Source organism: Joostella atrarenae (genome assembly GCF_021764745.1).
In the GTDB taxonomy this organism is placed as follows: domain Bacteria; phylum Bacteroidota; class Bacteroidia; order Flavobacteriales; family Flavobacteriaceae; genus Galbibacter; species Galbibacter atrarenae.
Map to the genome: position 1 here is coordinate 115,344 of NZ_JAETXX010000007.1, position 111,931 is coordinate 227,274.

The 111,931-nt window shown below is 33.3% G+C and carries 83 protein-coding genes, 4 tRNA genes and 1 pseudogene (1 of these 88 running past the window's edge); 25 read left to right on the forward strand and 63 right to left on the reverse strand.

Annotation, left to right across the window (positions count from 1 at the left end):
* The 7 genes from JM658_RS11500 to JM658_RS11530 all read right to left on the reverse strand — a co-directional run.
* Positions 1-1,974 carry the 5' portion of a peptidylprolyl isomerase gene (locus tag JM658_RS11500; protein WP_236959414.1) on the reverse strand. It extends 132 nt beyond the left edge of the window, so only the first 1,974 of its 2,106 coding nucleotides appear in the window; the start codon lies at positions 1,972-1,974; the stop codon falls past the left edge of the window.
* A gap of 219 nt (positions 1,975-2,193) precedes the next feature.
* Positions 2,194-3,468 carry a hemolysin family protein gene (locus JM658_RS11505; protein ID WP_236959415.1) on the reverse strand — a complete coding sequence of 425 codons (1,275 nt, stop codon included), beginning with the start codon at positions 3,466-3,468 and terminating at the stop codon, positions 2,194-2,196.
* Positions 3,469-3,663 carry a hypothetical protein gene (locus JM658_RS11510; RefSeq protein WP_236959416.1) on the reverse strand — a complete coding sequence of 65 codons (195 nt, stop codon included), beginning with the start codon at positions 3,661-3,663 and terminating at the stop codon, positions 3,469-3,471.
* Positions 3,664-3,732: 69 nt separating this feature from the next.
* Entirely contained in the window at positions 3,733-4,302 is a 570-nt protein-coding gene (gene lptC / locus JM658_RS11515; RefSeq protein WP_236959417.1) for an LPS export ABC transporter periplasmic protein LptC, read from the reverse strand.
* Between the two features lies 1 nt (position 4,303).
* Positions 4,304-5,671, reverse strand: a complete 1,368-nt coding sequence (locus tag JM658_RS11520; protein ID WP_236959418.1) for a tetratricopeptide repeat protein — start codon at positions 5,669-5,671, stop codon at positions 4,304-4,306.
* A 36-nt stretch (positions 5,672-5,707) separates the two neighbouring features.
* Positions 5,708-6,976: a hypothetical protein gene (locus JM658_RS11525; RefSeq protein ID WP_236959419.1), complete on the reverse strand. Its 1,269-nt coding sequence runs from the start codon at positions 6,974-6,976 to the stop codon at positions 5,708-5,710.
* Positions 6,977-7,705 carry a type III pantothenate kinase gene (locus tag JM658_RS11530; RefSeq protein ID WP_236959420.1) on the reverse strand — a complete coding sequence of 243 codons (729 nt, stop codon included), beginning with the start codon at positions 7,703-7,705 and terminating at the stop codon, positions 6,977-6,979. It abuts the gene before it with no gap.
* A 100-nt stretch (positions 7,706-7,805) separates the two neighbouring features.
* On the opposite strand from JM658_RS11530, the gene JM658_RS11535 reads away from it, so the two are divergent.
* Positions 7,806-7,881, forward strand: a tRNA-Phe gene (locus JM658_RS11535).
* 362 nt (positions 7,882-8,243) lie between these two features.
* On the opposite strand, the gene JM658_RS11540 is transcribed toward JM658_RS11535, so the two are convergent.
* The gene (locus JM658_RS11540; RefSeq protein ID WP_236959421.1) at positions 8,244-8,471 is read right to left on the reverse strand and encodes a helix-turn-helix domain-containing protein; all 228 of its coding nucleotides are present in this window, start codon (positions 8,469-8,471) and stop codon (positions 8,244-8,246) included.
* 259 nt (positions 8,472-8,730) lie between these two features.
* Here JM658_RS11540 and JM658_RS11545 point away from each other — a divergent pair, with 259 nt between their 5' ends.
* On the forward strand, positions 8,731-10,125 hold the full coding sequence (locus tag JM658_RS11545; protein WP_236959422.1) for an SH3 domain-containing protein: 1,395 nt from the start codon (positions 8,731-8,733) through the stop codon (positions 10,123-10,125).
* Positions 10,126-10,231: 106 nt separating this feature from the next.
* Here JM658_RS11545 and JM658_RS11550 read toward each other — a convergent pair whose 3' ends face one another.
* The 10 genes from JM658_RS11550 to JM658_RS11590 all read right to left on the reverse strand — a co-directional run bounded on the left by JM658_RS11550 (position 10,232) and on the right by JM658_RS11590 (position 20,687).
* A complete protein-coding gene (locus tag JM658_RS11550) occupies positions 10,232-11,155 on the reverse strand; it encodes a hypothetical protein (protein WP_236959423.1) in 924 nt (307 codons plus the stop codon).
* Positions 11,155-11,352, reverse strand: coding sequence for a helix-turn-helix transcriptional regulator (locus tag JM658_RS17265; RefSeq protein WP_394800478.1), 198 nt, complete (start codon positions 11,350-11,352; stop codon positions 11,155-11,157). The genes JM658_RS11550 and JM658_RS17265 overlap by 1 nt, the downstream gene beginning before the upstream one ends.
* Before the next feature lie 191 nt (positions 11,353-11,543).
* Complete coding sequence (locus JM658_RS11555) at positions 11,544-12,479, reverse strand: hypothetical protein (protein WP_236959424.1); 936 nt, start codon at positions 12,477-12,479, stop codon at positions 11,544-11,546.
* A 2-nt stretch (positions 12,480-12,481) separates the two neighbouring features.
* Positions 12,482-13,753, reverse strand: coding sequence for a tyrosine-type recombinase/integrase (locus JM658_RS11560; protein WP_236959425.1), 1,272 nt, complete (start codon positions 13,751-13,753; stop codon positions 12,482-12,484).
* Between the two features lie 748 nt (positions 13,754-14,501).
* Complete coding sequence (locus JM658_RS11565) at positions 14,502-14,795, reverse strand: hypothetical protein (RefSeq protein WP_236959426.1); 294 nt, start codon at positions 14,793-14,795, stop codon at positions 14,502-14,504.
* A gap of 460 nt (positions 14,796-15,255) precedes the next feature.
* On the reverse strand, positions 15,256-15,888 hold the full coding sequence (locus JM658_RS11570; RefSeq protein WP_236959427.1) for a response regulator transcription factor: 633 nt from the start codon (positions 15,886-15,888) through the stop codon (positions 15,256-15,258).
* A gap of 178 nt (positions 15,889-16,066) precedes the next feature.
* Entirely contained in the window at positions 16,067-17,209 is a 1,143-nt protein-coding gene (locus tag JM658_RS11575) for a Fic family protein (protein ID WP_236959428.1), read from the reverse strand.
* A 197-nt stretch (positions 17,210-17,406) separates the two neighbouring features.
* Positions 17,407-17,480: transfer RNA gene (locus tag JM658_RS11580), tRNA-Asp, on the reverse strand.
* Between the two features lie 672 nt (positions 17,481-18,152).
* Positions 18,153-19,187: an L-rhamnose/proton symporter RhaT gene (locus JM658_RS11585; protein ID WP_236959429.1), complete on the reverse strand. Its 1,035-nt coding sequence runs from the start codon at positions 19,185-19,187 to the stop codon at positions 18,153-18,155.
* 72 nt (positions 19,188-19,259) lie between these two features.
* Positions 19,260-20,687, reverse strand: coding sequence for a hypothetical protein (locus JM658_RS11590; protein ID WP_236959430.1), 1,428 nt, complete (start codon positions 20,685-20,687; stop codon positions 19,260-19,262).
* Between the two features lie 86 nt (positions 20,688-20,773).
* On the opposite strand from JM658_RS11590, the gene JM658_RS11595 reads away from it, so the two are divergent.
* A complete protein-coding gene (locus JM658_RS11595) occupies positions 20,774-21,667 on the forward strand; it encodes an AraC family transcriptional regulator (RefSeq protein WP_236959431.1) in 894 nt (297 codons plus the stop codon).
* Positions 21,668-21,953: 286 nt separating this feature from the next.
* Entirely contained in the window at positions 21,954-23,423 is a 1,470-nt protein-coding gene (locus tag JM658_RS11600; RefSeq protein WP_236959432.1) for a family 43 glycosylhydrolase, read from the forward strand.
* A gap of 180 nt (positions 23,424-23,603) precedes the next feature.
* Here the strand turns inward: JM658_RS11600 and JM658_RS11605 are convergent, their stop codons facing one another.
* From JM658_RS11605 to JM658_RS11615, 3 genes are read right to left on the reverse strand one after another with little or no spacing between them, the layout of a single operon-like run.
* Positions 23,604-25,043 carry a sulfatase gene (locus JM658_RS11605; RefSeq protein WP_236959433.1) on the reverse strand — a complete coding sequence of 480 codons (1,440 nt, stop codon included), beginning with the start codon at positions 25,041-25,043 and terminating at the stop codon, positions 23,604-23,606.
* Between the two features lie 5 nt (positions 25,044-25,048).
* Complete coding sequence (locus JM658_RS11610; protein ID WP_236959434.1) at positions 25,049-27,349, reverse strand: alpha-L-rhamnosidase-related protein; 2,301 nt, start codon at positions 27,347-27,349, stop codon at positions 25,049-25,051.
* Positions 27,342-30,422, reverse strand: coding sequence for a glycoside hydrolase family 2 TIM barrel-domain containing protein (locus JM658_RS11615; protein ID WP_236959435.1), 3,081 nt, complete (start codon positions 30,420-30,422; stop codon positions 27,342-27,344). The genes JM658_RS11610 and JM658_RS11615 overlap by 8 nt, the downstream gene beginning before the upstream one ends.
* Before the next feature lie 305 nt (positions 30,423-30,727).
* Here JM658_RS11615 and JM658_RS11620 point away from each other — a divergent pair, with 305 nt between their 5' ends.
* From JM658_RS11620 to JM658_RS11630, 3 genes and pseudogenes are all read left to right on the forward strand, one after another.
* Positions 30,728-33,946, forward strand: coding sequence for a SusC/RagA family TonB-linked outer membrane protein (locus JM658_RS11620; protein ID WP_236959436.1), 3,219 nt, complete (start codon positions 30,728-30,730; stop codon positions 33,944-33,946).
* Between the two features lie 73 nt (positions 33,947-34,019).
* Positions 34,020-35,420, forward strand: coding sequence for a RagB/SusD family nutrient uptake outer membrane protein (locus JM658_RS11625; protein WP_236959437.1), 1,401 nt, complete (start codon positions 34,020-34,022; stop codon positions 35,418-35,420).
* A 131-nt stretch (positions 35,421-35,551) separates the two neighbouring features.
* A pseudogene (locus tag JM658_RS11630) lies at positions 35,552-36,735 on the forward strand (IS3 family transposase).
* 168 nt (positions 36,736-36,903) lie between these two features.
* Here the strand turns inward: JM658_RS11630 and JM658_RS11635 are convergent.
* Together JM658_RS11635 and JM658_RS11640 are read right to left on the reverse strand one after the other, a co-directional pair.
* Positions 36,904-36,977, reverse strand: a tRNA-Asp gene (locus JM658_RS11635).
* 85 nt (positions 36,978-37,062) lie between these two features.
* Entirely contained in the window at positions 37,063-37,995 is a 933-nt protein-coding gene (locus tag JM658_RS11640) for a DUF58 domain-containing protein (RefSeq protein WP_236959438.1), read from the reverse strand.
* Between the two features lie 147 nt (positions 37,996-38,142).
* Between JM658_RS11640 and JM658_RS11645 the strand changes: the two genes are divergently transcribed.
* The 5 genes from JM658_RS11645 (at position 38,143) to JM658_RS11665 (ending at position 41,730) form a co-directional block, all read left to right on the forward strand.
* Positions 38,143-39,018: a cell division protein FtsX gene (locus JM658_RS11645; RefSeq protein WP_236959439.1), complete on the forward strand. Its 876-nt coding sequence runs from the start codon at positions 38,143-38,145 to the stop codon at positions 39,016-39,018.
* Between the two features lie 84 nt (positions 39,019-39,102).
* The gene (locus JM658_RS11650) at positions 39,103-39,366 is read left to right on the forward strand and encodes a DUF3098 domain-containing protein (RefSeq protein WP_236959440.1); all 264 of its coding nucleotides are present in this window, start codon (positions 39,103-39,105) and stop codon (positions 39,364-39,366) included.
* Positions 39,367-39,391: 25 nt separating this feature from the next.
* Positions 39,392-40,186, forward strand: coding sequence for an undecaprenyl-diphosphate phosphatase (locus JM658_RS11655; RefSeq protein ID WP_236959441.1), 795 nt, complete (start codon positions 39,392-39,394; stop codon positions 40,184-40,186).
* Between the two features lie 16 nt (positions 40,187-40,202).
* Positions 40,203-40,898 carry a tRNA pseudouridine(55) synthase TruB gene (gene truB / locus JM658_RS11660; RefSeq protein ID WP_236959442.1) on the forward strand — a complete coding sequence of 232 codons (696 nt, stop codon included), beginning with the start codon at positions 40,203-40,205 and terminating at the stop codon, positions 40,896-40,898.
* Between the two features lie 46 nt (positions 40,899-40,944).
* Complete coding sequence (locus JM658_RS11665; RefSeq protein ID WP_236959443.1) at positions 40,945-41,730, forward strand: hypothetical protein; 786 nt, start codon at positions 40,945-40,947, stop codon at positions 41,728-41,730.
* On the opposite strand, the gene JM658_RS11670 is transcribed toward JM658_RS11665, so the two are convergent.
* A complete protein-coding gene (locus tag JM658_RS11670) occupies positions 41,713-42,324 on the reverse strand; it encodes a thioredoxin family protein (protein WP_236959444.1) in 612 nt (203 codons plus the stop codon). The genes JM658_RS11665 and JM658_RS11670 overlap by 18 nt on opposite strands.
* A 91-nt stretch (positions 42,325-42,415) precedes the next feature.
* Between JM658_RS11670 and JM658_RS11675 the strand changes: the two genes are divergently transcribed.
* Entirely contained in the window at positions 42,416-43,000 is a 585-nt protein-coding gene (locus JM658_RS11675) for a DNA-3-methyladenine glycosylase I (RefSeq protein ID WP_236959445.1), read from the forward strand.
* Between the two features lie 68 nt (positions 43,001-43,068).
* Here the strand turns inward: JM658_RS11675 and aat are convergent, their stop codons facing one another.
* The 3 genes from aat to JM658_RS11690 all read right to left on the reverse strand — a co-directional run bounded on the left by aat (position 43,069) and on the right by JM658_RS11690 (position 45,234).
* Positions 43,069-43,698, reverse strand: a complete 630-nt coding sequence (aat, locus tag JM658_RS11680) for a leucyl/phenylalanyl-tRNA--protein transferase (RefSeq protein ID WP_236959446.1) — start codon at positions 43,696-43,698, stop codon at positions 43,069-43,071.
* Between the two features lie 255 nt (positions 43,699-43,953).
* Positions 43,954-44,334: a DUF3127 domain-containing protein gene (locus tag JM658_RS11685; RefSeq protein WP_236959447.1), complete on the reverse strand. Its 381-nt coding sequence runs from the start codon at positions 44,332-44,334 to the stop codon at positions 43,954-43,956.
* A gap of 30 nt (positions 44,335-44,364) precedes the next feature.
* Positions 44,365-45,234: a flavin reductase family protein gene (locus JM658_RS11690; RefSeq protein WP_236959448.1), complete on the reverse strand. Its 870-nt coding sequence runs from the start codon at positions 45,232-45,234 to the stop codon at positions 44,365-44,367.
* A 212-nt stretch (positions 45,235-45,446) separates the two neighbouring features.
* Here JM658_RS11690 and JM658_RS11695 point away from each other — a divergent pair, with 212 nt between their 5' ends.
* Entirely contained in the window at positions 45,447-46,589 is a 1,143-nt protein-coding gene (locus tag JM658_RS11695; protein ID WP_236959449.1) for a sensor histidine kinase, read from the forward strand.
* Between the two features lie 21 nt (positions 46,590-46,610).
* Positions 46,611-46,961 (forward strand): hypothetical protein, encoded by a 351-nt coding sequence (locus tag JM658_RS11700; RefSeq protein WP_236959450.1) that lies wholly within the window; start codon positions 46,611-46,613, stop codon positions 46,959-46,961.
* 6 nt (positions 46,962-46,967) lie between these two features.
* On the opposite strand, the gene JM658_RS11705 is transcribed toward JM658_RS11700, so the two are convergent.
* Positions 46,968-47,357, reverse strand: a complete 390-nt coding sequence (locus tag JM658_RS11705; RefSeq protein ID WP_236959451.1) for an HIT family protein — start codon at positions 47,355-47,357, stop codon at positions 46,968-46,970.
* A gap of 89 nt (positions 47,358-47,446) precedes the next feature.
* A complete protein-coding gene (gene trxA / locus JM658_RS11710; RefSeq protein ID WP_236959452.1) occupies positions 47,447-47,764 on the reverse strand; it encodes a thioredoxin in 318 nt (105 codons plus the stop codon).
* A gap of 173 nt (positions 47,765-47,937) precedes the next feature.
* On the opposite strand from trxA, the gene JM658_RS11715 reads away from it, so the two are divergent.
* Positions 47,938-48,345: a 3D domain-containing protein gene (locus tag JM658_RS11715; RefSeq protein WP_236959453.1), complete on the forward strand. Its 408-nt coding sequence runs from the start codon at positions 47,938-47,940 to the stop codon at positions 48,343-48,345.
* A gap of 42 nt (positions 48,346-48,387) precedes the next feature.
* Here the strand turns inward: JM658_RS11715 and dnaE are convergent, their stop codons facing one another.
* Positions 48,388-52,773, reverse strand: a complete 4,386-nt coding sequence (dnaE, locus tag JM658_RS11720; protein ID WP_236959454.1) for a DNA polymerase III subunit alpha — start codon at positions 52,771-52,773, stop codon at positions 48,388-48,390.
* Between the two features lie 171 nt (positions 52,774-52,944).
* Positions 52,945-53,394: a ferritin-like domain-containing protein gene (locus tag JM658_RS11725; protein WP_236959455.1), complete on the reverse strand. Its 450-nt coding sequence runs from the start codon at positions 53,392-53,394 to the stop codon at positions 52,945-52,947.
* 250 nt (positions 53,395-53,644) lie between these two features.
* Between JM658_RS11725 and JM658_RS11730 the strand changes: the two genes are divergently transcribed.
* The gene (locus JM658_RS11730) at positions 53,645-54,076 is read left to right on the forward strand and encodes a TerB family tellurite resistance protein (protein WP_236959456.1); all 432 of its coding nucleotides are present in this window, start codon (positions 53,645-53,647) and stop codon (positions 54,074-54,076) included.
* A gap of 91 nt (positions 54,077-54,167) precedes the next feature.
* Here JM658_RS11730 and fbp read toward each other — a convergent pair whose 3' ends face one another.
* Positions 54,168-55,175: a class 1 fructose-bisphosphatase gene (gene fbp, locus JM658_RS11735; RefSeq protein ID WP_236959457.1), complete on the reverse strand. Its 1,008-nt coding sequence runs from the start codon at positions 55,173-55,175 to the stop codon at positions 54,168-54,170.
* 114 nt (positions 55,176-55,289) lie between these two features.
* Here fbp and JM658_RS11740 point away from each other — a divergent pair, with 114 nt between their 5' ends.
* Genes JM658_RS11740 through JM658_RS11750 form a run of 3 tightly spaced genes read left to right on the forward strand, consistent with a single transcriptional unit; the run spans position 55,290 to position 58,901 of the window.
* Positions 55,290-55,775 (forward strand): GNAT family N-acetyltransferase, encoded by a 486-nt coding sequence (locus JM658_RS11740; RefSeq protein WP_236959458.1) that lies wholly within the window; start codon positions 55,290-55,292, stop codon positions 55,773-55,775.
* Positions 55,772-57,022 carry an aspartate kinase gene (locus tag JM658_RS11745; protein WP_236959459.1) on the forward strand — a complete coding sequence of 417 codons (1,251 nt, stop codon included), beginning with the start codon at positions 55,772-55,774 and terminating at the stop codon, positions 57,020-57,022. The genes JM658_RS11740 and JM658_RS11745 overlap by 4 nt, the downstream gene beginning before the upstream one ends.
* Before the next feature lie 58 nt (positions 57,023-57,080).
* Positions 57,081-58,901 carry a GNAT family N-acyltransferase gene (locus JM658_RS11750; RefSeq protein WP_236959460.1) on the forward strand — a complete coding sequence of 607 codons (1,821 nt, stop codon included), beginning with the start codon at positions 57,081-57,083 and terminating at the stop codon, positions 58,899-58,901.
* Between the two features lie 51 nt (positions 58,902-58,952).
* Here JM658_RS11750 and JM658_RS11755 read toward each other — a convergent pair whose 3' ends face one another.
* The 12 genes from JM658_RS11755 to JM658_RS11810 form a co-directional block, all read right to left on the reverse strand.
* Positions 58,953-59,276 (reverse strand): ArsR/SmtB family transcription factor, encoded by a 324-nt coding sequence (locus tag JM658_RS11755; RefSeq protein ID WP_236959461.1) that lies wholly within the window; start codon positions 59,274-59,276, stop codon positions 58,953-58,955.
* A 100-nt stretch (positions 59,277-59,376) separates the two neighbouring features.
* On the reverse strand, positions 59,377-59,736 hold the full coding sequence (locus JM658_RS11760; protein WP_236959462.1) for a TM2 domain-containing protein: 360 nt from the start codon (positions 59,734-59,736) through the stop codon (positions 59,377-59,379).
* A gap of 101 nt (positions 59,737-59,837) precedes the next feature.
* Positions 59,838-60,287 carry a DUF1801 domain-containing protein gene (locus JM658_RS11765; RefSeq protein WP_236959463.1) on the reverse strand — a complete coding sequence of 150 codons (450 nt, stop codon included), beginning with the start codon at positions 60,285-60,287 and terminating at the stop codon, positions 59,838-59,840.
* Positions 60,288-60,328: 41 nt separating this feature from the next.
* The gene (locus JM658_RS11770) at positions 60,329-61,264 is read right to left on the reverse strand and encodes a 2-hydroxyacid dehydrogenase (RefSeq protein WP_236959464.1); all 936 of its coding nucleotides are present in this window, start codon (positions 61,262-61,264) and stop codon (positions 60,329-60,331) included.
* A 160-nt stretch (positions 61,265-61,424) separates the two neighbouring features.
* Positions 61,425-61,904 carry a hypothetical protein gene (locus tag JM658_RS11775; RefSeq protein WP_236959465.1) on the reverse strand — a complete coding sequence of 160 codons (480 nt, stop codon included), beginning with the start codon at positions 61,902-61,904 and terminating at the stop codon, positions 61,425-61,427.
* A 141-nt stretch (positions 61,905-62,045) separates the two neighbouring features.
* Positions 62,046-63,401 (reverse strand): magnesium transporter, encoded by a 1,356-nt coding sequence (gene mgtE, locus JM658_RS11780; protein WP_236959466.1) that lies wholly within the window; start codon positions 63,399-63,401, stop codon positions 62,046-62,048.
* Between the two features lie 137 nt (positions 63,402-63,538).
* A complete protein-coding gene (gene rsmA, locus JM658_RS11785; RefSeq protein ID WP_236959467.1) occupies positions 63,539-64,405 on the reverse strand; it encodes a 16S rRNA (adenine(1518)-N(6)/adenine(1519)-N(6))-dimethyltransferase RsmA in 867 nt (288 codons plus the stop codon).
* 182 nt (positions 64,406-64,587) lie between these two features.
* The gene (locus JM658_RS11790) at positions 64,588-64,899 is read right to left on the reverse strand and encodes a DUF4286 family protein (RefSeq protein ID WP_236959468.1); all 312 of its coding nucleotides are present in this window, start codon (positions 64,897-64,899) and stop codon (positions 64,588-64,590) included.
* Positions 64,900-65,031: 132 nt separating this feature from the next.
* Positions 65,032-66,819: a tetratricopeptide repeat protein gene (locus tag JM658_RS17220; RefSeq protein ID WP_236959469.1), complete on the reverse strand. Its 1,788-nt coding sequence runs from the start codon at positions 66,817-66,819 to the stop codon at positions 65,032-65,034.
* Between the two features lie 225 nt (positions 66,820-67,044).
* Positions 67,045-68,313, reverse strand: coding sequence for a serine--tRNA ligase (gene serS, locus JM658_RS11800; RefSeq protein ID WP_236959470.1), 1,269 nt, complete (start codon positions 68,311-68,313; stop codon positions 67,045-67,047).
* 231 nt (positions 68,314-68,544) lie between these two features.
* Positions 68,545-69,888, reverse strand: coding sequence for an HTTM domain-containing protein (locus tag JM658_RS11805; RefSeq protein WP_236959471.1), 1,344 nt, complete (start codon positions 69,886-69,888; stop codon positions 68,545-68,547).
* Positions 69,878-70,816: a bifunctional riboflavin kinase/FAD synthetase gene (locus tag JM658_RS11810; RefSeq protein ID WP_236959472.1), complete on the reverse strand. Its 939-nt coding sequence runs from the start codon at positions 70,814-70,816 to the stop codon at positions 69,878-69,880. Before JM658_RS11810 ends, JM658_RS11805 begins: the two co-directional genes overlap by 11 nt.
* A 146-nt stretch (positions 70,817-70,962) precedes the next feature.
* Between JM658_RS11810 and JM658_RS11815 the strand changes: the two genes are divergently transcribed.
* Together JM658_RS11815 and JM658_RS11820 are read left to right on the forward strand one after the other, a co-directional pair.
* The gene (locus JM658_RS11815; protein ID WP_236959473.1) at positions 70,963-74,778 is read left to right on the forward strand and encodes a reprolysin-like metallopeptidase; all 3,816 of its coding nucleotides are present in this window, start codon (positions 70,963-70,965) and stop codon (positions 74,776-74,778) included.
* Positions 74,779-74,782: 4 nt separating this feature from the next.
* A complete protein-coding gene (locus JM658_RS11820; protein ID WP_236959474.1) occupies positions 74,783-75,487 on the forward strand; it encodes a hypothetical protein in 705 nt (234 codons plus the stop codon).
* Here JM658_RS11820 and pth read toward each other — a convergent pair whose 3' ends face one another.
* From pth to JM658_RS11835, 3 genes are all read right to left on the reverse strand, one after another.
* Positions 75,488-76,111 (reverse strand): aminoacyl-tRNA hydrolase, encoded by a 624-nt coding sequence (pth, locus tag JM658_RS11825; RefSeq protein ID WP_236959475.1) that lies wholly within the window; start codon positions 76,109-76,111, stop codon positions 75,488-75,490.
* A 78-nt stretch (positions 76,112-76,189) separates the two neighbouring features.
* Positions 76,190-76,801 carry a 50S ribosomal protein L25/general stress protein Ctc gene (locus tag JM658_RS11830; protein WP_236959476.1) on the reverse strand — a complete coding sequence of 204 codons (612 nt, stop codon included), beginning with the start codon at positions 76,799-76,801 and terminating at the stop codon, positions 76,190-76,192.
* 24 nt (positions 76,802-76,825) lie between these two features.
* Complete coding sequence (locus JM658_RS11835; protein WP_236959477.1) at positions 76,826-77,767, reverse strand: ribose-phosphate pyrophosphokinase; 942 nt, start codon at positions 77,765-77,767, stop codon at positions 76,826-76,828.
* Between the two features lie 269 nt (positions 77,768-78,036).
* On the opposite strand from JM658_RS11835, the gene JM658_RS11840 reads away from it, so the two are divergent.
* Positions 78,037-78,282, forward strand: a complete 246-nt coding sequence (locus JM658_RS11840) for a GIY-YIG nuclease family protein (RefSeq protein WP_236959478.1) — start codon at positions 78,037-78,039, stop codon at positions 78,280-78,282.
* A gap of 1 nt (position 78,283) precedes the next feature.
* Positions 78,284-78,365 (forward strand) — tRNA-Leu (locus JM658_RS11845).
* A gap of 734 nt (positions 78,366-79,099) precedes the next feature.
* On the opposite strand, the gene JM658_RS11850 is transcribed toward JM658_RS11845, so the two are convergent.
* The 6 genes from JM658_RS11850 to JM658_RS11875 all read right to left on the reverse strand — a co-directional run bounded on the left by JM658_RS11850 (position 79,100) and on the right by JM658_RS11875 (position 92,121).
* Positions 79,100-81,118, reverse strand: coding sequence for a glucosidase family protein (locus JM658_RS11850; protein WP_236959479.1), 2,019 nt, complete (start codon positions 81,116-81,118; stop codon positions 79,100-79,102).
* Positions 81,119-81,133: 15 nt separating this feature from the next.
* A complete protein-coding gene (locus JM658_RS11855) occupies positions 81,134-82,471 on the reverse strand; it encodes an alpha,alpha-trehalase (RefSeq protein WP_236959480.1) in 1,338 nt (445 codons plus the stop codon).
* 31 nt (positions 82,472-82,502) lie between these two features.
* Entirely contained in the window at positions 82,503-83,972 is a 1,470-nt protein-coding gene (locus JM658_RS11860) for a RagB/SusD family nutrient uptake outer membrane protein (protein ID WP_236959481.1), read from the reverse strand.
* Between the two features lie 11 nt (positions 83,973-83,983).
* Complete coding sequence (locus tag JM658_RS11865; protein ID WP_236959482.1) at positions 83,984-87,076, reverse strand: SusC/RagA family TonB-linked outer membrane protein; 3,093 nt, start codon at positions 87,074-87,076, stop codon at positions 83,984-83,986.
* 226 nt (positions 87,077-87,302) lie between these two features.
* On the reverse strand, positions 87,303-88,874 hold the full coding sequence (locus JM658_RS11870) for a SusD/RagB family nutrient-binding outer membrane lipoprotein (RefSeq protein WP_236959483.1): 1,572 nt from the start codon (positions 88,872-88,874) through the stop codon (positions 87,303-87,305).
* A gap of 25 nt (positions 88,875-88,899) precedes the next feature.
* Positions 88,900-92,121, reverse strand: a complete 3,222-nt coding sequence (locus JM658_RS11875) for a SusC/RagA family TonB-linked outer membrane protein (protein WP_236959484.1) — start codon at positions 92,119-92,121, stop codon at positions 88,900-88,902.
* A gap of 435 nt (positions 92,122-92,556) precedes the next feature.
* Between JM658_RS11875 and JM658_RS17225 the strand changes: the two genes are divergently transcribed.
* Positions 92,557-96,669: a hybrid sensor histidine kinase/response regulator transcription factor gene (locus JM658_RS17225; RefSeq protein WP_236959485.1), complete on the forward strand. Its 4,113-nt coding sequence runs from the start codon at positions 92,557-92,559 to the stop codon at positions 96,667-96,669.
* A 249-nt stretch (positions 96,670-96,918) separates the two neighbouring features.
* Here the strand turns inward: JM658_RS17225 and JM658_RS11885 are convergent, their stop codons facing one another.
* The 10 genes from JM658_RS11885 to JM658_RS11930 form a co-directional block, all read right to left on the reverse strand.
* Complete coding sequence (locus JM658_RS11885; protein WP_236959486.1) at positions 96,919-98,979, reverse strand: family 20 glycosylhydrolase; 2,061 nt, start codon at positions 98,977-98,979, stop codon at positions 96,919-96,921.
* Positions 98,980-99,053: 74 nt separating this feature from the next.
* Positions 99,054-100,292 carry a BNR repeat-containing protein gene (locus JM658_RS11890; protein ID WP_236959487.1) on the reverse strand — a complete coding sequence of 413 codons (1,239 nt, stop codon included), beginning with the start codon at positions 100,290-100,292 and terminating at the stop codon, positions 99,054-99,056.
* A 77-nt stretch (positions 100,293-100,369) separates the two neighbouring features.
* On the reverse strand, positions 100,370-102,841 hold the full coding sequence (locus JM658_RS11895) for a glycoside hydrolase family 88 protein (RefSeq protein ID WP_236959488.1): 2,472 nt from the start codon (positions 102,839-102,841) through the stop codon (positions 100,370-100,372).
* Between the two features lie 303 nt (positions 102,842-103,144).
* On the reverse strand, positions 103,145-104,536 hold the full coding sequence (locus JM658_RS11900) for an arylsulfatase (protein ID WP_236959489.1): 1,392 nt from the start codon (positions 104,534-104,536) through the stop codon (positions 103,145-103,147).
* 3 nt (positions 104,537-104,539) lie between these two features.
* Entirely contained in the window at positions 104,540-106,813 is a 2,274-nt protein-coding gene (locus JM658_RS11905; RefSeq protein ID WP_236959490.1) for a family 20 glycosylhydrolase, read from the reverse strand.
* 48 nt (positions 106,814-106,861) lie between these two features.
* The gene (locus tag JM658_RS11910) at positions 106,862-109,105 is read right to left on the reverse strand and encodes an alpha-N-acetylglucosaminidase (protein ID WP_236959491.1); all 2,244 of its coding nucleotides are present in this window, start codon (positions 109,103-109,105) and stop codon (positions 106,862-106,864) included.
* A 489-nt stretch (positions 109,106-109,594) separates the two neighbouring features.
* Entirely contained in the window at positions 109,595-110,071 is a 477-nt protein-coding gene (locus JM658_RS11915) for a hypothetical protein (RefSeq protein WP_236959492.1), read from the reverse strand.
* Positions 110,072-110,296: 225 nt separating this feature from the next.
* On the reverse strand, positions 110,297-110,527 hold the full coding sequence (locus JM658_RS11920; protein WP_236959493.1) for a hypothetical protein: 231 nt from the start codon (positions 110,525-110,527) through the stop codon (positions 110,297-110,299).
* A gap of 80 nt (positions 110,528-110,607) precedes the next feature.
* Positions 110,608-111,159, reverse strand: a complete 552-nt coding sequence (locus JM658_RS11925; RefSeq protein WP_236959494.1) for a ParA family protein — start codon at positions 111,157-111,159, stop codon at positions 110,608-110,610.
* Positions 111,160-111,365: 206 nt separating this feature from the next.
* A partial coding sequence (locus JM658_RS11930) for a hypothetical protein (RefSeq protein ID WP_236959495.1) occupies positions 111,366-111,931 on the reverse strand: 566 nt, incomplete at its 5' end.

Genomic DNA, 111,931 nt, shown 5'->3' on the forward strand with positions numbered 1-111,931 from the left:
AGCTATCTCCTTTTTAGTAACAGAAACCATAAATACTCCATTTTCACCTTCAATTAAACCAGAAGTCTCTCCATTAGAAAGTGCCATTGCAGTACCTACAACTTTAGGCTCTCTACCAGCACCAGCTATTGTTGGTGTCTTCATAGTAAGTCCAGAACCAGCAGTCACATTAACATTATTAGTCTTAGCAAATTCGTCTAAAGATTTTCCAGCATTCTCTTTCATGATAATTGCTGCTTTCTTTTGTTTTCTTAAGATTGGTAAAACTTGAGCAGAAGCATCTTTAGCAGTTGCTAAACCAGCTTTTCTAATTCCAGTTAACTGCACTATTGCGTATCCGCTTGGCGTATTAAAACGCTTAACATCTCCAACTTCAGTTTCAGCATTAAAAGCCCATTGTACAATACTACGTTGGTTTCCAACTCCAGGTACATTTTCATCTAAAGCTTGAATTTTATTTACAGGACGTACAGAGTAGTTTGATTCTTTAGCTATTGCTTGGAAATCTCCTTCTGCAGCAGCCATTTCAAATTTTGTAGTTTCTGTATAAAGATCGCTAGTAGTTCTTTCTGATGGCTCGATTTCTCTCGCTACAGTTGCTAATTGAACAACGTCGTATTTATCTTCAACTTTAATAATATGAAAACCAAAATCTGTTTCAACCAATCCGATAGATCCGATTTCGTTATCAAAAATATAATCATTAAAAGCAGGAACCATTTGCCCTTCAGGAATATCATCATAAGTTCCTCCACGGCTAGCAGAACCAGGATCTTCAGAATTTTCTCTTGCCAAAGTAGCAAAATCATCTGGATTAGATTTTACTTGAGCTAAAAGAGATTTTGCTTTAGCCTCTGCCTCTTCTTTAGTTCTTGGCTCAGAAGGCTGCGCTTGAGAACCATCATAAGAGATAAGAATATGACTTGCTTTTACAGAACCACCTTTTTTCTTAGCCACCATTCTAGTGATTTTAAAGAAATCTCCATCTTTATATGGCCCATAAACCTCACCAACAGGAAGGTTATAAAGTGTATCTGCGAATGCTATAGGCAAATCTTTTTTCGCCAAATAAGTCGTATCATTCTTTATATCGGAATTTCTACTTACGAAGTCTTGAATATTTGTAGTCGTTTTAAACCCAGCTACAGTATCGTTATTCTTAGTAGTTTCGTTATAAACAACACTATTCTTTAAAAGTTTAGCTAAACTAGCTTTTGCTTCATTGATATCTTCATCAGAAGCTTTCTCTTCGAAATATACATAACGAATGTCTCTAGAAGCCTCTTGATCAAATTCATTTTTGTGTTCCTTAACGTAAGCATTGATCTCACTATCTGAAACATTAATTGTACTATCTGCAATAGAAGTGTAAGGTACACGTACATATTTTACGTCTACTTTATCACTTTCTAAATGATAAGCTAATTCTCCTTCTTTTAAAGTAGTTCCTACACCAGCTTTTATTAAGTTGAAGTAAGACTGCTCTTTAGAAGCATTGATTAATGCATCTTCTTGTAATTGCCATTGTTGATATCCTGCTGGATTGTTCGCTTGTAAGTCAGCAATAAATTCGATGAATTTCCCTTCATCAAAAACACCAGCTTCATTTTGAAAAGTAGGATCTGAAGCGAAAGCAGGATTTGCTTTAACAACTTCTAATATCTGATCTTTCTCAATATTAATACCAAGATCTTCGAATTCTTGCTCTAAAACAATATTTCTAACTTCTTGATTCCATACTTGGTTTACAACTTGAACTGTAGTAGCATTTGCACCATACCTTCTGGAAGCGTTCTCCACCTTGTACGCGAACTCTTGTCGCGAAATACTTTCTCCATTTACTTCTCCTACAGTTGTTTTCCCAGTACCTGAACTATTACTAAAAACTCCGGAAATAACAAATGAAAATAAAGCCAAACCTATCACTAAAATTAAGATTAGTGAACGACTTCTAATTTTTTCTAGAATTGCCATTTATCAATACAATTTATTAAATTAATGTGGGCGAAAATACCACTTTTTTGGAATAATAAAAACCTGAAGATGCAATTATTAAGGATTTTATTAAATATGATTCATAAATAGGTGACTATTACCTAAAAAATAGACTACAAATTGCTATAATTTCAATAGATTCGGCACTATTTAACGAAAAAAAGGAGAAGACGCTAAGCTTCTAACTTCGTAATAAAACTAGTCGTCTTCACGCAATTTAAGAGATACAAGATCTATTTTTGTATTACTAACCTCAAGGATTGTAAATTGATATTCTTCTATGTTTACAACTTCTTCTTTTGAAGGGATTTCTCCAAGATGACTCACTATAAGCCCCCCTAAAGTTTCATAATTCTCACCTTCTGGTAAATCCAGCTTGTATTCTTCATTTAAATAATCGACTTCTAACCTTGCAGAAAACTTATACTCTCTCTCATTTAACTGTTCTTCTATAAGTTCCACACTATCATGCTCATCTTCTATCTCTCCGAATAATTCCTCTACAATATCCTCTACTGTCATAATCCCAGAAGTTCCTCCGTATTCATCTAAAACCACAGCGATACTCTTTCTCTTCTTTATAAGAATCTCGAGCACATCGCTTATTAGTATAGTTTCGGGAACATATTCCACTGGCATCATTACAGACTTAATGTCTGCTGGTTTTTTAAATAAATCAAATGAATGCACATAACCAATAATATCATCAATTGTTTCTTTGTACACCAAGATTTTAGAAAAACCTGTTTCAGTAAAAATCTTACTTATTCCTTTAGGGAGCTCCTCTAATTCTACAGCAGTAATTTCCGTTCTAGGAATCATTACTTCCCGAGCCTTTACTTCTGCAAATTCCAAAGCATTTTGAAAAAGCTGAATCTCAGAATCCATATCATCTTCTTCATTTGCAGCTTCCATTTGTTCAGAAATGTAATCCCCTAACTCCACTTTACTAAAAGCTAGCTGCACATCATCTCCATCAGTCTTAAAAAACACTTTTAAAACTAGATCTGAAATCCATATAATAAAGGAAGAAATAAAAGAAAACAACATATAAAATATATATGCTGGAATTGCAAAAATCTTAAGCAAGCTATTGGCATAGATTTGAAAAAAAACCTTCGGAAGAAACTCTGCTGTGATAAGAATTATCAAAGTAGAGATTACAGTTTGAACTAAAATAATATTAAAAGGAAGGCTTTCTCTCCCTATATATTCTGGATATAGAGAATTTATAATTACCTCTCCCATATAAATACCATAGACAACTAGCGCTATGTTATTCCCCACAAGCATAGTGGCAATAAACTTTGAAGGTTTCTTAGTAAGTTTCGTTAAAACCTTAGCTAAAACACCTCCTTGCTTTTTCTCTATTTCTATATGTATTTTATTTGAAGAAACATACGCTATCTCCATCCCAGAAAAGAATGCAGATAAGATAAGAGATACAATTATAATAATTATGTCGATTTGCATCTATTCTTTGTTTTGCCTACCTCCAAATCTTTTACGGTAATACCTTCTAAAGAAAAACATTCCAATAGAAATAACAGCAAAAAACAAGAACAAATATGCTCTGTTTCGATCAACACTCCATTGCTGCACTACTTCTACCACAGAAATAACAGCAACAACAAGGTAAGCAATCTCAAAAATTTTAAAATACTTCATGTTTATTTTTATAAGAAAATAGATTTCTTTTAATCAAATGTAAAGAAAAGTTGGAAATAAGCGAATTTTTTACTCTGTATCTTCACTATCTTTTACGACAGCAGTTCCAGAGTTACCATGAGAGCTCACTACTGTAAACTCTTTATTGAAGTCTATGCCCACCCCTTGCATATTTAAATCTGGGCTGGTGAATTTATAATCCCCTTCAGTAAAAATCCATTGATTTTCTTGATCGTAATACAACTGAGGGGCATTTAATATTTTGCCATCGTATGTTTTAAGGACAACATTCCCCTTCATATCGATAAGCTTGGTATCTGAATAAATAATACCATAATTTGCTGAAGCGCTACTCTTTTGATTATCCTTATCATAAAAATCCACATGAAAACCCTTTGGGAATTCACGGTAAGGAAAAGCCTGGTTTGCGTAATCCTCGAATACAGGACCACTTACTACAGCTGTTAACCTTGTAGAATCTGTATACTTCAGTACAAAATTTTCGGCAATACCAACGGGAGTTTTATTAATAGCATTTATCTTTTGAACTTCCTTCAAATTACCTTCACATGAAAAAAACATTGTCACAGCAAATACTGTGACAATGTTAATCAATGTATATTTTAAACTAAATTTCATTTTACAAGCTAGGTACTTTTACACTTCCTCCAACCCAACAGTTAAATTGGATTGTTTTTCCTGCCATACCAGAGCTAAAAATATCTTGCTTACTTGGTGCTCTACCAGCATAACTAGCAGCAGCTTGTGCAGATCTACTTTTTAAAGATGGATCTACTTGACCAGCTTTTCTAGCTACTTCAGCAGCTTTCCAGTAAATTGCTCTTTTCTCGAAAGTTGTACTTCCACAATCATTAGCACTATTAGCATATAGACTAGCTATGATTAAATATGGCGTTCCGTTTGCTGGGTTTAAAGATAAAGCTTGTTGAGCGTATGTTCTAGCACTAGACTTCTGACCTCTTTTAGAAGCTTTACTAGACATTCTTGTTAACTTAGTAGCTTTTTTAATAGGATCAGTTTCTAAGTCGATTGACTGTTTGTAGAACTCAGTTGCTTTACTACTATTCCCTTGCTCTTCATATAAAGAACCTAGGTAGTATTTAGAACTTGCAGATGGCTCAATTTGATCTAACGCCTCTACTAATTTCACAAACATTGGATCTCCTGTACAATCTTTAGAATCCATTCTTCCTGCAGCACTCTTTAACCATGCAGCATCTGTTTTATGAGCTTCGAAATTTTTCTGATAAAGAGGAATTAAGTTATCACAGTCTGCTAACTTACCTAATTTAGCATCAACACTACCACTAATTTTTTCGTAATTTTCTCCATTCTGTCTTGCTGCAGCTAATATTTTAGTCTCTTTACTAGTTAATGTTCCTGCATCTTCTTTAGGCACATACTTAACAATAGTTTCTCCTAACTCTTGATTCTCTTCAGCAATCTTTCCTGTTACATCATCATATGTGTCAAAAACCTCTTGAAGGTCTTTTTTACCAGCTGCATTAAGATCAACTAACGTAGAGAAATAAAGGTATAAAGCTTTAGGATTTTTAAATCCATCTTTATCTTCCTTGTATGCTTTATCTAATAAGTTATAGATCTCTTCATCAGAACCCATTTTCTGATCATTCATTAATAAAGCTGCATCTATATCTGCTCCAGCCTTTGTATATCTTTTTGGAAAATACTCAGGTCCTTTTTTATAAAGCTCGGTAAGCATAGTAACATACTTATCTTTATTTGCAGGATCCTTTTCAATTTTATGTTTTAAAATTTTTTCTCCATAGTGGAATGTAGCCCAATGCAATTCTGGACAATTTTCATATACCATTTTCCATGGTTCATATGCAGCGTCATAGTTTTTAACTTTCGCATGCTCGGCAAATACGGATAAATTCTGTGGACATTCAGGGTTCTGTGCTTGCCCTAATGTAACAAAGGCAACCCCTAGAACACCAACCAATATAGAAATCTTCTTTTTCATTTATGTAATTTTATGGTTAACGTATTATATATTTATCTATCTAATTAAATTCTTTCTAAACCATCTGTCGTTTAATGACAAACTTATAAAAACATTGAAATAGTTTTCTTCAATTCTTCCTAAATAAGTACTTCCTCTTTTTCCAAATTCCACACCTACATTGGCATTAGAAAAACCATTCATCGGTAAACCTAAACCAAAAGACATGCCAAAGTCGTGAACAGGTACATTATTAACTAACAGACCAGTCTTTTCATTCTTCATACCTATTCTATATGTCACTCTTTTCCAGTAACTTGCATATGAGTCGTAATCAGGAGTCCAAAAACCACCTACAGAAAATCTATTTCCATCTTCATAAGCTCCATTCACCACATCTATAAATTCATTCTCAAACTCACTAGACTTAGTTATTTCATACTCACCACCTATAAACCATGTGTATTTTTTTCCCACACCTAATCCTAATGTATAAGATTCTGGTAAATGTAAGTAAGTAGAATTAAGTCCTAACGCTCCTAAATCTACATCCTCAGTAACTCTTGGCACTTCTAAACCAGCGGAATTTGTTAAAATTGTTGATATTGACCTATCATTACTAGAGGTAATCTTTGTTGCTGGCGTATACAATACAGAAGATTTCAATTCTAAATTTTTAGTCAACTCAGCATCATAATTTAATGAGAAGCTATAATCAAACCCACTATATTCTGAATTGTTCTGTATTCTTGTTCCATATTGAATCCCTTCCAAAAAGCGGACTGATTCCTTTTCTATTTTTCCAAAATTAAAATTTACTTTTCCTCCGAAGCTAAAATTATTTAAAAAAGTAAAACCATAAGCAAAAAATGCTTTATTAATTCCACCTTCACCTGAATATCTATCCAATTGAGCTGGAGAAGCATCTTCATCTAAAGATCTTACTCGGTATCCTACAGAAGTCCAAGGCACTAAACCAAAGCTCATTCCCATGTTATTTCCTAAAGGAACTCCAACTGCCAAATAATCGAAAGTTACATCCGAAGCATTTTCACTACCTTCATCTGTTGCTAAATCTAAAGAATGATAACCTCCACCAACAGTAAATGCAGTTAATTTAAGCTTTCCTAAAGATGCAGGGTTATTAAGATTTAAGTGTATACTGTCTGTATAAACACTAATCCCCCCCATCGATCTATTTTCTACCAATCCCTTAAAACGTTGGTCTCCTGTTCCGTAAAAAGAATATGGTGATACACTTCCCTCCTGCGCAAAACTGTAACTACATATAAATAATACAATTACAATAAAAATCTTTTTAATCATTCAGTGTTTGTTGAGTTCTAAAATATAATTAACTCCCTCCAAGAGGAAATTCGGATGAGCAAATATGCTACTTTTTAATCTTTTAGACAAAAAATGACTATCACCACCTGTTAAAATAACTGTTAAATCTTTAAATCTATCAATATATTGTAGTATTACACCTTGGATTTCATTAACGGTTCCGTTCACTACTCCCGAAATCATACAACTTTGTGTAGAGTCCCCAATAAAGTCTTCAAAATCAAGAGAAGATACCAATGGAAGCTTTGCCGTATATGCATTCATGGCCTTATACCTCATATGAACCCCGGGGGAAATTGCTCCTCCCTTATAAACCCCATCTTCACTTAAAAAATCATACGTTATACAACTCCCCGCATCTATAACTAAGCAATTTTGTGCGCTGTACTTATAATAAGCGGCTGCAATAAGAGCAATTCTATCTACCCCTAAAGTCTTTGGAGTAGCATATTGATTTCTAAAAGGTACTTTAGAATCTGAAGTAAGCATGGAGACAGGAGCAAAAACAGCCATTGCTTTTATATGCTCTTCGGATAGTTTTCCTACTGAAGAAATCATAATATGGCGAATCATCGGGTACTTTTTGAAAATATTTGAAAAATTTTTTAAAATATTTTTTTCCTCAGTCTGCAAAACTTCCAAAAACATATCTCCCTTAAAAACAGCTAGTTTTATAAAAGAATTTCCAACATCTACTATTAAATTCATGCCTAATTATTAAAGTTGTAAAGTTACAAAACCATTTTTTTCTAAAATTATTTTGTAGATATTAAATTTGATTCTATATTTGCACCCGCAATGACGCACTGGTGCCTTAGCTCAGTTGGTAGAGCAAAGGACTGAAAATCCTTGTGTCCCTGGTTCGATTCCTGGAGGCACCACCACTAAAAGCCGTAACAGATTCTATATGATGACGTTACGGTTTTTTGGTTTATACAGGGTGCTATACAGGGTGTGATTTAATAAAGAAACTTGATTCTGCATAAAGCTTGAATAAATTGCAATTAACACGATAGATTTTATTTGGTAGACTTTTTAAAGAAAAAGCTTGCATGCACATTAGACGAATCCATGAGGGGGACATCAAAAAATTAAAATCTCACCATACAAACCAACTTAGGACGATAAGCTTAATAGCACACTTAAAACAATTTAGTACATTAGATCTATTGCGCATGTAAGTTATATTTTACAAATTAGCACTGTAAAGACATGTAAAAATAGACACTATTTGACTAGGAGTCTTTTAACCTCTTACAACATCAAAAACCTCACAATTTAAGGCTTTTGCTATTTTATGAAGAGTGATTATTCCCGTATTAACCTCTGCCCTTTCAATCCTCCCCACTTGATCTTTAGGAATATTTACTTCTATTGAAAGGTCATGCTGAGACATTCCTCTACTCTTTCGAAAGCTTTTAACCTTACTACCGATTGAAATTAACATCCCTTTATTCTCCTTCTTAGTAATCACATAGTAAAAATGAACTTATTGTTATAATAATTCAGACATAAGCTTGTAATTGTTTAATAAATTTTCCAAAATCTACTTAATTTGAGGAATACCGTAATGAATACTAATTTAACTTCGAAATATTTGTAAACATTTTAATCAGAAGCTCAAATTATAAGAAATTAAACTTAACTGAAGTAAAATTTAATATTTATTAATTTTACCTTTCTAATATGGATAAAATATAACATAATTGTATTCTATAAAAAAACATAAAACCATGAGAATTCTTATTCTACCAATATTCCTATTAATAATCACAAATATCTTTCCACAAGATTACACTAAGAAGTATAACTCAGTTTTAAAACAATATGAATATTACGATAAAGATGGTAACATGGTCGGACATCAGAAATATAATAATGTTATGAGACAATGGGAATACACAAAAGGCTCGACCTACAGCTACGATAACACTTCACCAGCAAATTTTAATAATTATGTAAAGCCTTATAATTTTAATTTAATTAGTCAAGTCCTTGCTGCTAAACAACGAAAGTATGATGCTAAAACTCAGTACAACAAAAACAGGCTCTTGAACAAGCTAGATCAATTACTTATGCTAGCAAATAAAATGAACAATCAAACTCAACAAAACAGAATCTATAAAGAAGTCGAAAACTACTTTTACAAAAATAGCAATTACTTAAATCAACACCTATCAAATGACATTATTATCAACCAAGCTATCATAGACTTAACATATATATATAACAATGTTATTGGAGTTGAAAATAACTATAGTGTAACCCAAAACTACAATTACTCAAACACCACTACCCCAAAAAAACAATTCGAACCAAATACATACATCAAGGTAAGTCATGCTGCTCCAATTCGAGACGCACCCAGTATTTTGGCAAAAAAAGTAGGAACTCCTTATGAGAATAAGGTATTAATAATAAAAAAAGTAGATGATGGTTATTACAAGGTTAAATCTGGCAAGTTATATGGATATATAAATGACGCGTGGTTAAGTGAAGTAATTAAGGAGACTGTAGATGAAAGTCCTCAAATTAAAAATTATACACAAAATAGTTTTGCAAGCACTACAAGCAATGCCCCTATCCTTGACAAGCCTAACAGTTTAGGAAATAAAATAGGGTCAACAGAAGAAAATAGTATCGTATACATATTCACTAAAGAGACTGAAAATTATTATAAAATTAAACACGGAAGCTTGATAGGGTATATTGACGCTAAATGGCTAAAAAACACCATTACTATTCCTTCAAAAGAAGAAAAAGAACCATCTACTGAGACCCAAATCCCAAAACAGATACTTGGTTTATATCTTGTAATGAAAATTGAAGAATCAACATTAAACTCAATAACTGGAGAAAAGGAAATACAAAATACAATTAATGGAAAGTCATTATTATATTTAAGTGAAAAATCAATAGGCTTTCAAAGAAACGGAGAACCCGCTAAAGAATCAGATTGGAGATATTTAGGTTTTGAATCAGTTTCAAACTCCCACAAATTTGAAGATGATTACAACCAATTAATATATATAGATAAAGATTTAAATAGAGTAACGTGGATCGTAAAATCACCCTCATCAGTAAAAAAAATATACACGTATTATAACTTAAAAAAAATAAACAAATAGCCACGAAGTCATCAAAATAAATACTCATGACAAAAGCACCCAAACAACCAAGTTGAATAATTGATTTGGTACTTTTGTCATGAGTATTATAGCTGACATTTCTCCCCTAAGCTGCTTTTTGAATAGATTCTAAATTACAATCTATCATTTCTTGAAACTTTTTATGGAGTAAATTTCTAATAAGCAATCTAGTACGATTCAATCCATACTCTTCTATATATCTATTACATTCTCTTTTAATTCTACCATAAATCCTATAAGATACTGCTTGTTTCAGACTATCCCAATAATAAGGATTTGTACAGTCACAAATCAACCCAACATGACGTTTGTCTAACACTTTCTCCATTCCTTCTATATCTACTATCAAAAGCTTATCAAACTGCTTTAACAGGAACTGAAAAAGCCTAAATACAACATCTTGACTTAGCAAATCCACAAGGTTATATATTTGCAATTCTTCTAAAAACCGAGAGCGAGTTATTTTTATTTCAAACCTTACCACATTTCCTTTTTGCTTATAATGCTTAGATTTGTTATAAATTTTTAAAGAGTAATCGGTCTTCTTGAACTCCCTATAATTGCCCTTTCCGTTAAAAGTCTCATTTCGATTCGGAGCTTTAAAATCGTACATCAACAACATGTGGTTTAAGAAACGGTCTGCATCTATCGGCAAATCAATATTTAACCCAAACTCTAGGTTCGTTATTTTTGTTTCCTCTGGAATAATATATAATTCCTCACACATAATATCCAAAACTTGTTCCTGCTCACAAAAACTAAAGTCATTATAATTATGCTCCTCTCCATACATATGTAAATTAAATAGTTTATGCAAGCTTCCTGTAACGTAGGACTTCTCTTTTTGCAAATCTACCTGCATATTATAATACCTGCCTTTTTTTGGAAACTCCTCAATCTCACCTGTTTGGCGATTAAACCTTGACCTAAGCTCTACTGTCCTTTTTTCTTCTGTTCTAAAATCAAAACTCCCTTTATCTAGAACATAAAACCTAACGTTATCTATCATTAGGCTACGTTTCTATAGTTAGACAATGCGATTTGCTCCAAAATAGAGCTTTCCAGATACAAAGGTTTTCTTCCCACTTTATGCGTAGGTTTTAAAATCCCTCTTTTTTTCAAATTATGTATCGTTACAAGCGATACCCTTAATAATTCTGCAACCTCTTGACGTGTTAACAGTCGCTCACTAAAATTTTTCAACATTTCATATTTTAAAATTAATATTCTTTTAAATGCAATTCGAATCACAAGGCAAATATACCTTCCATTGTGAGCTATTTAAAAAAAGGGGAATGAACGGGAATATGCTTAATTTAGAGCAACATCAATGAAATAAAAGGGGGTTAAACTTTAAAAAAAATTAAACTTTTTGAAAAAGGGGAATAGAAAGGGAATTAAATTGAATCTAAATAATAGAACTCTGCCTTAACTAGTTTAGTAGAAATGTTATTATATTTACTAGGCTTACCCTGGTCGTTAACGTTAAACTTGTATCGCACTTCTAAAGCTTTTAAAAAAGAATTATCCTTTTCGCTAGAAAAATGAGTTTTCAAGAGACTCCTTTGTTTGACATATAAAAAAAATAAAACAAGAGTTTTTTTCTGACTTAGCATCCATTTCAAATCATTATCTAATACATCTTTATCCATAAGCTTTTTCTCTATCTGAAGAAATCTTTCATACTCATTAGATCTCAAAAACTTATCAATATTACCCGTATTAGGTAACTTAGTATTATTTTTAACATCTAAATAACTACTAATTAAAATAGGATAAACATCACCGTAATCCACTTTTATTAAATCAATTACTCTACGATAACTAGACAGATACATATTAACCATAATTTTTAATAATGGGTTAATGTTTTCTGAACTCAGAATATTTATTAGACAAACCTCACTATTCTTTAAATTAAGTATCTTCTCCTTAAACATAATATTTGTAAGCAAAGCAACTTCATTGCTTTTAATTAATGAATTATTAAGATTACTCAAGTAGACACCTTCTTGAACCTGTACATAGTTCAGCAAAAAACTCTTAAACTCTTTTATATCAATAGATTCTAAAATCTCTTCATAATCAACATCGATATCAAGTCCCTCTATCCCCTTTTGATTACCCCCAATAAAATCTTTTATTGTAATAGACTCATAAGTAATATCAATATCGTCCCAATAAGCAAAATGAATAAAAACATTTTCGTAAAGACCCATCTCTTTATATATGGGCAATTCAAATTTTTCAATAGTATATTCAACATCACTTATGCAAGTGTAAGGTCTAAAAACTTCTTCTAAATCTTCAACTGTTTGTTTTAAATAGTACATCCTTAAATATTAAAATAACCGCTTTTGGCAAACTTCAAAGCCTGCTGTTCTTTTTCAATCCGAATATACTTATAAAATTCTTTTTCGGTTGAATGTCCAGAGAATATCATAATATCATATGTAGACATTCCCTTTTTGTACATATTCGTACAAAAGGAACGTCTCGCACTATGGGTACATACTAATTTATATTTTGGAACTCTCTCAGAAACCTTATCCCCGCCTTTGGTATAATTACGTTCCACTAGCTCCAAAACGTTGGCTCTTCTTGCAATCTCTTTAATATATCTATTCAAATCTTGTTCACGCATCCGAGGCGGCGGGCTACCATTGTACTTCTTATGAATTTCCTTAATCTCTCTTGTTATTGGGCAGTGCACTTCTTTTTTTGTCTTTGATTGTCTAATCTTAAAAAATAAAGTACCATCTAAGTTAATAATATTATCATTAGTCAATCCATTATAGTCACTCACACGTTGCCCCGTTAGACATCCAATAACAAATATATCTCTCGCTCTATCAAGCTCAGGATGTTTATTTAAGTCTAACTCTATAATTGAGTTAATCTCATCATCAGTTAAATAGATTGCCGTTGTCAGTTCTTTTGGAGCTCTAAATTCTCGATTAGAATATGCTAAATTAGTATTATAACCCTCTTCAGTAGCTGATTTCAAAAAAGATTTCAAATTTTTTATATGCTTCCCAATTGTATTCATTGACTTATCATCCTCCTCTAAAAAAGTCAAGAAAGCGTAATAAAAATCCATAGTAATATCATTAAACTGTAACTTTTTTTCATACTTCCTTAAAAGTTTTACTGTCTGTTGATACGACCTTAACGTCACATCTCTTATTACCCCCTTCCTCCTATTACAAAATAAGTCAGTATAATTATAAAAAGTCATTTCTTCATTTGCAATATCAATAGTGGGTCTAACAATACTATCCAATTTTTCTCTTAATATCTTTTTTGTAATAGGGATGTTATCTGCATTCAATCTAGATATTTCTTTTGACAATGCAACTTTTAGCCCATTCAAAAAGTCATTGACATAATCCCTGTCCAGTATATGCGCTTTATTTCTTAATTGCTGTCTTTCAAAATCCCAATCAGCATAGCATGATGAATATTCTGTTGAGTATTTCATTCTTAACGAACCGTAGTTGAAATGAAGGAATATAAGAGATTGCTGTTTTGGATTTTTACTTAACTTTTTAATAGGTTCTTTAAAGGCTAATCGTATTGATCCTTTTGACCGCTCTACAGAATTCATATTATTAATTATAATTATATTACAAATATAACTAAAAGGGTGCTAATTAGGGTGCTGTTTATAATTAATTTACATTAACTTAATTTAACCAGAATTAATTATTATTAATTTTTAAATCTGATAATCAATGATTTAAATTAGCATGAGTAAATTTAGATTAAAATCAATTAAAACTAGATTGGTACTGGAGGCACCACCACTAAAAGCCCGATTCCATTTATATGGCAATCGGGTTTTTTGGTTTTATACTTCCCCTTAATCAAAATAAAAAAGGTAAGCCTAAACAGAACCAACTGCCTGATTTATTACCCAAAAACACTCTCCAACAAACCAAAAGCAAACCGCAAGATTCACAATCTTTGTTTTGAATGATAATTTTTGATCAAACCACCCAACATTACTTTAAAAAACAAGAGAGAATTTTAGAACAGCTATAATCGTAAGACTTTTCCTAATTATATATACAGCAATCTTCAAACAGCAGCCCAGTCCTACAATATTCTTAGCCTAAAATCAAATTATCTACATAACCTATAAAAAGGAAAAAACCCTCAACAAATAAATATCTGTTGAAGGTTTAATATATTTTCGGAGCCTTAAAAAGACTTAGACCATCTTCTTCTTTAAAATTATAAGCACTAAAAGGAAAACCAATAAAATTTCATAATCTGCACCGGCTATTATCCCATAAAAACTAGCTTTTGCTATCAAGAAATATGTCATCTGAATTAGTTTTAAATTTATCTAACTAAACTGTAACCGATAAAATCGAATTAAAATATTCTATCATTTCACTTTTATGCTTTGTCATATCGACAGAAATGACTCCGTATACACCTTGAGCTTTTTCATAAACTTCTTTATCCAAAGAACAAAGAATTATCGGGATATTCCTTTTATAAACACCCAATAAGCTTAGTAAATCTCCCGCACTGTAAGCAAAAAACACAACCGCCACATAATCATTCTCATCAAAATTCACTTCCGTTAGATCTTTACTAACGTGAAACTCCCCATACCCCAAATCACTTTTTTGTAACATTTTTGAAAAGGCACCTTGAGGATCACAAACCAACACTTCCATACTATAATTATTTATTTAAAAGCTTGGAGCAAACAAAAATCAATCTTATCATTTAGGTTATAAACAAGAAAAGACTTAAGGAGAGAATATTCATAAGAGATTTAACCCTCTCATAAAGCAAAATAAAAAAACCTACTAATTTTAATTTATTATCCTTCATTCCTTAAGTCTTTAACAATAAACCAACCTAAAGCCTACACTCTACAAAAGATTTCATAGAGCTTTAACTCGGTACAAATGTAGGACAGGTAAGCTATGAATTAAAAAAAACAACTACAGTCTTATTTCGTAAAGTGATACATTAATTTTAATGTATCACTTTACGAAGGCATGTTTTTATAAGGTTTTTAAATAAGAAAGCATCTACAAAGTTTACTTGTAAATGCTGCTATATAAGAGACTCGCTCTTGAAGAAACTTTATTTAGAAATAACATAGCCCTCCTCTAAGGCTTTAAGAATAAGATCTACAGTTCTATTCACATCCATTTTAGCCATAAGTCGCTTACTATAGAAATGAATTGTATTTACACTAAGATCTAACTCAAAAGCAATCTCTTTTGCCGTCATTCCATCACACATTAACTGTAACAATTGCGTTTCACGCGGAGACAACTTCACATCTTTTTTATGAAAATTATCCACCATAGCCAGGGTTGCATTTTTACTAAAGTAAGGCTTAGAATTACCCTCTTTGAAATGTACAATCGCAGAAATTAAGTCGGATACAGCGTCTTGCTTCGTTATATAAGCGTTAGCCCCTAAAGAAATAGCATCTCTCATTATTTTTGTAGAAACTGAAGAAGACAATACTATTATTTTATATTGATCATCCTTTTTAAAAGCCCTAACTTCTTTAATAACCTCCAACCCGTTAGTTTCTGGCATAAAAACATCTAGAATAATAAGATTTACTTCATTCTCCTTTAAGTAACCCAAAAATTCTAAATGAGAAGTAAACGTTTCAATATGACGCACCTCAGGGACATCTTGAAGAATTTCCCTTACCATATCGGTAATCATTTTATGATCATCTAATATTACTACATGCATATCAACAAAGTCCTTTCTTTACAGTTTAATTATTACAGCTTTTATATCACTTTCAATAAAGCTGTATTTATATTCATTTTATGGTAAAACTTTACAAATCTAAGACATATTAAATTGATAAAGTCTTTATTTCTTAATTATTATACGTGAAATTTCTTCAAATTAATTAAACACTATCTTACTTATTACCAGAACCTTGAACACCGAAAAGATCTATATATTTCTTAAATGAATACACTTCAACACGACTAACTCTATCAATATGACAGAGTATACCTAACTCTACTAAGGTTTTAATTATTGTATTGGCACGTTCTTCTGATACATTTATCAGCTCAACTACATCATTAACATCTATTACAGGATTTAAATAAAGAAAAGCTACAACCTTTTTAACCTCATCAGAACTTTCATCCAATTTATTTACAGCTCGATTTACTAATCTTTGCATCTGGAGTATCTTATTTAGATTCCCCGCTCCATCTTTCGCCACCTCAGCAATTCCTTTTAAAAAGAATTTAAGCCACTGCTGTAAGTCATTATCCTTTCTTACTTTATTCAAGCTCCTAAAATACTCATCTTTATTCCTTTGCAAATAATCTGAAAAATATAATATAGGAAGCCTGATAAGTTTTTCATCCATTAAGTTTAGAACTATCAATAACCTTCCAATTTTACCATTACCATCAACAAAAGGATGTATTGTCTCAAATTGATAATGAATTAACGCCACCTTCAAAAGATCTGGTAACGCATTAGATTTATCATTTCCAAAAGCTAGAAGATCCTCCATTAAATAATCGATGGACTTATGTGTTGGAGGCACAAAGGAAGCATGTATTACCGAAGAACCTCCAATCCAATTCTGAGTTCGGCGATATTCTCCAGGCATAAACTCCTTCGCTTTGTTTTTACCCGAGAGCGTTTTATGAGCCTCCTTAATTAAGGATGCCTGAAGCGACTGATTTTTCAAACTATTTATAGACTTATTCGTTGCAGACACACAATCTCTTACAGCTTGCCAAGCCCCCTTTTTATCCTCAGCCAAGTCTTCTTTCTTCATAAAAGCCTCTTCTAAAGTGAGATAAGCTCCGTCTATATTACTAGACTGCACAACCTCTTTGAAAATATGCATATTGACAAACATATCCATATTCACATATTCTGAAAACATATCTAGTCTACCGACCTGCCTATCTGCTTTACTCAATAAGCTTAAAACTTCTCTATTATTAATAAGCCATTCTTTATTTATGAATGTGGGTTGAAAATTCACATAACGCCTATGAATTATATAACTTCCTGCTTTGTAATCATCCATAACATATATATTAAAATCAATTTATAACGAAGTTAAGGGAAACATATAAAGCTACATTAAAAATAAAAAACTAGACACTGTAGCCAATATTATTAACAAAAAAACAACACTACATCAATTAGGAAAACAAAAAAGGAAGACGAAGAAAAGTATATAAAAACAAAAAAGCTCCAATTTTCATTGAAGCTTTACTTTTGCGGTCTGGACGGGATTCGAACCCGCGACCCCATGCGTGACAGGCATGTATTCTAACCAGCTGAACTACCAGACCTTTTTTAATGCGAGTGCAAATATACACTCTATTATTTATTATGCAAACCTTTTCTTTTAAATAATAGTAGAAACAAAAAAAGCCTTCAACAGCTCGAAAAAATCGAGAGGAAAGCCTTTCATTGGTTTAACTACTAAACCTCCGATAATATTCTCATATCATCGAACAACACAACTATTTTTATGCGAAAAAAGCTCCAATTCTCATTGAAGCTTTTTGCTTTTCGCGGTCTGGACGGGATTCGAACCTTACTTCTTTAGACCTTATAGAATAAGGCCCTATTAACTTGTCACTAATCGTGTTGACGATTCGTGAACTCATATATGATCTAAAAAATGTCAAAATAACTTCGGTGCAAATGTATAATTATTGTTGTTACCAATCAAGACAAAAATTGATTATTTATTTGGTCGGATTTTTGAAGTTTTGGAAGGTCAATTTTCTAAATGAAGTTAAACCTTTTTATTCTGATTTTCCAATTTTAAATAGTACTCTCTATAAGAACTAGTCAAACTTTCAAAAACAAAATAAAATGGAACTACAAAGTATTGCAAAGTATGGAAGGATAGATTTTAGATTTGGATATTATAAGCATGTGTGGTCTAAATCCTCTCTAGGTTAATATAGACACTAATTACATATTTACTGAGATAGAGTTTGTCTTTTAAAGAATTATTCATGAAAATTTCCAGCCAAACCAATGAGCCCAACCGAAATGAACATTAAAACCAAACCTATCCCTAACAGTATTTTAGCCTTCATTCCCACTCCTTTCCATTCTTTTAAATAGAGTCCCCAAAATAGACTGAATATGATGATGAAAGTCATATGCAGGGTCCATGATGCATAGTCCAATTCTCCCATAAGACTTCCTCCCATTCCGTAAAAAAAGAATTGAAGGTACCAAATAATACCGGCTGAAGAGCTTAAAAGGTAATTAACCCTCAAGGAAGACCCTTCTTTTTTAACAGTGTATTCCTTATAGCTTTTATTTTTAAAATTTAGAATCAAACACCATACAAAATTAGTAATAAAACCTCCCCAAAGTACAACTACCAAAACTGCGTTGTTTTGCCATAGTTCAGGAACACCATTTGCCACCGCAATAGCCGCTATAGGTTTTCCGGCCGCGAGGGCAAAAGACATGCAAGCACTTAAAAGACCGGAAAAGAAAGCTACAAACAATCCTTTTCTATGGTTAAAGTCCCTGTTTCCTTTATGTGCTCCCTGATTTTGTTCTTTTTCTTTTCCCGCAATGCCATAGACCACAATCCCGAATAGACAAACTAATACACCAGACAATACCATTTGACCCGATGATGAATGGATTATGGCTCCAATACTACCGTCAAAAATCATTGGAGTTAAAGTACCAAAGGTAGCTGTAAAGCCCAAAACAACGGCGTAGCCAATAGAGATTCCCAAATATCGCATACTCAAACCAAAGGTCAGTCCTCCTAATCCCCAAAGCAGCCCAAAAAAAAATGTAAGTACCAATACTTTTGCTGGAGCTTGAAAAATGATATCCATTAAATTAGGGATAAATAAATAACCCATAACTAATGGCATAATAAGCCATGCAGCAACTCCACTTACTAACCAATAGCTTTCCCAAGACCAGTTCTTCACCTGTTTAAAGGGAACATAAAAACTGGCTGCAGCTACACCACCAATTGCGTGATAAAAAATACCAGAAGGAAAAGGCATATTGAATTTTTTTAATTACTAACTATTAAACATCGTAGATCGACATTTAAATATTCTAGAGAGGTTGAAATATTAACAGACCTGTACAACTTCAATATTGAGAAGCTGACCTAACTTTTCGATTTTTGAAGTTATATCCCCAGTACCGATTGCGCAATGATGTGCCGGACCATAACTGTTCCAAGTTTCCATAAACTCTATTGCACTTATAGGGAACTTATAACGGCTATTGGTATTTCCTATTTCCAAAATAGGACCAGAAACAGATTCCGCACTGGCAGTGAGCAACATTAATTTCGCATTTGGCTTTTGAACCACCGAAAGAAGGGTTACAGGTCCATTTTTAACTGACATTTCAACACTTAGACCCCTGCTAACTTTCCCATGGTAAACCTCCAGCGGCTTTACACTTACTTTGCCTTCAGAAATACGAATATGGCCTGGCCCGTCGTGTCCCATTAAAACAACATCATCTACATGATCCATTCCGTAATATTCAGTAAAAGAACCTACCACGCCAAAAGTATCCAGAACCTTCATAGCCTGTACATTTTTAACCTCGTATTCCCCAGCTACAGGCACATTATTTCCACTTAATATAGAATTACCCAAAATAATTGATGCTATAGTTTCTTCATTTTCCGTGCCGGTGCCTTTATGATAATAAGCAATTGAGCCTAGTTTATAATCATGCACAATTTGTTCCAAAGCCAAAGATGTCTTTGCTGCACTAACCAAATCCTCATGCCGGCAATCCTTCTGAACATCGAAAGTTGATTTAAACAATATAATTCGTTCAGCAATAGCTTCTTCAGAAATAAATCTACGAATTTGAGTGATTAAATCAACTTCCAATATTTCAAAATGACCTCCAAACTGTATTAGTTGCTGTGTAAGATCAGTATAAATATCAAGCATCCCACCATAATAGTTACCAAATAATCCTAACCTATTATTAGACATGATAAATTTGACATGCGCAGCCTCAACCCATTCAGAGATTTCCTTACGCACATGATCGGAATCCCCTTTAAGAACACCTGTAATTTGGGCATACTGAAAACCAGCTCTTTTAATAACACTTATCATTTCAGGCACTGGACAGGCAGCACAATGTGCAAGCCATTCACCGGTCATTTTTGTTCTATCATTTAACTGATTAAAAGATTTATAATCAATTTGAGAAAGCGGCGAAAGATTTAAGAGAACAACTGGCACAGGACATTTTTGAAGCACAGTCAAAACTGTAGATGATAGTGCATAAGTAGTAACATGTATAAATAGGAGATCTACTTCCATCTGCCGAAAACGTCTTCCGGCTTCAACCGCTTTCTCATAATTATCGACCATGCCAAGATTGTGCAAATTGATTTTGGGACTCTCAATCATTTCTTCTACAATCCCCATATAACCATTTAATCGATCGAGCAATCCATCAAATTGATCCCAATAAGTGTCTAGTCCTACCCCAAAAAGTCCTACTGATAATTTTTGTGCCATGGTTTATTCATTACTGTTTTTTCAAAACTACTGGACATTTAACTCATATAAAATATGTAAATTGACAATTTCTTGCACAATTTGATATGAAATCTAAGTTTTACAGGGAATATGTTTCCATTCAACCCAATTGGTTCAAATGGGGTTTACACATCAAAAACGCGGGGCACACTCATGTGCCACCATATGCTACCTATCCGGATATGGAGCATCCCACAGAATACTATTTTGAATGGGAGGAGGGGAGGAAATTATCTGAATACCAATTAATCTTAATCACATCAGGATCAGGATATTATGAGTCTGAATCCTGCTCCTGCACCAAGGTTATGGAAGGCTCTATCATTCTGCTGTTTAAAGGGGAGTGGCACCGCTACAGACCAGACAAGAGTACTGGGTGGAAAGAATACTGGGTCGGTTTTGATGGAGATCTAGCGCAGTTGATAATGGAGCGATCTTTATTGAAGCAGACAAATCCAGTAATTAAAATTAATGACCTTAAAAGTATCATGAATGCCATGCTTAAAATTTTTGATTGGTTAGAATCTCAAAAACTTTATGGAAGTAACTTGATCCCTAGTCAAATTATGGTTATCCTGGCTCAATTGGAAAACGATAGCGTATCTGGAAAATATGAAAATTCGCTTGAGATGGAAATCATTCAAAAGATACAGCTTTCAATACTGGATAACTTCACTGGAGCGATAGATTTCGAAAAGTTGTCTCAAACCCACAATATTAGTTATTCCTGGATGCGTAAAAAATTCAGGGAGATTATCGGAATGCCTCCTCACAGCTATCTCCTACAACTCCGTATTCAAAAAGCTAGGGATCTTCTTATCTTTTCAAATCATCCTATTAAACAAATTGCCATAGAATGTGGATTTTCTTCTGCATATTATTTTTCAAGATATTTCAAACTACATTGCTCGTATTCTCCATCACAATACCGTAAAAAAAACGTATTGGGTAAAGAGTGAATTTAATTTTAAATCATCCAGATATAACTATGAAAAATCCATCTCAATCAAATTCATCTTAAACTAAAAAAATTGCGAATGCCATCCTTAAGTAAAGTGCTGATATATTTTTATAACAGATATTTGAACTCCTAAATCTAAAAATTAGACTATCAAGCACCTTTGCAGTATAGTACAGGATGGAAGAAATTAAGCTATTTATATTTTAGCCAAATGCTTTTTAAGAAGATGTAAATCCCTTCTAAGCAACTTCAAATTTTTCAGTTTAATTTCAAAAATCTAATCGATGAAGAAAAAAATAAACTTAATGCTCCATTTAACACTAATAATGTTTTTAACAGGGTGCACCCAAAACGATTTAAAAGAAAAAGCTAAAAATAGTATTTCGATTTCAAATGTAGAACCGCGAAAAACTATTGATGATAATATCGTTGACGCTCATGATGGGAGGATTATAAACTTTAATGATAAATTTTATTGGTACGGAACTTCTTACGGAAAAACTAATGGTTTTACCACAGCTAATAAATACATGTGTTACAGCTCGAAGGACTTGATAAATTGGGAAGAGCAGGGCGCCCTGATACCCAATCAACCAGAAGGTGTTTATTACAGACCTCATGTTATTTATAATAAAAAAACTAAGAAATATGTGCTTTGGTATAATTGGTACCCAAAACTATGGAATGGAAAATTTGGGGTAGCTGTAAGCGATACACCGCAAGGTCCTTTTAAAATTATTAACGACGATGTACAAATGTCGCGATCCGAGGCAGGACTGGGTGATTTTGGACTTTTTGTAGATGGCGACGGCACCGCTTACATAAGCTACAACACCATAAATAATCACCAAGTTTCCATTGAAAAATTAGACGATAGCTATACAGGCTCTACTATGAAAAACGGTGGAATTATCGCCCAGCACATGGAAGCAGGTTCTCAATTTAAACACAACAATAAATACTACTTATTAACTGATTACACTTGCTGTTTCTGTAATTATGGCTCTGGTGCTAGGGTTTATGTAAGTAACAACCCACTTACTGGCTATACTTTTACAGGAAACATAAACCGTTATCCTGGCAAAAAAGCCTTAATGCTGAGCGATAGTGTTTCCAGAGGTACGCAATATGAAACGTTAGAAAAAAGACCTTCTGGCTACGATGGCATCGAACTTCAACTTGAAAAGCATACCTCTGTAAACAAAATTGAAATAAGCCTGTTTACAGGAAACCGTCCCGAAAACTGCGGAAATGTTGAAAATCCTAGAGTTCATCCTGAAATCAACATTCCTAAATTCAGTTTCTTTACTTGGCAATTTGATAGTTGGAAACCACTTAAGGCTGAACTTTCAAGCAAGGAATCTTCCGCACTTAACGAATCCATGCGTTTTACCGTAAATATTGAAGCAGACCGAATTAAGGTTGTTCCAAAGGATTCCACCGCAACTACAGCCCTTTACATTAACGAGATTACTTTATTCAATAACCAACAAAAACTTCCGTTTAACGGTTATATCTCCCATAAAAGTATTCCACAAAAACCAATTATTCCAGCGCAACAAACCTACGTAATGAAACTAAACACAAATGCTGGGGAAAAATTTATTTGGATGGGCGATTTATGGGGTTCTGCTTCGGATAATATAAAAGGGCACGATTATCAATACTGGAGCGCTCCTTTGAATTTTAAAGAAGATGGCACCATTTATCCATTGCAATGGACGGATTCATGGGATTACCAACCTAATAAGTAGATCTTTCAACGTATTTGTTTTTTGGCCTGCAATATGCTTTAAATGTATGGCAATTCCCGTTCGGTGTATTGCAAGGCCCGCTCATTGCACTGCATAAACTGTTAAATTTTCTTCTCTACAGCAATAAAAAAACCCCGTGGCTGTTGCCAACGGGGTATAACAATATTTTATTATTAGAAACTACTCTGCCGAAGGATTGTACTTTGTATTTGGCTTAGGAAACTTAGCACCTAGTCTTTTTAGTTCAGCTTGCATTTCATTATACATAGCTTCAGCCTTATCTCTATTCTCTTCGGAAAGATCTTTGGTTTCTCCTAAATCTTCTTCCAAATTATACAGCTCAGATCTTTCTTCTTCATAAAAATAAACAAGCTTCCAATCCCCTTTTCTGTAGGCTGTCGCTGGCTTCCCATGTTGCGGACTGTAATGTGGTAAATGCCAAAGCAATCCTCGCTCGTTATTTTCTAGGTTAAAAATATCTATTCCTTCCGCAGGAAAATCAGTACAACCGGTTAATTTGGATAAGCTGTACACCAAATCTTGTGCTACAACTGGCGTATTTATTTCTTTAGAAGTTAATTTATCAGGCCAAGAAACTATTAAAGGCTCTCTAATACCGCCTTCATATAGATATCCTTTTCCGGCACGCAATGGTCCGTTATCTGTTGGTGGTGTGTGCTTGGCAAAAGCAGGTACTTCCCTTACTGAAAGTCCGCCGTTATCAGAAGTAAAAGCAATCAATGTTTTCTTATCCAAATTCTGCTCTTCAAGCATTTTAATAATTCTTCCCACGTTGATATCGATACTTTCCACCATAGCGGCATAATGAATGTTTGGAAGAATTGCTTCGGAAGTGTCCCCTCGTTTTTCAGTATACTTTTTCACCAAAGAATCTTTAGCCTCAATAGGCACATGCGGAGCATAGTAATTTAAACTGATAAAAAACGCACTGTCTTTTTGTTTGTTAATATAATCAAGCACTTGATTGGTGAGCACATCTGTTAAATAATCTCCGTCATTGCTATTATTTTGCAATGCAGGCTTCTCTCCCATTCTAAAAAATGGAAAAAAGAAAGAAGAAGGTAGTCCGTTGTAACTTCCCCCTACATTTACATCAAACCCTTGATGTTGAGGCTCAAATTTTCCACCACCAAGATGCCATTTCCCAAAAAAACCGGTGTTATAACCCTTTTCCTTCAATGCCTCTGCCAGCGTTTTATAATCTAAATCCAATTGCTGACTTACAGGAGGTGTTTTTAACATCTGCTTTGGTCCGGCAGGTCTATTTCCATGAATATGCTCTGTAATATTCACCGTTATCGGGTGAAGTCCTGTCATTAAAGAAGCCCTAGAAGGACTACAAAGTGGTGCTGCAGCGTATGCATCAGTAAATTTTAATCCATTGGCAGCCAAACGGTCTAAGTTGGGTGTTTCAATGAAAGTATTTCCATAAGTCCCAAGATCGTGCCAACCCATATCATCAGCAACTATCATAATTATGTTAGGTTTACTTTCTTGAATTTCTTCAGTTGAAGATTCCCCTTTCGGAATTTCTTTACAGGAAAGAAGCATCAATGTTGCTGATAAATAATAAAAAATTGGATGTTTTAAGTAATTCATAGTAGTTATTTTGCAATTATTGTATGGTTACCACTTTCTAACCACAACTCTTGGCTATCAGCAGTTATCTCTTTATTATTTAAAAAAGTTGGTTTCCATTCCTTCGGAAGAACAACTTTGACGCGACTTCCCTCGGGAACATTAATAGATATTTGAAGATTTTCAGTTCTTTTAATATCGACATCAATCAGTCCTTGAATACTTGCTACACTTGCCGACACCTCTTTCAATTCTCCCATTTGAGGCTTCACCATAAAAGTTTTATATCCCGGAGTTATTGGACTTATCCCTGCCACATATTGAGAAAGTAGTGTGAGTCCGCCCCCACTCCATGCATGGTTTATCGTTCCACCTCCGAAACCTTCTTTTCCAATACCCCAACCTTCCCAAAGGGTTGTAATGGTTGGGTGACTCACCATTTTCTCAAATCGTTCATTTAGTCTCTTTAAGGCAAAACTATCTTTATCCATCAAGAATAACGATTCGACTACGTATTTTTCCATGTACGGACTCGCATGCTTTTCAGCTTTTAAAATCTTGTAGATTGCATCAAATTTATCGCTATCTGCCAAACCAGAAACTACTGCCAACGCCTGGGAACGGTCGTCGGTTAACCCTTTGTAATCTCGGGAACGGTATGCGTTTCCTCTCCAAAAAGCATCATTAAAACTCTTTTTAAACACCTTCATTTTAACAGCAATTTCTCGAGCTTCTTCATCTTTATTCAGTGTTTCTGCCAGCAAATGCAATCCCTTTAAAGCTAGGTAATATTGAGTATTCATCAATAAGGGAATGTCTTTATTGTTACCCCAATCTCCCCAAATCCATCCTCCTTGTCTAACTTGTATCGTACCATCATCCTTTAATTTGTACAACGACAGGTATTTTTTTATGGGTTCATACACTTGCTGGATGGTAGTCGTGTCTCCAGTATGAAGAAAATAATTGTAAACTCCATAATACCCAACACTGGCGAGCATTTGTCCAGGCAATTCTTTATCCCAATTACCGGCCGGAACTGGTGAAAAAATAGTACTGTCTTTTCGTTGCCAGTTTAGCAGTTCTAAAATTCCCTTTTGGGTAAGTGCATCAGATTTTCTATCCAATGCATAAAAAGATTCTCCGCTTTCCAATACAACATCTCCCCACCATTGAGCTCGTTCCCTATCGGGGCAGTCCATATAAGTATCCCGCATGGTAATGTATAAAGTGCGTCTCGCTTTCTTCCAAAGCTCATTAAAAAAAGGATCTTCACAGGAAAAAGCACCTGCCAACTCAGTATCATAACCTGTCTCCCTGTATTTTAAATCCAAAACCTCAATCCCTTTCGGAATATAATAATGTACATTATGTCCGTTAATCCAACCGGGGATTTCAAACTCTTGAACGCCAGGCTTGCTAATATACACGGCCCTAATATTGGGGGTTCCCCCTCCTCGGTAATTATCGGTTTGAATGTGGATGGTATCTTTCTGCGTGGCCTTAATTTCTAAGTACGGACTCACTTGTCCATTATAAGGTAACTTCATTTTTAAGGTATCCCCTACACTTTTAAATGGATATGAAAGTCTATTTTCATATTCTTTCAAGCCAAAGTCTTTCCAGAATGGGATGGGTCTTTTCACTAAATTATTCCAAGGCGCATCTCCATATTTCCCTATAATTTTTGCTAATTGATTAGAAAAGGCATCAAAATTCTCGCTTACAAAAGAAAAATCACCTCTATTGGCATCAAATAGAATATTACTTTCTGCAAGTCTGTAATTAGGATGCGGATCACTGGTCATTCCAAATGAAGGATGTTTCCAAGCTTTCCAATTTTCATCAGAAGAAATATCCAATTCATTCCATTTCAAGTCAAAAATAAGACCTTGTTTACCGCTGTTATTATGACTAAATCCATGCTTACCGAAGAATTGAGTTAAAATAGCTATTACATTTTCTCCTTTCTTTAAGTACGGTTTTAAATCAATGCTGTCATAATAAGTGTCGTTTGGATTCGGACCGCGTTTTAATCCGCCCATTCTTACCACCATTTTTCCATTTACCCAAAGCCAGTACTTAGAATCTACTGCTAAATTTGCCATGGCGCTTTCAGGTATTTCTTCATCTATAACAAATTCCCGTCTGTAAACAGCCCATTGGTTTATAGTATCTTTTGCATTGTTTGGAGCAATCCATGAAGCCGTTTCCCAAAAATCCTTTGTTTCCGAAGCTTTATTTGCTACTTTTCCTTCTTTGGTTTGACACGCCAATGTTGAAAACAGTGCACAGAAAACAATTATGTATGTAAAAAATCTATTCATTGGTATTGACTTTAAAAATAAATTCATAATGATAAACATTTGCAGGCAAGCGAAAAGGTTCATGTGGACGAGCGTCCATACTCCAACTATTATCTCCCCCAACTCCCATTTGCTTATAATCAATATTTAAAACATTAAAATTGTTCAAAGGTAAATCTTCAATACGGGTAGCTTCCTCCAGTTGATTTTGCGTGTAAGGCCAAACACTAAAATTTATTGCATTATTAAACGCTTCAACTTGTAATAATGTGTTTTTTCCGTCGGTAAGTTTCGCCCAGTAAACATCTGTTTTATTGCTGCTCTCTTGCGGACGAACATAATAGACGAAATCTGAAACGTTTTCTTTATAACGACCAATAAAAGATCCCGATTTTTTATCAGCATACGTTTCATAAGGTCCTCTACCAAACCATTCTAAATCACTTAAGCTTTTAGCAACCGGCACTTGCATTCCCACTCGTGGCAAATTAGGCAAATCTGGTGAAGGTTGCATCGTAAAAGACACTTTTAACGCCCCTGAACTATTAAGACGATACTTAATTTCCAAACTCAATTTTTTATCAGGAGAAACATGCGTAGTTTCTACGACAGTACCCTTTTCTGAAGAATAATTAGTGAAACTATCAAGAGATAAGCTATCTACTATGGTTTTCCAAACACCCATGCGTTTAGGAACTGAAGCTGCTAAATCGTTATCAGTTGGTGCTCTCCAAAAATTAGGATTTAATGCCCCTTTCAACAATTCTCTTCCATTTGCTTCCCACCCGCTTAAAAAGCCTGTTTTAGTGTTAAAAGCAAATTCTAATTTATTTTGTTTAATAAAAAGGGTGTCGCCAAGTTGATAAATTTCTGTTTCAGATTCCGTTTCCTCTTTTTTCAACAAAGGCTTATAAACAAGTGGAAATTGTTCTTTGGCGATTTCGAATCCTTTTTCAGCCCATAACTCATCCTTTTTAAGCACGTAATAAATATTGAAAAAATAACGCTTGCCCTCTTTATAATTTACGTAAGGCATGGAAATCTTTAATTTACCTTTCTTGCCTGTAGCAATACTCGGTGCGTTCATCGTACCGTTTTCAACAGGAGTTCCATCTTCTGTAATTTCCCATTTAACACCATACGTATCCAAATTAGTGCGGGAATGCTGATTTGTTACTGTAAAAATTCCTTTCTGTAAACTATCTGCCTCTGTGTGGATTCGTTGCCATACATATTTAGCTTGCCAACCACCGGATTTAATTTTTCCATCTGCGGAAATAAGTCCTTTTTGAATAGGCAGCAAATCATCTAATTTTTGGTTGAAATCTTTGCCATACTTCCAAAGTTCCTTATCACCTTCACTTGGTTTTGAGATTAATTGATCTCTCCAATCCCATACAAAACCTCCTACCAATCGCTTATATTTATAGATGGCATCCCAATAGCCTTGCATATCCCCAGTGGAATTGCCTTGAGAATGAGCATACTCACACCAAATAACGGGTCGGGTATCATTGGGTTGCGTGGCGAGGTCAATCATATCATCCATTAGGCGATACATTCTACTAATGATATCTATGTACAGTCTATCTTTTGGTTCTGGCTTAGGCCAATTGTATCCATAAATATTCTGAGCCCCTTCAGCATGAATAGGTCGGGTTGGATCAAACTCTTTTATCCAAGCTGAAAGTGCAGCATGATTTGGACCAAACCCAGCTTCATTGCCCAATGACCAACTTATAATGCTAGGATGGTTTTTGTCTCTTTCCACCATATTAATCCCTCTTTCCAAAAAAGCAGTGTGGAATGCTGGTGTATTACTTGGCAAAGACCCCAAAGCGTGGCTTTCTATATTGGCTTCATCCATCACATAAATACCGTATTGATTGCACAATTCGTACCAATAAGGAGGATTTGGATAATGGGAAGAGCGAGACGCATTTACATTGAGCTGTTTCATCAACTTAACATCCCTTTCCATCGCTTCTTTAGTAACCGCCTTTCCAGTGGTTGCATCCCAATCGTGACGGTTTACCCCGTACAACAATACTGAAATTCCATTCACTTTAAACTGCCCATCGGAAATATCAATCTCTCTAAAGCCAATCTTTTGGCTACGTGCTTCTATCAATTTTCCCTTTTCATCCTTTAGCGCCAATATGAGGGTATAGAGATAAGGCTGTTCAGCAGACCATTTTTTTGGAGAAGGAATGGTTCGTTTCATTAAATTATTAAAGGGGCGATTTCCAATTTGTGGGTAATGCTCGTTCAATATTTTTTTCACTGAAACTTGAAAAACACTATCCAAAATAGGCTCGTTATCCTCATCATATAACAAAGCTTCCAAATTCCATCCGTCTATATCTGATCGTTCATACTGCTTAATTTCTGGGCGTATCTGTAATTCAGCATTGGTATAACTTTCGTCAAAATCAGTTCTAACTTCAAAATCGTATAATTGAACCATGGGTGAAGCATCCAAGTAAACATCACGGGTAATACCACTCATTCGCCAATGATCCTGATCTTCAATATAACTTCCATCGCTCCATTGAGTAACCTGAAAAGCAATTAAATTTTCTCCCGATTTTAGTTTTTTGGTAATATCGAATTCCGCAGGCAATCTATTATCTTCACTATAACCTACATATTCTCCGTTGACCCAAACGGATAAAGATGAAGAAGCCGCACCTATGTGTAAAGTTATCTGCATTCCGTCCCAATCTTTCGGCAAAGTGACCCATTTTCGGTAAAGGCCTGTCGGGTTGTAATCTGTTGGAATATTTGGAAAAGGAACATTTTTATCTTCCCATATTTGCGGAGTAAGTCGTTGCCAAGGTTTACCATACCCGTGCAATTCCCAATTGGATGGCACCGGTAAAGTTGCCCAATTTTCATCTGATGTTTCCAACTCAAAAAAATTGGATGGTACATCGTTAGAAGAATTTTTAAAAAGAAATTTCCAGTCTCCGTTTATATTTTTTCTTCTTGACGACTCCTCTCGATTTGCTTTTAAAGCTTGATTTAAAGTGGAGTAAGAAACCGAGGTCGCTTTGGCCGGAAGTTTGTTAATTTGCGTGACATTTTGATCCAACCAGGGCTCTTTTGATTGACAAATCAAAAGAAAATGTGTTGAGATTAAACTAATCGTCAATAGGTTCTTGTAATAAGATCTTTTCATAATGCAATTCTATAATGATAAAATAAAAAGTGTATCCTGTACTATGCTGAATAAAACATCGTCCTAAGATTTTCCATTTCCACTAACAGCACAGTACAGGATAGTTTTGATTGAATTGCTAATTATAATTGCATCTATTATGAATAATTTAAAATATTCGCTTCTATTTTATAAATATTAATAAAATATAAAGATGTTTTAAACAAAAACTAACTAAAATGTTCAAAGTATTCAACAGACTCAAAGAGCGTTTACAAAAGTCCCGGAAGGTGGTGTCCTTACTTGGGATTTTTATCTTAACGACATGCTCAATTTATGCGCAGACAGCAATTAATGGTAAAGTTACGGGACCCGATGGAACCCCTCTACCGGGCGTAACAATATTTGTTAAAGGAACAACCAATGGTACACAAACCGATTTCGACGGAAATTACTCGATAAGTATTCAGAAGGAAAATGTAATTTTGACTTTTTCATATATTGGTTTCTCACCACAAGAAATACCTGTTCAAGGCAAAAATGAAATCAACATTAGCATGAAAGAAGATGTAACGGCTTTGGAAGACGTAGTTGTGATTGGATACGGTAAAAGAAAAAGGGAGGATTTAATAGGTGCTGTATCCACAGTCGATTCAAAAAGTATTCAAGATAAACAAGTCAATACGTTTCAAGAAGCATTAATTGGCCAAGTATCTGGAGTTCAGTTTCGGCAGAATGGAGCGCCTGATGGAGCACCACAATTAACTATCCGGGGAGTCGCTTCACTCGGTAACAACACCCCTCTATATGTTGTGGATGGCTTTCCATTGGGAAATTCAACGGCCATTGCATCTCAAAGGGACAACTATATCCTAAGTGGCATTAACCCAGATGATATAGAGTCGATAAGTATCTTAAAAGATGCATCCGCAAAAGCGATCTATGGATCAAGAGCCTCCAATGGTGTGGTGATAATAACTACCAAACAAGGTAAAAAAGGTAAACCAACCTTCACTTTCGGAACAAGCCTTGGGGTTCAGTCAATTCCTGACTATGAAAAACCTGATGTCTTGAATGCTCAAGAACTCTATCAATACCAGTTGGATTTTTATGAAGATAAGGAAGCTGACAATCTACCACTTGGAGGTATTCAAATACAAAATCGAGACTTTTTATTGGGATTAGATGATATTGACCCAGATAATGATTGGTTTGATTTAATTACTAGGGATGCTTTTGTAAAAGACTATAACATCGCCGTAAGAGGAGGCGGTGAAAATAGCAAGTATAGTGTTTCCGCCGCCTTACAAAATCGGGAAGGTACTTTAATTAACACCGGATTTAAAAGATATTCCATCAACGCCAATTTGGACATAGACATTAATAAACGCCTTCGATTTGGGATCAATTTTGCTCCTACACGCTCTGTTGCTACTGGCGGTAGAACGGATGCTGGGGCCAATAATTTTGACATTTTCAACGCGGTAAGCTTATCGGCTTGGACAGATCCTACAGCTCCACTTTATGATGACCAAGGTATGCTTACGGGCGTTACAGATGGGAATCTATTATTTAGAAGTCGAAATATCAACCCAGTGACGCTTTTAACAGAAAGAGTCGATGAAAGAGTTTCCAACCAATTGCGTATGGGTAGCTTTGTTGAATACGATATCTTAGAAAATTTAACGGCTAAAACTTTTGGAACCCTGCAGTATATTGACAGATACAATCGTCAGTTTCAACCTTCCCGTTTCCCTGGGGACAATTTGAATCCAAGTTTATTAGGAACTCAAATGGCTACTGCTCAGGTATTCGACCAAAATAACTTTAACTGGGTATGGGAAAACACACTGAATTTTTCTAAAACGTTGGGTAAACATGATATAGATGCTCTTGTAGGATTTACCATGGAAAAACGTCAAGCAACCTCTTCCTTGGTTCGTTCCACAAATTTAGCTGATGAAACTATACAATTGCCAAGTGCTGCAAATTCAGTAGAGCCAACGGATTTTGAAGGTAATTCACAAACAGATTCTAATGCATTGATTTCAATGATAGCAAGATTAAATTATGCATATGATAATAGATATTACCTCACAGCAACCATAAGACGGGATGGCTCGTCAAGATTTGGTGAAGGCACACGTAATGGTAATTTTCCTTCTATAGCTGCTGCTTGGAGAATCAGTAATGAAAAATTCTTTGAGTCCTTGAAACCAACTATTTCAGACTTTAAAATTGAAGGAGGTTTTGGAATAAGTGGAAACAATGGATTAGGAAATTACGAATCCCAAGGTAGTATCGCTATTGGTCAGGATTATATTTTTGGAGGACAAAATGCTCCTGGAGTTGCTGTAGATGGACTTCCTAATCTTTTGGCAAAATGGGAAGAAACCGAAGAAACAAATTTCGGGATAGATTTGGGGCTTTTTAACAATAGGGTGTACATCAGTGTGGATTACTATAATATTAGTTCGGTAGACTTTCTCGCTTTACAGCCTTTACCGACCACAAGTGGATTCGACAATGTACGTGCTAATATAGGGGAAATAAATAATGAAGGGTTTGAGATTGATTTCAAAGTGGAAATTTTAAGGGATACCCCTGTAAAATGGAGCACTAACTTTAACTTTTCCAAAAACAAAAATAAAGTTATTGACCTAGTACAAGAAGAAGGCTTTTTCTATCCGGCAGGTAGTTTCCTAGCAGGTATTAATATTACAGAAGTTAGGGAAGGAGAATCCATAGGGCTCTTCAGGGGACTTAAAGTTACAGGTCTGTTCACGGAAGAGGACTTGAACGATCCTGATGTCCCAAAATATCCGGATGCCATTGTAGGATCTTTGAAGTTTGAAGATGTGCCAACTGTAGATACAGATGGTGATGGAATCCCCGATGAAGGTGATGGTGTTTTAAACACCTTGGATGCGACTATAATTGGTGATTCAAATCCAGATTTCATATTTGGTATGTCCCATCAAATTTATTGGAACAATTTTGATCTCAGTTTAACTTTAGATGGGGCCTTTGGAGGAGATATTTTTTACGGACAAAACCAATTTTTAGGAAACCAAGATGATGGACAATTTAATATAGATCGTAGATTATTGGAGAGATTTAGACCTGGTGATGATCCTACGACAAAAGAAATACCGGGTATCGGAAGCAATAGCAGTCGTCAATTCTTTAGAAATCCAAACTCTTTATCTATAAAAGATGGAAGTTACCTATGGGTTAGAAATATCACATTTGGCTATACTTTTGACGAAAGTTTAATAAAATACTTTAAAAATGCAAGAGTTTATGCGAGTATTCAAAATCCGTTTTTATTTACAAAATATGAATTTGGTAGCCCCACTGTTAACAGAGCGGCAGACAATGCATTGGTAAGAAATGTGGATTATGGATCATACCCAATTTCACAAGTGTTAACTTTAGGATTTAATGTAACTTTTTAAAATTATGAAAAATTTAAAAACAACTATAATTTTTGCGATTTCCATTATCCTTTTTGTAGGATGTAATGACTTTTTGGATGAATCGCCAGAAGCATTTAGAACTCCACAATCGTTTTATAAAACTGAAAGTGAAATTGACCAAGCAGTTGCTGGAGTCTACAGAACCAATCGAGTGCTGTACAATAATCAAACCCAACTAAGGTTTGGTGAAACCAGATCAGACAATACGAATATAGAAATCACAGGGGATGCTGGGGGTGTAAATGATGATCAACTGAATGAATTCACCATGGACGCCACAAACGGAAATCTTTTGACGTATTGGAATACAAATTACGAAGGAATATCTAGAGCCAATTTCGTCTTAGCAAATATAGAAAGTGTTGAATTCTTCAATGAAGATGATAAGAATTTTAGAATTGGAGAACTTTTGTTTTTTAGAGCTATGTATCATTTCAATTTAACCCAGATTTTTGGTGATATCCCCTATGTCATAGAGCCAGGTGAAAATCCAGATCAAATTCTGTCAGAAGAATTTCTAGTGCGCGATCCACAAGCGGAGGTTTACTCGAATATTGAACAGGATGTGCTTACTGCCATTGGACTCTTGCCAAATCCACAAAATCTATCCAGCGAAGATATAGGAAGGTCCACCAAAGGAGCCGCCTTGATGTTACAGGCAAAAGTGTTTATGGCACAACAAAAATACCCTCAAGCCATATCTCCCTTGGAAAGAATACAAACACTAGGCTATCAATTACTTCCAAACTATGCGGACGTTTTTGGCACTAAAAATAATAAAGAAGGCATCTTTGAAGTTCAATACGATCAATCGTTAGGACAAAGTTCTAATTTCTTCACCAATTTTGTTCCCTTCGTAAGTGAAGAAGACATTTTAGGAACTGGAGCAACACCTAATAATCGTGGAAATCAGTTTCGCCCAACTGATGATTTGATTGAATTATATGCTGAAGAAGACCAAAGAAAAGCTCAAAATATTTCCATTTACACCGATGACAATGGGGATCAATTTCAATGGGGTAGCAAATATGCCTTTCCTTTTGTAATTCCAGGAGAGCAAAATATAAATTGGCAAATGTACCGTTATGCAGATGCTCTATTAATGCTAGCCGAATGCTATGAAAAGACCGGAAGCGGAGACCCTATTCCTCTCTTATTGCAAATAAGAACCAGGGCAGGACTTGATAATCCAAATTTGAGTCCGAATGAACTTGGTGATCTCGAAAAGGCAATCTCAGACGAAAGAAGAAGAGAACTTGTTTTTGAAGGCCATAGATATTTTGATCTACTAAGAACTGGTAAATTACAGGAAGTGATGACAGCACATGGCGAAGACCAAATACAAAAAGGTTTGACCGTAACAGGAAATCCTTATCAAAATATACGTACTCTATTTGGGATTCCGCAAGCTCAGGTCGATCAATTTGGATTTCAACAGAATGAAGGATGGTAAATTAAACTTTGAATACTCCCACAATACGATTGATTGTCCAGATTTTGAAACGAACATAAATTTGGACTTGCTATATTTGACTAGACAGTAAGAAAGGAGTTTATATATTTATAAACTTAAAAAAAATAATAATGTCAAAAGCACGAAATTTTTACACCAAAGAATTTAAACAAAAAGCTGTAGAGCTTAGTTATGCAAAAGGTAGTTTAAAACAAACTTGTAAAGATCTATATATTTCCTTTTCATCTTTATCTAGATGGCGTCGTGAATTAAAACACTATGGAGATAAGAATAGTTTTCCAGGAAAAGGAAACTTAAAATTAACAGATCAACAGCGCGAGATTATAGCCTTGAAGAAAGAATTACAGGATGCTCATTTAGAGAATGAAATATTAAAAAAGACAGTGAGCATCTTCTCCAAGAGCGACAAGAAAAATATAAATTTATAAAATATCATAGATTGAAATTTCCTGTTGAGAAGATGTGTAATGTCCTAAAAATAAGTAGGAGTAGTTATTATAATTGGCTAAAATGTGGTCCATCAAAACATTGGTTAGCTAATGAGCGTATCATGTTTTTTATACAAAAGGTGTTTAAAGAAAGCTACGAGAGTTATGGAGCTCCCAGAATAAAAAGAGCATTAGAAAAATATGGCTATTTTGTTTCTAGGAGAAGGATAAGTAAGCTAATGAAATTATTAGGTTTACTAGTAAGACGTTCTTATAAATTTAGAGCATTAACCGATTCGAATCATAAATATATAGTGGCTCCCAATATATTGAATCAGAACTTTAAGGTTGATAGAAAAAATCAAGTATGGGTATCTGATATGACATACATTGCTACAAAACAAGGCTGAATGTACTTAACTGTAATTATAGATTTATTCAATAGAAAGGTAGTAGGATGGTCTTTTAGTAAGAACCTAACCACAAAAAATACCATTATTCCTGCATGGAAAATGGCTGTTAATAGAAATCAAATCACGAAAAAATTAATATTTCATACCGATAGATGTTCTCAATATGCTAGTGGACAATTTACAGATTTAATTAAATCTTATAAAGGTTTAATTAAGCAATCTATGAGTCGTAAGGGCAATTGCTGGGATAATGCTGTCGCAGAATCTTTCTTTAAATCTTTAAAAGTAGAATGGATCTATAAATATCAATACCAAACTAGATCTAATGCAAAATTATCTGTTTTTAAATGGATAGAAACTTGGTATAATAGGAAAAGATTACACTCAGCTTTAGGATTAAAATCTATTGAAGAATTTGAAACAGATATGTACAATCAAAAGCTAGCAGCATAATCTCTTTTCTCTTTGTCCAGTTTTTTGTTGCAAGTCCAAAAAATAACTGTTGACGATTTGTGAACTTTTAAAGTTAAATATAATAACTTTAAAAATATGCCTAAAAACGACAAAACCCTGCTAATCATATAATTAACAGGGTTTTGATTCTAATTGTTTTCTTAAAAGCGGTCTGGACGGGATTCGAACCCGCGACCCCATGCGTGACAGGCATGTATTCTAACCAGCTGAACTACCAGACCTTTTGTTATTGCGAGTGCAAATATACAACCTCTTTTTAACTACACAAGTCTTTTTTTATAAAAAAATAAAATTTTAAATCGGTAATCAAATAATCTTTTGACGTTCAGCAATATAAGTTTGCATGATTTTATTGAAATCTTTCTCTACATCGACCTCAACATACTTAATTCTATATTTTGCACACCTTAATTTGAGCTCTTCTTGAAATTTATGCATTAATTCTTCATAAGATTCCTTTACATTTTCTGCAAACAAATCAAGATGAGCTCCAGTCTCTACATCTACAAACCTTGTTGGAGTGTTCTCAAACTCAAAGTTCACCTCTGTATTTTTATCCATCACATGAAAAAAAACAACTTCATGCTTGTTATATTTTAAATGCTGCAATGCTTTAAACAATTGCTCCTGATCTGTTTCTGTTTCAAAAAGATCCGTAAAAATAAAAATAAGACTCCTTCTATGTAACTTTTTTGCTATCTGATGCAAATATGTATATGTATTGGTCTTGCGCGTAGAATCTTCTTTTTCATTTAAAAGATCTTCTAAAGTATTTAATAATAGATGATGGTGACGTTCATTTCCTTTTTCTGGTGCATAGAATTCATATATGTCAGAATAAACACTTAACCCTACGGCATCACGCTGCTTCTTTAATAACTTCATTAGGACTGCACTTGCCAAGACTGAAAAACCCAATTTATTTAGATTTCCAAGAACGTGCTTCCTTTTAAAAGGGTAATGCATAGAAGCAGAATTATCTATTATAATATGACACCTCAAATTGGTCTCTTCATCATATTTCTTGGTATATAATTTATCTGTCTTTCCAAATAACTTCCAATCGATATGTTTTGTACTTTCCCCTTGATTGTAAATTTTATGTTCAGCAAATTCTGATGAAAACCCATGAAAAGGACTTTTATGCATACCACTAATAAATCCCTCTACAACCTGACTGGCTAGCAGATCTAAATTCCCTGCCAGTTGTAAATTGTTAACTTCCTCTTGTAATTTCATATCAAAACCCTCCTCTTTTCATTATTCTTCTCTTCTTTTTTTAAAATCTACAGCAAACTTTATAATTTCTAACTGCTATTAGTCGTTTTAAATTATCGTGATTAAATTTACTTTATTACTTTTACACATCCAATTATATTATACAGTATGAGCAAATCTTTTGAGCGCTACCAGAAACGCAAACTTATATCATCTTACTTTTCTGTAATCTTAAGTATTGCGCTTGTTTTGTTTCTTTTAGGAGTTTTGGGCCTATTAGTTATAAATACTAAAAAGCTAGCAAATCACTTTAAAGAGCAAGTGGCAATTACTGTATTTTTAAAAGACAACGCTAAAGAGGTTGAAATAAATCAATTACAGAAAAGCTTAGCTATGACCGATTATACTAAATCGGCGGTTTTTGTCTCCAAAGAGGAAGCAGCAGAATCTCATAGTAAAGAAATAGGAGAAAATTTCTTAGATTTTTTAGGCTACAATCCCCTACAGAATTCAATAGATGTACATTTAAATGCTGATTATGTTGCTACAGATAGTATTCAGAAAATAGCAGACAATCTCTCCAAAAAAGAATATGTTGCCGAAGTTTCTTATGATAAGCCTTTAATATCATTACTGAATGAGAATGTGAAAAGAATGAGTTTTTGGATTCTTATTGCAAGTGGTGTTTTTACATTAATTGCCGTTTTATTAATAAACAGCTCTATAAGGTTATCTGTTTATTCCAAGCGCTTTATAATAAAAACCATGCAAATGGTTGGCGCAACAAAACGTTTTATAAGACGACCTTTTATATGGAATAGCATTAAATTGGGAATGGTAGGCGCACTTGTGGCAATCATCGCTATGATAGGACTCTTATATTATGTAGATATGAGAATGCCACAATTAAACTTACTTTCAGACCCATTTATGTTAATTGGGTTATTTATAGGTATCTTTGTAACCGGTATAATTATCACTTGGATTAGCACTTATATTGCTACCCAGAGATTTTTAAATTTAAAAACTGACGATTTATATTAAAAAGGCTTCAGTTCTATTTAACCAGAATATAAGCGTAATATAATAAACTATTAAGCCCTACTAGGGATTAAAATATATATTAAAGTGAAAAAAAACAATCAGAATAACACAACTGATAAAGAGTTTATCTTCCAGAAAAAGAATTATACTTTTATGTTCATTGGTTTAGCCTTCATTATTTTGGGCTTTATATTAATGAGCGGTGGCGGAAGTGACGACCCAAATGTTTTCAATCCAGACATATTTAGCTTCAGAAGAATACGCTTAGCACCTACATTGGTTCTTATTGGTTTTGGAATCGAGGTATATGCCATTCTTTTAAACCCAAACAAGAAGAAAAATAACTAATTTCAATATAATTTAATCTATTTCTATGGATGTAATAGACGCTATTATTCTTGGAATTATTCAAGGTTTAACAGAGTTTCTTCCCGTATCTTCTAGTGGCCATTTAGAACTAGGAAAAGCCATTTTAGGAGACAATTCTCTTCCGCAAGAAAGTTTGCTATTTACTGTTGTACTACATTTTGCCACAGCACTAAGTACTATGGTTGTCTTCAGAAAAGACATCTTTGATATAATAAAAGGAGTACTTAAGTTTGAATGGAATGAAGAGCTTAAATTTTCTATTAAGATTCTAATTTCCATGATACCAGCAGCATTAATTGGTTACTTTTTTGAAGAGCAATTAGGAATGCTTTTTAACGGAAACATACTTTTAGTAGGTTTTATGCTTATTGTTACAGCCCTTTTACTTTACCTAGCAGATAAAGCTAAAAATACTGGTAAGCCTGTTAGCAACACTAATGCATTTGTTATTGGAGTGTCGCAAGCAATTGCCATGCTTCCTGGGATTTCGAGATCTGGAGCTACAATTTCAACATCAGTTTTATTAGGAAACGACAAAAGTAAAGCTGCTCGTTTTTCTTTTCTGATGGTTGTTCCATTAATTTTCGGGAAAATAGCTAAAGACATTTTAAGTGGAGAGCTTTCTTTTGAGGGACATAATGCACCGGCATTGGGAATTGGCTTTTTAGCGGCTTTTATTTCTGGAATTCTAGCCTGCACATTGATGATTAAATTAGTTAAAAACAGTAAGCTAATCTATTTTGCTATCTACTGCTTTGTCGTAGGACTAATCGCCATCGTTTTAGGGTATTACTATTAACAGAAACACTTATTTTATGATATACACAGAAGAGAATATTAAAAGCGGACAGGTACTATTAATTGACAAACCGCTTACATGGTCTTCTTTTCAGGCGGTGAATAAAATAAAATGGGCAATTAAAAAGAAGTTCGGATTCAAAAAAATTAAGGTAGGCCATGCAGGTACTTTAGACCCGCTTGCTACTGGACTATTAATTATTTGCACTGGAAAATTTACCAAAAGAATATCCGATCTCCAAGGTCAGATTAAAGAGTATACTGGAACCATTACTTTAGGCGCAACCCGTCCCTCTTATGACATGGAAACTGAAATTGACAACACTTTTTCTATAGACCATATCACTTCAGAAAAAATACAAGATACTACAAAGCAGTTTATAGGAGAAATAGACCAATATCCTCCTGTTTTTTCAGCATTAAAAAAAGATGGAAAGCGTTTATATGAATTTGCTCGTGAAGGTATTGAAGTTGAAATTAAATCGCGTAAAATAACAATTGAAGCTTTTGAAATTACAGCTATAAACTTACCGGAAGTAGAGTTTAGAGTTGTTTGCAGCAAAGGGACTTATATACGCTCTTTAGCACACGATTTTGGGAAAGCTTTAGATTCTGGAGCATATCTTTCTACTTTACGAAGAACCAAAATAGGAGATTTCAACGTAGATAATGCAATCACACCAGATGCTTTTACAGATATGTTATTACCATAAAAGATATAATATTTTCTATCTTTAGCATCCAAGTCGATTTTCGATTATGAACCTGAAACCATATATAAATAAGATAAACGCTATTAATGATACTATTATTAATAGATTAGATGAACTTAGCAATAAGCAGTTAGCGCTAATTATCACGTCTTGCATCATGGGGATTTTTCTATTGACACTACTCAATATTCAACTTTCAGGACAACAAGAAGAAGAATTCTTATATGAGTTAAGTTTTGACGAAAAGCTTTTAGAAGAGGAGATTCCAGAGGAGAAAATGACTCTTACAGAGCTAGAAACACATAAAGCATATAACGAAGCTGAAAAAAGTGATTATGCTGATGAAATTGATAACTTTAAAACTTTAGAAGAATTAGAACAGGAAGCTCAAGAAGCTGCTAGTCAAGATCCAGATAATTCTGATACTCCTTCTAATAATCCTTCTTTAAATCAAAATAGTGCTTCCAGTAAATATGCAGAAAAGTTAAAAGAGCAACGAGAAAAAATCGAAGCTCTAAAACGACAAGGAGAAGCTCCAAAAATAAATATAAAACGTAGAACAACTATTACCTACTCCCTAATAGCACGTAGCGAAATTAGCTTACCAAATCCAGTATATACTTGCGAAAGTTTCGGGAAAGTTGTAATAAACATCAAAGTAGACGCCCAAGGCAACGTAACTGATGCCAACTTTAATAAGAGTAGCTCAACGACCTCTAATGGCTGTCTAGTTGATAATGCAATAAACTATGCTTTGAAATCGAAATTTACGAGTAAAAGCAATACAACAGATCAGCCAGGAACAATCACCTATTTATTTCAAGGAGAGTAACTCTAATAAATCTTCTATAGTATTTTCACCTTTATTTTTATTATACCACACTTGAAGACTCTCTTTAAATTCTGGAGACAAACCTCCATGCTTCTCTTTATATTCTTGAACTAAATTTGTTGCAATAGAAGGTCTTGGACCCCATACATCAAGAACTTTACAAAGACCTTTGTCAAGCATTATTAATTTAGGAATAGATCGAGATCCATTAGTTAGAAAGTTATCCATAAGCTCCTCATTCTCGTCCCTTAAAACTATTTTAAGATCAATTTTATCGGTAGCTTCTGCAAACTTATTAATTATAGGTAATGTTTGTGCAGCATCACCACACCAGCTTTCAGTAATAACAACCCAAGTAACTTGTTCTTTTATAGATTGTAGTTTTGCAATCACATCTGGAGATAATTTAGTCGTCTTATCGAGACGTTTCATTCTTTTATGATTTAGCAAACTGTAATTTGTTAGCACTTCTGTTTGCTCTTTCCCAGTCGACTCACCTTCTAAAACAAGCTGCTCAACTATAGCCCTATAATCTAAATAACTAAAGCCTTCATCTACAGCCTTTCTTATATGTTTTAAAATGTTTTGCTCCATAATTACCTCCATCGTATTAATTCTACAACTTAATTTTATATCTTGGTCGTAAACATAGCTAAAAATTACTAAAATTTAACTGATAAATATCATGCTTATGAAACGATGTGAATGGTGTGTTGGAGACCCTCTTTACGAAGCCTACCATGATAATGAGTGGGGAGTTCCTGTTTATGATGACAGTACTATATTTGAATTTCTAATCTTAGAAACTTTCCAAGCTGGATTAAGCTGGATAACTATCTTAAGAAAGCGTGAAAACTTCAGGAAGGCTCTAGATGATTTTGATTACAAAAAAATAGCTACCTACGACGAAAGCAAATACAATTCTTTGCTTTTAGATGAGGGGATTATCAGAAATAAATTAAAAATAAAGTCTACAATAACTAATGCTCAACTATTCATGTCTGTACAGAAAGAGTTTGGAAGTTTCAGTGAATATATATGGAGTTTTGTTGACGGAAAACCTCTTCAGAATAAAGTTAAAAATTACAAAGAAGCTCCCGCTAATACAGAAATTTCTGATGCAATTAGTAAAAACTTAAAAAAGAGAGGTTTTAAATTTGTTGGCTCCACAGTAATTTATGCACATATGCAAGCAACTGGAATGGTAAATGATCATGAAGTTAGCTGTTTTCGCTATAACGAAGTTCGCTCTTTATCTAAAAAAGATTAAAAGCTAGTTTTTAATTCTCTAAGTAAGCTAAATCTTGATTACACGATCGGTGTACATAACTTTTGCACTTATAAATAACTAATAAAAACTTCCCTCGGAATTTCTCTTGCCCCAAGAGAATGAAGATGGTCCGTATATAATTGGCAATCTATCAACTTATAATTCTCCTTCTCAAGTTTCTGAGCCAAATATATAAATGCAGCTTTAGAGGCATTGCTCATCTTTGAAAACATACTTTCCCCACAAAATATATCCCCCAAATCAACACCATATAATCCTCCCACAAGTTCATTTTTATACCAAACCTCAACAGATTTAGCAATCCCTTTCCTATTTAATTCGGTATAAGCGGTAATCATATCTTGGTCAATCCATGTTCCTTCTTGTCCATCTCGTTTGATAGAAGCACAATTTTCTATCACTTCTTTAAAAGCAGTATTATATGTTATCTTAAAAACATCCTTCTTAAGAACAGACTTCATGCTTTTAGATATTTTTACTTCTGAAGGAAATAAAACCATTCTTGGGTCTGGACTCCACCATAAAATTAAATCTCCTTGATCAAACCAAGGAAAAATACCTTTGGTATATGCCTCCATAAGTCTTTTGGTAGACAACTCTCCACCAACAGCGACCACTCCTTCTGAAGAAGCTGATGAAACTGGAGGAAAATCTATATTGTCAGTAAGAAAAATCAATTTTTCAATCGTTTATTTAACAAATTCAATGATTAAGCATAAAAAACACTCTTTTAACTTGTATATCAAAATTAAATATCACATTTTTGACACTTGCCAATGTAACCAATTATTTTCATCATTGCTTTTTGAGTTTAATGCATTGGCAAAACCTAAAACCACAATACTAAGCTCCGATTTTATCGGAGCTTTTTTGTTTCTTAAATATAAAAAAAGGGAAGCTATCAGCCTCCCTCTTTACATTTTATTTATACCTTAGAAAGGCAGATCATCGTGATCATCCTCTTTAAAATCTTTTGCTGGCTCGAAAGCATCTTCTGGCGGCATAGGTGGCATCTCTGGAGCCCCATTTCCTGCTGCTTGTAAGTTTTCTATTCTCCAACCTTGAATAGAATTGAAATACTTAGTCTCCCCTTGAGGGTTAACCCACTCTCTACCTCTTAGATTAATACTTACTTTTACTTGTTGACCTACTTGATATGCATTTAAAATATCACATTTATCTTGCACAAATTCAACAAGTATATGCTGTGGATATTGCTCTTCTGTAGTTACAACCAATTCTCTTTTTCTAAAACCATTGTTTCCAAAAGTCTTAGTCTCATCAATCAACTTAATTTTTCCTTGTATTTCCATGCTTCAAAAATATTAAAATATATCTATATATTATGCTAATAATAACTTCCATGCAGAAAGAACGTCATTATTTGCTATCATTTCTTGTGCTTTCTTATGCACTTCCTCTTTATTATCAGTCTTTAATAGCTCTTTAATACTATTAGAACTTTCTGAAAATATTATCACCTCCTCTTTGGAAGGTAAAGCTGCTACATTCCCAAGTATTCCCAAATCATTACCTGTTAACACCTTACTACATCTTATTTCAGAAGGAATTCCGTCTATTCCTATTCCAATGACGGATAAAGGTTTTGGAACCTCAAACATCCCAAGATTTGCACGACTGTACCAATTACCGCCCATTCTACTCACTAAATCAATCTTAAACTGATCTATATGCTGATTCTCATCTAAAATAGCCTCAGAAACATGTAGTTTTAAAACTTCACAAACTATTAAATTACCAGCACCTCCTTCTTCTCCCAAAGCTATCACTTCATTTACCCTGCACTCAAATTGAACAGGAGATTCCCCAACACGAAACGGTTTTACTATATCCGACTTCAGCATAGTTAACCCTGTCTTTTCAAATTCATTTACACCTTTAGGATATTCCGTGCTACTCAGAGAGGTTTGCTGAACAATATCGTAGTTTACAACATTAATAACAACCTCTTTAGTTTCAATAACATTCTCTAATGTATGCTTTGTAGTATTATCTCTTACCCTCCTATTTGCTGAAAAAATCATGATAGGCGGATTAGAACTATATACATTGAAAAAACTAAATGGAGATAAATTTACATTCCCCTCTCCATCTATAGTACTCGCAAAAGCAATAGGTCGTGGACCTACAGCCCCTAAAAGATAACTATGGAGTTTTGATGTTGGTACTTCTTTAGGATCTATGGATAGCATTTAATCATTTTTAGCAAAAATAACGTAAATAAAAGAGATGCAAAAATGTTTCGATCGGAATCATAAACTCTATAAATATAAATTTTCAACATGTATTTAAACGTCCTTTTATCTATTTTTAAAATATTCAAATCCAATAGAACAATAAATATGATGCATTTGCTTTATATTTATAGATTCACTAGAAAATATAACCTTTTTCTTCATTTGAAATGAAAAAAACGACTCGTTGGATTTTAATAATATCCTCCATTGTAATTGTAACTTCTATCCTATGGAATACCTATGTGTTCTTTCAGAAGTTTAAAGAAGAGGAACGTACTAAAATGAAGATTTGGGCGGAAGCACTCGGGGAGTTTCTTCAAACCACAGACTTAGATCGTGATCTTGGAAATCTTACATTAGCCGTTATTAAAAACAATACAAGCACTCCTATGATCTATGTTGGTGAGAAAGGGGAAATAAGATCTAACAACTTACCAGAAAACAAAGCAGACGATTCTCTCTACATAGATTACAAAATCAAACAGTTTATGAGTGAGAACGCCCCTATTGAAGTTAATTTTAGGACTGAAAAATACGGAACCCTTTACTACGGAAACTCTGATGTTCTAAACAACTTAAAATATTACCCCATTGCCTTAATTCTAATTATTCTATTCTTTGGAGGTAGCGTTTACTTTTTTTACCAAATTTCTAAGGCTGCAGATCAAAATAAATTATGGGCTGGAATGGCTAAAGAAACAGCTCACCAAATAGGCACACCACTTTCTTCACTTCTAGGATGGGCAGAACTATTAAAATCAGAAAATGTTAACCCTACAATCACAGAAGAGATAGAAAAAGATATCGACCGTCTCTCTACAATAACCGAAAGATTCTCTAAAATAGGATCCATCCCAAAATTAGAGCGATTGGATGTTATTAATGAAACAAAAAATAGCTTTAATTATATACAAGCAAGAAGCTCCAAGCTCGTTACTTTTAATTTTAAGGCTCCCGAAGGAGAAATATACAGCCTTATAAACCCACAATTGTATAGTTGGACTATAGAAAATCTAATTATAAACTCCATTGATGCCATGAAAGGCAAGGGGAATTTAACAATTGAGATCACTCAGGATAAGAAAACAATTAAAATAAACGTTATAGATACAGGAAAAGGTATTTTGAAAAGTGATTTTAATAGAATTTTCGAACCCGGTTACACCACAAAAAAGAGAGGCTGGGGATTAGGTTTATCTTTAGTAAGAAGAATTATTGAAGATTATCACAATGGAAAAGTAAAAGTATTAAGTTCCGTTATAGGCAAAGGAAGCACCATCCAAATTGCACTTAAAGTTGAAGATTTATAAATTAGCAGAAAAATTAACCAATTGGAAATAAGTCAACATAAAATTAAAGAAGCCACCTTAACAAATAACTGCCCCGAATGTTTTTGTAACGAAGGACTTGTACTTACATTTTATCAAAAGCAAATTAAAAATGCGTGGTATCACAATACTACCAAAGAGATTTCTGATAAAATTGAGTGTGGAAATTGCAATACTATTATTTATCCCGTACGATGGACAGAAGATATTGAAAGAGTTAGAGAATTCTATTTTAAAACTATCGAACAACCTAAAAGTCGATTTAAACTAACCAGCCTTTCTATATTTACTTTAATCGGAATTGTAATCGTTGCAATTGCTGTTTTTATAGCAATCCAGAAAAATTACATATAAAAGGTATTATAATGCAGCACTTACTTTTGCTGCTATATCCTTAAATTCTTCTTCAGATAGTTTTACTTTCTGCTGAAAAGTCATTTCACTCATTGCATTCAAAGGGATTAAATGTACATGTGTATGCGGCACCTCTAAACCTACAACTGCAATTCCAACTCTTTTACAGTCTATTACCTTTTTGAGAGCCTTTGCTACCTTTCGTGAAAAAGCCATTAACCCCATATATGTTTCTTCATCTAAATCAAAAATCTTATCAACTTCCTTCTTTGGCACACATAGAGTATGACCAACTGCATTGGGATTAATATCTAGAAAAGCATAGAAGTTTTCGTCCTCTGCAATCTTATAACTTGGGATCTCTCCACTTATGATTTTTGTAAAAACTGATGCCATATCTATTAGGGGATGTAATTTTTTATAACTAAAATAAAAAAGGCTTGACCAACAGCCAAACCTTTTCTATATAAATGTTATAATATAGGTTATAATAACGTATCTATTGCTTCATTATAAGCAGTCTTTGGAGCAACTCCAACTTGACGTCCTACAACTTCTCCATTTTGAAAAACTAAAACTGTAGGTATGTTTCTAACGCCATACTTAGCTGCAAATTCTTGATTTGCATCTACATCTACTTTTCCTACTACTGCTTTTCCTTCATATTCTGTACTCAATTGATCGATAATTGGAGCTACCATTCTACAAGGTCCACACCATGCAGCCCAAAAATCTACCATTACAGGTTTATCACTTTTTAAAACTACTTCTTCAAAAGTAGCATCTGTTATTTCTAAAGCCATCTTATTTAATTTTAATGTTTATTCTACTCTATTGTGCAAATTTAGTCAAATATTTCTCTAAACCTTACAGCCGATATATTAGTTTTGACTATGGTAGCATTTGATTTTCTGATATTATTCTCTAATTTATCACTTTTAAATCAATATCCACTTACTTTTATTAACTTCATTGAATGAAAAAACGTTTTCTTTATCTATTTTTCTTACTTCTGAGTTATATAAATATTGCTCAAGAAATTGATCCTAATGATGATTTATACCAATGGGTGCCATTAGATGTAAAAGCATCTGCATATAATTCAATCCAAAATCAAACCAATAGAAATCCATCAATAGGTGCATGGGGAGATACCTTAGTACCAGGCATGAAAGCAGTTGCTATTTCTAGAGATTTAATGAAGCTCGGAATCACAAAAAACACACCGATTAAGATAGAAGGATACGATGGCATCTATCTCGTAAAAGATAAAATGAATGCGCGTTACCATAAAAAAATTGACATCTATATGGGACTAAAACTCCAAAAAGCTAAAAATTTTGGAATTCAACACCTTAAAATATGGTATGGAATTCCAAAATAAATTTCTTGTCATATAATTTTCAAGTAAAGATAAATTCTAGTTCTATTGATTCAGCTTATAAACAACTTGTTGCGAATCAAGCTCAAAAAGTAATTCATTAGAAATATTTACTTTTTGCTTCCTACTAGGCATATCCAATCTAATCTCATCCTCCATTGCATAAACCACAAAATTCAATAAGTGGTCACCACTATGCATAGAAATTAAATCTTTTAACGCATCAATACGTTGCTCTTCTATTTCTTCTAATTTTAAATGAATAGTTAATTTCCGAGCATATCTATCCATCACATCTTGAAGCTGCTCCATAGAATTAAACTGAAGTCTAGGATCGCTTCTTTTTCCTGTTTCTCTATTTACCCATCCTTCGCGTACAAATGCTTTTATATATATAAAGGAGTTAATCATTAAAAAATGACGGAATTTAAGATATTCCTCTCCAAACATTCTAAATTCATAAGAATCAGAATAATCTTCAACAGTAAACAAAGCCCATCCCTTTCCATTCTTAGAAACACGATGCTGAACATCTGATATAACACCAGCAAAAGAAACTTCTCTATTTACAATCTCTTCAAGATTAGAAAAAGCACCTACATTCCCATTACAAAAAACGTCAATCTCAGTCTTAAAATCATCCAAAGGATGCCCAGAAATATAAATCCCTACTACTTCTTTTTCACGCTTCAATTTCTCCATAGTTCCCCAAGATTCGCATGGTGGAACTTGAGGCTCTGGAATCTGAACATCACTAGCCTCACCAAAGAGACTCACTTGCGCAGAATTTTGATTCTCTTGAAATTTAGCTCCGTATTTAACAGCTTTCTCTAAAAAAGTAACTCCATCTCCTTCATCATAAAAGTACTGGGCCCTATGTGTATCTCCAAAAGAGTCAAAACCTCCTGCCAATGCTAAATTTTCAAAAGCTTTTTTATTTGCTGCTCTTAAATCTATACGCTTAGCTAAATCGAAAACTGACTTATATCTTCCATTTTCTCTCCCATCAACAATTGTTGCTACAGCACCCTTTCCTACTCCTTTTACCGCTCCTATTCCAAAGCGAATTGCATTGTCTTTATTTACAGTAAACTTATAGTAAGATTCATTAACATCTGGTCCGAGCACTACAATCCCCATTCGCTTACACTCTTCTAAGAAGAAAGTAACCTGCTTAATATCGTTCATATTATTAGAAAGTACCGCAGCCATATATTCAGCAGGATAATTTGCTTTTAAATATGCCGTTTGGTAACCAATCCAAGCATAGCATGTAGAGTGAGATTTATTAAAGGCATAACTTGCAAATGCCTCCCAGTCTTTCCATACTTTTCCTAAAACCTCTCTAGAATGACCTTTTTTCTCCCCTCCATCAAGGAATTTAGGTTTTAATTCTTCTAGTAATGAAAAGATCTTTTTTCCCATTGCTTTACGAAGTACATCGGCTTCACCCTTTGTAAACCCAGCCAATTTCTGAGATAAAAGCATCACTTGCTCTTGATATACGGTAATTCCGTAGGTCTCCTGCAAGTATTCCTCCATAGCATCGAGATCATATTTAATCTCTTCATCACCATGCTTTCTTTTAATAAAACTAGGAATGTATTCTAGCGGCCCAGGACGATACAATGCATTCATTGCAATAAGATCGGCAAATACTGTAGGCTTTAAATCTTTCATGTGTTTCTGCATTCCTGCAGATTCATATTGAAAAACTCCTACTGTTTCTCCCTTCTGAAATAACTCATATGTTTTTTCATCATCCAAAGGAAACTTATCAGGATCTAAAGATATCCCATGCTTATATTTCACCAATTTAACAGTGTCTTTAATAAGCGTTAAGGTCTTCAGTCCTAAGAAGTCCATTTTTAATAACCCTGCATTCTCTACAACAGAGTTATCAAATTGTGTAACATATAAATCGGAATCTTTAGCGATAGAAACTGGAACGAACTTGGTAATATCATCTGGAGTAATAATAACTCCACAAGCATGAATTCCCGTATTTCTCACTGAACCTTCTAAAATCCTAGCTTGATTTATAGTTAAGGCTTCTAAATCGTCTCCTTCAGAAATATTCTTAAGCTCATATACCTTCTCCAGTTCATCCGCCCTTAAACTCCCTTTTAACTTGGCATCATCTAACCCAAATATCTTTGCCAGTTTTAGGTTAGGAATTAACTTCGCTATCCTATCTGCTTCATGTAAAGGTAAATCTAAAACTCTGGCTGTATCTCGGATGGACGACTTTGCCGCCATCGTACCATATGTAATAATTTGCGCCACCTGATTGGCACCATATTTATCAATTACGTACTGCATTACTCGTCCACGACCTTCATCATCAAAGTCAATATCAATATCGGGAAGTGAAACACGATCTGGATTTAAAAAACGCTCAAAAAGTAAGTCGTAATGTATCGGATCGATGTTTGTAATTTCTAAGCAATAAGCAACTGCAGACCCAGCTGCGGATCCACGCCCCGGCCCTACCGAAACATCCATTTGCCTCGCTGCAGCAATAAAATCTTGTACAATTAAGAAATAACCAGGATATCCTGTATTTTCAATTACACTTAATTCAAAATCAAGACGCTCTTTAATATCGTCTGTAATTTCAGGATATCTCCTTTTGGCTCCTTCATAAGTAAGGTGACGTAAGTATTTATTTTCCCCGCGTTTTCCATTATCCTCTTTATCTTCTTCAAATTGAAACTCTTCAGGGATGTCGAAAGCAGGCAACAATACATCTCTAGCCAACTCAAAAGGCTCAATCTTATCTACCACCTCTTGAATATTAAAGATCGCTTCTGGTAGATCTTTAAAAATGGCCTTCATCTCATCGCCACTTTTAAAATAATATTCTTGGTTAGGTAAACCATATCGGTACCCACGCCCACGACCTATTGGAGTGTCTTTTTTCTCTCCGTCCTTTACACAAAGTAAAATATCGTGCGCATTTGCATTCTCTTTATTTATATAGTAACAGTTATTAGTAGCTAATATTTTTACTTGATGCTTATTTGCTAGCTTAACTAAATCACCATTTACTCTATTTTCATCCTCTTGATCGTGGCGCATCATCTCTACGTAAAGGTCTTCTCCAAACTGCTCTTTCCACCACAACAAAGCCTCTTCCGCCTGTACTTCTCCAATATTTAATAACTTACTAGGCACTTCTCCATATAAGTTTCCTGTAAGTACTATTATATCCTCTTTGTACTTTTCTACTACTTTTTTATCAATTCTAGGCACATAATAAAAACCTTCTGTGTATCCTATAGAAGACATTTTTGCCAAATTATGATACCCGCGTTTGTTCTTTGCTAGCATCACGATTTGGTAACCATTGTCTTTTACAGATTTATCCAAATGGTTTTCACACACATTTAAAGTACAACCAACTATTCCTTTTAATTCTATCTCTGTTGGTTCTTCTCCCTTTTCTAGCGCTTCTTTATTTCGAGCTTTTACCCCTTTATTATGGTTTCCTACTTCTTTTACAAAATGAAAAGCTCCCATCATATTTGCCAAATCTGTCAATGCTACTGCTGGCATTTTCTCTTTAGCAGCTGCAGCAACTAAATTTGGAATACTAGACGTTGCTTGAAGGATAGAAAACTGAGAATAATTATGAAGATGTGAGAAATGTACCTCTTCAAGTTCTTTTATATTCTGATGTAACTCTTCCTTAGAAATTTCTCCTGAAGGTGCTTCTTTTGCTAATTGCTTACGAATTTCATCTGAAGCCTTTTTTAGGTTAATATGCTTTAAACCTATTAATTCTATCGGCTGCGGATTAGCCTCAGAAAAATCTCTTAAATAAGTAGGAGAAACATCTAACTCTTCTCCTGTAAAAACTTCTTTTCTAATAAGCTCTAAAAAGCAACGTGTTGTTGCTTCCACATCGGCAGTTGCATTATGGGCTTCAGCAAAAGGCTCATCAAAAAGAAACTCATGTAATTCTGTTAGTGTCGGTAATTTAAATTTACCTCCTCTACCTCCTGGAATTTGACATAGCGATGCAGTAGTCTCCGTACAGGTATCTAAAACTGGCATTTCTGTCAAATTACTTTCTACTCCTGCTCGATAGAATTCAGCTCCCATAATATTAATATCGAAGCCTACATTTTGCCCAACAACATGTGTGGATTTACTTAAAGCTATTTGGAATTTCTCCAAGACCTCCATTAGAGGCAATCCTTCTTCCGCTGCTAATTCTGTAGAAATTCCATGTATCTTTTCCGCATCAAAAGGAATATTAAAACCCTCTGGCTTAATTAGATAATCTTGATGCTCTACTAAATTCCCCATGTCGTCGTGCAACTGCCATGCAATTTGAATTGCACGTGGCCAATTGTCTACATCTGTAATAGGTGCATCCCAACGCTTAGGTAATCCAGTAGTTTCTGTATCAAAAATTAGGTACATAAAATTCTTATCTATTTAATGTTGAAGCAATTAGTCGTAAAGAGACCGAAAGCTTAAAATTAAGAATAATTTTTAGAGAAAAAAGCAGAAGTTCCTATGAGTTATCAACCATAAAAAAAGGGTCGTTCCGCAACATAAAACAACCCTTTTTCGAATTTAAATCTATCTTGTTTATGATACAATTTGCTCATACCTTTTTGCATTATCAACAGAATTCTTAATTGCATTCCGTTGTCTTGTAAGCATTGCTTTTGTAGAATCTGGCAAAGCAGTTTCTTTTAATACTTTATTATAATCTTCCAAACTAGCTTCTTCTCCTCTTTGAACCTCTTCTAAAACTGCTTCTTCATTGTTTTGAGAGACAGCAGATTTTATATCTATCCAAGCTCTATGTATATCACCAGTAAAACTACCTGAATCGACAGGCTTTTCTCCGAAAGAAATAATTTCTCTTTTTAATTCATCTGAAAAATGTTCTCTTTCTACAGCTTTACTCTTTAAATATGTTTTTAAATTAGTGCTTTTAACATGATCGACAGAATTCATAAAGCCTTTGTTGGCATCATAATTCTTTTCTAATAATTCATTTATTTTTTTCGCAACATCTTCTGTATAACTCATAATTTATTTTTTTATTGATTCGTGTATTATTAAACTACTAAAAATAAGACCAGTAGACAAAGTTCATCATGCATTTATGTATAATTTAACTCCTTTTCTTAAAGGAAATACAAAACAAAATCAGTAGTAAAATTCCTCATTTAAAAGCATAATTTCACAATAATAAGTATGAGTTAAAAAAATAGAATAATTTCATTAAAATAATTTAAGGGTTTAATTATCTTTGTGCCCACATTAAAAATATATATTGATGTCAATTTCAGATTTATATTCTTCAGGTTTTAGAGATAGAAACCGCGATCACTTTGCTGCTATTGTTAGAGTTGCTTTGTCTGATGGCGAAATTTCTCCTGAAGAGAAAGCATTTTTAGACCGTTTAGCAAGTAATTTAGACATTACTCCAGAGCTTTACGAAAGCATATTAGAAAACCCATCTGCGTACCCAGTTAATCCACCTTCATTATATGTAGCCAGATTAGAACGCCTTTATGATATTGGAAGAATGATTTTTGCAGATCATATTGAAGATGAAGATGAGATGAAAATCATGAGACGCCTTGGTATCGGACTAGGTTTTAGCCCTGCCAATGTTGATCTTATTAATAAAAAAGCAATGGACCTTATTCATGATGGGGTAGATGTTGACACTTTTATTGAAGAAATAAGACACATGAACAGATAATCCTGTTTTTACAAAATAATAAAAGGCTGCTTTTCTAAAAGCAGCCTTTTTTGTTTGGTTTACACATCAAGATGTAAACCCCCTCAGTTCGTTATTTATAAATATCTATAAACTCCTCAGCTTTTTCCACCATATTTTTACTTCCGCAGTAAAAAGGAACTCTTTGATGAAGTTCTGTAGGTTTGATATCCAATATAGATCTAAAACCATCACTAGCTTTTCCTCCAGCTTGTTCCGCTAAAAAAGCAATCGGATTACACTCATACAACAACCTCAACTTTCCATTTACAGCTTTACTACTGCTAGGATACAAGAAAATTCCACCTTTAATTAAATTTCTATGAAAGTCAGACACCAAAGAACCTATATATCTTGATGTATAAGGCCTGTCATCTTCTTCCTCTTGACAATATTTAATAAACTTTTTAACACCTTCTGGAAAATGAACATAATTACCTTCATTAACAGAATAGATACTTCCATCTTCAGGATATTGCATATTTGGATGTGATAAATAAAATGTACCTATCGCTGGATTTAACGTAAACCCATTAACACCATGCCCTGTTGTATAAACAAGCATTGTTGAGGTTCCATAAACAACATAACCTGCAGCAACTTGAGCACTTCCTGGCTGTAAAAAGTCTTCCATAGTAACCTCTGTTCCTATCGGTGTAACACGTCTATAAACAGAAAAAATTGTTCCTACAGACACATTTACATCAATGTTACTCGAACCATCTAACGGATCGAATAAAACGACATATTTATTCTGATTGTTATTGTCATGACTATTTATTGCTACAAAATCATCTTCCTCCTCTGAAGCAATTCCACAAACAATCTCCCTATTCGTTAATGATTGGATAAACTTTTCATTAGCCAATACGTCTAATTTCTGCTGATCTTCACCTTGCGCATTAATATCTCCACTAGCCCCTAAGATATCTACTAATCCTGCTTTACTAACTTCGTGATTTACAACTTTTGCCGCCAACCGGATTGCATTTATCAATTTAGAAAGTTCCCCTGTGGAATAAGGGAAAGCACGTTGGTTTTCGATTATGAACTCACCAAGCGTCTTATTTTTTTTGGTCATAACAGTGATTTGTGTTTTTACGCTCACAAATATCGTGATTTTTGTGAAACTACAACGTTTTCGCTAAATTTCATTTTTATATATTTATAACTATAAGTTATATTTGTAACAGATATGAAGTACACAATTAGAGAAGCACAGAAAGAAGATATGAGTCAAGTTTTGGAACTTATCCAAGAGCTTGCAGATTTTGAAAAAGAACCAGATGCTGTAGAAGTTACTGTTGAAGATCTTATAAATGACGGATTTGGAGAAAACCCGCTTTTTAGATGTTTTGTTGCTGAAGTAGGAAGCAGAATTGAAGGCATGGCTCTATATTACAACCGTTATTCAACGTGGAAAGGCAAAACTATTCATCTTGAAGATCTAGTGGTAAGAAAAAGTATGCGCGGAACAGGTTTAGGAAGTGCTTTATTTGAAAAAGTAATAACACAAGGACACCAAGAAGGTGTTAAACGCATTGAGTGGGTAGTTCTAGACTGGAACGCTCCTGCTGTTGCATTCTATGAAAAGAATGGTGCAGCTATTTTAAGAGACTGGAATACGGTGCAATTGGACGAAAAAGGAATTAAGAATTTTATAGCAAATACTAATTCATGAGAATTTTTAAATTTGGAGGAGCATCTATTAAAGATGCAGAAGGAATAAGAAACGTAGTTGAAGTATTACAAACTGTTGGTCATCAAAATACATTATTAGTGGTTTCTGCAATGGGAAAAACCACTAATGCCATGGAAGTGGTTGTAAAAAATTATTTCGAAGACAAGACAGCGTTAGATGCTTCTTTCAATGAAATTATTGAGTACCATAATGAAATATCATTAGCACTATTCAAAAATGACAAGCACCCTATTTTTGCGGAAGTAAAAGGGTTAATTGAACAAGTAAAAGGGTTCTTAGCTTGGAATAAATCTCCAAAATATGCGTTCGTATACGACCAAGTTGTTGGATATGGAGAACTTATATCTACAACTATTCTTAGTGCGTACTTTAAAGAAGTAGGCATTACAAACAAATGGTTGGATGTTAGAGATTATATTAAAACTAGCGATGATTATAGAGAGGGAAGTGTGAACTGGGAAAATACTCAAAAAAACATAGCCCAAAACATAGATCAAAGCTGCTTAAATATTACGCAAGGTTTCCTTGGAAGTGATGACAATAACTTCACCACTACTTTAGGAAGAGAAGGTTCGGATTATACCGCTGCTATATTTGCTTATTGCTTAAACGCAGATTCTGTTACCATATGGAAAGATGTCCCTGGGGTTTTAAATGCAGATCCTAGATATTTTGAAAATGCAGAGCTTTTAAATAGAATTTCCTATAGAGAGGCTATTGAGCTTGCTTTTTATGGTGCTTCTGTAATCCACCCTAAAACTTTGCAACCGCTACAAAGAAAAGAAATACCTTTACATGTTAAGTCCTTTATCAATCCAACAGAGGACGGAACCGTTGTAATGAAAGGAAAAGGAATCACTCCTAATGTTCCTTGCTTTATCGTTAAGAAAGATCAGATTTTAATGAAACTTTCTTCTTTAGATTTTTCTTTCATTGTAGAAGAAAATATTAGTGAAATCTTCAAATTATTTCATGATAATAAAATGAAAGTTGATCTTATTCAAAATTCTGCAATTAGTTTTTCTGTATGTGTAGAGAATAAATATAATAAACTTGAAGACCTACTAAAGGTATTAAAATCTAAGTTTAAAGTTACGCATTATGAAGACGTTGCATTGTATACAATAAGACATTTTGATGAAAATGCAATAGCTTCTTTACAGGAAGGAAAAGAAATTTTACTTGAACAACGTACGCAAGAAACAATCCAGTTGGTCGTAAAATAAACTAAGAGCTCGCTTTCTTTTTCTATATTTGTATTGATTTGACCTCAATAAGATTTAAATGGGATTAGTTACTGCGAAAGAAATTGCTCAAGTAATAAATGTAGATAAATATGGTTTCTTAGGAACTTTCAGCGGGTGGATCCTTATGAAAGTTCTTAACATATCTGCAATAAACAAAGTATACGACAAACACAAAGACAAAAAGGATTTAGACTTTTTAAATTCCATTTTAGAAGAGTTTGAGATAAATTTTGAAATCCATCAAGAAGACTTAAAAAGACTTCCTAAAGATGGCGCTTATGTAACAATATCCAATCACCCTCTTGGTGGAATTGATGGTGTTTTACTTTTAAAATTACTTTTAGAGCAAAGACCTGATTATAAAATAATTGCCAATTTTTTACTTCATCGTATAAAACCATTGGCTCCTTTTATAATGCCAGTAAATCCCTTTGAAGAACATAAAGATGCAAAAAGTAGTATCGCTGGCTTCAAGCAATCCCTTAAACATTTAAAGGACGGACATCCGTTGGGTGTTTTTCCTGCTGGGGAAGTATCAACGTATCGTGACGGAAAACTTATTGTAGATAGACCGTGGGAAGAGGCAGCTATGAAACTTATAAAAAGGGCTGAAGTTCCTGTTGTTCCTATTTATTTTCATGCTAAAAACAGCAAGTTATTCTATAGACTTTCTAAACTAAATGATACACTAAGAACAGCAAAATTACCTTCTGAAGTTATCACACAACGCAACAGAGTTATCCGCGTAAGAATAGGGAGACCTATTAGCGTAGAAGCTCAAAAAGAACATGAAAGCTTAGAGGAATTTACTGATTTCCTTAGAAGAAAAACATATATGCTTTCTAATGCTTTTGAAGAAGATCGTTTGTTCGATAAAGTTCCTACGAGCTTTAAATTCCCTCGTTCCCCAAAAGAAATCATTACTCCAGTGAGTAAAGAACTTATGGATCAGGAGGTTTCTCAATTAAGAGAAAATGACTTACGATTGCTACAAAGTAAAAACTACGAAGTTTTCTTAGCTAAGGCCAATCAAATGCCTTACATACTTCGAGAAATAGGAAGACTCCGAGAAATTACATTTAGAGAAGTTGGAGAAGGAACAAATCAAGCAATTGATTTAGATGAATTCGATGAATTTTACCACCACCTCTTCCTTTGGGACAATCAAGAAAAAACACTTGTTGGAGCCTACAGAATGGGAATGGGGGCTGATATTTTTAAAGCTAAAGGAATTGATGGTTTTTATCTTCAAGACCTATTTAAATTTGAACCCGAGCTATATAAAATGATGAGTGAATCGATTGAAATGGGACGTGCTTTTATAGTAAGCGATTACCAACAGAAACCGATGCCACTATTTTTATTATGGAAAGGAATTGTACATACTACTTTACGTCGCCCAGAACACAAATACCTAATTGGGGGAGTAAGCATTAGTAACCAATTTTCGAACTTCTCAAAATCTCTAATGATTGAGTTTATGAAGTCTCACTATTGGGATCCATACGTAGCACAATATATAAGTCCAAAGAAAGAATTTAAAGTAAAACTTAAAGACGCAGATAAAGAATTTGTTTTTGATGAAACAGAAGCAGATCTTAATAAGTTTGATCGTTTAATTGATGAAGTAGAACCAGGAAACTTACGCCTTCCTGTTTTGATCAAAAAATACATCAAACAAAATGCAAAGGTTGTAGCTTTTAATGTCGATCCACTATTTAATAACTCTGTAGATGGACTTATGTATATAAAAATTGCTGACTTACCAGAGAGCACAGTTAAGCCCGTAATGGAAGAATTTCAGGAAGAATTGGAGCGCAAGCACATGGAAGATGCCAACGAAGAAAATTTAAAATAACTGATTACAGTTTTTCAAAATATAGTTAAACCGCTAGATAATTAACTTTGTCTAGCTGTTTCCTTGTTGAGTTTCATTAAAGAAAGACCCTACAGACTGTTTTACCTCGTAAAGCTTATCTATATTGATATTATAACAGGTTTTCTTACCTTTTGGAGTTCCTTTAATCAAGTCTACCTTTTTTAACTCAATTAAATGTTGAGAAATAGTGGCTTGTGCCAAATCAATATCTCTAACCATATCATTACAAATACAGTTTGGATTATTGCTTATATATTGAAGTATTGATATTCGAGCAGGATGCCCTAAGGCTTTAAAAGTTTTGGAGAGTTCATTTTGCTCCAGCGTATGCGCTAATATTTTAGTAAACCCCATAATTATAATCTTTTCGTTTTGCTGTAACAATTTATGAAATGGGGGAAATGTAAATGCTAGTGTCTAGAAACAAACGCTTCTAGACACTAGTAATAATTATTTAGAACCAAGTCTTTTTACCAATTTGGTACGTTTGGAAAAACTCTTCATCAGACTTTGTTAGGTATATAATTCCTTCTATTAGTCCTATAATAGACATTACAGGTGCTAAAATCCCACAAGTAAGGATAGATCCTAATAACATAATTAACCCTTCTTTCTGATAACCTAAAACAAATTTATGGATTCCTAGAGCTCCTAATACTATTCCTAGTACTCCAGCCATTACTTTTTTATTATTCTGAGTTTCAAAAGATGTCTGAGCTTCTCTTGCTCCCTCTTTAAACTCATTTGCTGTTTTCTTAGCTTCTTCAGAAAAATCTTTTGCCTTATCCTCGAAGTTTTTCTCGTTATCGTTCATTTCCTCTTTTTTTTTAAATTGGTTTAAGTGGCTAAATTACTAAAAATACTACCAGTATTCCAAAGCCTTCCTTTTAATATTTAGGATATTTATTACGTTTACTATTTTATTGTCTCTTCATAAAGGCCTATCCAAGTTTCAACATCCATTTTACTCAATAATGTTGCTATCAACTCATAAGGAATCTGATCCATTTTTCTAAAACGAACACAGCTCTTTCCTATATCTAATTTTGACGATGTATACTTTGGATACTCATTAATAAACCATTTATAAATTTCTTCATCTGCATACAATCCAGAATGGTAGAGTGAAATGTAATTTTTCTGGGAAGCTAAATTTATAAAGGGAAGTGGAAGTTCTGGGTTGCAGTGATATCCCTTTGGATAAATAGAATGTGGAACTACATAACCAATCATTCCATAACTCAATCTCTCCTCCAAACCTTTCGGTAAATTATCTAAAATTACAGCTCGCAATTTATTAAATGCTGGTCGTATTTCTAAGGGGACCGTATTTAAATAATCTTCTACTGTATTTGCACTTGTCATAAATGGTGATAATTAAGACATTAGACACTTCTCTTATAAAGTTAAGAAAAATCTGCCTTAATTTTATCTACAATTGTTTGCGCCAATTTTTCTTTGCTTTCTATGGTCCATCCTGCAACATGAGGTGTAAGAAGAACATTATCTGCTTCTATCAAATAATTCATGGCTGCTGGCATTTCATCAGTAAATAGATTTTCAAAAGATGATTTTTCATATTCTAAAACATCTAGGCCAGCACCTAAAACTTTTCCAGATTTTAAAGCAGCTACCAAGTCTTCAGTAACTACGCTTTTTCCTCGAGCTGTATTTATAAACCAAAATGGGCGATCAAAAGAATCTATAAACTCTTTATTTATCATCCCCAATGTTTCAGGTGTTTGCGGGGTATGGATACTCACAACATCTACTCTTTTCTTAAACTCTAAAATTCCCACCTGCCGTGCGTTCTCATCTCCTACTCCTCCAACAATATCATAGCACAATACATCAACATCAAAACCTTTTAGCTTTTTAGAAAAGGCTTTTCCCATATTTCCATAACCAATTATTCCTACAGTTTTTCCTTCTAACTCTAAGCCTCTATTTTCCTCTCGTTGCCATAAACCGCCACGAACCTCTTTATCTGCTTTATTTAAATGATTAAATAAGGAAAGTAACATTCCTAAGGAATGCTCTCCAACAGCATTCCTATTTCCTTCAGGGGCATTATATAATTTTATTCCTTGCTCTTTAGCAACATCCATGTCGATATTTTCTAATCCTGCACCAACACGACCAATAAATTTTAAATTTGTAGCTGCTCTTAAAAACTGAGCATCTATCTTGATTCTACTTCTTATTATGAGTCCATCGTAATCTTTTATTTTCGCTTCCACCTCCTCTTTTGAGGAAGTATAATCTGTATCGTTATTAAATCCTAATGCAGCTAGTTGCTCCAAAAGAAGAGGATGGTTTGTATCTAAATGAAGTACGTTCATTATATATAATTTAAATGCTTTTAATTAAAAAACAGATAAGTTTTAAAGCATACAAATTGCTCAAGTCTTATCTTAATACAAAGATATTACCTTTAGATTTAATTATATAATAAAGAATACTTAAGAGAATGGTCAGTTTATAAAACCCAACTATAACAACTTAATTATTATGCAAAACATTACTGGTATGCCTAGCTATAATATTCTTAAGACTTTCAATTCTTTTTTCCTGTCCCAAAGAATGTTTTAGTAGCTTATGCCGTAATTCATCTGGTAGGTGCTCTTCCAATAGTTTTAATAACAACTTATTGTTTTGCTCCTCCAAAGCCAAAGCATTCTCAAAAAGATAACCACAACCGTCTTTTTCGATAAATAGAAATAAAGTAATTTTCGTAACATAGAAAGAGTTTATAAGTCGTGATTTAAAAAAAGAAACATTATGGTTTTTCTCTAAGTATAGACGTATGTCGTTACAGAAATTATATTTAGAAAAAAAGCTCTCCTCATAAAACATCTTTAACTCATCAGGAGTCATATAATATTGGCATTCATTATAGGTCTCCTTAAGTTTACAACTAACGTCGTATAACTTAACAAGTTCTCTCTGTATGTGGCTTTTAAAACTACTTTTTTTCGGCATAAGAAGTCCCTATGAAATTTTAAGGGGAGGGGGTGCTTTAATTTACGCAAAAATAATATAAGTATAGACAAGCAAGAGAATTTAGACTAGATTTTAACATTAATATTCGTCAAAAGGCAATCTTTACCACACAAACTACACTTAGAAGCCCAATATGTACTTTGCAATTGTGAAATATATTAATATTCCGAAAACATCATTACTTGTTGTAATAAATGGCCCTGTTGCAACAGCTGGATCAATTCCTTTTTTATCTAAAAAGATTGGAACAAACGTTCCTATTATTGCAGCAATGATAATTACCGTTATTAAAGCTATACCTATGGTTACAGAAACCAAATATGTAGTATCGAATAAAAAATGACTTATTAAAAGTACTACAAAAGCAATTGCCATTCCGTTAATAAGACCTAACAAGAATTCTTTCCCGAGCCTATGAAGCATTTCTCCTTTTATAGTATCATTAGCAAGTCCTTGCACTACAATTGCAGAAGACTGAACACCCATATTTCCTGCGGTTGCTTGAATTAAGGGTACAAAACTCAATAAAATAGGAAATTTCGCCAATGCCCCTTGGAAACTACCTATAATACTAGCTGCTCCTAATCCCCCAAGCATTCCAATTAACAACCATGGTAATCGCGCTTTTGTAAGCTCAACAATACTATCACTAGCCTCTACATCTTGGGTAATACCCGCAGCCATTTGGTAGTCTTTTTCTGCTTCCTCACGGATAACATCCACAATATCATCAATCGTAATTCTACCTACCAAGCGCCCTAATTCATCAATCACAGGAATAGCTTCCAAATCATATTTAGACATCAAACGAGCCACATCCTCACCTTTGTCATTAACGGTTACATAATCTACTTTTGGAATATAAACACTACTAATTTCTGCTTTAGTAGAAGTCGTCAACAAATCTTTCAGCGAAAGTCTACCTTTCAACTTGTCGTCATTATCAACCACATATATAGAATGCACACGGGTTACATTTTCCGCTTGCTTTCTCATTTCTTTCACGCAAGTGAGCACATTCCAGTTTTCATTAACTTTTACCAGCTCTTTCGCCATAAGTCCACCAGCGGAACTCTCATCATAACGTAAAAGTTCAACAATATCTCTCGCATGGTCTTTATCTCCAATCTGAGCTATAATCTCATTTACACGATCATCAGGAAGCTCCGCAATAATATCCGCTGCATCATCGGTATCAAGCTCGCTAATTTCTTCAGCTATCTCTTTAGCAGAAAGATTCCCTAGGATCTGTTCCCTTATGTCTTCATCTAACTCTGTAAGTATATCAGAAGTTTTTTCACTATCTAATAACTTAATAATATAAGTCGATTCTTCTAAATTAAGCTCATGGATAATCTCTGCAACGTCAGCATAATGAAAATCTTCCATCATATGCAATAACGTCGCATCACCGTTGCTTTCAATAAGTTGCTCTATTTGCTCTATGAGCTCCTCCGTAAGTTTAAATGGAACCATCTATCTTTTCTTGTTTTTTGGGCACATAACCATAAAAAATGGTTATCGGGCTATCTGCTATATCTTTTAGTATAATATCCACTTGCTACGCGCTGGATATTATACTAAAAGGATGCCGCTACTATCCCTTGCGCAGGTTACAATAAATCTTTCTCTATATTAACCGTAAGTGTTATAAAATCATCTACACTCATCTGTTCTGGCCTACGGTTAAATATAACATCTTCTCTTAAATTATCTGTTAACTCAAATGTTTTTAAACTGTTACGTAATGTTTTCCTACGTTGTCCAAAAGCGGCTTTTACAACCTTAAAGAACAATTTTTCATCGCAAGGCAACGAATAATCTTCTTTCCTTATTAATCGTAATACTCCAGATTCTACTTTTGGCGGTGGATTAAAAACTTCTGGTGGAACTGTAAAAAGATATTCTGCATCATAAAAAGCTTGCACCAATACAGATAATATTCCGTAAGTTTTATTACCCTCCTTTTCACAAATTCTTGCAGCTACTTCTTTTTGAAACATTCCAGTAAATTCTGGAATTTGATCTCTTAGTTCTAAAGTTTTAAAAACTATTTGAGTAGATATATTATAAGGAAAATTTCCTGTAATAGCAAATTGTTCCTCCCCAAATAATTGTGAAGTATCATATTTTAAAAAATCAGCTTCTACAACCTTAAATTCACTTTTAGAATTTGCAAGTCCTGGATGCTCTAACAAGAAGTTTTGCTGTAAGTATAAAATAGATTCGCTATCAAGATCCATAGCTATAAGACCTACATCCTTTTTAAGTATGTATTTTGTTAATACACCTGTCCCAGGACCAATCTCTAAAACCTTCTTGTAATTATTAAGCGTTAACGTATCTCCTATTCTCTCAGCAACTGCCTCGTCTTTTAAGAAATGCTGCCCCAAATGCTTTTTAGCCTTAACGGGAGAATCATTATCGGCACGTCCTTTTTTATAAGGAGTATGATCGTACTTCTTTTTTTTCTTACTCATAGCAATATGTATATAATATGCTTAGAAAGCTTTAAGCTATTAATGAAATAGAAATCTTTCTGATCAGACGGGTTAAAATATATATTTCTGGCTATAAAAACTGCTGTAAGCAAAGCTAAAACCTCAACGTATATATTCTATAATCTAAACCTTTTCCAAAACTCTAATTCATAAAAATAGATTTAATGCTCGCTTATAATTTCTAACTCCGTTCTAAAAGAAACTAACTGACTCGCAAATTTCTTAAGTACTTTTCCTCTCAACTCTTCTGCGTTTTCTTTATAATAACGGTCTAACGTATCTTTATCTTTAGTAAAATACTGCACAGAATAGGTTATACCTCCCATTTCTTCCTCTACCAAAACACGCGTCATTGTTGCTTTTGTAAATTTTCCCGTTGCTAGCACTTCGGGAATATGAGTCTCTTTCATCCAAGCGACCCATGCTTCATGAGATTGCTCCTCTACATTTGTTGTAACACTATATATATACATACTTTCCGTATTCTTTTATCAATTTATAATCTAACACTTGCTCTTATATTAAAGCACAAAAAATAATCGGTTCCAAAATTAACAATCTAGATCTTAACAACTCGTATCTATGTTAAAAAACTTCGGCAGTAATTAGTTTACAGCATCTCCACGAAGTTCACGATATTCTTTACGAGCATCAACAAAATAAATACTGTCTTGATGCTCAAATATTATACGCTCTAATAGTTTTTTTGCCTCTTCAGGTTTCGATAATTCATCACTATAAATAGCAGCTAATTTATACAAAGCATCATCCATTAGGATTCCTTCAGGGTAAAACTCAATTATTTTCTGATAATTATATGCTGCCTTCTCATAGGATCCTCCTTTTTCTAACAATTCGGCTTGCATTAATAATGCTTCGTCTTCAATTGGCTCTCCCTTATGATTCTCTAAAATTTCTTCTAATAATGAAATCGACTTTTCATTATTATGCTGATAAGCCATAAGATCTGCTTTCGCATAAAGTTTTAATGCAGTATGCGTAGAATCGTTTACTATATTATCAGAAATCAAAAGTTTTAACTCCAAAGCATCGTTGGCAATTAATTGAGAGGTTGATGATTTTAATACTTTGAGTTGTGTTTCTGCCCAATCAAAATCACCTTTATAAAAACTCGTCTGCGCTACTTTAAAACGCGCTTGCTGACCTACAACATGATTTTTCATGTCCTTTTGGACTTGTGAATAGTAAATTAGCGCCTGATTGAATTTCTCATCATAAACCAAGATATCTGCCATTGCCATTCGTACTTGAGCTATTGAAAACCTATTTAAAGGTAATTCCAACGCATCTTTTAATAGCTGAATTGCTTCTTCACTCCTATCGCGATTAAAGGCTAGAAATGAGGCATATTTTAACTGTACTTCGATCGTTTGTGAAGACATTCCGTATGTATCTAAAAGCATCTTAAAATCTTGCTCCACCAGATCATAATCTTTTTTAGTGGCTGTATCTAAAGAGATAGAAATTAATTCCAGATTTGCATATATTAATAATTCTGGATTCTGAGTTTCTGAAATAATAAACTCAAAAATTGACTTTGAAGTTTCTGTATCTCCACTCTGAGAAGCCATTCTAGCTACATTTAGAATAACATTAAATTTAGGTTCTAACGAGCGCTTGTATATTGCTTTCTCTTGAATAAAAGCACTTTTAAAATCTTGCTGCTGAATAAATAGCCAACTCAACAACTCGTTCCAAAGTAAATCTGGATTTGTTTGTGAGCGTCGCAGGAGAATCTTCTTGAATAAAATATTATTTTCACTCGCACTATCTTCACTAATAAAAGCGCTTAGATTTCTTTTTATATTCCCAATTAAATTCTCACGCTCTAACATCAGGTCACAGTACATCTCGTACATGTTTTCGATATCACCCTGCTCCCCGTAGATATACGCTAAGTCGTAGTTAAAATTTAGCTTAGGGTTTAAAGACATTCCTTTTTTATAGGTCTTTACTGCATAATCCAACAATGCTTTCTCCTTAAAAGCACCTCCTACTGCAAACGCAAAATTAGGATTACTATCAAGGCTCGCTACGGCTTTATCATAATATAGATTGGCTTTATCTTCTTGATTCATTAATTGATAATTGTAGCCTGTTTCTATAAAAAGAACTGGATAGATATTTTTATCTTCTAATTTTTTGAGCAAAATCTTTTCTGCCTCTTCCAACTGATTTGCCTGTTGGTAAGAAGCAACCAAACTCATAAAATAGTTCCTATTGTTTGGATTTTGATCATAAAGCTTCTGGAAGTAAACAATGGCTTTTTCATAATCTCCCTTCTCAAAATACTGCTGTGCAATAGCTTGGTTCTGAGCAAAAAGATCAGAAAAACTTAATAGAGAAAAGAATATTATAAAAAAGTATTTCACAGATAGATATTATTTATTTTGAGTCGCTTTATAATGCTATCGCATAAATATAATGCTTAGTTCTCAAATATAATCGATTAATAATGAAGAACTAAATAGCTACTAACAAATAGATATATAAAAGCGGAGTCGAAAACACCTTCACCTGAATGATGAAATTTCTCGACTCCGCCCGAAAAGACACTCTTTGTATTTTTTAAAATATTTTAAATACTAATTATAGCGTTACGAAATCATATTGAAACCTGTATATGGCACTAAAACCTCAGGGATTTTAATTCCTTCTGGAGTCTGGTAATTCTCTAATATTCCTGCCAAAACTCTCGGCAATGCTAAAGAACTTCCGTTTAGAGTATGTGCTAAAACACTCTTTCCATTCTCATCTTTAAAACGAAGCTTTAAGCGGTTTGCCTGATATGTTTCAAAATTCGAAACTGAGCTAATTTCTAACCAACGCTCTTGAGCAGTAGAATACACTTCAAAATCGAATGTTAAGGCAGAAGTAAATCCTAAATCTCCACCACAAAGTCTTAAAATTCTATAAGGAAGTTTTAATTCTCTTAGAATTTCTTGAATGTGAGCAACCATTCCATCTAATGCTTTATAAGAATTATCTGGATGTTCTACTCGTACAATTTCCACTTTATCAAATTGATGAAGTCTATTTAATCCTCTAACATGTGCTCCATAACTCCCTGCTTCTCTTCTAAAGCATGGTGTATAACCAGTAATTTTAATTGGTAAACTACTTTCTGAAACTATCTCATCTCTAAAAATATTAGTAACAGGAACTTCCGCAGTTGGAATTAAATATAAGTCGTCTGCACCAATATGATACATCTGTCCCTCTTTATCTGGCAACTGCCCAGTACCGAAACCTGAAGCTTCATTCACTAAATGTGGCACTTGGTATTCTGTATATCCTGCTGCTGTATTTTTATCTAAAAAATAAGCGATTAGCGCTCGTTGTAAACGTGCTCCTTTTCCTTTGTAAACAGGAAAACCAGCTCCTGTAATTTTTGCTCCTAAATCGAAATCAATGATATCGTATTTTTTAGCAAGCTCCCAATGTGGTAAAGCATCTCCTTCTAATTCTGGAACAGCTCCTTCTTTAAAAATCTCAACGTTATCCTCATCAGAATTCCCAGCAGGAACAGATGGATGCGGGATATTAGGAATTTTATATAATAAACTTGATAATTCTTCAGACTTCACATTCAATTGCTCTCCTAAAGTCTTAGAAGTCTCTTTTAACTCTCCTGTTTGTGCTTTTAAGGCATTTGCCTTTTCTACATCACCACTTTTAAAATACCCACCAATCTCTTTGGACAATTTATTAGACTCGGCCAATATGTTATCTAATTGCGCCTGAAGTGCTCTACGCTCTTCATCCAAGGATATCACTTGCTCGATCATTGAAGCCTCTACATTTCTTACTTGTAGTAGCTTAATTACCTCCTCCTTGTTTTCTCTAATAAACTGTACTTGAAGCATGATTATACTTATTTAATTTATAAAAATGATTTTTTTGCCCAGTAATGCAATTTTTCAGCAAAACTGAAGCACAAATTTAAACGTTTACGGGTGATTAAGAAATGTATTTATGTTTTTTTAATTCAGAAGTGAAGACATCTCATTTTTAATAAGAAAAACATAACTCCTTCACTATAATACTTGCTCTTTTATTAATAAAAAGCATCGTAAAAGCAGCCACAAAAAAGTGTTTTAATCTTTAATTCGTTTCTCCTCTTTCTCTTTAGGATTATAAGGATAAATCCAATCTGCGTGCTTAAAGTAGTCCCAAGAAACAGTAGCAAGATCTACATCGGGTTTCACAAAAGACATCCATTCACTATTATTCACACTCACCTTACTCGAAGTAGCATACACACTAATCTCCTCTCCCTTTTCTTGATATTCTCTCTTTAAATGTTGAACAAATTGCCAAATAACATCTGGTTTAGTAGCTACAATACGGCGTTGCTTAGGAGATAAATAATCTTTTAGATTTACATAGTGAGTCCTTCCCGTTGTTTTATTAACCAATTTAAAGCTAATTACCCCAGATTTTCCTCTTAGCATCATTCGCCAACTTAATCGGTGTCCTTCTTCTGTCCATAGTACATTATCCTTAATTACCCAATGACGAAGCGGAAGTAGTATTTGAATCGTAAAATACAAACCTCCAAGAATCAGCAATGGTTTTCTGTAGCTAGGAACCACTATTTCATTAGCAGTATACAACTCTTTTTTCTTCAGAAATAAATTGCGAATCGTTTTAGGCTCAAAAAAGAATAAGCTAAATGCGAGCGACATATACGGGAAGATTCCGATCTGAAAAACAATAGAATTAAACAAATGGAAAAAAATCGAAGCAAAAAATGCCCACTTGCGGGTTCTTTTTATCAGCAGTAAAGGAACTATTAGAAGATCGAATAGAATTCCGGTATAAGTAATAAACACATGAACTGAATGTTGCTGTAAAATATCTCCTATCAAATAATAGTGTGCACGAGATTTCATCAACATTTCAACAACAGAAAAATCTAACCAATCTGGGTATAACTTTGCAATAGCAGCATAAGTATAAACAATCCAAACTTGAAGAATTATTATTAGAGAACACCATCTGGGCATCCATATTCTTTTATAAGAAGGATTCCGAGCATCCACAGAAAAATAACGACTCGCAGGCAATAAAATCATTATCAGGCAAAGTAATAATAACAGATAATAATGGTTATTATAAGAGTTCTTTTGCATAAAATAAACGCCTGCCCACATAATAGTGAAAGCACTCATACTATATCTATACTTATATCCCACCATTACTAAGAGTCCAAAAATGCCCATAATAGCAAAATAGAAATACATCCCATTACCCGGTAATGGTTGCAAAAAATCTAATCCTATAAAATTAAATGTGAATTTAGGATCTATAAGTGCACGTTTTACCCAACCCGTAAAAATGGCGCCTATAGCTTCCATGAAAATTAAAAAACCAAAAATAACTCTAAACACCACAAGTGCAGAATTATCTATTCTCGTAAATAAAAGTTTATTGAGCATGGTTTTTAGCGATATAGGCTAAAGTAGCCTCTTTATCTTTAATAAGTTGTTCTTTTAGCTGAATTATAGAATCGAATTTAGTTTCATCGCGTAACCTTTCAAGCACTTCTACTCTTACTTCAGTACCATAAAGATCTTCATTGAAATCTATAAAATGAACCTCTATTGTCTTCTTCTCGCCATTTACAGTAGGATTGAAGCCGATATTCATCATTCCAAATACCACTTTCCCATTGTAAACACTCTTAACAACATAAACTCCAATCTTAGGAATGAGTTTATATTTCTCTTTGATATAAATATTGGCAGTCGGAAAATCTATTTGCTTCCCTAAGCCTTTTCCTTGAGTAATTTCTCCTGTTAGCATATAAGAATACCCAAGAAAAGTATTTGCTGTCTTTACATCTCCCTCTTCGAGAGCCTTTCTAATTTTTGTAGAACTTACAGACACTTCATCAACCTCTTCCACAGAAATTTGTTCAACTTCAAAATCGTATTTCTCTCCAAAATCTATAAGATCATCAATAGTTGCTGTTCTATTTCTTCCGAAGCGATGATCGTAACCAATAATTACTTTCTTAGCATTTATATTATCTACAAGAACGTCTTTTACATATTCTTCCGCAGTAAGTCTAGAAAACTCTTTTGTAAATGGATGTATGATAAGCTGATCTAAACCAGTTTCTTTTAATATGGAAATCTTCTCGTCTAAAGTATTTAATAATTTTAAATCCGTAGCTTGTTGCAATACCATACGAGGGTGTGGAAAGAACGTTAAGATTGTAGATTTTAAATCGTTTGCAATAGCATTTGCCACCAATTTATCTATAATTTTTCTGTGCCCCACATGAACTCCATCAAAGGTACCAACAGTTACCACCGTATAGTAATTTTCTTCTTTATCAAAAAGATTACGCTTTATAATCACTTAAAAGCATTTAAATTAAACATCATCCATCACAAAATAACGAATTTAAAAGTGAATATTTAATTAAATTAAATAAGTGATTTATTATTTTTTTCGCTGAACAAGGTCAAAAATTGATTATTTTTATTCCCAGCCTATACGTCAAAATGAAAAAAACCACCAGAATCACCCTCTTTTTTTGCATTTTAATATGCTCTGTTTCAGTTTTTTCACAGAACAAACCTCTTTGGTCTGCGACACAACTTAAGCAGAAAAATATTCCTAATCTTCAAGGAAAAGAAACACCAACCTTTACCCTTAATATTCAAGAATTAAAATCGCAATTAGAGAACGCTCCTAAAAGAGGAGGTCAACTTTTTAAAAGAAGTGCGAATGTGGCGGTAACTTTTCCAGTTGATAAAAATAAATTTACGCAATTTGTTATAACTGAAAACAATGTTTTGGCAGCGGAGCTTGCCGAGAAATTTCCGGATATAAAATCCTACGTAGGAACTTCCATAGAAAACCCTTTAGAGAGAATTTATTTTTCCGTTGACAATTCAGGCTTCCATGGAATGATTAGAAATAAAAACGAGATCACCTATATAAATCCATCTGAAAATTCTAAAGGCGATTATTATCTAGCTAAAAAATCAGATTTTGATGCCATTGAATATGAATGTAAAGTAGAAGGAGCCAATACGGAAACTAGTTCTAAAAGTGATAGCAATTATGCGGCGCGCCCAGTAGACGACAGCATGTTAAGAACCTACAGAATGGCATTAGCATGTACCGCAGAATATGCTGCTTTTCACATTAATGCTGCAGGAGTATCAACAGGAACAGAAGCAGAGAAAAAGTCGGCAGTTCTTGCTGCAATGAATACTTCCATCACAAGAATTAACAGCGTTTATGAAAATGATCTCGCCATACAATTACAGCTTATTGCTAATAATGACGATCTAATATTTTTAAATGAAGAAAATGATGGACTTACTAATGGCGACGGGGAAGCATTAATTAATGAGATTCAAAATGTAATTGATAATGCTGTAGGTTTTGGTAATTATGATATTGGACACGTATTTAGCGTTAGCTCTTCTGGAGGTGATGGGATTGCACAGTTAGCTTCGGTATGTACTTCAGGAAAAGCAAGAGGCGTAACAGGATTTGTTAACCCAACAGGAGACGCTTTTGATATAGATTTTGTAGCACATGAAATTGGACATCAATTTGGAGCTACGCATACTTTTAACAACTCTTGTAATTCTAATAGAACTTCTGCTACCGCTGTAGAACCAGGAAGTGGAAGTACAATTATGGGGTACGCAGGAATATGCCCAAGTAACGTGCAAGGAAATAGCGATGCTTACTTCCATGCAATTAGTATTTCGCAAATCTGGGACAATATAACCTTAGGAAATAGCACTTGTGGAGCAACTACATCGATAAGCAACCAACCGCCTGTGGTTTCTCCAATTGTAAATTACAGCATCCCAGCAGGAACCGCTTTTGTTTTAGATGCTGAAGTAACAGACCCTAATGGAGATGTATTAACATACACATGGGAGCAGCAAAATAATGAAGCTTCCGCACAACCTCCTGTTGCCAATGCAGAAGATGGACCTATGTTTAGATCTGTACCTCCATCTATTTCTTCAAAAAGATACTTCCCTGAAGAGAGTGCCGTTCTTAATAATAATTTATCACCAACTTGGGAAGTAATTCCTACAGTCTCTAGGAATCTTAATTTCTCACTTTTAGTAAGAGATAATAATTCTAATGGCGGACAAACAGCGAGAGAAGACCTTACTATTTCAACTATAAACACAGGAAATGCCTTTGCAGTTACCTCTCAAACAACAGAGGAAACCCTTCAAGGAGGCTCTGTATATCCTGTAACTTGGAATGTAGCAGCAACAGACAAGCTCCCTATTAACACCAGCTTTGTTAGCATTCTGCTTATTATCAACGATGATTTAGAAAATCCTATTGTTTTATCTGAAAGCACAAAAAATGATGGAACAAAACAGGTAGTTATTCCTGGAGATATCAATACAGAGAATGCTAGATTAATGGTAAAAGCAGTTGATAATATCTATTTTGCAATTAATGAAGCTACATTAAAAATAGAACCCTCGGACTATGCGTTAATATTTAACACCTTAGAACAAAGCGTTTGTCAACCAAATGACCTTACCATTCCTTTTACATATAATAGCTATGGTACATTTAACGAAACAATCACACTTACTGCGGAAGATATTCCTACTGGAGCAACAGTTACCTTTAGCAATACTGAAGTAACTACAGACGAAACCCCAATAAGCATAACCGTATCTGGAACTGCTAATTTAGCGCATGGAGCTAACACCTTTAATGTGGTAGCAACTTCTTCTGGCGGACAAATAAAAAAATACCCCATAGAATTATCGGTTTATTCAGAAACATTCGAAGAGATAAATCTAACGTCTCCTGAAAACACCGCTTTAGAAGTTCCGCTAACTCCAATTTTCAACTGGGAAGAATATACAAATGCAAAATCCTATGAAATTCAGATTTCAAAAACTTCAGATTTCAGTAATATCTCTTATTCAGAAATTACAAATACTAATGAATTTCAAGCTGAAGCATTAGATGAAACTACTACGTATTATTGGCGCGTAAAGCCTATAAACACATGTAGTGAAGGAAATTATAGCGCTACCTTTTCTTTTACTACCTTAAATATATCTTGCAACTCTTACACCAATAATTCTACGATATACATTTCCAAAGCAGGAGCATCTACAAACACAGCCACTCTAGACATTCTTGAAGGCGGTACTTTAAATGATATAAATATAACGGTAGACATAACACACTCTTGGCTCGAAGATTTAACTTTAAACCTTATCTCTCCATCTGGAACTATTGTTCCGCTACTAACACAGCAGTGTGGAGACGGTAACGATATGCTAGTTACTTTTAGCGACAGTGGCAATAACGTAACATGTACAGCAGCAAACCCAACACTCTCTGGCACTATAAAACCTCAACAACCCCTTTCTACGTTATATGGAGAACCTTTAAAAGGAAGATGGAAACTTGAGGTAAACGATGCAAATAATGAAGATGGAGGAAGCATAAATTCTTTTAAAATAAGCTTTTGTATTGATGGAGACTTTGATCCAGACACCGATAGAGATGGTGTTTTAGACACGGAAGACCTTTGCCCAAACACTCCAATAGGATCTAAAGTAGATGTAAATGGATGTGCTATTTTTAGTATTGCTGCCAACAACTATAAAATAACAATTACAGATGAAACCTGCTCCAATAGTAACAATGGAGGTATTGATATCACCGCGGAAGGAAACTACAACTATGATGCTACCTTGACTGGAAATGGTGTAAATACCAGCTCTCCTTTTAAAACTGACGTAAGTTTTGAAAACCTAAGCGCTGGAAATTATCAATTGTGTTTCACTATAGATTCAAATAACGGATACCAGCAATGTTTCGATATTAATATTGGCGAACCTGCGCCATTAGCCATTTCCTCCACAAGAAATTCAGCAGCAAACAAAGTAATGCTAGAACTTTCTGGAAGTGATGTTTATACGATTGAATTAAATGGAACTATTTCTAAAACAAACAGAGAATCCCTAGAACTATCCTTAGAAAAAGGAGTGAATAGACTAAAAATATATACTGATAAAGATTGCCAAGGTTTTCATGAAGAACTTATTATTAGTGCAGGAGAAATAGCCGCTTACCCTAATCCGTTTATTAATGAAGTAACCATCTATACAGCATTTCCAAATAGCAATTCGTTACTTACTCTTCATAATACCTCTGGAAAATTAATATTCAGTAGAAATGAAAATAGTGACGACTTAGGAAAAATTAAACTTCAACTAGCAGAACTCCCAAAGGGGATTTATATTTTGAATATAAATAATAAGGAATATACTAAAACCCTTAAATTAATTAAAGATTAATAATATGCAGAAACTACAATACATAACATATTTAAGCTGCTTATTATTATTCTTAAGCTGTGGAGGTGATAGTGATGAACCTGAAGAGCCTAAATCTCCAAGTGCCGCGACTTTAATTTTTCCTTTAGAAAATTCTGAATGCACAGAAGGAGTTATTTCCTCTCCCGATGCAGATATAAGTGTGGTTACTTTTGAATGGAATCCTTCAAACAATACAGATTCTTACCAATTAACCATTAAAGATCTTGAAACTACAAGAACGCAAACATTCGATACTCAATCTGCTTTTCAAGAGGTTACTTTAAGCAGAGGGACTCCATATTCTTGGTATGTAGCTTCAGTAAATAGCACCACATTAGAATCTGTAGTCAGTGAAACTTGGAAGTTTTACAATGCCGATGAAGGCGCTATAAGTTACCCGCCATTCCCCGCAGATTTAATAGAGCCTACTCCCGGAAGCACCCTCTACAGTAGTAATACAACTATAAGTTTTATTTGGGAAGCAGCAGATATCGATAATGATATTGTAGGATATAATGTGTTTATGGGAAGCAACAATCCTCCCACAACAAGTATTGCTGATAATACTTCTGAAGAAACACTTACGTATGCTACTCCAAGTACAGGAGTATACTATTGGCTAGTAAAAACAACAGATAGCAATGGAAATATTTCAACCTCTGAAATTTCTCAATTTAAAGTAGAATAATCAGGTGTTATTAAAAGAATTCATAGTATTATTAAGACCTGCTGTTCCAAAAGATTTGATAACCTCTTTAGCTTTCTCCAAGCGCTCTTTCATTTTGCTAGACTCCTCCTCATTCCATTTTCCTAGTACATAATCTACCTGTCTTCCTTTAGAAAATTCTGCACCAACTCCAAATCGGAAACGTGGATAATTGGTTGTCCCTAGTTGACCTTGGATATCTTTTAACCCATTATGACCACCATCACTACCTTTACCTTTTACTCTTATAGTTCCAAAAGGTAAGTTTAGATCGTCTGTTATAACAAGGATATTTCCTAATGGAATTTTCTCTTTCATCATCCAATACTTAACAGCTTTCCCACTAAGATTCATATAAGTACTAGGCTTTAAAAAGACAAAAGTGCGTCCTTTAAACTTATAAGTAGCCGTAGCTCCCAATTTATTAGTCTCGAAAGTAACCGACTCTTCATCAGCAAAGAAATCGAGAATTTTAAATCCTATATTATGTCTCGTATTATCGTATTCGGCACCTATATTACCTAAACCTACTATTAAAAATTTTTTCATTGAATCTACTTCTTCTTCTACTTCCTTTAAAAAAAGTTTCTTTAAACACTGTATCATATCCCTATAACTAGCTGAGATACAAAAATAAAAAAGCACCTCGAAATAGAGGTGCTTTTAAATATATAAGTTGAATGCTTACTCAGCTTTCGCTTTACCAGCAGCTTTTTCTTCTTTAGCAGCCTCTTGAGCAGCTTTCATAGCAGCACGAGATACTCTAACTTGACATACTACTGTATTTTCTGGGTGCATGATTTTATAATCATCATTCCCTACAGCTGTAACGTATAATTTGTTACCAATTTCTAACTTAGATACATCTGCATCTATAAAATCAGGTAAGTTAGCAGGAAGTGCTTTTACCTTAAGTTTACGTTGGTTCATACGTAAAACTCCACCGGCGATAACCCCTGGAGAGTTTCCAACTTTTCTTACTGGAATATCCATTGTTACTTCTTTATCATCAAATATTTGATAAAAATCGATGTGTACAATAGCATCAGTCACTGGGTGAAACTGAATATCCTGTAAGATAGCATTGTATGTATTTCCTTTACCAAATGAAATAACTACTGTGTGTGCGTTTGGAGTGTACACCAAGTCTTTAAATGCTATTTCTTCAGCTGAAAAGTGTAATGGTTTATCCCCTCCGTATAATACGCAAGGTACCTGTCCAGCATTACGTAAGGCTTTAGTTGACTTCTTGCCCACGCTTTCTCTTTGAGATCCTTTAATTGTAATTGACTTCATTATATATGTATAAAATTAAATAATTTACATTAAAAATTTAGAACTGATAGAAGTATTATGATGTACTCTATGCATAACATCTGCAAATAAATCGCCACAACTTAATACTCTTACTTTATCACTCTTTTGCTTTGGCGGAATAGAATCTGTTACGATTAATTCTGTAAGCTTAGAGTTTTCAATTCTTTCGTATGCGTTCCCCGAAAGTAATGCATGCGTACAGATGGCTCTAACGCTTAAAGCGCCTTTTTCCATCATTAGATCCGCAGCTTTTGTTAATGTACCTGCAGTATCTACCATATCATCTACTAACACAACATTCTTTCCTTTAACATCTCCAATAAGCTCCATATGGTCTATTACATTCGCCTTTTTACGTTGCTTGTAACAGATTACCACATCCGAACTTAAAAACTTAGAATATGCATACGCTCTTTTCGAACCTCCCATATCTGGGGATGCTATTGTTAAATTATCCAACTCAAGACTCTTTAAATATGGCAAGAAGATCGTAGAAGCAAATAAATGATCTACTGGCTTCTCAAAGAACCCTTGAATTTGGTCTGCATGAAGATCCATAGTTATTATTCTAGTGGCTCCCGCAGATTCTAATAATTTGGCTACTAATTTTGCCCCTATCGGCACTCTAGGCTTGTCTTTTCTATCTTGTCTTGCCCAACCAAAATAAGGCATTACAGCAGTGATATGTCTTGCAGACGCTCTTTTAGCGGCATCCAACATAAGTAACATCTCCATTAAATTTTCTGAACTTGGATTTGTAGAACCTATTATAAAAACTCTAGCTCCACGCACAGATTCTTCAAATGAAGGCTGAAACTCACCATCACTATATCTAGTAAAAGATACACTCCCTAGCTCTGTCCCAAATGCTTTTGCTATTCTTTCAGCTAAATCTTGACTTTGCGTACAAGAAAAAATCTTTGGATCTGGCACCGAATATGGCATTGTAATATCTTGTTTAGTAGTTAATTATCGTTATGTCATGTAAAATGAGGTGCAAATTTAGAAATTTATTCCAACTCTTAAAGCATTTTGTCACTATTTTTAGTCGGAAGATTAAAAATATTTTATAGTTTTGCAGTCCAAAATTGATATAACGGTCATTATTTACCTGTATCAATTTAATAATAATGCTCGAGTGCCTGCCTACCGATAAGGTAGGGCGAAATTGGTAGACCTGTCTGCCGACAGGCAAGCGCGCTAAAAGATTGCTTATGATTACAGTATATGCTATTTCTAGTTTAAACCGTAATTATATTTATGTCGGAATGACATCCAATCTTGCAGAAAGAGTTAAAAGACATAATACAGGAAGAGAAAGAACCACAAAACCTTATCTTCCATATAAATTAATTTTTTCTGAAGTTTGTTACAACAGAAAAGATGGACGAGCCAGAGAAAAGTACTGGAAGTCTGGAATAAGAAAAGAAAAACTCAGAGTTCTAAGAAACTCTATATAATGCTCGAGTGGCGGAATTGGTAGACGCGCTGGATTCAAAATCCAGTTCTTTCGGGAGTGTGGGTTCGATTCCCACCTCGAGTACTTAAAACCTCTAAAATCTGTTGATTTTAGAGGTTTTTTTATTTTTAGGGGATACAAAAGGGGATACTTAAACCTTAATAAATAATTTAAAACCAGCATAACAGCAGACATCCTAAATCACTATCAATTAATGAGATAAATCGATTATTACTTAATATAAGTAGTCTTTATTACAAAAGATTTTACAAAGAGTTTGATCATGGAACGAATCATAACAAACAATATCTACAAGTCCTAACCTTAAGTTCATATGAGTAATGAAATACAAGCTTCGTTTCACACCAAATTTATTATTAATTAGATTTAACATCTTAGCAATAATAAAATAACTATAAACAGAAATATTTTAATATGTCACTAGGTAATATTTTAAACAAAGTGATGAAGTAAAACGTATAAAAAACATCACTATGTCAGTATTCATACTTTAAAAGAATAAAAGTCAATAATGGAAGTAAAATGGGAAATAAGTTTATTTAATACAAACTAGAATAAAATTAAATACCTCAGTGCATATAAATTTTAATAATAAATCACTTACAAAAATTTTAACAAAACGCAATAGAAGGGGTAAATAAAAAATTCACATTTAGCCTAAAAACCTCCTAAAAAAGGAGGTTTTCATTAGACCAAACAAAAAACTAATCAAATAAAAAGTACACTCATTAAGGCAAATTCAAAATATAAAATCATATAGCCTTCTTACTAAAAGTTATAAAAAAAATATTATTAGATCAGAAACTAATATCCACCTTGTCTCCTATCATCACCTCCTTTTCAAACAAATGCTCAGAGCTAATATTGTTTGTAACTTTTACGAACATTTTTCTTTGTTTCTTTTTCAACTCTATACTAAAGTTTTGTCCAAATGCCTTGATATTTTTTAAATTCATAAAACTCCAATCAGTAGGTAGTTTAGGGGTAAAAGAAAAGCTGTTTAAGCCAGTCGGTGTAATCCCTAATATTCCTTCTGTAAATATTCGACAATATAACCCACTTTCAGCCGACAAATGTGCCATTCCTCCTTCTGGATATGCTTCAACAACATATGGAACTCTATCACCTAATAGCCTTTTCTCTGTAAATGAAATTAATTTCTCTAAAGACCTGTCTGTTTCATTCGCTAAAAAGGTCCCCCTTAGTGCATATAGCGTACCCCGGTCCCAAAATATTTTAGAAATATCTTCATTCTTCGAGTTATTTTCAACATGTATTCCATTTTCAGACCATAATCTATCAAGCAGTGCGTCAACAGTTCCTTCCTTTCTTTCAAATATCCCAACAACTAAAGGTAAACATATCCAATGCCTTAAATATTCATGCTCTTTATAATATTTATAAGTAACTAAACCCTCTATATTTGCTCCAAAGTATTTTTCAATATTCATTTTTAATATTTCAGCTCTATTCCTATACTCTTCAGCTATTCGCTTAGGTTTCCCCATAGACTGAGCTAAATCAGCAGCTAAATTTAAAGCTCCATAATACAAGCTCGAGGTTGACAAATTAGCTGTTCCCGTTTCAATCCTCCCTTCCATTTCATCAGAATCAGAACTAACAACTCCTTGACGGTTCAACATCCTTTTATTGTATTCCAAACACCATTCAATCAACGGCCACAATCTACTTGCCTCTTCATCACTACCTAGCGCCATTACATACTGAGTAGCTCCATATGCTATCATTGCGGCATCTCCTCTGTCTTGTTCATTTATTGGCGCATCACCCTCCATTTCAAAAGAATAACGAATATTAGTAAAATCAAGGTTAGTTTCCTTCTCATAAAGTTCATACATATTATTTGAACTTTTAATCCCTAAATCATACCCTAAATATGGAAAAAAAGGACTAACATATTCTGCTTGATCATTTGCCCAAAAACCAACATAATACCTCCCTCCTCCTGGTGAATGCACGAGCCCTATTTTTGAATCAAAAATACTTTCAGAAGCTCTGATTTTTGAAAAATAAAATAATCTATTCAAGGCGCTATTAGGAGTTTCTAAGATTAAACTTGATTTCATCTTATTAAGAAAATTCGCCCTTCCCACAGACTCAAAATTAATATTATTTAGGCTCGGACTGCTCTCATTATTTAATGATGCAGACATTGCAATAACAAAGGAATATGATTCATTTGGTCCAATTGTAACCTTTTCTTTTAGATTACTTTCAACCTTAGTTCTATATACACCCCTTTCTCCATTAATCTCTCTAGAAATAGTAGTTTCAGTCCCATTAATTTCAATATGCTTTTCTGTTACATTTTTCAAAGACCATTCTTCAACAAATAAACGGTCATTCATTGAAGGGTAGAAAGTTCTAGATAAAACTAAACCATTATCTTCCATATAGATAAATTCAAGCTTCCCTTCTATTACAATCGCATTCAACTTACTTGGGCTGAAAATCAAGTTATTTACTTCTATACTCGGTAAAATTTCGTCAGAATAACTCTCCTTTAAATAAGCACGGTATTCCTTCCAACTAGGATCTGAAGTTTTCAAATAAGTTCTTAATTGAGGATAATATATATCTCTACTTATTTTTAATCCTTCATCATTATAACTATAATGGATAATACTTGAAATCTTTCTCCCTGACATTTCAATGTTATCATTATACTTATGGATCTTATTTTTATTAATATTTAAAATTATGGAGCCTTTATCCTCTATCTTCCATAATTTCCCTTTCTGAGAATATACATTTAAACACAATAATAAAATCAAATATTTTAATACAAAATTCATTTTATAATCTATTTTTTAATTAGTTGTTACTTCTAATAACATCCATTTATCATTCACAACTCCATTTAATATATTTTCAACACACAAATTCCATCCTACAAACCCTACAATATTTCCTTTATCATCTATATAGTCATCATGGGGAGCCAAAGCTGCTCCCGTATCTGCATTATAATTTTCATGCATTGTATTATACTTCTTTATATCATTTATCAGCAATGTCCCAATTGTTCCTGCCAACCATTTCAACTCAGAATTGAATCCATATTTTTTCATTCCTATTGAATAAATATAGTTAGCTATTGGCCAAACTGGCCCTTGCCAATTTGAAAACGGAATAATTGTATTTAAGTTATTATAATCAGGGTCTTCTACTGATAAGGTTCTAAAACCATACTTTGCCTTCATATGGTTTTCACTAAGCAAGTATTTGTTAATCATAGCCTGACCATTGTTCATTTCAGCAATCCCCATCATTAAAGGAACAAACGAAGAATAACTAACACGTTTATAATGTTTTCTAGTTTCCACGTTCATAGTATAATAGATTTGATCTTTGTTATTCCATAAATACTTGTTAATTGCTTCTTTCAATTCTTTGGCCTTTTTAATATAAATTACAGCATCCTCATTATATCCTAGGCTATCAGCTATAGCTGCTTGAGCTATATACTCTTTATATTGAAGTGCTGAAATATCAGGAGCTAAAAATTTTCTCTTATCTTCCATAAAATAATTCATTGCAACATTATTATCTGCACCACTTTGCATCGCCACATCCCAATAAAATAATCCAGTCGCATTATCCCTTTGCGTTTTTTCCCTATATGTAAGCACTCGTTTTATTTTTTCATAGAAAGGTATAATCCAATTAAAATTATTCATTTTCTTTGATGAGAGATAAACACCTTGTGATAAAAAAGGCTTCATCGAGAACTTACCAAATATAGGTCTTGGCCCATTAGTAGTTGCACATCCAGAAACATACCCTTCACTATCTATCCCTTTTATCAAGTTTAGACACCAGTATTTAAGATATTCAGGCCTACCTTTGCTTGCAAAATAGTTACCTATAAAGAATCCATCCCAGTCCCACATTTGTTTATAAAACCCAGCAGGAATAAGGTAAGGATATTCTAAATAGCCTTCAGGAGATTGAATCACTTTTTGCGATAGAGTTTTATAGTGAGTACTCAATTGGGTATATATCTTATCTAATTCATCATCATCATATAGATCTATTGATAAATCTTTATTCATTTGACTATTTACATTTTTTGTTTTCTCATTATTAACGGTTGTCTGATTACAACTAAAAATAATGAGGCTAATAACTAATAAAAATTTCTTCATCACATTTTTTACAATTTCCCCATTGTTTCAACTACCAATTAGGGTTGTTTGGCGCTAGGTTTGAATTAATATCTATTTCTCCTTGTGGTATTGCCCACAACTCATGCTTACCACTAACAAACTTATAACCTTTACTTTGCATGGTCTCAGATATTATTCCCCATCTAACAAGATCATAATAACGTTTTTGCTCGAAACATAACTCAACTCTTCTTTCATGATAAATAGCTTCTCTAATTAATTTTTGCGTTAAAGCCTCAGATAAAGGAAGTAATCCAGCCCTATCTCTAATAGCGTTAATATCTTTTAGAGCATTTGTTGATTGATTTAATTCATTATACACCTCAGCTCTTAACAACAATACTTCTCCTAACCTAAGTACCACATAATTATTATTAACATAGTAAGGTGTTCCTGCTGTATAATCATCAAACGCTACCAAGCCTTTTCTACAATTGTAACCTGTAGATGACCATGACTTATCGTAAACATCACCACTAAACAAGTCTCCATCACTCAATATAGTAGATTTTAATCGTACATCTCCATCCTCAAACTCATCCACTAAATCTTGAGTAGGTAATAGAAATCCTATACCCCCCCAATTAACATCTGAGGTTCTAGGGGATATCCATCCATTTCTGTTATAACCTTCTCCATCACTAGCTCCTCCTGTCTCAAAATTAACTTGAAATATGATTTCAGGGTTCAATTCATTTCCAATTGAAAAAATATCTTCATACTCATTTGAAAGCTGATAATCGTAGTCACCTATAACACTATTCAATAATGGCAATGCTTCACTCCATTTTTTTTGAAAAATATAAACTTTGGCTAACAATGATTTTGCAGCACCCACAGTTGCTCTACCAAGATCTGTATCCGATAATTCTGATGGCTTAGATAAATTGTTTATACTAAAACTTAAATCTTCTTCAATAAAGCTCCAAACATCCTCTCTCGAACTCCTTTCGACATCATAATCATCTGGAGAATTTGGTCTTGTTATAATTGGAAGATTCCCAAATCTTATCGTTAAATCAAAATAACTTAATCCTCTAATGAACTTTGCTTCTGCAATTAACCTGTTTTTAACCTTTAGACTTATATCCTCTTCAGACATATTATCTATACGTTCAATTGCAAGGTTACAGCGAAATATAATATTATAATAAGTCTTCCACTTATCGACAAAAATATGATTATCGGCCGATGCAATAAACTTTTGCATTTGATCCATACCTGGCTGATCAGAAGCTCCTCCTCCCCCTTTAAGAGCATCATCAGTCTGTACATCTTCGACAATAGACATCGGTCCGTATATGTTATAGTTTTGTAATCCATCATAGCATGCATTGACAGCCTGGATTGCCTCTTCTTGATTTGTATAAAATGTTTCAACGCTTAAAGTCCCTAAAGGATCTTTTTCTAATATATCCTTATTGCATGCGCTGATTAAAAAAAACATAGAAAGGATTGATATTTTTTTTACTAAATTCATAGTTATTTTTTTTAAAGACTTATGTTTAAACCGAAAATAAATGATTTTGCTACGGGATATTTTGCACGATCAACCCCTATATCTGTTCTAGATGATTTGGTCTGATACATTTCAGGGTCAAAACCCCTATAAGAAGTAATTGTAAATGGATTATCAAGACTTACATACAACCTAAGTCTCTCTACGTTTATATTATTTAAAACTTCTTCAGGCAAACTATATCCTAACTGCAGGTTTTTAACTCTTAAAAAAGACCCATCTTCAATCATTCTTGTAGAACTTCTAGTATTCTGATTAACATCTTCTCTTGTTACCCTAGGTACAGAGTTTGAAGTTCCTTCTCCCGTCCACCTATCAAGTATATTTGTCCATTTATTATATGGTTCTGCTCCAGATTCAATCTGTCTTATCATCCCATTGTATATATCATTTCCATAAGATCCATAAATCCTGACTCCCAAATCAAAATCCTTATAATTTGCTTGACCATATACCGAAAATGTAAAATCAGGATTTGGGTCACCAATATAGGTTCTGTCATTATCATCTATAACCCCGTTATTATCCAAATCTTTAAATTTTATATCTCCAGGTTCTGCATTAGGCTGAGCTCCATAGTCAGTAACTTCATTCTCATTTTGAAATATACCATCAGTAACATATCCGAAAAACTGACTTACTGGCTTACCTACTTCTGTACGAGTCCACCTTTCACCTAAATAAGTTTGGTCACTCCAGATATAATCAACAGTACCCAAATCAAGAACTTCATTTTTAATAGTCGTAAAATTAGCTCCAAAACCATAAGTAAATTCATTCTCTTGTTTAGACTCATAATCTAATGATATTTCAAACCCTTGATTTCGCATTTTACCAACATTTGTATATGCTGTTGTTGAATATCCAGAAGTTGCTGGTGCTGGCAAAGTCAATAACATATCCTCAGTATCTTTAATAAAATAATCTGCATTAATAGATAATTGACTATTGAAAAACTTCATATCAATCCCTATATCATTTTGAATTGTAGTTTCCCAAGTTACATCTGGGTTAGATGGAGAGTTAGGTGTATAGCCAGATGCTGTTCCTTGATTAATTCCTAAAGGGTAATACACCAAGTCTAAATTATTCGCCCAAGGATAATTACTATAGATATCTTGATTACCAAGCTTCCCAGAACTTAATCTAAGTTTTAAGTAATTTATAAAGGAACTATTTTTCATAAAAGCCTCCTCTGAAGCAACCCAACCAACAGATACCGAAGGAAAAGTCCCAAATTGATTTGACTTACCAAATCGTGAAGAGCCGTCACGACGAATGTTAGCTTGAATCAAATATTTGTTTTTATAACTATAGTTCACCCTACCTAAATATGACAATAGCGCATATTCCGAAGCAATTCCACTATTATTTCTAGTACCTGAGCCTGCATCTAAATACCAAAGGTAAGACTCATTATTCGGAAAATCCTTTCTACTTCCATTAAGAGTTTCATATGTATTATTTTCCTTAGTGATTCCTAATAAAAAATCAAACTTATGAGCATTCAAAATTTCTAAATTGTAATTAACTGTATTTTCCCATACCCACTTCCTTGTTAATGCAGAGGTTTCAAACAACTCACTTTGTATTGACTGTGTGCTACCCTCGGTATAAGTTGGATTAAAGTTTTTCCCCCTATCGTATAAAAAGTCATATCCAAAAAATGTTTTAAAAACTAAGTCTTTTACAGGCTCTATCTCTATATAGCTGTTACCCATGAATCTATAACCCTTGTTTGAATCGTTACTTAACAATGCTAATCTAACTGGATTATCAGAATCTCCAACATACTCAGCAGGACCTACATTACCTCCCCAATTACCATCTTCAGTTTTAACTGGAACTGTCGGCAATTGCCTCAAAGCTCCAAAAAGCACACTAGTCCAAGAGTTGTCATCAGGGATTATTTGACGATCACTTTCTGAAAATGATAGATTTGCTCCAGCCCTAATGGCGTCTGAGAACCTTACTGTCCCGTTTGCTCTTGCTGATATCCTTTCGAAATTACTACCTATTACAATCCCTTCCTGATTATAATACCCTAAGGACATTAAAAAATTAGACTTATCAGAACCTCCTGAGAACGTTAATTGGTGATTCTCTATAGGCGAAGTTCTAAAAACTTCATTTTGCCAATCTGTATCAACAGGATATTCGCCCCCATTACCATATTGGCTAGGATCTTGCCAAAATTCATTATCATCCAATCCTGAATTCCGATAAGCTTCTTTGGTAATGGCGACATATTCCTGAGCATTTAAAACATCAATTTGATTTGCGGTTTCCTGAAACCCAAAATAACTTTCTAAACTAATAGACGTACGGCCAGCTTTCCCTTTCTTTGTAGAAACAATTATAACTCCATTTGCAGCTCTGGAACCATAAATTGCTGCTGCTGCTGCATCTTTCAATATTGAGATTGATTCAATATCGGAGGGATTGATTGCACTAATTCCTGTTTTTGTAGGAAAACCATCTATTACATATAACGGATCATTATTTCCAAAAGTACCAGTACCTCTGATCCTAACAGATATACCTCCACCAGGTTCTCCAGAATTAGCAGTCACCTGGACACCCGACACTTTACCCTGCAACGCTTGAGAGACACTAGGAACAGCATTCTCTTTCAATTGTTTTTCATTGACAAATCCCACACTTCCTGTCAAATCCCTTACTTTTTGTTTACCATAACCTACTACCATTACGGCTTCTAATGCATTAGCCTCTACCTCAAGTTGAACTACTACATCATCATTTCCGTCTACTATCAACTCTTTTTCCTTATAACCTATATAAGAAAAAATTAAAGTTGAATGACTTGAAGGTACTAATATCTCAAAGTTACCATCGAAATCCGTTGACACTCCATTATTAGAACCCTTTAACATTACTGTAGCGCCTGGCAAAGGCATGTGATTTTCGTCAAAAACTATTCCTTTAACTACCTTTTGAGTTTCCCTACTTTGGAATAATTCATTACTTCTTCCAAAGCTAACAGCATTAATCATTAGCATAAGCAAGAGTATTAACCCATTCTTTCTGGGGGTGTGTTTTTTCATAACATCTCTAATTTAGTTGATTTAAAATATTTAAGAATCAAAACTAGTTTATAAGACATATTTAAAATGATAATACTGTATCATAATTTAATAACATAATCTCTTTTACAATTAAAGCACCACTAGTAATTAAATATTTAGCTTCTTAATGGCTTAAACTCACACATGAATATTTTTATAGCAATAATAAAATCAATAAGCCATTTTAATATTTTGATATCATTGGTTAATAAGAAAAGACTTTAGGTCCCTGTTGAATAAAAGGTGTCATTTCAGGAGTCTTAGAGTTTGAAGAAAACCATAAGTTATCACCAAAAACTTTGTTTACAATATTCACTCCTTCTACAGCTTCTTCAAAATTCTCGTTGTTAAAGTTCTGCATATTCCCTGACGGATATCCAACACGAACCGGAAAACCATTCTCCTTATTAACCCCTATAGCAAAATAATCTAATAGAGGAAGTCCCGTTCTACGGATCATAGAAAACGAATTAATGCTTTGTCCAAACTGAGCAATATATCTCTGCGTAATTATAAGTTCCATCGCATTATTATTATTAAATACCACATCAATATTATCAACATAATCTTTAATTAAATCATCAGGAATAGACAGCTGCCACATATTACTCATAATGCCTTTATAATAAGCATCCTCAGGACTAATCCCTACATCTATCCCCTTAAATGAAGCTTCTGCCTTTATAAAATTTAATTCAGAAAAAGTCATTATATTTCGTTTCTGGACCTCCATATACCTATATGATATTTGACTAACAGAATCTCTAGACATTCGAGTAAATCCAAAAGGATTCTCATCATCAAACGCTGGAGGCAAGCCTATATAACTTTCTTGATCATACCCTTCTGCTGGATCAGCCAAATATTTCAATCTTGGGTCTTCCTTTTCTCCTAGTAGATTAACAAATCCTGATATTAAAAATGGACCATAACTATTATCTTGTTTATATCGTGCAAAAGGGTCTGGAAAACTCCCTTCAGCATCTTCCCAGCTAATTCCGAAATTATCATCATTACTTGTCATCACTGGAAACTTTGTAGGGTTTAAAAATAGCTCTGATAGCTCAGAGCTAGCAAACGCAGGTTCAACATCAGATATGCGCAATAAAATCCTAGCTCTTAAAGAATTTGAAAATTTCTTCCATTTCAATAAATCTCCAGAGGCATATGCATCAGACTCTGAATTAATGGCGACACCAGCTTCATTAGAAATAATTATCGCTTCGTTTGCTTTCTTCAAAAGCTCCAAAGCGTCTAATAAGATTTCTTTTTGAGAATCAAACTTAGGTTTATTGTACTGTAATTCTTCTGAATCTTCTCCATACTGCGCATCAAAATAGGGAATTGGCCCCCATAATTCAGTCATACTACTGTATACCCATGCTTTCATTATTAGAGCTACTGCATTATAGTTTGCATTAGGAACTTTTTCCGAATTATCTATAACTCTTTCAATCAGTGGTATTACAGAAGTTGTTAAGTTGTGATACACCCAAAAATCATTAAAATCCTCTCTTGGATTTGATTTAACAAAATCTGTTGGGGTTAAATTTGTATTATAATACTGAACCCATTTCCCTAAGCCACTATTATAACCACGAACATTATCTAACAAAACTGATGCCGCTCCTATCTGAGCACCTAATAACAACCCCTCATTACTCCCTTCTTCTTGAGAGTTTGGATTAGTATTAATTTCTTCAAACTCTGATGTACACGCGGTAATCAAAACTATGATTAAAAAGAAAACAATATTATTTTTTTTAAATAATTTCATTATAAGAAAGTTTATGTTAAACAAATTAAAAATCTACCGATAAGGTTATCCCCATACTTCTTGTATTGGGTAATGATCCATATTCAAACCCTGTACCATTATTCAAGCTTCCCATGTTGGCCGTTTCCGTATCAATTCCATCAAGATTATTCTTAATCAACCATAAATTTCGTCCAACAAGAGATAGACTCATACCAGATATCCCTAAACGATCCACTATATTACTATCAAATCTATAAGAAAAAGAAAGCTCCTTCAGCTTTATATTTGTTGCCGATCTCATCAACTCTGAAGTGGGATAATTATAATTTGAAAATAAGTCCTGAGAGTTAACTGCAACCGAATTCTCTTGACCAGTTTCTACATCAACTCCATCAAATATATACCCCCCTCCCTGATCAATACTCTCACGAACAGGGATACCATTATCATTCACTCCTGCACTATCAGGATTCATACCTGACAAAGACATACTTTGATAGGTGGTAGATATAACATGACCTCCTTTACGGACATCAAAGAGAAAACTCATTCCAAAATTCTTATATGAAAATGTATTAGTTATTCCACTTGACCAATCTAAGGGAGCTATAGCCCCCAAATCTCTGGTTCCTCTCCAAACATTGTGCATTGGCATACCATCCCTGGTTAAAACTTCTCCTGTCCCATAAATATTATCTTCAGCAGTATAACCATAAGCTATAAAATCATCCGACATATTAGGAACATTATTTAATGCTTCTTGTGAATCCCTGAAGTATTCAAAACCTACAATATGACCATACGGCTCACCATTAGTAGCCCTTATTTCTGGCCCCGACCATGCTGCAATATGCTTAAAATCAACTAAATCTGAAGGAAACCCAGATACTACACCATCATTCATTGACCAATTTAAACTAACATCCCATTTAAATTCAGGAGATTGAATCAAACCGAGGTCTAACTTAACTTCAACACCCTTATTTGTTATCGTGCCAGCATTAATAAACGCGTATCTAGCACCTCTCTCCCATGCATTTTCGATCCTAATAAGCTGATTACTTGACTCATTTTCATAATATGCAATATCCAGCTTCACGCGACTATTCAAGAAATACAACTCCCCCCCAAGTTCATACGAAACTGACTCTTCAGGCTTTAAAGAAGTTGCTGGTATAACATTATCTATACCCAAAACTGGTTGACCATTAAAAGATGATGAGTTCCTATTTATATACCTACTCAATGCGTATGGTTGTGTATCATTACCTACTTTAGCCCAACTAGCTCTTAACTTAAAGTAGTTATTAAAACTATCTTGAAAGTTAAATATCTCAGATAAAATTATTCCGGAAGAAATAGAGGGATAGAAAAATGACCAATCTTCACTTGGTAATGTAGATGACCAATCATTTCTTCCTGTAACTGTTAAGAAAACAAAATTATTATAATCCACCTCAATTGATCCAAATATACTATTAACCTCCTTCTCGGAAGTCCTATTTGAAACTAACGGTTGTTTTGCTGAATTCCCTAGGTTATAAACATCTCTAACAAGTAAGCCCCCATCAGTACTGGAATACTTATTGTTAGAACTTTGTCTTCTAGAGGCTGCACCAACCATCATATTATAATCAAAATCTTTAAAAATCGAATTATTAAAAGTAACTCTAATATCAGTATTCAATTCTTTATTAACATCTAGCCCTTCTTGATAACTACCCTGATTATAAAGATGCTTTGCTTGAACTCTTTCGTATTCATATATATTTGTATCCTTAAATATATTACCCTGTATTGATAATGATTCTAATAAATTATAGGTTAATCCTATATTGTAACTAAATCTATCTCGATTCACAGGGTTTTGATTTTCATATAAATCCCAATAAGGGTTAGGTCCCCCCTCATAAAAACTTTTTTTGTTACCTAGTTCATCCTTATAATCTTTTAAATCTCTTATATCAATATTTGTTGGAATAAACAATGCCTGCCATAACGCACCACTTCCCCCATAAAACGTCCTATTATCACTATCCATCGTAGACCCTGTTGCTACAAAAGTCAGGCTTAGATCTTCACCCAATTGAAAATTAGAATTGAAGCTTCCTGTAATTCTTTCAAGCCCAGTGTTAGGCGCTATACCTTCTATATTTTGATGACCCAAAGACAATCTAGCATTTGATTTTTCATCTACATATGATAATGATAAGTTATTCTGAATAGTATGTCCAGACTCAAAAAAATTATCTAAATTATTTGCGCCATATGGAAGCCAAGGTTTTACTATTGCATCTCCATTTTCTGGATTCCATTGTGCTATGGGCTGTCCCAAAAATTCTGGGCCCCATAGATTTGTTGTAGACTCATTTACCCCAAATCCATTCCCATCTACGTATTCATACTCACCATCAAACCCTTGTCCATACTTCAGCTGCGGTCTAGGTAAAATTAAAGGATCTTGAATTGTAGTACTTGAAGAAAAGTTTGCTCCCCAACCTTTCTGACCCTTATTACCTTTTTTGGTGGTTATCATCACTACACCATTAGCGCCCCTAGAACCATACAGAGCTGAAGCACTAGCTCCTTTAAGAATACTAATACTCTCTATATCATTAGGATTAATATCAGAAATTGGGTTACCTAAGTCACTTGCGCCACTTGATGATGTGAAGATACTTTCTGAGAGTGAACGGTTACTAAGTAAAGGCAATCCATCCAATACATATAGAGGCTGATTATCAGATGACAATGAGGTCACACCTCTAATTATTACTCTTGGGGAACCATCTACACCATTTGCAGAACCCGAAACTTGTACTCCTGGTGCCTTAGCAGATAAGTTGAGAAGTACATTAGGTTCTCCTGTAGAATTAATTTGTTCAGATGATAATTGATCCATAGCATATCCTATTGCCTTTTTTTCTCTTTTTATTCCCAAAGCAGTAACCACAACTTCAGAGAGTGAAGATGATTCTGCCTTTAATAATATTTCAAAAAAAACTTGGCTGCCAACATCAATTGTTTGCTGAGAGAAACCTAAGTAGCTAACCTCTATATTTGAAGTGGCCATTACATCAATTGAAAATTTACCATCAAAATCTGTTGTTACGCCATTAGAAGTCCCTACTTCTACCACAGTAGCTCCAGGAATTGGCATTCCAGATTCAAAATCTGTAACTATTCCTGTGATATTCTTCTCTTGTGCCAAACCTATGTGTAGGCACAATAAAAAGTAAAAAAAAGTAAAAAATAATTTTTTCATTGGTAATGCATTTTAAGTTTTGTTTAAATAGCAAGTCACAACATCGCCGTTATATATGCAGATATTAGGTTGATAACTTTCACAAACTTAAATGAGAACCCAAATAGATTCGTATAAAATAATCTCAAATAATTATAATATTGTACCTGATGGCTCTATTTTATTACATATTCCATACTTTTTTACAAAAAAAATTATATAATTGCATCTCTCGTTTTATTATTTAAAACTGCATTAACTTTATTGGGTTATAATCCAACCTTAGCTAATCCTATTCAACAAAATAGAAGATTCATGTTAAAAAATAAATATAGAAATTGTATAGCCTCCCTCATTATTTTCATATCATTTCTTTCTACACCTTACCCTCTAAAATGTCAAGAATTAACTTATGAGATTTCAAGCCTAAATAGTAATAACCTAATTACCAACAACGTGGTTACATCATTCCACACTGATAAATCAGGATTCTTATGGATTGGTAAGATGGATGGTTTATATAAGTATAATGGATATGAATTCGAAAGTTACTCTACAACCTATGGAGATATGGATGGCTTAAGTAACCCATGGGTTACTGACATCACAGAAAAAGGAGATTCATTATTAATTGGAACTAAAAATGGATTAAATATTTTTCACAATAAGAAAAAGAAATTCTCTTATATATTTCCTTCAAAAGTTAACAACAAATACAGTAATCATATAACATCGATAGTATATTTCAACAACCAACTTTATATAGGCACAAATAAAGGTCTTCTAATGTTACAGAAAATAGACAGTAAAAATCCTCAGCCTATAAATATCACTCTTGGAGAAAAGGGAAGTGAGGAAGAAGTTATGTCGATTATTAAAACAAAAAAAGACCTTCTTATACAAACAAGTAAAAACCTATATATTCTAAATGAAAAATCTAATACATCAAAGGTCCTAGAATTAAAATCTCAATCATCAAATAAAGTGAGTAATTTACGACATCTTCATAAACTTAATGAAAATGAATTTCTTCTTGCTACCGACCAAAATAATTTCTACTTTAAAATAAATAACCTACTCAGTATTAGTCAAGAAAAACAAGTAGACTTAATTGATATTACTAAAAAATTTCCTCAGTTTCCAAAAGGAATAAAGATTAATTTATTTTTTACTGATAAAAACAAAAATCTTTGGATTGGCTCCAATGGTAATGGACTATATTCTTACAACAAGAAAAATCAAGAATACACAAATTACAAAAGAACAACAAACTTCAAGCTTAATTCATTAAAAAATGATTTTATAAGAAGTGTCTACGAAGATGCCTCTGGAACTATTTTCATAGGTACAGATGCAGGGGTTAATCTACTCATTCCTCAAAATAAAACATTTAAAACTATAAATCATATAAAATCGTTGAATCAAGAATCTGAAGTATTAAATGTACACTCCATATTAGAAGATGATCTTGAAAATATATGGATAGGAACAAGAGGCAAAGGATTATTTCTCATAAATGAATCAAAAAAAATATCAATCAACGTTAAACAAACAAAAGGCGGTAGTCTTGACCATATTCGTTCAATACAGAAGATCAAAGATCATATATGGATAGGTACTCAAAATGGTATTTTTATACAAAATAAGAGTTTTAATTATGAAAACTTTTGTAGTGACTTTAGTAAAAAAGAACCATACTTACTATCTAACCACCACATATATTGCATTTTACCCGATAAAAGAAATAACACTTGGATAAGTACATCTGAAGGTCTTTACTTATATAGCAATAATAAAATCTTAAATAAAATAACCAACAGCGAATTACCAACACCTTTAGACAACCGTATTATATACACAATGTACTTAGATAATGATGAAAAAGTATGGTTTGGCACACTTAATGGAATGGTTTCTTCTATAGATAAAAATGAATATGTTGATGTTCCTTATTTCAACAAAAAATTACTAAGAAGTTCTTTACCTTTTCAAGTAGTTAGGTTATCTAAAGACTATAATGCATTCTTTAAGAATTTCGAGGTTTACTCATTATGTCAAGGCATAAAAGCGAACACCCTTCTGGTTGGCACAAACCTTGGTCTTTTTGAAATTAACAAAGAAAGTAATACTATTAATCCTATTAATTTCTACACACAAGGAAACACCTATAATAAACATATTAGTCATTATATATATGGACTTATTAATGACAAAGAGACACATACCATATGGGGCAGTACCAACAATGGTCTATTTTCATATTATTTTCCTAAAAAAGAACTTCGTTGGTATAATTTAAAAGATGGTTTACAATCATTAGAATTTAACGGAAGTACTACATTTAACAATCTAAAGGGCAAATTATATTTTGGTGGATCAAACGGCCTTAATATCTACAATTCTAGTCAGGTTCCTGAAAAAAATAAATTCCAACCCAAAATTGCCTTCACCGGGCTATTTATAAACGGGAAATCTATTCACCAAGATGACGATTCTAAAATATTAAATAAATCAATAAACCATTCAAAGTCAATTACTCTTAATAATAATGAAAATACAATAGGATTGGAATTTGCATCCCTTCACCTAGGACTTCCTAATTACAACGAATACAGTTGTAAGCTGACAGGAGTAAATGACGATTGGATAATGCTAGGGAATAAAAGATCTATCAATTATGCCAACTTACCTTCGGGACATTATAAATTTCAACTAAGGGCCACAAATAATGACGGTGTATGGAATGAGAATACAGCAGAACTAAACATCGATATCCTACCACCATGGTACAACTATTGGTATATGAAAATAATTTGGGGAATAGTTGTTTCATTCTTAATACTTATTATAGTTCATTTCATCCTTCGAAACAAAGACAAAAACAATCTGTTAAAAATAAAAGAAATTGAACATCAAAAGACAATGGAAATTAATGAGTCTAAACTCATTTTTTTTACTAATATTTCTCATGAATTACGCACTCCGCTTTCTCTAATAATTGATCCTCTTCAACATCTAATACATAATGGAAAACTAAATTCTGATCAAAAAAAAACTTTAAATATAGTGAGTAATAATCTAACAAGGTTAAAAAGGCTGATCGATCAAATAATGGACTTCAGAAAACACGAGCTTGGTAAGTTAGAATTAAAAAATACTCATGGAAACATATCAACTTTAGTAAAAAATGTATGTGTTTCTTTTCAATACAATTTCGAAATAAAAAGTATTAAGCTTAAGACAAAATTACCCGAAAGTAATCTAGAAATGTGCTATGACCAAAATAAAATAGAAAGTTTAATTTATAATTTACTTTCCAATGCACTTAAAGCCTCTTCTAAAAATGGTAAAATAAAATTAAGCCTCGGAGAATTTAATCAAAATACAATAGCTAACAAAGAATATATCTTTATTAGTGGAGATGAATTATTCGATAATACTCAAGAATATATCTTTATTAAAGTAAAAGATAAAGGCAAAGGTATTTCCCCTGATAATATTCACAAAATATTTAAAAGATTCTATCAGGGTAATGAATATGAATCTGGAACTGGGATTGGTTTATTCATGGTAAAGGAAATTGTCCAATTACATAATGGCTCTTTATTTTTAAAAAGTAAACAAAACAAAGGAACTACATTTCTAATTATCCTACCAAAAAACATTGACTCTTTCAAAAACAAGAAATTGTTAGATTCTCATTATAACTCGACAATTTCTCTTGATAATCGAGGAGAAAATTTTGTTGACTCTTTTAACTATACAGAAACTAAGAAAAAAACTTCTGAAAAAAATTATACTATTGCACTTATTGAAGATAACGATGAATTAAGTCTTTATATAAAAAGCATACTAAATAATAGCTACAATGTAATTACATCTAGTAACGGATTAAGTGGTTTGGAACTTATAAAAGAGAATTTACCTGATTTAGTTATTAGTGATATTGTCATGCCAGGACTAACTGGAATAGAAATGTGCAAACACCTTAAGAGGAACTTTGAAACTAGCCATATCCCTATAATATTATTAACTGCAAAAGCTTATGAAGCTCATATTATAGAAGGAACTAATTCTGGAGCTGATGTTTATTTAACCAAACCATTTAATAGAGAAATACTATTTGCTAACATAAGAAACTTAATTAATAACAGAGAGAAACTAAGATTAGTATTTCAGAATTCAAAAATTTTAGAACCTTCTAAAGTTACTGTCACTTCTGTAGACGAGAAATTACTCTTTCAATTAAAACAAATAGTAGAAAAAAATATACAAGATCAAAACCTAACATTAGAGATATTAGCAAATGAGATAGGGGTTAGCCGAGCTCAATTATTTCGTAAAGTTAAGTCACTAACGGGGTATACTCCTAATAACTTTATTAAAGCCATACGCCTTAAACACTCTATAGCTTTATTAAATCAAAATAAGTTACAAATATCTGAAGTCGCCTATTTATCTGGTTTTAAGGAGGCTAGCTACTTTTCTCGATGTTTTAAAGAAACATATGGTTATAGCCCTAAAGAACATAACAATAAATCATCTATTGAAATCAATGTTGAACTATAACTTCAATATTTTTAATGGTTTCAAATTACAAGCATACATTATGCACTTAATACTTAAATTTCGCTAATCAGTTTAGTCTTGCTACTTTTCAACTAACCCTCACTGCCTAAAGAATCTTCACAATATATAACTATCAAGCAAATATGTAAACAAACAACTCTGTCTAATATAGTAAAGCTATTTATTCCAAATCAATATACAATTACCTTGTCTTACCATGATTACCATTACTCTCTCTTCTAACTTACTCTAAAACCTATCTTGCTCCGTTCTTTTACTTTCTGTTAAATTCTTTTTCACGAATTTATTATGGTATATTTTCCCATATATTTGATCCTTATAAAAACATGCGACATTCATACTCAAAGAATCGTCTATCTGAATATATCCCTCGTAGAGTTTAGAATTAATAGTTGGCTTACTTCCATCTGTTGTATATCTTAATTCTACCCCATCAATAAGTGGCATTAATTTTAATCTCACTTTATCTATAAACTCCACCCTATTCTTTTTGGTATTTATATCTCTTAGAGGAATAGTATCTCCCACAACAGTAGCCTTTATAGCATTAACCTCATACTTAACAAGTTTATATCCTATTAACTCACTTTGTTTATTAAAGACACCTATTTTAGCAGAAAAGTCATTAATCAACTCTAATTGTTTTGGAAGGGTAGCAGATTTTTCCGTGGGCATAGATCCATCTACTGTATATGTAATTCTCGTATTCTTTAAATTAGGTTTAAAGAATACGGTTGCTCTACCAGCAAAATTATTTTCCCTATTAAAGTAAATTCCTCTATAATTAGGTTCAGTAAACCCTTCTTTCGTAATACTTACAGGAAATATTAAATTACCAAACAGCTCATCTACTATTGTTTGTCTTTTAGCATACTCAATATAATCTTGTTTTTTATCTCCATTCCAAAAAATTTCACTAATAGCCGCCACTCTATTACGCAGGCTTGATATTTGTTCTTCTTCACTCATTTCCCAAGAACACATCTGCCCACCATATATTGACCTACTTTCATTTAACTGAATTGGTTTAAGATAGGCTGGTGTAACCTCCCAATGGTTTTCCCATCTATAAAGATTCCAATTATAAATATACTTTGAGCTCCATCTAAAACCCGGTGTTACATAAGCTGGCTTCCATGAAGCATTTATAATTTTGTAACCATTTTCAAGTAAACTTTCTGGTCGTTGATAGGCAGTCTCCCAAGCAAATACTATCATGTCTTTGGGAATTTTCACTTTCTTGCTTCCATCCTCAGAAAAACTTTCCCATATTAATGTTTTTTTGTTCTTCTTTTTTACAATATCATGCATTTTAACTAAGAAGTCTAAATAGATATCATGTGAATCATCGAAATCATTCTTAAGTATGTAATCTTTTGTAGTAGCCTTTTTATCAAACTCACCTAGCCAAGCTTCATCACCGCCAATATGAAAATAAGGAGATGAATGGAATATATCTATCATCTCGCCTATTATAATTTCCATCGCTTGATAAACTTCATCCTTAGTCATATCTATAACTCCTAAACTAGGAGGACCAAAGACTTCAGGCATGGCTTTCCTCATTTCCGTAGTATGACCAGGAGCATCAAACTCAGGTATAATCGTAACTCCTCTTATATCTGCATAATCCACCAAATTCTTTAATTCTTCAACAGAATAATGCCTGTCTTTAGATGCTAATTTTGGATAAGTAGTTGAAGGAAAAGTAAAAGACTGGTCATCAGTAAGATGAATCTGCATATATCTGATTTTATACCATCTACACAACTCTACTACCTGCTTTATGGTTTCAATATTGTGCCACTGTCGAGCTACATCTAACATAACCCCCCTATAAGAAGAAGTAGGAATATCCTTAATTGTACAAAATGGAAAACTTAATATCTCTCCACTAGGTTTAGCCATTTGAAGTATTGATGTAGCACCAAAATTTACAGCACCATAAGTCCCTCCTTTAATTACAATTCCTTCTTTATTAATCTTAATTTGATACTCCTCTTCACTTAAACCTTCATCAATTTCTAGTATTACTTTTGAAACACCTCCTTTATCATTAACATTAAATTGATAAATCGTAAAAAAATCACTCTTTAATAATTCTGCTATAGGCTCTAAATCTTTTGATTTAAACCCTATTCTAAAGTGTTTATTCAAATGTAAAAATCCATTAAATAGCTTAACCTCTCTAGGGTATGGAACAATAGTAATGGGGTCGTTTGCTAATCCATTAGAACTTAAAAAAATCACAAACAAAATAAAAACTGTATAACTCTTTATAAATCTCATTTTTTTCATATCATATATTTCTATTATGACTCAAAACCATTAATAAGTATAATTCTGAATTATAACTTTTAACCTTATTCTATATGTTCATATATATATACCATTTGTGCTGGCATAGATTCTAAGCCTTCTCCATCTCCTTGACCTACTTTCTGGACATATAAATGTAATTTTTCTTGGTCTTTCCACAACTCAGCATCATAAATCGGCTCCCAACTTTCTACTGAAAAATTAGTTATAATACTTGACTTCCATTTTGTGTAGTTACTATTCAAGCTCTCTCTAATACTTATTCTATTATCATTTTCTATATCCCTGTAGATTAAATAAACTTTTTTTTTATCCTCACTGACAACTATTTGCGGGCGTGAAATTGGAATCTTTTTTGTACCACCACCACTTAATTTAAAAGGAGTTGTTCTATTAGATACTTTTCGCATACTCCATGTTCCAAACTTTTTAAAAAGTAAATAAAATTGTGGTACTAATGATTTTTCTGAACTAAAATAGGTAGCTATATATGGAGTTCCCTCTTTAGTTGCAAACATAGAAGTACTGTTTATTAACTGACTGTTCTGTTTAATTTTAAAAGCATATTCAGCTGTATTAAGATTAATTGGTAATTCATAAGATTCACCTGTAGATTTTTGCCATGTTTCACCGAAATCCTTAGACCTAGCATAACAAATATCATGATTGGTTGATATATTAGGACTCTCCCTCCACACCCAAGATAAATGTATGACCCCTAACTTATCAATAAATGCTTGCCAATATGCGTTCCTTTCACCTTCACCATCAATTAATATATCTTGAATTCGCCTCCATCTCTTTTCAGCAATAGAGTATCTATTTATAACTAAGTTTCCATTTCCTGAACCACCGTCTCTGTATAAAAACAATAAGTCACCATTTGGTAGTTTATAGAATTCAGGATATGTCACATTCAACTCATTTTGACCTATCATATCTAGTTTATTAGATAAGGTCAGACCTTCAGGAACATTGCTTTTAACATATTGTAAATTACTGGCATGATGATTCCAGGCCATATGCAAAAAACCATCTCCATCTATCATTATGCTTATAGAGCGATGAGCATCATTTACAATACCTCTATATTTTGTAGTAACTATCTCCCAATCATCTGTATCCAATTTACGTTTCGCTAAAGTCACATATCCATTATCATCATAATAAGCTACGTATTGATTATTTTTATAAGTTGTTACTGCATTTTTTCTAAACACTACAGCATTTACTGAATTTTTTGACCATCCTTTGCCTATTCCTTTCAATTGTGAATAAATCATGTTGTGTATTAAAAAAAACAATACACATAATTGAATTAAATTACACCTATTAAAATAAGGATTATGTACATTCATAATTATTCTTCCTTTACTTTTGACATTAGTTTATACATTTCCTTTCCTGCTAGTAGAAATCCACCTGTTCCGTATACATGCCAACTTTCTTCAACAAATGGCTTTGGATCAATTCCTTCTGGTTGTACATTGCCAAGCCTTCCGTTTTCATTAACATTCATGCATAAAGCAATCCAACCTTTTTCTATTTGGCTCTTATAGTCTTCACTAATAAACTCATTATTTAAAGCATAAGCTAAAGCATAAATAAAAAAAGAACTTCCACTAGTCTCTCCCTTATTCAAATAATCTGGATCTAGCAAACTAACATTCCATAACCCGTCCTGTCTTTGAAGAGATAAAACCTTCAAAATCATCTCTTTAAAAAACATTTCGTACTTAAATCTATTAGGATAATCTTTAGGCATAATATCCAAAATTCTTGCAATACTAGCAACCACCCAACCATTTCCTCTACTCCAAAAAACTTTTTTATTATTCTTCATCATCTCTGGAAAATATCGATCATCCCTAAACATTAAAGAGTCTTCCCTTGAATATAGATAATCTGCAGTTTTCCAAAACATAGTATCCATATAGTTTAAATACTTTTCTTCTCCCGTACTCTTCCACATTTGAATAAATGTCGGAGGTCCCATAAATAATGCATCACTCCATGTCCACCACTCATCAAAATAAGGGTTTCCTAAAAACCTCAAATCCACCTTATACTCCCTACGGGTAGATAAATGTACATCCAAAGCATATTTCGCATTTTCTATCATTTCTGAGTCTTCTTCTTGATTATATAACCAGGCCCAATTAGAAGCTATTGCAATATTATCAGCATATAAAATTTTTGATTCTAATCTCCAATTTGCATGCTTCCCTACATTTATCATCTCTTCTTTATATCTATCCTCTTTAGTAATTTCATACAAACCTTGCAATCCTATAAAATAAGTAGCCCAATGCCACTCTAAAACCCTTTCTAAGTCATAAGGGTTTGCAAATTGCCAATCTGCTGTTTGCCTCATAATATCTATAATTTGATTAGGATTTAAAGGATCAGTAATTTTAGGTGACTTAAGATTCATCTTTATAGAGCTATGAAACCTCTCTTCAAAAGAAAGCTTGGTCCATGGAGCATGACTATAGGTTATATAGTTTGTGTTTTGCATCCACATAACCTGCAAAGGATTGTCTTTTTTGGCTCCTCTAACAGCAAATGGTCTAATATTATTTTTTGTAGAATTCTTAGTAACTGGATAAACCTTCCAAGATTCCCCATCATCATTAGTAATCCATTTTTCTATTTCAAAAATAGAATCTCGTTTTACAGATAAATAAACCTCATTTGGATTTTCATGATCTATATTCATTCCTCCAGAATAATTTGGTTCAGCTTCTATTGATCCTTTTCTAGTATCCATAAACCATTTTCCTGAATTAACCAGACTATTGTTTAACCATTTTTTGCCAGTCCACTTTGCATAATTATAATAATGCGTAGAGTCTGTAGGAAAAGTCGCATACATAATAACAGGATTATTCTTTTTATCTTCAGCGATATCCCAGTTCCAAGCTTTTCCCTCTGCTTGCTTGCCATTATAGACTAAATCTAACTCATTAGGGTATAAAGGTAAATCACCTACATTTTTGATTTTTTCTCCATTTGCTTTATAAAAAGCTCCTTTCTCATAATACGTGTAATAAATACTATTATTTTTCTCATTCCGAGGGTGCCCATCTGTAAAAACAAAATGAATTTTACTATCTCCATTAGAGTATACCTTTGTATATGGTCTTCGAAAACTATAAGTATGTTCAGGTTTAAATAAAGTTTTTCCATCAGCCCAACTTACTCCTGCATCATCACTATAAGAGAATCCTGGCTTACCGTCTATACCTCTCCAGAATAAAAAAATTCTATTATTCTCTGACCTTAATTTAATTGGATTTGTATAATCATGATTCATTGAAGCGTTCTCTGACTCTTTTTCATGTTCATCATTTAAGAATAGATGTTGTTCTTTCTCCCATGTTGAAATATCCTCTGGGTTTGATGATTTAGTTAAAAATATAGGATGTGGAGTAGATGAATCTCCATAACCATGCCTATTAAAGAATACGAGTATCTTTCCTTCGTTATCAAATAAAATCGATGGATTGTCATGATCATCTATCTCATGTTCATATTTTAAAACTTTAGTTTTAACGCGATGAATATCATGATCATAATAACCAACAACTATATTCCCGTAATTATCAACCCATGCTCCATAAGTTCTCTTATATTTTCCTTCATAATAAACTGCTCTTGGGTCAGAAAACCAACACCAAGAACCGTTGAACGTAAAGGACCTATAAGACTCACTATTTGAAGCATTTGTTTTATATACTTTAGATTCTGCAATTTCTATTTGAGCTTCTAATGTATTTAATGTTCCTAAAAAAAGTACTGTAAGTACGGCAAAATTCAATATTTCCTTCATAAAAATTTAATCTATTATTATCAAATATTAACTCCATATGGAGATAGTTATAATAAAACCTCTTATTTCTATATTATATGTCTTTTTCTTCCTATTCCTTCATTCTTACTTCTATCTATTTAACCTATGAGATTAGTAGAAATAACTAACATATATAAGCTACAATAGAGTATATTCTATCAACTTACCCCTTAATTTTTAGATATTTATTAAAGCTTTACTACATGTAGTGCTTATAGTAAGCTTATATATCAAGATAATTTCAGTATATCATTGCTTTAAAATAAAGAAATATTTGTGTTGTTAATTAAACCGATTAATCAACAACATTAACTCTTTAACTTTATCAGGGTGCTTAGAGGCTATATTCTTTGATTCTGAAATATCATTAGGAATATTAAACAACTCTATACTAGTAGTATCAGAATTTCTATCCTTAATTGTTACTAGTTTGTAATTATCTTTTCGAACCGCTCTTCTATTGATATTTGTATCGAATTCCCAATAAAGAAAGTTATGTTTAGTTTGATTTTCTTCGTCCCCAATTAAAGTATGCAAATAGGAAATTCCATCACTAGATCTTGGAGTTTGAATACCACCCAATTCACAAGCAGTAGGCATGAAATCCCAAAAACTTGCAATTACATCTGTTTCACCAGGTTTGATTATTTTCGGCCATTTAGCTATAAAAGGGATTCTTATACCTCCTTCATATAAGTCTCTCTTCATGCCTTTTAACTCTCTGTTACTATCAAAAAAATCCAAATTCCAGCCACCCTCTTCGTGCGGTCCATTATCTGAAGTAAAAATTACCAAAGTTTCATCTTCCAAACCTTTACTATCAAGTTCTTTCATGATTTCACCTACATAAGAATCTAGCCTAGAAATCATTGCTGCTCCAGCTTTTTTAGACTCTGGCCAATTCTCTTCTTCATAAATACCTAGGTCCGGAACTTCCATACCATGCTCATTAATTAAAAAACTCTCATTATTAGCATGTGGTATTGTATATGCTAAATACAAAAAGAAAGGTTTTTCCCTTTGTTCATTCAAAAAATTCAATGCTTTCTCCGTGAAAATATCATTCGAATATTCTACTTTCTCAACCGCAGCATTACCGATACCAAGAGCATAGTTCGCACTATCAGAAACATATATAACCTTATTATCCAAAGGGTACTTCTCTCCATTTTCCCATAAGTAATCAGGATAGTAATTATGAGCCCTTATTTGATCATAATACCCAAAAGAATAATCAAAACCTTGATCATTAGCATACCCTGTAGTGCCTACATTTCCTAAACCCCATTTACCTATAATCCCTGTATAATAACCTGCCTTTTTTAGTAATTCAGCAATAGTTACATCCTCTTTTTTAATTGGCACTTCCATAGATTTAATAGTAGTATTACCCATATGTTGCCCAGTAATTAAACTATTTCGTGAAGGCGCACATACAGTTGCACCTGCATAATGCTGTGTAAAAAGAAGTCCTTTCGAAGCTAACTTATCTATATTAGGAGTTTTTATTGCTTTTTGACCATAACATCCTAAATCTCCATAACCTAAATCATCTGCCATGATAAAAAGAATATTAGGCTTAGAACCTTTCACCCTGTCATACACATTATTATTACAAGAATTAAAAACTATTATCAATATCATTACCAATAATCTGTTCAATATTTTTTTCATTTCTTAAAGATTAGTGTAGTCATCCAATGTCTGAATCAAATCCTCTAAAGGAGCAAAATCTTGCATATCTTCAGTCTTGTACATTATATTCAACTCGTTTTGAATTTGTTTATAAAAATATTCAATTTTTAAGCTATGCTTACCTGCTGCAATCTGCACGATAAACTCTTCCGGTATATTATTAAACTCTGTGCCTTTAACTACTAAATTACTATCTAAGTATAGATTAGCCAAACCATCATTAGTTTGTAATTTTAAAGTAAACCTCTCATTTTCATCAACCTTTATTATTCCATTTAACTCGACGGCATATGGATTATATATCCCTGAAAAACGAGTGTCTATATGACCTTTTCTCTTTACTTTAGCAAATAACTCACCATTAATTTTATCAAGGCGCTCTTCTGTTATTTTGGCTGTTATTCCCTCTCTTATTAATGGAATCTCTGTAAAGTCAGGAATAGAATCCCATCCTTTTACAGGTGAGGGACCATATACTTTATAAGTATATGATGGCTCTATTTTTTGATAATATTTTTGTTCTGGATACCCGATGTTATTCCCCTGTTTATCCCTTTTTTGAATTGTAAGAACACCACTCTCAGTTAATCGTATAGGTTTATTATATAAAATCATATCATCATCAGAGGGCAAATCCCAAGATTTTGAAAAACTCCAAAAATAGCTCCCACTATTAGGCTGATCTAAAACTATTTCTGCAAAAGATGTAAATTTCAGCTCATCAGAAGAAATTAAATTATTAGCAACACTGGTTATTGGCCTAAACAACTTAGAATATAATTTGTTTGTAGATACAAGATCATTTTTAAAATCTTTAATGTCCTTCCTTGGTTTTTCATTCCACAAACGCTCTGAAAGGATAGGCACTCTCTCCCGTAAGACAGGAATTACCTTATAATGATTCTGTTCCCAATAGGATATTTGACCTCCAAAAATATTTGAGCTGTTATCAACTGTAACGTCTTTGATCATAGTATTCCAATGCTTCCAATCAGTTATTTTCCATTTATACGACCTGTCAATTGATGGAGCTAAATTCATCGCTCCTACCATATACCAAGGAATCCAAGTAGAATTTATTATCTTGTATCCATTAGCCAATAAGTTTTTAGGGCTATTATATGTTGTATTCCATACTATAACTGTAATGTCCTTATCTACGATGACGTTACCTGCTCCGATATCATTAAAACCTTCCCATACAATCGTTTTTTTACCAGTATCTTTGACCATTTGATTCATTTCATTAATAAAGTGACAAAAGAGTTCATCTACATTACCCTTTAAAGCTTCTTTAAGACCCTTTTCTTCTGCATAATTATTGTATTCGGGTACCTTTTTCAAATTCTCTAAATACACTTCGTCTCCACCTACATGAATATATGGACTGGTATAGAAAACACTAGCTAATTCTTGGATGATATAATTTACTGCTGAATAAGTTTTTTCCTTTGCAATATTAACCACATGCAATTGTTCTGGTTTATTTGTTCCAGGGTTGAGACTCCCAAATTCATCAGGATATGTGTTCCAAAGAATTGCTGAATGACCCGGTAAATCGACTTCTGGTATAATGGCTACACCTCTACTTTTTGCATATTCTACTAAGTGACTTAACTCTGCTTTCGTGTAATATTCCCTTTCTCCCACTCCATTTATCTTATTTACTTTAGAAAATTTATCAAGTGGAAAAGTAAACCGCTTATTATCACTTAAATGCAGATGTAAATACGGGATTTTATATAACCATAATAAATCTATCGTTTCTTTTATGGTCTCAATGGGATGCCAAAACCTAGCTAAGTCTAACATTACAGACCTATATTTAAAGTCATAATTATCTTTGATTTTTACATTCGGAATGTAACTTACATTGCCATCGAATTTAATTAATTGAACTAATGTCGATGCGGCATTTGTTATAGAAGAGTATGAATTTCCTTCTAGGAAGATTTCTTTATCTACAACTAAATTATATTCATCATCACTTAATTTATCATTATATCTTAAAACTATACTTTTTTTTGTGGTTACTCCCTCTGTAACAGAAATATTTACACCCGTTAATCTTTTGACATAATCTGATATAATATTAGCTATAGGTAATAAACTTTGATCTTCTATTCTTATTATTGTAGTATTTAAAATTTTAAAGCTACCATTATTATCTTTTATAACTTCTTTTGGAATCGGGATAACCGTTATATCTGAATTGATTCCTTCACTTCGAGAATCATTACAACTAATTGCTGTCACTATTAACAACAGTATAAACACATAAAATATATTGTTTTTTAACATCATTTATTTTTTAAAAAAGTGAGCATATTCTCTTTGTAATCTTTTTGCAACCATAATTACATCTCCTGTGACCATATCAGGATACTTTTGTTTACTTCTCGTCCATTTATAATCTAATTCTCTGACATCTTTATTGAACTTTTTAGAATTGAATGGAGTATTTGTCTCAAGAGATTTACTTAAATGATCAACAAATAATTGCCATCTTGGTTTATAGTACCCACTAAACAAACCATTCCACTGCTTACCAGCATAATCTCTTAATCCTCCTTCCGGATATGGTTGCCATATAGTTACTATCGTACGTGCATTCCACTCATAATAATCTTCTTCTTTCTTTGTAGTCCCCCAACTCCTAGCATCCTTTATCCATTTTCCTAGTAAAAAATTTTCATTTGTTCCTGTAATTGCTTCTAAGTCATCTATAAGTTTAAATAAAGACTCTGATGCATTCTTCAAACCTTCTCTATCTTTAGCTTGGTAAGAAACACTGATATCATTTATAAGTTTATGCGTTAAACTAAATAGCAACTCTCGATAAACATTTGTAAGATCAAACCTATATGTTTCTTTATTCTTTAATTCTTCATTTGCTAACAGAAGATACTCGGCTGCCTTGTACATTTTATACACATCAAAATCCCATGCGAAAGGATCTTCATCAGTTATTTTGAAATCTTTCCTTACATGCCTTATATCTTCTTTGTTATCAGATTCAAGAATCATTAAACGAGGTGTCGTAATAAGGGGAGACCATAGAGTTCTTGTTCTACTATACACAGACTCCTCTAATAAGCTCCAAGCTTCAAGTGCATTTTTATTTTTAGTCGTATATCTATTAGATGCATAAGTATTAACCCATTGTTTTATATCAACTTCTTTCTGGCTCCATGCCTTTGCAAAAATGAAATCTTGAACAATCGGGTTATAACCTAATCCTTCAGGTATTACTCCTACACCCTTTAGGTTATTATGTATTTCTGACTCAAATGCATCATTAAATTGAATCTGCATTGCTTGTAAATCACCGCTCATGTTCACCTTTTGATCTTCATTACAGATAACATTCCAAACCCATGGTTGACCATAGAACGCATCCGTTTTATTCCAGGTAGGGTTTTTTTCACCATAAAGATCCAACACAACAACTTTATCTTTTGGTATACCATTTAAAAACGCACTCCCCCTTTCTTTTGTCCAAAAATCTTTCTTGAAGAAAAAAAACCATCCTTGTAAAATCCATGTTGCTTCAGGGTCTGCTTGTTCCATTGAATGATAGACACTTTTACTTAATTGTTTCAGAAAATCTGGATCTTTGGAGGGAGGGTTTACTTCTATAAAACAATCTGCATCATATAAATGATCCGTTCCATACATTTCAGTTTGTTTTCTAATAAAGGTTTCCCCTATTTCTTGAAAAAGTTTGTCTGTAGGGTCTAAAAAATATGTGCCATCAACACCTGCCCAATCTTCTATTTTAAAAATATTTGCTTTTGGATATATCATTCTTAAAGATTCAGGGACATGTCCAGTAAATGCCTGTAAAACTGGTTTCATCCCCAAAGACCGCATGCGCTCCAGGACTTTAATTTGTAAATTTTTTCTTTGCTTAATCCAATTATCTGGCAAAGGTCCACCCATTCCATCAATGTTCCCCATCCATCCCCATGGTAAATGAGCTGGTCCTACAAAAAAATCATTTATTTTCTCTTCAGACAACCCCATGTCTCTGAAAACCTCTTGCCAAACTGCTTCTTGTCCAATGGTAGCTAAAGGCATATTAACGCCTTTAAGAGCCATATAATCTATCATCTTCTCCCAACGTGACCAATCCCACCATGGCATTGTATATCCATACGTACAATAATTAAAAAAATACCTATATTCAAATGGAGTTTCAATTTTCACTGAGCCTACTATTTTGGGTAATGTATTAGGTAACTCTATTTGATTATAATTTAAAGAAACTTGCGAATTACAATATTTGCTTAAATACCAATCTAAACCGGAAGACATTGCAACTGCACTATTCCCTTTAATAGTTACAAAGTCCTCACTTGTAATAATCTCAAAATAATCTTTATCGCCATCCGTTTTAATTTCTTTAAAGATAAACTCGGAGTTCCGCTCAGGAAGTAACCGTTTTGCTAATGCATACACAGCTTTTTCATTTTGAGTACGCTTAATATCATCATCAAAAGATGTAAGCAATAAAAAAATTAAAATTAGTTGGAAAAATCTTAACATAGTACAACGAATTATTTTTTAATGATTAAGAAAACAAAAATCAATAACTAAGTCTATATGAGAAAAATCATGAATCTAAACAAAGTATTATCTCAATTAAAAACACATTAATCTAACTTTCATTTTTCTAACTGTAAATCTAACAGACCAACTAACTAACTTTATATAAATGCGTATCAAAACCTTGTAATTTAATCTCATTATACCATGCAACGCACATCTATAAACATCTCACACATAGATATGTATGGTACATCGATATAAATGGCATTAACTTTACAATGCAAAATTAATTATAGAGAATCCATTACTTATTATTAACTAATAATAAAAGTTAGAGTAACTCGTCTAAGTACACTCCTTAAACTAATGCTTAGAATCCTAACAAACACTACATACGAACTACTACTTTCTCGAGTATTAAGAACCTTTAAATAAGGGTTTGGGTTCACAGATCATTACGGAATTATATATTTATATAATTTATTCCTAATCATTTTCAATAAAACTGTATGTAACGACATTAAAATATTTATTTCTATAAGTTGCATAGAGCTCCTCATATAACGCTTCAAAATCCTTTTCGGAAAGATTCTCATGCTCATCTAAAAACTCTCCATACTCGATATTGAACTGTTTTAAAATATCATCTAAAATTATAAATTGATATTTTTCTTTGAAAGAATTGTAATCGTCTGCTAAAGTAACGTACATCTCTTTTAATGTTTTCAATAAAGTATACTCTTTTTCCTCTGTATATTCAAGGTTTTGAATGGCTGTTAATACAAATTCAGCTGCCCAGCTTCCAATTCCCGCATTAGAATTCCATTCTGGAAAAGCAATATTCATAAAATGAATAATTTCTTTATATAGCACTGCTTCAGAATACTCATTTATTAGAACAAAATAATCATTGTGCTCTTCATTGTAATCAATATAATCTTGTATTTGTGATGGTCTGAACATAATTCTTGAAATTTTATATAATTATATAAATAGGTAATTCTATAATTTAAAAATATTATCTAATTGAGTAGGTTTTAAATCAACTTACTTTTTTACTTCTACTTTATTTTCTGAACTAGTTATGTTTTAAATTATTTGTTAATTATATTCCAATAACAATAAACATCTCCTCTATGATAAAACTCAATTATATCTTGGGAGATTAGAGTTTTTTTTTACACCAGATTAATCTATTTTTAAATACAATTTCAAAGCTTCATTAATAGTACTTTTTATACTCTCATTATCATCTAAAGCCCGTAGCTTCAATTGCTTTAAAAGTGTTTTCTCTAGGTAAAACGAGAATTGTACTTCTTCTGTAGCTCTTGTTGTGACTGGAGTTACTTTTTGAATTGTCTTTTTTTGGTTTTTTGCCTTGGCCTTACTAATAAGGTCATTAAAATTTTGTTTATCCATAATTATATAATTCTAGATTTATATAATGATACTATTGTATAACTATATAAGTTTCGTTAATATTTCTTCTGTGAGTTTGTTTAATTGTTTTTGCGCATTTTTATCACTCTGCACCCCTTTATTAGGACTGATCTGGTAAAAGCTACTAAATCGCCAATATGTGTTTTTGCAATAGGGACATTATATTCTTCTAGGCTAATTAAAATATCCAGAGTTAAAGTAGTATTGGCTTTTACCATATTAAAAACTATCATGCATCTATCAGAACCATTTACTTTTTCAATCAGCTCCAATGTGCTCTTTATAGCCAATAAATCTAATATACCTGCTTTTGTAGGAACAATAATAAGATCTGCTAATTTAATCAACTGCGGTAAATGATTTGATAAATAAGGAGGGGTATCGATAAATATAAAATCATAGTCCATTTCAACAATATCTTCAATATTTTCACTGAAAGGAAAAATATCAAAATCTGTTATCAACTCTGATAATTGCGATAAGCTACCTTGTAAATCAAAATCTAATATAGCAACCTTACTTTCTTTAGATAAATTTTGAGCTAAGTTAAAAGTGAGTGTAGACTTTCCAACACCTCCTTTTTGATGGGTAATAAGTATAATATTGCTCATAAATGTTTATAATTCTATTTTAATATTAAGGGAAATAAAAATATGTTTATACATCTTAATTAGTTGCGTCATTCTGTACACAACTTTTAACCATCTTTTGTACACATCTTATTTATCTGCGTCATTCTGTACACATATTTAAAACCTTATATGGTAAACCATTTAGTTATCTGTGTCATTCTGTACACATCTTTTATTATCCGAGTTTACAAAAACCTTCTTTTTTTCTTCTTTTTACGCAAGTCTTCTTGGTAATCATTCGGTGATGATATGTTGTTGTGTTTAAAAACTTTTGCTATTTCACTTAATAATTCTGATTTCTGCACTTTATTAGGTATTTCATTTTTGAAGTGATTGAGTTCCTTTTCTTCTTTTAAATCTGAAAAATCATCATTTATCATCTTTGATAATTCAGACCATTTTAATTTTATCTCTTCACCATTATATTTAATTGATGATTTTTGATCGGTAAATGACACTCCTATAATGGCGTCTTTTAGGGCTCCTGATTTAGCTCTTAATACATTTAATTTAATTCCCTTTTTTAGGAGGGAAGTTCTAAAATCATCTAATCCGATAATTTCATTATTATTCTTAAGCGGATTATAAATACTAAAAACCCGACCTCTAACATTCTTCAAATGCTGCTGTTTCTGATGAGTGTTTCTTTCAAATAGCGTATGAAAATCAATTAACCCTATCCCTTTAGTGGTTTCTGAAGCATTTATTGTTTTACCTGCTTGTTGCTTTTTAATACTACCATCCTTTTTTG

Bases quoted from the DNA above. Each gene is read 5' to 3' on its own strand.
- JM658_RS11505 (WP_236959415.1), bottom strand. From the start codon at position 3,468: ATGCAAATCGACATAATTATTATAATTGTATCTCTTATCTTATCTGCA.
- JM658_RS11510 (WP_236959416.1), bottom strand. From the start codon at position 3,663: ATGAAGTATTTTAAAATTTTTGAGATTGCTTACCTTGTTGTTGCTGTT.
- lptC (WP_236959417.1), bottom strand. From the start codon at position 4,302: ATGAAATTTAGTTTAAAATATACATTGATTAACATTGTCACAGTATTT.
- JM658_RS11520 (WP_236959418.1), bottom strand. From the start codon at position 5,671: ATGAAAAAGAAGATTTCTATATTGGTTGGTGTTCTAGGGGTTGCCTTT.
- JM658_RS11525 (WP_236959419.1), bottom strand. From the start codon at position 6,976: ATGATTAAAAAGATTTTTATTGTAATTGTATTATTTATATGTAGTTAC.
- JM658_RS11530 (WP_236959420.1), bottom strand. From the start codon at position 7,705: ATGAATTTAATAGTAGATGTTGGAAATTCTTTTATAAAACTAGCTGTT.
- JM658_RS11545 (WP_236959422.1), top strand. From the start codon at position 8,731: ATGAGAATTCTTATTCTACCAATATTCCTATTAATAATCACAAATATC.
- JM658_RS11550 (WP_236959423.1), bottom strand. From the start codon at position 11,155: ATGATAGATAACGTTAGGTTTTATGTTCTAGATAAAGGGAGTTTTGAT.
- JM658_RS17265 (WP_394800478.1), bottom strand. From the start codon at position 11,352: ATGTTGAAAAATTTTAGTGAGCGACTGTTAACACGTCAAGAGGTTGCA.
- JM658_RS11555 (WP_236959424.1), bottom strand. From the start codon at position 12,479: ATGTACTATTTAAAACAAACAGTTGAAGATTTAGAAGAAGTTTTTAGA.
- JM658_RS11560 (WP_236959425.1), bottom strand. From the start codon at position 13,753: ATGAATTCTGTAGAGCGGTCAAAAGGATCAATACGATTAGCCTTTAAA.
- JM658_RS11565 (WP_236959426.1), bottom strand. From the start codon at position 14,795: ATGTTACAAAAAAGTGATTTGGGGTATGGGGAGTTTCACGTTAGTAAA.
- JM658_RS11570 (WP_236959427.1), bottom strand. From the start codon at position 15,888: ATGCATGTAGTAATATTAGATGATCATAAAATGATTACCGATATGGTA.
- JM658_RS11575 (WP_236959428.1), bottom strand. From the start codon at position 17,209: ATGGATGATTACAAAGCAGGAAGTTATATAATTCATAGGCGTTATGTG.
- JM658_RS11585 (WP_236959429.1), bottom strand. From the start codon at position 19,187: ATGCCTTTTCCTTCTGGTATTTTTTATCACGCAATTGGTGGTGTAGCT.
- JM658_RS11590 (WP_236959430.1), bottom strand. From the start codon at position 20,687: ATGGCACAAAAATTATCAGTAGGACTTTTTGGGGTAGGACTAGACACT.
- JM658_RS11595 (WP_236959431.1), top strand. From the start codon at position 20,774: ATGAAATCTAAGTTTTACAGGGAATATGTTTCCATTCAACCCAATTGG.
- JM658_RS11600 (WP_236959432.1), top strand. From the start codon at position 21,954: ATGAAGAAAAAAATAAACTTAATGCTCCATTTAACACTAATAATGTTT.
- JM658_RS11605 (WP_236959433.1), bottom strand. From the start codon at position 25,043: ATGAATTACTTAAAACATCCAATTTTTTATTATTTATCAGCAACATTG.
- JM658_RS11610 (WP_236959434.1), bottom strand. From the start codon at position 27,349: ATGAATAGATTTTTTACATACATAATTGTTTTCTGTGCACTGTTTTCA.
- JM658_RS11620 (WP_236959436.1), top strand. From the start codon at position 30,728: ATGTTCAAAGTATTCAACAGACTCAAAGAGCGTTTACAAAAGTCCCGG.
- JM658_RS11640 (WP_236959438.1), bottom strand. From the start codon at position 37,995: ATGAAATTACAAGAGGAAGTTAACAATTTACAACTGGCAGGGAATTTA.
- JM658_RS11645 (WP_236959439.1), top strand. From the start codon at position 38,143: ATGAGCAAATCTTTTGAGCGCTACCAGAAACGCAAACTTATATCATCT.
- JM658_RS11655 (WP_236959441.1), top strand. From the start codon at position 39,392: ATGGATGTAATAGACGCTATTATTCTTGGAATTATTCAAGGTTTAACA.
- truB (WP_236959442.1), top strand. From the start codon at position 40,203: ATGATATACACAGAAGAGAATATTAAAAGCGGACAGGTACTATTAATT.
- JM658_RS11665 (WP_236959443.1), top strand. From the start codon at position 40,945: ATGAACCTGAAACCATATATAAATAAGATAAACGCTATTAATGATACT.
- JM658_RS11670 (WP_236959444.1), bottom strand. From the start codon at position 42,324: ATGGAGCAAAACATTTTAAAACATATAAGAAAGGCTGTAGATGAAGGC.
- JM658_RS11675 (WP_236959445.1), top strand. From the start codon at position 42,416: ATGCTTATGAAACGATGTGAATGGTGTGTTGGAGACCCTCTTTACGAA.
- JM658_RS11685 (WP_236959447.1), bottom strand. From the start codon at position 44,334: ATGGAAATACAAGGAAAAATTAAGTTGATTGATGAGACTAAGACTTTT.
- JM658_RS11690 (WP_236959448.1), bottom strand. From the start codon at position 45,234: ATGCTATCCATAGATCCTAAAGAAGTACCAACATCAAAACTCCATAGT.
- JM658_RS11695 (WP_236959449.1), top strand. From the start codon at position 45,447: ATGAAAAAAACGACTCGTTGGATTTTAATAATATCCTCCATTGTAATT.
- JM658_RS11705 (WP_236959451.1), bottom strand. From the start codon at position 47,357: ATGGCATCAGTTTTTACAAAAATCATAAGTGGAGAGATCCCAAGTTAT.
- trxA (WP_236959452.1), bottom strand. From the start codon at position 47,764: ATGGCTTTAGAAATAACAGATGCTACTTTTGAAGAAGTAGTTTTAAAA.
- JM658_RS11715 (WP_236959453.1), top strand. From the start codon at position 47,938: ATGAAAAAACGTTTTCTTTATCTATTTTTCTTACTTCTGAGTTATATA.
- dnaE (WP_236959454.1), bottom strand. From the start codon at position 52,773: ATGTACCTAATTTTTGATACAGAAACTACTGGATTACCTAAGCGTTGG.
- JM658_RS11725 (WP_236959455.1), bottom strand. From the start codon at position 53,394: ATGAGTTATACAGAAGATGTTGCGAAAAAAATAAATGAATTATTAGAA.
- JM658_RS11730 (WP_236959456.1), top strand. From the start codon at position 53,645: ATGTCAATTTCAGATTTATATTCTTCAGGTTTTAGAGATAGAAACCGC.
- fbp (WP_236959457.1), bottom strand. From the start codon at position 55,175: ATGACCAAAAAAAATAAGACGCTTGGTGAGTTCATAATCGAAAACCAA.
- JM658_RS11740 (WP_236959458.1), top strand. From the start codon at position 55,290: ATGAAGTACACAATTAGAGAAGCACAGAAAGAAGATATGAGTCAAGTT.
- JM658_RS11745 (WP_236959459.1), top strand. From the start codon at position 55,772: ATGAGAATTTTTAAATTTGGAGGAGCATCTATTAAAGATGCAGAAGGA.
- JM658_RS11750 (WP_236959460.1), top strand. From the start codon at position 57,081: ATGGGATTAGTTACTGCGAAAGAAATTGCTCAAGTAATAAATGTAGAT.
- JM658_RS11755 (WP_236959461.1), bottom strand. From the start codon at position 59,276: ATGGGGTTTACTAAAATATTAGCGCATACGCTGGAGCAAAATGAACTC.
- JM658_RS11760 (WP_236959462.1), bottom strand. From the start codon at position 59,736: ATGAACGATAACGAGAAAAACTTCGAGGATAAGGCAAAAGATTTTTCT.
- JM658_RS11765 (WP_236959463.1), bottom strand. From the start codon at position 60,287: ATGACAAGTGCAAATACAGTAGAAGATTATTTAAATACGGTCCCCTTA.
- JM658_RS11770 (WP_236959464.1), bottom strand. From the start codon at position 61,264: ATGAACGTACTTCATTTAGATACAAACCATCCTCTTCTTTTGGAGCAA.
- JM658_RS11775 (WP_236959465.1), bottom strand. From the start codon at position 61,904: ATGCCGAAAAAAAGTAGTTTTAAAAGCCACATACAGAGAGAACTTGTT.
- mgtE (WP_236959466.1), bottom strand. From the start codon at position 63,401: ATGGTTCCATTTAAACTTACGGAGGAGCTCATAGAGCAAATAGAGCAA.
- rsmA (WP_236959467.1), bottom strand. From the start codon at position 64,405: ATGAGTAAGAAAAAAAAGAAGTACGATCATACTCCTTATAAAAAAGGA.
- JM658_RS11790 (WP_236959468.1), bottom strand. From the start codon at position 64,899: ATGTATATATATAGTGTTACAACAAATGTAGAGGAGCAATCTCATGAA.
- serS (WP_236959470.1), bottom strand. From the start codon at position 68,313: ATGCTTCAAGTACAGTTTATTAGAGAAAACAAGGAGGAGGTAATTAAG.
- JM658_RS11805 (WP_236959471.1), bottom strand. From the start codon at position 69,888: ATGCTCAATAAACTTTTATTTACGAGAATAGATAATTCTGCACTTGTG.
- JM658_RS11815 (WP_236959473.1), top strand. From the start codon at position 70,963: ATGAAAAAAACCACCAGAATCACCCTCTTTTTTTGCATTTTAATATGC.
- JM658_RS11820 (WP_236959474.1), top strand. From the start codon at position 74,783: ATGCAGAAACTACAATACATAACATATTTAAGCTGCTTATTATTATTC.
- pth (WP_236959475.1), bottom strand. From the start codon at position 76,111: ATGATACAGTGTTTAAAGAAACTTTTTTTAAAGGAAGTAGAAGAAGAA.
- JM658_RS11830 (WP_236959476.1), bottom strand. From the start codon at position 76,801: ATGAAGTCAATTACAATTAAAGGATCTCAAAGAGAAAGCGTGGGCAAG.
- JM658_RS11835 (WP_236959477.1), bottom strand. From the start codon at position 77,767: ATGCCATATTCGGTGCCAGATCCAAAGATTTTTTCTTGTACGCAAAGT.
- JM658_RS11840 (WP_236959478.1), top strand. From the start codon at position 78,037: ATGATTACAGTATATGCTATTTCTAGTTTAAACCGTAATTATATTTAT.
- JM658_RS11850 (WP_236959479.1), bottom strand. From the start codon at position 81,118: ATGAATTTTGTATTAAAATATTTGATTTTATTATTGTGTTTAAATGTA.
- JM658_RS11855 (WP_236959480.1), bottom strand. From the start codon at position 82,471: ATGAAGAAATTTTTATTAGTTATTAGCCTCATTATTTTTAGTTGTAAT.
- JM658_RS11860 (WP_236959481.1), bottom strand. From the start codon at position 83,972: ATGAATTTAGTAAAAAAAATATCAATCCTTTCTATGTTTTTTTTAATC.
- JM658_RS11865 (WP_236959482.1), bottom strand. From the start codon at position 87,076: ATGAAAAAACACACCCCCAGAAAGAATGGGTTAATACTCTTGCTTATG.
- JM658_RS11870 (WP_236959483.1), bottom strand. From the start codon at position 88,874: ATGAAATTATTTAAAAAAAATAATATTGTTTTCTTTTTAATCATAGTT.
- JM658_RS11875 (WP_236959484.1), bottom strand. From the start codon at position 92,121: ATGAAAAAATTATTTTTTACTTTTTTTTACTTTTTATTGTGCCTACAC.
- JM658_RS11885 (WP_236959486.1), bottom strand. From the start codon at position 98,979: ATGAGATTTATAAAGAGTTATACAGTTTTTATTTTGTTTGTGATTTTT.
- JM658_RS11890 (WP_236959487.1), bottom strand. From the start codon at position 100,292: ATGATTTATTCACAATTGAAAGGAATAGGCAAAGGATGGTCAAAAAAT.
- JM658_RS11895 (WP_236959488.1), bottom strand. From the start codon at position 102,841: ATGAAGGAAATATTGAATTTTGCCGTACTTACAGTACTTTTTTTAGGA.
- JM658_RS11900 (WP_236959489.1), bottom strand. From the start codon at position 104,536: ATGAAAAAAATATTGAACAGATTATTGGTAATGATATTGATAATAGTT.
- JM658_RS11910 (WP_236959491.1), bottom strand. From the start codon at position 109,105: ATGTTAAGATTTTTCCAACTAATTTTAATTTTTTTATTGCTTACATCT.
- JM658_RS11915 (WP_236959492.1), bottom strand. From the start codon at position 110,071: ATGTTCAGACCATCACAAATACAAGATTATATTGATTACAATGAAGAG.
- JM658_RS11920 (WP_236959493.1), bottom strand. From the start codon at position 110,527: ATGGATAAACAAAATTTTAATGACCTTATTAGTAAGGCCAAGGCAAAA.
- JM658_RS11925 (WP_236959494.1), bottom strand. From the start codon at position 111,159: ATGAGCAATATTATACTTATTACCCATCAAAAAGGAGGTGTTGGAAAG.